This window comes from Albibacterium sp. (assembly GCF_035514885.1).
Taxonomy (GTDB): domain Bacteria; phylum Bacteroidota; class Bacteroidia; order Sphingobacteriales; family Sphingobacteriaceae; genus Albibacterium.
The window spans coordinates 57,672-141,271 of sequence record NZ_DATJCH010000022.1; the positions used below are offsets into that span (position 1 = coordinate 57,672).

General features: G+C 36.4%; 74 protein-coding genes (1 of these 74 only partly in view). 22 read left to right on the forward strand and 52 right to left on the reverse strand.

Features of this window, described 5'->3' with window-relative positions; all coding sequences use genetic code 11:
* On the reverse strand, positions 1 to 1,951 hold the 5' portion of the coding sequence (locus VL047_RS10310) for a TonB-dependent receptor (protein WP_325360288.1). Its footprint begins 644 nt before the window's first position; the window shows 1,951 of its 2,595 coding nt (coding positions 1-1,951); the start codon lies at positions 1,949 to 1,951; the stop codon falls past the left edge of the window.
* A gap of 567 nt (positions 1,952 to 2,518) precedes the next feature.
* On the opposite strand from VL047_RS10310, the gene VL047_RS10315 reads away from it, so the two are divergent.
* From VL047_RS10315 to VL047_RS10350, 8 genes are all read left to right on the forward strand, one after another.
* A complete protein-coding gene (locus tag VL047_RS10315; protein ID WP_325360290.1) occupies positions 2,519 to 3,424 on the forward strand; it encodes a LysR family transcriptional regulator in 906 nt (301 codons plus the stop codon).
* A gap of 27 nt (positions 3,425 to 3,451) precedes the next feature.
* Positions 3,452 to 4,087 (forward strand): peroxiredoxin, encoded by a 636-nt coding sequence (locus VL047_RS10320; RefSeq protein ID WP_325360292.1) that lies wholly within the window; start codon positions 3,452 to 3,454, stop codon positions 4,085 to 4,087.
* A gap of 3 nt (positions 4,088 to 4,090) precedes the next feature.
* The gene (locus VL047_RS10325) at positions 4,091 to 5,914 is read left to right on the forward strand and encodes an assimilatory sulfite reductase (NADPH) flavoprotein subunit (protein WP_325360294.1); all 1,824 of its coding nucleotides are present in this window, start codon (positions 4,091 to 4,093) and stop codon (positions 5,912 to 5,914) included.
* A 39-nt stretch (positions 5,915 to 5,953) separates the two neighbouring features.
* Complete coding sequence (gene cysI / locus VL047_RS10330; RefSeq protein ID WP_325360296.1) at positions 5,954 to 7,621, forward strand: assimilatory sulfite reductase (NADPH) hemoprotein subunit; 1,668 nt, start codon at positions 5,954 to 5,956, stop codon at positions 7,619 to 7,621.
* 377 nt (positions 7,622 to 7,998) lie between these two features.
* Positions 7,999 to 8,658 carry an ABC transporter ATP-binding protein gene (locus VL047_RS10335; RefSeq protein ID WP_325360297.1) on the forward strand — a complete coding sequence of 220 codons (660 nt, stop codon included), beginning with the start codon at positions 7,999 to 8,001 and terminating at the stop codon, positions 8,656 to 8,658.
* Positions 8,659 to 8,682: 24 nt separating this feature from the next.
* Positions 8,683 to 9,222 (forward strand): 5' nucleotidase, NT5C type, encoded by a 540-nt coding sequence (locus VL047_RS10340; protein ID WP_325360299.1) that lies wholly within the window; start codon positions 8,683 to 8,685, stop codon positions 9,220 to 9,222.
* Between the two features lie 91 nt (positions 9,223 to 9,313).
* Complete coding sequence (locus tag VL047_RS10345; protein WP_325360300.1) at positions 9,314 to 11,182, forward strand: Nramp family divalent metal transporter; 1,869 nt, start codon at positions 9,314 to 9,316, stop codon at positions 11,180 to 11,182.
* 51 nt (positions 11,183 to 11,233) lie between these two features.
* Positions 11,234 to 12,631 carry an APC family permease gene (locus VL047_RS10350; RefSeq protein ID WP_325360302.1) on the forward strand — a complete coding sequence of 466 codons (1,398 nt, stop codon included), beginning with the start codon at positions 11,234 to 11,236 and terminating at the stop codon, positions 12,629 to 12,631.
* Between the two features lie 4 nt (positions 12,632 to 12,635).
* On the opposite strand, the gene VL047_RS10355 is transcribed toward VL047_RS10350, so the two are convergent.
* The 11 genes from VL047_RS10355 to VL047_RS10405 all read right to left on the reverse strand — a co-directional run bounded on the left by VL047_RS10355 (position 12,636) and on the right by VL047_RS10405 (position 21,803).
* Positions 12,636 to 13,139 (reverse strand): VOC family protein, encoded by a 504-nt coding sequence (locus VL047_RS10355; protein ID WP_325360304.1) that lies wholly within the window; start codon positions 13,137 to 13,139, stop codon positions 12,636 to 12,638.
* A gap of 2 nt (positions 13,140 to 13,141) precedes the next feature.
* Complete coding sequence (locus tag VL047_RS10360; protein WP_325360306.1) at positions 13,142 to 14,065, reverse strand: ClpXP adapter SpxH family protein; 924 nt, start codon at positions 14,063 to 14,065, stop codon at positions 13,142 to 13,144.
* Between the two features lie 29 nt (positions 14,066 to 14,094).
* Positions 14,095 to 14,613 carry a hypothetical protein gene (locus VL047_RS10365; protein WP_325360308.1) on the reverse strand — a complete coding sequence of 173 codons (519 nt, stop codon included), beginning with the start codon at positions 14,611 to 14,613 and terminating at the stop codon, positions 14,095 to 14,097.
* A gap of 84 nt (positions 14,614 to 14,697) precedes the next feature.
* Positions 14,698 to 15,282, reverse strand: a complete 585-nt coding sequence (locus tag VL047_RS10370; RefSeq protein ID WP_325360310.1) for a Crp/Fnr family transcriptional regulator — start codon at positions 15,280 to 15,282, stop codon at positions 14,698 to 14,700.
* A gap of 91 nt (positions 15,283 to 15,373) precedes the next feature.
* Entirely contained in the window at positions 15,374 to 15,991 is a 618-nt protein-coding gene (locus VL047_RS10375) for an alpha/beta hydrolase (protein ID WP_325360312.1), read from the reverse strand.
* A gap of 7 nt (positions 15,992 to 15,998) precedes the next feature.
* A complete protein-coding gene (locus VL047_RS10380; RefSeq protein ID WP_325360314.1) occupies positions 15,999 to 16,937 on the reverse strand; it encodes a ring-cleaving dioxygenase in 939 nt (312 codons plus the stop codon).
* A gap of 2 nt (positions 16,938 to 16,939) precedes the next feature.
* On the reverse strand, positions 16,940 to 17,473 hold the full coding sequence (locus VL047_RS10385) for a YceI family protein (protein ID WP_325360316.1): 534 nt from the start codon (positions 17,471 to 17,473) through the stop codon (positions 16,940 to 16,942).
* A 487-nt stretch (positions 17,474 to 17,960) separates the two neighbouring features.
* Positions 17,961 to 18,386: a DUF983 domain-containing protein gene (locus tag VL047_RS10390; RefSeq protein ID WP_325360318.1), complete on the reverse strand. Its 426-nt coding sequence runs from the start codon at positions 18,384 to 18,386 to the stop codon at positions 17,961 to 17,963.
* Positions 18,387 to 18,399: 13 nt separating this feature from the next.
* On the reverse strand, positions 18,400 to 19,278 hold the full coding sequence (locus tag VL047_RS10395; RefSeq protein WP_325360320.1) for a helix-turn-helix transcriptional regulator: 879 nt from the start codon (positions 19,276 to 19,278) through the stop codon (positions 18,400 to 18,402).
* An 83-nt stretch (positions 19,279 to 19,361) separates the two neighbouring features.
* Complete coding sequence (locus tag VL047_RS10400) at positions 19,362 to 19,718, reverse strand: DUF4260 domain-containing protein (protein WP_325360322.1); 357 nt, start codon at positions 19,716 to 19,718, stop codon at positions 19,362 to 19,364.
* 150 nt (positions 19,719 to 19,868) lie between these two features.
* Positions 19,869 to 21,803 (reverse strand): FTR1 family protein, encoded by a 1,935-nt coding sequence (locus tag VL047_RS10405; RefSeq protein ID WP_325360324.1) that lies wholly within the window; start codon positions 21,801 to 21,803, stop codon positions 19,869 to 19,871.
* A gap of 217 nt (positions 21,804 to 22,020) precedes the next feature.
* On the opposite strand from VL047_RS10405, the gene VL047_RS10410 reads away from it, so the two are divergent.
* Both VL047_RS10410 and VL047_RS10415 read left to right on the forward strand, forming a co-directional pair.
* Entirely contained in the window at positions 22,021 to 22,461 is a 441-nt protein-coding gene (locus VL047_RS10410) for a GNAT family N-acetyltransferase (protein WP_325360326.1), read from the forward strand.
* A 9-nt stretch (positions 22,462 to 22,470) separates the two neighbouring features.
* Entirely contained in the window at positions 22,471 to 23,895 is a 1,425-nt protein-coding gene (locus tag VL047_RS10415; RefSeq protein ID WP_325360328.1) for an MFS transporter, read from the forward strand.
* 9 nt (positions 23,896 to 23,904) lie between these two features.
* Here VL047_RS10415 and VL047_RS10420 read toward each other — a convergent pair whose 3' ends face one another.
* The gene (locus VL047_RS10420; RefSeq protein ID WP_325360330.1) at positions 23,905 to 24,588 is read right to left on the reverse strand and encodes a phosphoribosylaminoimidazolesuccinocarboxamide synthase; all 684 of its coding nucleotides are present in this window, start codon (positions 24,586 to 24,588) and stop codon (positions 23,905 to 23,907) included.
* 140 nt (positions 24,589 to 24,728) lie between these two features.
* On the opposite strand from VL047_RS10420, the gene VL047_RS10425 reads away from it, so the two are divergent.
* Positions 24,729 to 26,369: an NAD+ synthase gene (locus tag VL047_RS10425; RefSeq protein ID WP_325360332.1), complete on the forward strand. Its 1,641-nt coding sequence runs from the start codon at positions 24,729 to 24,731 to the stop codon at positions 26,367 to 26,369.
* Positions 26,370 to 26,433: 64 nt separating this feature from the next.
* Here VL047_RS10425 and VL047_RS10430 read toward each other — a convergent pair whose 3' ends face one another.
* From VL047_RS10430 to VL047_RS10445, 4 genes are all read right to left on the reverse strand, one after another.
* The gene (locus VL047_RS10430; RefSeq protein WP_325360334.1) at positions 26,434 to 27,738 is read right to left on the reverse strand and encodes an ammonium transporter; all 1,305 of its coding nucleotides are present in this window, start codon (positions 27,736 to 27,738) and stop codon (positions 26,434 to 26,436) included.
* Between the two features lie 49 nt (positions 27,739 to 27,787).
* Positions 27,788 to 29,959, reverse strand: coding sequence for a glutamine synthetase III (locus VL047_RS10435; protein WP_325360336.1), 2,172 nt, complete (start codon positions 29,957 to 29,959; stop codon positions 27,788 to 27,790).
* A 652-nt stretch (positions 29,960 to 30,611) separates the two neighbouring features.
* Positions 30,612 to 31,790 carry a PepSY domain-containing protein gene (locus VL047_RS10440; RefSeq protein WP_325360338.1) on the reverse strand — a complete coding sequence of 393 codons (1,179 nt, stop codon included), beginning with the start codon at positions 31,788 to 31,790 and terminating at the stop codon, positions 30,612 to 30,614.
* A gap of 167 nt (positions 31,791 to 31,957) precedes the next feature.
* Positions 31,958 to 32,563, reverse strand: a complete 606-nt coding sequence (locus VL047_RS10445; protein ID WP_325360340.1) for a TlpA disulfide reductase family protein — start codon at positions 32,561 to 32,563, stop codon at positions 31,958 to 31,960.
* A gap of 644 nt (positions 32,564 to 33,207) precedes the next feature.
* Here VL047_RS10445 and VL047_RS10450 point away from each other — a divergent pair.
* From VL047_RS10450 to VL047_RS10460, 3 genes are read left to right on the forward strand one after another with little or no spacing between them, the layout of a single operon-like run.
* Positions 33,208 to 33,582, forward strand: a complete 375-nt coding sequence (locus VL047_RS10450; RefSeq protein ID WP_325360342.1) for an iron chaperone — start codon at positions 33,208 to 33,210, stop codon at positions 33,580 to 33,582.
* A 53-nt stretch (positions 33,583 to 33,635) separates the two neighbouring features.
* Entirely contained in the window at positions 33,636 to 34,283 is a 648-nt protein-coding gene (locus VL047_RS10455) for an ATP-binding cassette domain-containing protein (RefSeq protein ID WP_325360344.1), read from the forward strand.
* Positions 34,261 to 35,355 (forward strand): hypothetical protein, encoded by a 1,095-nt coding sequence (locus VL047_RS10460; protein ID WP_325360346.1) that lies wholly within the window; start codon positions 34,261 to 34,263, stop codon positions 35,353 to 35,355. Before VL047_RS10455 ends, VL047_RS10460 begins: the two co-directional genes overlap by 23 nt.
* Before the next feature lie 170 nt (positions 35,356 to 35,525).
* Here the strand turns inward: VL047_RS10460 and VL047_RS10465 are convergent, their stop codons facing one another.
* The 7 genes from VL047_RS10465 to nirB form a co-directional block, all read right to left on the reverse strand.
* Positions 35,526 to 37,454 (reverse strand): cation acetate symporter, encoded by a 1,929-nt coding sequence (locus tag VL047_RS10465; RefSeq protein ID WP_325360347.1) that lies wholly within the window; start codon positions 37,452 to 37,454, stop codon positions 35,526 to 35,528.
* Complete coding sequence (locus VL047_RS10470; protein WP_325360348.1) at positions 37,451 to 37,756, reverse strand: DUF485 domain-containing protein; 306 nt, start codon at positions 37,754 to 37,756, stop codon at positions 37,451 to 37,453. Before VL047_RS10470 ends, VL047_RS10465 begins: the two co-directional genes overlap by 4 nt.
* A gap of 205 nt (positions 37,757 to 37,961) precedes the next feature.
* Entirely contained in the window at positions 37,962 to 38,339 is a 378-nt protein-coding gene (locus VL047_RS10475) for a hypothetical protein (protein ID WP_325360350.1), read from the reverse strand.
* A gap of 102 nt (positions 38,340 to 38,441) precedes the next feature.
* Positions 38,442 to 38,846 (reverse strand): hypothetical protein, encoded by a 405-nt coding sequence (locus tag VL047_RS10480; protein WP_325360351.1) that lies wholly within the window; start codon positions 38,844 to 38,846, stop codon positions 38,442 to 38,444.
* A 4-nt stretch (positions 38,847 to 38,850) separates the two neighbouring features.
* On the reverse strand, positions 38,851 to 39,666 hold the full coding sequence (locus VL047_RS10485; RefSeq protein WP_325360353.1) for a formate/nitrite transporter family protein: 816 nt from the start codon (positions 39,664 to 39,666) through the stop codon (positions 38,851 to 38,853).
* A 5-nt stretch (positions 39,667 to 39,671) separates the two neighbouring features.
* Entirely contained in the window at positions 39,672 to 40,028 is a 357-nt protein-coding gene (gene nirD, locus VL047_RS10490; protein ID WP_325360355.1) for a nitrite reductase small subunit NirD, read from the reverse strand.
* A 24-nt stretch (positions 40,029 to 40,052) separates the two neighbouring features.
* The gene (gene nirB / locus VL047_RS10495; protein ID WP_325360357.1) at positions 40,053 to 42,566 is read right to left on the reverse strand and encodes a nitrite reductase large subunit NirB; all 2,514 of its coding nucleotides are present in this window, start codon (positions 42,564 to 42,566) and stop codon (positions 40,053 to 40,055) included.
* Positions 42,567 to 42,735: 169 nt separating this feature from the next.
* Between nirB and cobA the strand changes: the two genes are divergently transcribed.
* On the forward strand, positions 42,736 to 43,524 hold the full coding sequence (gene cobA, locus VL047_RS10500) for a uroporphyrinogen-III C-methyltransferase (RefSeq protein ID WP_325360358.1): 789 nt from the start codon (positions 42,736 to 42,738) through the stop codon (positions 43,522 to 43,524).
* A 172-nt stretch (positions 43,525 to 43,696) separates the two neighbouring features.
* Here the strand turns inward: cobA and VL047_RS10505 are convergent, their stop codons facing one another.
* The 10 genes from VL047_RS10505 to VL047_RS10550 form a co-directional block, all read right to left on the reverse strand.
* Positions 43,697 to 45,820 carry a galactose-1-epimerase gene (locus VL047_RS10505; RefSeq protein ID WP_325360360.1) on the reverse strand — a complete coding sequence of 708 codons (2,124 nt, stop codon included), beginning with the start codon at positions 45,818 to 45,820 and terminating at the stop codon, positions 43,697 to 43,699.
* A 98-nt stretch (positions 45,821 to 45,918) separates the two neighbouring features.
* Positions 45,919 to 46,773, reverse strand: coding sequence for a hypothetical protein (locus tag VL047_RS10510; protein ID WP_325360361.1), 855 nt, complete (start codon positions 46,771 to 46,773; stop codon positions 45,919 to 45,921).
* Between the two features lie 127 nt (positions 46,774 to 46,900).
* The gene (locus VL047_RS10515; RefSeq protein ID WP_325360363.1) at positions 46,901 to 47,305 is read right to left on the reverse strand and encodes a hypothetical protein; all 405 of its coding nucleotides are present in this window, start codon (positions 47,303 to 47,305) and stop codon (positions 46,901 to 46,903) included.
* Between the two features lie 293 nt (positions 47,306 to 47,598).
* Positions 47,599 to 49,935, reverse strand: coding sequence for a GAF domain-containing protein (locus VL047_RS10520; protein WP_325360364.1), 2,337 nt, complete (start codon positions 49,933 to 49,935; stop codon positions 47,599 to 47,601).
* Between the two features lie 50 nt (positions 49,936 to 49,985).
* Positions 49,986 to 53,600, reverse strand: a complete 3,615-nt coding sequence (locus VL047_RS10525; RefSeq protein ID WP_325360366.1) for a BamA/TamA family outer membrane protein — start codon at positions 53,598 to 53,600, stop codon at positions 49,986 to 49,988.
* Positions 53,601 to 53,602: 2 nt separating this feature from the next.
* Entirely contained in the window at positions 53,603 to 54,472 is an 870-nt protein-coding gene (locus VL047_RS10530) for an SdiA-regulated domain-containing protein (RefSeq protein WP_325360368.1), read from the reverse strand.
* Positions 54,469 to 56,523 carry a polyphosphate kinase 1 gene (gene ppk1, locus VL047_RS10535; protein ID WP_325360369.1) on the reverse strand — a complete coding sequence of 685 codons (2,055 nt, stop codon included), beginning with the start codon at positions 56,521 to 56,523 and terminating at the stop codon, positions 54,469 to 54,471. Before ppk1 ends, VL047_RS10530 begins: the two co-directional genes overlap by 4 nt.
* A gap of 6 nt (positions 56,524 to 56,529) precedes the next feature.
* Positions 56,530 to 57,129, reverse strand: a complete 600-nt coding sequence (locus VL047_RS10540) for a Pycsar system effector family protein (RefSeq protein ID WP_325360371.1) — start codon at positions 57,127 to 57,129, stop codon at positions 56,530 to 56,532.
* On the reverse strand, positions 57,119 to 57,727 hold the full coding sequence (locus VL047_RS10545; RefSeq protein ID WP_325360373.1) for an HD domain-containing protein: 609 nt from the start codon (positions 57,725 to 57,727) through the stop codon (positions 57,119 to 57,121). Before VL047_RS10545 ends, VL047_RS10540 begins: the two co-directional genes overlap by 11 nt.
* A gap of 147 nt (positions 57,728 to 57,874) precedes the next feature.
* Positions 57,875 to 58,747, reverse strand: a complete 873-nt coding sequence (locus VL047_RS10550) for a DUF808 domain-containing protein (protein WP_325360375.1) — start codon at positions 58,745 to 58,747, stop codon at positions 57,875 to 57,877.
* A 178-nt stretch (positions 58,748 to 58,925) separates the two neighbouring features.
* On the opposite strand from VL047_RS10550, the gene VL047_RS10555 reads away from it, so the two are divergent.
* On the forward strand, positions 58,926 to 60,221 hold the full coding sequence (locus VL047_RS10555; protein ID WP_325360377.1) for a hypothetical protein: 1,296 nt from the start codon (positions 58,926 to 58,928) through the stop codon (positions 60,219 to 60,221).
* A 136-nt stretch (positions 60,222 to 60,357) separates the two neighbouring features.
* On the opposite strand, the gene VL047_RS10560 is transcribed toward VL047_RS10555, so the two are convergent.
* The 8 genes from VL047_RS10560 to VL047_RS10595 all read right to left on the reverse strand — a co-directional run bounded on the left by VL047_RS10560 (position 60,358) and on the right by VL047_RS10595 (position 66,873).
* The gene (locus tag VL047_RS10560) at positions 60,358 to 61,233 is read right to left on the reverse strand and encodes a lysophospholipid acyltransferase family protein (RefSeq protein ID WP_325360379.1); all 876 of its coding nucleotides are present in this window, start codon (positions 61,231 to 61,233) and stop codon (positions 60,358 to 60,360) included.
* A 3-nt stretch (positions 61,234 to 61,236) separates the two neighbouring features.
* Complete coding sequence (locus VL047_RS10565; protein ID WP_325360381.1) at positions 61,237 to 62,157, reverse strand: DUF6268 family outer membrane beta-barrel protein; 921 nt, start codon at positions 62,155 to 62,157, stop codon at positions 61,237 to 61,239.
* A gap of 60 nt (positions 62,158 to 62,217) precedes the next feature.
* Positions 62,218 to 62,832, reverse strand: coding sequence for a porin family protein (locus VL047_RS10570; RefSeq protein ID WP_325360383.1), 615 nt, complete (start codon positions 62,830 to 62,832; stop codon positions 62,218 to 62,220).
* 135 nt (positions 62,833 to 62,967) lie between these two features.
* Complete coding sequence (locus VL047_RS10575; protein WP_325360384.1) at positions 62,968 to 63,723, reverse strand: LytTR family DNA-binding domain-containing protein; 756 nt, start codon at positions 63,721 to 63,723, stop codon at positions 62,968 to 62,970.
* Positions 63,720 to 64,646 (reverse strand): histidine kinase, encoded by a 927-nt coding sequence (locus tag VL047_RS10580; protein ID WP_325360386.1) that lies wholly within the window; start codon positions 64,644 to 64,646, stop codon positions 63,720 to 63,722. Before VL047_RS10580 ends, VL047_RS10575 begins: the two co-directional genes overlap by 4 nt.
* A 265-nt stretch (positions 64,647 to 64,911) precedes the next feature.
* Positions 64,912 to 65,259, reverse strand: a complete 348-nt coding sequence (locus VL047_RS10585) for a hypothetical protein (RefSeq protein WP_325360388.1) — start codon at positions 65,257 to 65,259, stop codon at positions 64,912 to 64,914.
* 79 nt (positions 65,260 to 65,338) lie between these two features.
* Positions 65,339 to 66,220: a TIGR01777 family oxidoreductase gene (locus VL047_RS10590; RefSeq protein ID WP_325360390.1), complete on the reverse strand. Its 882-nt coding sequence runs from the start codon at positions 66,218 to 66,220 to the stop codon at positions 65,339 to 65,341.
* Between the two features lie 59 nt (positions 66,221 to 66,279).
* Positions 66,280 to 66,873: a hypothetical protein gene (locus tag VL047_RS10595; protein WP_325360392.1), complete on the reverse strand. Its 594-nt coding sequence runs from the start codon at positions 66,871 to 66,873 to the stop codon at positions 66,280 to 66,282.
* A gap of 17 nt (positions 66,874 to 66,890) precedes the next feature.
* Between VL047_RS10595 and VL047_RS10600 the strand changes: the two genes are divergently transcribed.
* From VL047_RS10600 to VL047_RS10610, 3 genes are all read left to right on the forward strand, one after another.
* On the forward strand, positions 66,891 to 67,160 hold the full coding sequence (locus VL047_RS10600) for a Plug domain-containing protein (protein ID WP_325360394.1): 270 nt from the start codon (positions 66,891 to 66,893) through the stop codon (positions 67,158 to 67,160).
* Between the two features lie 645 nt (positions 67,161 to 67,805).
* Positions 67,806 to 68,234: a TonB-dependent receptor gene (locus VL047_RS10605; protein ID WP_325360396.1), complete on the forward strand. Its 429-nt coding sequence runs from the start codon at positions 67,806 to 67,808 to the stop codon at positions 68,232 to 68,234.
* A complete protein-coding gene (locus tag VL047_RS10610; RefSeq protein WP_325360398.1) occupies positions 68,161 to 68,916 on the forward strand; it encodes a hypothetical protein in 756 nt (251 codons plus the stop codon). Before VL047_RS10605 ends, VL047_RS10610 begins: the two co-directional genes overlap by 74 nt.
* Here the strand turns inward: VL047_RS10610 and VL047_RS10615 are convergent.
* From VL047_RS10615 to VL047_RS10625, 3 genes are all read right to left on the reverse strand, one after another.
* On the reverse strand, positions 68,902 to 69,888 hold the full coding sequence (locus VL047_RS10615; protein ID WP_325360400.1) for a ThuA domain-containing protein: 987 nt from the start codon (positions 69,886 to 69,888) through the stop codon (positions 68,902 to 68,904). The genes VL047_RS10610 and VL047_RS10615 overlap by 15 nt on opposite strands.
* A gap of 449 nt (positions 69,889 to 70,337) precedes the next feature.
* On the reverse strand, positions 70,338 to 71,699 hold the full coding sequence (locus VL047_RS10620; RefSeq protein ID WP_325360402.1) for a hypothetical protein: 1,362 nt from the start codon (positions 71,697 to 71,699) through the stop codon (positions 70,338 to 70,340).
* Between the two features lie 27 nt (positions 71,700 to 71,726).
* Positions 71,727 to 74,153: a TonB-dependent receptor gene (locus tag VL047_RS10625; protein ID WP_325360404.1), complete on the reverse strand. Its 2,427-nt coding sequence runs from the start codon at positions 74,151 to 74,153 to the stop codon at positions 71,727 to 71,729.
* An 86-nt stretch (positions 74,154 to 74,239) separates the two neighbouring features.
* On the opposite strand from VL047_RS10625, the gene VL047_RS10630 reads away from it, so the two are divergent.
* The gene (locus tag VL047_RS10630; RefSeq protein WP_325360406.1) at positions 74,240 to 75,157 is read left to right on the forward strand and encodes an AraC family transcriptional regulator; all 918 of its coding nucleotides are present in this window, start codon (positions 74,240 to 74,242) and stop codon (positions 75,155 to 75,157) included.
* A 48-nt stretch (positions 75,158 to 75,205) separates the two neighbouring features.
* Here the strand turns inward: VL047_RS10630 and VL047_RS10635 are convergent, their stop codons facing one another.
* Positions 75,206 to 77,770, reverse strand: coding sequence for a tetratricopeptide repeat protein (locus VL047_RS10635; RefSeq protein ID WP_325360408.1), 2,565 nt, complete (start codon positions 77,768 to 77,770; stop codon positions 75,206 to 75,208).
* Positions 77,771 to 77,999: 229 nt separating this feature from the next.
* Here VL047_RS10635 and VL047_RS10640 point away from each other — a divergent pair, with 229 nt between their 5' ends.
* Entirely contained in the window at positions 78,000 to 79,169 is a 1,170-nt protein-coding gene (locus VL047_RS10640) for an MFS transporter (protein ID WP_325360410.1), read from the forward strand.
* Between the two features lie 113 nt (positions 79,170 to 79,282).
* Positions 79,283 to 79,627 carry a zinc ribbon domain-containing protein YjdM gene (locus VL047_RS10645; RefSeq protein ID WP_325360412.1) on the forward strand — a complete coding sequence of 115 codons (345 nt, stop codon included), beginning with the start codon at positions 79,283 to 79,285 and terminating at the stop codon, positions 79,625 to 79,627.
* A 59-nt stretch (positions 79,628 to 79,686) separates the two neighbouring features.
* On the opposite strand, the gene nhaA is transcribed toward VL047_RS10645, so the two are convergent.
* The 6 genes from nhaA to VL047_RS10675 form a co-directional block, all read right to left on the reverse strand.
* On the reverse strand, positions 79,687 to 80,886 hold the full coding sequence (gene nhaA / locus VL047_RS10650; protein ID WP_325360414.1) for a Na+/H+ antiporter NhaA: 1,200 nt from the start codon (positions 80,884 to 80,886) through the stop codon (positions 79,687 to 79,689).
* A 92-nt stretch (positions 80,887 to 80,978) separates the two neighbouring features.
* Positions 80,979 to 81,353, reverse strand: a complete 375-nt coding sequence (locus VL047_RS10655; RefSeq protein WP_325360416.1) for a hypothetical protein — start codon at positions 81,351 to 81,353, stop codon at positions 80,979 to 80,981.
* 265 nt (positions 81,354 to 81,618) lie between these two features.
* Positions 81,619 to 81,882, reverse strand: a complete 264-nt coding sequence (locus VL047_RS10660; protein ID WP_325360424.1) for an alpha/beta fold hydrolase — start codon at positions 81,880 to 81,882, stop codon at positions 81,619 to 81,621.
* Positions 81,795 to 82,451 (reverse strand): hypothetical protein, encoded by a 657-nt coding sequence (locus tag VL047_RS10665; RefSeq protein WP_325360418.1) that lies wholly within the window; start codon positions 82,449 to 82,451, stop codon positions 81,795 to 81,797. The genes VL047_RS10660 and VL047_RS10665 overlap by 88 nt, the downstream gene beginning before the upstream one ends.
* On the reverse strand, positions 82,436 to 82,999 hold the full coding sequence (locus tag VL047_RS10670; RefSeq protein ID WP_325360420.1) for a relaxase/mobilization nuclease domain-containing protein: 564 nt from the start codon (positions 82,997 to 82,999) through the stop codon (positions 82,436 to 82,438). Before VL047_RS10670 ends, VL047_RS10665 begins: the two co-directional genes overlap by 16 nt.
* Entirely contained in the window at positions 82,981 to 83,376 is a 396-nt protein-coding gene (locus VL047_RS10675) for a plasmid mobilization protein (RefSeq protein WP_325360422.1), read from the reverse strand. Before VL047_RS10675 ends, VL047_RS10670 begins: the two co-directional genes overlap by 19 nt.
* Positions 83,377 to 83,600: the final 224 nt, after the last annotated feature.

Consider the following 83,600-nt stretch of genomic DNA (forward strand, 5'->3'; position numbering starts at 1 on the left):
GATTATCAGTCGGTGTCGTCTTAATACCTAATTCATAATGCTTTGTATCTTCAGGTTTAATAACTGCCAGATCTGTTGCAGCCTCACCATTAACAGTAGGCAAACCGGCAACATTCACTCCTACCGGTTTAAAACTGGTAGAATAAGTTGCAAAAGCATTAATTCGCCGGCTCGGTTTATAAGCAATGGTAAGTTGATAGGTAAAATTATTTTCGTCAGCATCGGCCACATATTGTTGGCTGCTATACACTCCATTTTTTATCTTTTGCAATTCTGCTTTCTCTGTTGCTGTATAATTACTGGCCTCTATGTCCAAACCTCCTTTGGCAATCCGGTCATACTTCACATCCTTCTTGTCGTAATTAAAACGAACGCCTGGTAATACATGCAAACCTTCAACAACTTGCCAGTCAAGACTGGCAAATACTGCCGCACTTTGGGATTTGATAGATGCATTTGTATAGATACCATAACCTTCAAAAAGACCGGGAGTTTCCCATAATGGACTTGTTGAGTTCTTTGAAAAACGCCATTGAGCCGAACCAGACTCCTCTGTACCGGTAGTTTTAACTTCCTGATCCATATAAAACAAACCAATAACTCCACTTAAATTAGAGGAAAGCTCACCTGCATAGCGAAGCTCTTGTGACCAGTTTTTATGTTTCGAAGGATTTTGTGATTTTGATAAAGCCTGTAACCCTGTAAAATCCCGATCATTGGACGGGTCCCAATTCCAATAACGCCACGCAGTTGTTGAAGTCAAAGTTCCTGGCCCAACACTGGCATCAACATTCAAAGAAACACCACCCAACTGGTTGCCCGACCTCCATGGTGTATCATGATCTATTTTACGATCAAAGGCATTCAGACTTGGCAGTGCATAACCAAGATCTGCAGTTATTGCATCAAATTGACGATATGCTGGTCTCAATGTAGGTGCAACTCCTGCAACAACTTGAGCATAGCCATCAGGCTTTTGATCCGTAAAATCACCCGCTAACGTGATAGAAAGATTCTCTGAATACTTATATAGTAATTGAGCACGTAAACCTAAATTATTAATATCATTAATAGCATTTCCAGTTTTCACATTGTCAATCAACCCATCTCGCTGCGTTCCTGAAAAAGAAAGACGCGCCGCAAATTTATTACTCAACGGACCCGATATAGAGGCTTTAGCCTGGATATATCCATAGTTTCCAAAACTGCTTTCAAAGCTAGCTTCAGGTATAAAACTAGCTTTACGAGTAATGATATTGAAAGCACCAGCACTCGTATTCTTACCAAACAAGGTTCCTTGCGGACCACGCAACACTTCAATACGCTCTACATCAATAAAATCGATCGTTGCAGCTGCCGGACGTGCATAATATACACCATCAACATAAAACCCTACCCCTGGATCAAGACCATCATTCGTGAGTCCGAATGGTGAACCTATTCCACGAATATTAATACCCGTATTGCGCGGATTGGAGGTATAAAGCTGAACCGATGGAATAAGCTCTTTCACTCGATTAACATTAAATGCTCCTGACTGCTCAATTTGTGTACCTCCTATTACAGAAATCGGAATAGGAACTTCTTGCAAAACCTCCGAGCGTCTTCTAGATGTTACAACAATTTCATCCAACAAAGAACTTTCAAGTAAAACAAATTCGAAAGCTTCTTCCTGAAGCCTCAATACCTGAAAATCTTGAGGCTGATAACCTACTGAACTGATCTGAAGATAAAATGGTGGCTCTTGCCTTGAATTAATACTAAAAACACCGTTTTCATCGGCACTTACAGAAACATTGGTACCTCTTATTGCCACTGTTGCATGAGATACGGGATCCCCATTATTGCGTTTTACAATACCTTTAACAATGCTCTGTGCAGAGGCAAAATCTGGAAAAAGTACCGTAATACCCAGAATTAAAATAGAAAATAACTTGATTATAGATTTCATGATTTGTCTTGATCTTTAAATAAAAAATTTGAATTATGATGTAATGTATTGCTTAAATCGAATCCAAATGTTCAACACAAACTATCATAAACGATAAAGACTTTTCGAGGATTTAGAATTGGAATTTGATGTTCTTTCATATAGTCTACTAATTTAGTAGACAATTATAAAACAAGTTTTTCAAATCACAAAATAAAATCTATCAATTTAATAGACATTATAAAAATAATGAGTTTCATGAAACTTCGACCGTTCCTATAAATACCTTGCTATACATCCAAGAAGTATTTCTACGCTATTCCTGTGGTATATCATCGCTTTTTTTAAACAAATAGCACTGATATACCACAGGAATAGTGGAACAATTCTTCAACAACCTAAAAGAAGGTCAACTAATCTTTCCTACCTCATCAAAATGTAAATATTTTTAATTTTTTTCTCAATGTATTTTAAAGACTATAAAATCCATAGTTATTATCAGTAAATTGCATAATAATCATCAAAAACTTTCATGCAAATTTCTCTTGATGTTATTTATCAAGACCTACATTTGATCAATCAAACAGAATGGAAATACGATATCTTAGATTAATAAAAGCTATAGTTGAAGAAGGAAGCATAACTAGAGCGATGGATGTTCTCCATTTATCACAAAGTGCCCTGAGCTACCAACTTAAAGAAGCTGAGCTACAAGTTGGAACATTAGTTTTCTATAGGAGGAATAAAAAGCTCATTCTTACTCCCGTCGGAAAAAAACTATATGCTGTTGCTAATAAGGTAATTAAGGAATTAGACTCTACCGAATCTGAAATAAAGAAAATGATGAACGGCGAGAATGGCGTCATCAGAATTAGTACAGAATGTTATACTAGCTATCATTGGTTACCCGCAGTTCTTAAAAAATTCAAGAGTGAATTTCCAAATGTAGAAATAGAAATTGTATTTGAAGCAACTCACCGTCCGATAGAAAAACTGATAGAAGGCGAGTTGGATTTAGCGATAACAAGCAATCCAGAACAGATTGATCAGATCGAATTTGTTCAACTATTTTCAGATGAAATGCTAGCGGTAGTTTGCAATAATCACCCTTGGGCAAACAGAGAATATGTAGAGGCGGAAGACTTTCAGGATGTTTCATTGATCATTCACTCTTTACCGTTAGATACCGTTTCTATTTTCAGAACACAGCTAACTCCAAAGGGTATAAAACCAAAAAAACTAATTGTACTGCCTCTTACAGAAGCATCGATAGAATTGGTTAAAGCAAATATGGGAGTTATTGTATTGGCAAACTGGGCCTTACAACCTTATTTAAACGACGAGATTAAAGCAATAAAGATTAATCCCGAAGGCTTCTTCCGGCAGCAGTATATTGCCAGGATACGCGATCGGGACTATCCCGTTTATTTCGATTACTTCATCAAGTTTCTACGTGAAGAAATTAAGTTGGATACCCATACTATCATGAATTAAATGTTTAACCTTAAATAATAAATAAAAATGAGTTTACAAATTGGAGACACTGCTCCTGATTTCAGTGCAACAACAACTAGTGGTGATATTAACTTTCACGAATGGATTGGTAACGGTTGGGCAATTTTATTTTCTCACCCAGCAGATTTCACACCTATTTGTACTACAGAACTTGGTCGTACAGCACAATTAAAAGCTGAATTCGACAAGAGAAAGACCAAAGTAATTTTTGTGAGTGTTAACGATTTAAATTCACACGAAGGCTGGGTAAAAGATATTAATGCTACTCAAAATACTACTGTGAATTTCCCTGTTATTGCAGATCCGGAACGTAAAGTTGCTGAACTATACGGCATGATCCATCCAAATGCATCTACTACTGCGCCCGTAAGATCAGTATTCTTTATAGGCCCTGATAAAAAAGTTAAAGCAACGATTACCTACCCTGCTTCTACCGGCAGAAACTATGCTGAAATTCTACGCGTTTTAGACTCTTTACAATTAACTAGCGAATACAGTGTTGGCACTCCAGTTGATTGGGAAGTTGGACAAGATGTTGTTATTTCTACTGCGATTAAAGACGAAGATATTGCTAAAAATTTTCCAAAAGGTCACCGTGTAGTTAATCCTTATTTACGTTATACTCCTCAACCAAACATCTAATCTATGGACTGGGAAACAGGCTTTAAAAGAGGGCCGTTTTCTGACGAACAAGCTAAAGAATTTAACAAACTATTTTCTGAACTTAATGAAAATCAGTTTCAATGGCTACGCGGATTTTTAACAGGAATAGACCCTCTTCTACAAAATGCGACTTCTTTTACCGAACTAAAACAAGCCGAGTCTGAACTAAAGCAAAAAGAACCTGTTTCAGCTGATCCCGTGTGGATACTTTATGGTACCCACACAGGAAACAGTGAGGGTTTAGCTAAGCAATCAGCCAAGACAATCAGTGATTTAGGGTTTGAAACCAAAGTCGCAGACATGGGTTCTTTTAAAGTAAGAGAACTTAAATCGATCAAGAAACTCCTCGTGATCGTAAGTACACATGGATTGGGAGACCCACCTCCGGAAGCAGAGGAATTCCATGCTTTTCTACATAGCTCGAAAGCTCCTGAACTAAAACATATTGATTACTCCGTATTAGCACTGGGCGATAGTAGCTATACAGAATTTTGCCACGCAGGTATCCAATTTGATGAGATACTTGAAAAATTAGGCGCAAACCGAATCGCTAAACGAGTAGAATGTGATGTCGATTATGAAGATGGACATGCATTATGGCTACAAGAAGTAATTTCTAAGCTAACAGCTGATAATAAAGGAAATATACCGGCTTCTGTAGTTGAAAAAAAACCAGCTGTTAAATCGGAGACAATTTACAATCGTAAAAATCCCTTTCCAGCTACTATTTTAAATAAAATAAATCTTAACGGACGTAATTCTGGTAAAGAGACCATCCACTTAGAATTGGATTTAAAGGGTTCTGAATTGCATTATGAACCGGGCGATGCGCTAGGAATTTATGCAATTAACTCTAAACGATTAATAGATGGGATACTGAATTTGTGCAACCTTTCAGGAGAAGAAAGGGTTAAAACTCATCACGGAGAAAAAAGCCTGTTCGATGCTCTTAGCGACGATTATGAGCTTACTCCGCTTACCAGTGTATCTTTAAAGAACTATGCAGAACTTACCGGAAATGAAAACTTAAAAAAGATAATTTCCGACAATAGTTCAATTGCAGAATACATACATGGCCGCGATATTTACGACCTCCTGCAAGAGGTACCTTATAAGTTGTCTGCCGATAGTTTAATATCTATCTTAAGAAAGAATTCACCCAGAATGTACTCCATTGCCTCTAGCCAAGCAGCTGTTGACGATGAAGTTCATATTGTAGTATCTGTAGTTCGCTATGAAGGCTACGGCAGATACAAAGAGGGATTCTGCTCATCATTCCTATCTGATCGCGTTCATACAGATGATAGAGTGAAGGTCTTTATTGACCCTAATACGCGGTTTAAACTTCCTGCCAATCCAGATTCACCAATCATTATGGTGGGTGCCGGCACAGGTGTAGCGCCTTATCGCTCATTTATGCAAGAACGTGAACTGGCAGAAGCAAATGGTAAATCATGGTTATTCTTTGGTGAAAGAAATTTCACTACCGACTTTCTTTATCAGTCAGAGTGGCTGCAATATATCAAGGATGGAGTTTTAACCAAAGCAGATGTAGCATTCTCTCGTGACCAAGAAAGAAAAATTTATGTGCAGCACAAAATGATGGAAAAGGGTAAAGAACTCTTTAACTGGTTGGAAAACGGTGCCCATTTCTATGTTTGCGGTGATGCGCAACACATGGCTAAAGATGTTGATTTTGCTTTGAAAGATATCATCCAAACACATGGAGGATTATCAAAAGAAAAGGCAGATGAATACATAAAAGCTATGCAACAAGCTAATCGCTACCAAACCGACATCTACTAACAGTGTTAGGCACAAATAATTTAATTATACACATAAAAAATGGAGAATATAATTACCAGCGAAGAGGTTTCGCAGGAAGAACACTTAAAAGGTGGAAGTAATTATTTACGAGGTACCATTATAGAAAGCCTTAACAATACATTAACAGGATCTGTAACACCCGAAGACGCCAAACTTATCAAGTTTCATGGTTCTTATTTACAATTTGACCGGGACTTGGAGAAGGAGCGCAAAAGACAGAAATTAGAACCGCTCTACCAATTTATGACCCGGGTTCGGGCAGCAGGAGGTGTAACAACAGCTGCGCAATGGTTGGTATTGGATAGGCTTGCAGATAAATATGGCAATGGTACTTTAAAGCTTACCACAAGACAATCCTTTCAATTTCACGGTATTCTAAAAAGAAATTTAAAAAGCACTATTCAGGAAGTTAATCAGGCATTGCTTACCACTATTGCTACCTGTGGGGATGTAAACAGGAACGTAATGTGTAATCCAAACCCTTTTCAGTCTTATGTTCACGAAGAGGTATTTGGACTTGCAAAGAAGCTAAGCGATTACTTTCAGCCACATACGAAAGCATATTATGAAATCTGGTTGGATCAAGAACAAGTTGCAGGCACAGAAGATGTAGAGCCATTATATCATAATACCTATCTTCCTCGCAAATTCAAAATAGGATTTGCAACTCCACCACATAACGATATTGATTTCTTTGCCAGCGATCTGGGCTTCATTACTATTGAAGAAAATGGTCAGCTTTTAGGTTTCAATGTTGGGGTTGGCGGAGGTATGGGAAGTACTTTCGGAGATGCAAAGACTTATCCTCGTTTAGCTGACGTGATTGGTTTCATAACCCCAGATAAGGTTCAAGAAGTTGCAGAAACTGTTATCGCGATTCAACGCGATTTCGGAAATCGGCTTAATCGCAAAAATGCCCGTTTGAAATATACAATCGACAACCGGGGGATTGATTGGTTTGTAGATGAGTTGAACTCTAGACTTGGTTATTCATTAGAACCTGTACGGCCTTTCAATTTTACCACGAATGGTGATACCTATGGATGGACTGAAGGTCATAATGGAAAACTATTTTATACCCTTTTCGTTGAACACGGTAGAGTAAAAGACAAAAAAGGTTATACTTTAAAAACTGCAATTCGTGAAATTGCAAAACAGGTTGATTGTGACCTAAGACTTACTGGAAATCAAAACCTGATCATTGGCAATGTGGACAAAAGTGCATTGCTAACAGTAGAAGGCATTCTTAGTGAACATGGTGTATTAAATAATCCACAAAACACTGGTTTACGATTAAACTCCATGGCCTGCGTGGCATTAGGAACCTGTGGATTGGCATTTGCTGAGTCAGAACGTTACTTACCTTCTTTGATTGACAAATTAGACGTAATTATAAGGGAAGTTGGTTTAGAGCAAGAACCTATTAATATCCGTATGACAGGTTGTCCAAACGGTTGTGCGCGTTCTGCATTAGGAGAAATTGGTTTTATCGGTCGAGCGATAGGCACCTATAATTTATACTTAGGTGCAAGCCACAATGGCGATCGTTTAAACACTTTATATAAAGAAATGCTCTCGGAAGAAGAAATACTTCAAGCTATAAAACCTATACTCAAAAGCTATGCTGAAGAAAAGTTAGTTGGCGAACATTTTGGTGATTTTGTTCACCGAAAAAATATTGTTTAGCTATAAGCATTTTGCTCTTTGAAGGCTAATTATTAATAACGTACTTTAGCTGTACAAAAAGCAATTATAAATATGCAATTACTCAAAAGATTGCGTTTACTTAGTACTTTCTATCAGAGTTTTTTTGCTGCTACCTTTCTTATGTCATTGGTATGCGCTTACTTATTCTATTATTATGGAGTGCATGTTCTAAAGATCTTGATTTTATTCAAGGTCTTTACTACGTTAATAGTAGCTGGTTATATCAACAATTATAAACATCCTAATTTTTTATATTTTCTTAACCTAGGTTTATCTAAATCTTTTTTATGGATAAGCACGATGCTTGTTGAGTTTATATTATTTACAATACTTTTACTTCTAACCACCCATATTTAGTGATTAATAAGCTCGAAATAGATAGTGTTCAACTGCAATTTAATTCAAAGACAATATTGTCTGATGTTTACCTTAAATGTGAAACAGGAAAGATAACCGGACTTATTGGAAGAAATGGAACAGGAAAAACAAGCCTAATTAGGATTATCTATGGAACGTTGATACCTAATCATAAATCGATACGACTAAACGAGCAGAATATTCAAACACCATACAAAAGGGAAGAGCTAATAAGTTATCTGCCTCAAAGCAATTATATTCCTAAACAATTACGTTTAAAAAGAATATTTTCAGACTTCGAGCTGGAATATTCTTTCTTCGAGAGCTATTTTACAGACTTTAAAACAAAATATAATAGTACCATAAATCAACTTTCCGGTGGACAAAGACGCTTGGTAGAAAGTTACGTTCTAATAAAATCGAATTCAAAGTTTGTATTATTAGACGAACCTTTCTCACATTTAACTCCATTATTAATTGAAAGCATTAAGGAACTAATTATCGAAGAAAAAGTAAATAAAGGTTTCTTAATAACCGATCACCTATACAATCATATTGTGGGTATCAACGATGATCTATATTTATTAGCCAACCAGAAAACACATCTAGTAAAAAACATGCAAGAAATTGCTTCTTTAGGGTATATTAAAGAAGAATAGCAATTCTATTTTGAATAAAACCATATGGAAAACATTAAAAAAACAATCGCTATTGACATGGATGGTGTTATTGCCGATGTTGAAGCACAATTTATAAGTTGGTACTTACGAGATTATGGGATCGAAATAACAAGAGAGGATTTACAAGGTCGCAATGAAGACAATGCCTTTCCTGAAAAAGGTTTGATCAGAAAATTTGCCCGGACTCAAGGTTTTTTCCTTTCTGTGCCTGTAATGGATGGTGCTGTTGAAGCTCTTAAAACACTGATGGAAAACTATGAGATCTATATCGTATCAGCCGCAATGGAATTCCCATTAAGCCTTTCTGAAAAATTAACTTGGCTAAATAAACATTTCCCTTTTATAAGCTGGAAAAATATCATTTTCTGCGGAAATAAAAATATCATCAATACAGATTATATGATTGATGACCACATAAAGAACCTAGATAACTTTAGCGGCAAAACGATTATGTTTCACGCTTTCCATAATGTTAGCTATAATCATCACACGCGAGCTAATAACTGGGATGAAGTACTATCCTTGCTAAAACAAGATCGCTAAAAATCTTTCAGATTATTCCTCTGATTCGCTGAATATAATATAACTAAATATTATATTTAAACTATCGTCATACGAAAAACAACCATGTAGCGTGAATAATCAGGAAAAATCACTGAACGATGTACATCAAAGTATATCTGTACACGATGCAAAATCAAAATTTAGAAAAGTATTAGGCTTTTTTGGACCTGCCTACCTAATCAGTGTAGGTTATATGGATCCAGGAAATTGGGCTACAGACCTGGCAGGTGGCAGCCAATTTGGTTATACACTAATTTGGGTTTTACTGATGAGTAACATCATGGCGTTGCTACTTCAAAGTCTTTCAGCACGCTTGGGTATTGTATGGGGTAAAGACTTAGCACAATGTAACCGCGAAACCTATCCTCGCGGAATGAATTTCATTCTCTATCTTTTAGCAGAAATTGCAATTGCAGCTTGCGACCTGGCTGAGATACTTGGCATGGCTATCGGGTTAAACCTTCTATTCGGACTTGATTTGCTATGGGGAGTAGGAATAAGTTTTCTAGACACTTTCTTATTGCTTTATCTGCAACGGCTGGGTATGCGTAAAACGGAAATGTTTATTGTTAGTTTAATTTTTCTGATTGGAGCCTGCTTTTTAGTTGAAATGGTCATTGCCAAGCCAGATGTAGGGGCAATCATGCAGGGTTTTATACCCTCCATACCTAATAAAGCAGCTTTGTATATCAGCATAGGTATTATAGGTGCTACTGTAATGCCACACAACCTATATCTGCATTCTGCACTTGTACAAACACGTAAAATTAATCGTGATGAGGCATCAATCCGCAAAGCCTTAAAATATAACTTTTGGGATAGCGCAATTGCTCTCAATCTGGCTTTTTTAATTAATGCTGCTATTCTGATTCTCGCAGCCTCTGCTTTTCATCAAAATGGCATGAATAACATTGCAGACTTAGAAGATGCTCACAAGCTATTGGCTCCTACTTTGGGAAGCGAATGGGCACCACGTCTATTTGCTGTAGCTCTTATATTAGCTGGACAAAGTTCCACGGTTACAGGAACCTTGGCTGGACAAGTAGTAATGGAGGGATATTTACGATTACGAATAAGTCCGGTTCTTAGAAGAATGTTGACGCGCTTATTGGCGATCGTTCCTGCCGTTTTAGTAATTTATATCGCCGGAGATGATCAGGTTGGACCCTTACTTATATTTAGTCAGGTGCTTTTAAGCATGCAACTCGCCTTTGCAGTAATTCCATTGATTCATTTCGTAAGTGATAAAAAAAGGATGGGTGTATTCACTATTTCGCTTCCAGTAAAGGTTATTTCCTGGTTGATTGCCGCCATCATCTCTTTCCTTAATTTTCAGTTATTATACCAAGAAGTTATTGACTGGATAAAGGACATTCATAACTCATGGGCAACTTTTGGTTTACTTATTGGTGCCTTTGGATTGCTTGGTTTATTAATCATGACGATAATCTATCCATTGATGAAAAACAAAAGAAAACCTAATATTGAGGTACACCCTCCTTTCAGTGAATTAAATGAGGTTAAAGTACCCGGACTGCAACGCATAGCTTTAGCATTAGATTATTCCATTTCTGACAAACAAGTGGTAGCGTATGCCCTTATGCTTGCACAAGCGAATGCTCAATTTATTTTAATCCACATTGTAGAAAGTGCAACATCACGAATAATAGGTGAAGATACTGATGACTATGAAAAACGACACGATGAAGAGAGGATGGAAAAGTATCTTAAAATATTTCAGGATAAAGGGTACGAGGCAAAATACTATCTTAGCTACGAAAATAGAGTACGCGCAATCACAAAGATTTGTAAAGAAAATAAAGCTGATATATTAATCGTTGGTAGCCATGGGCATCGAGGAATTAAAGATTTCATATACGGAGAAACCGTAAATAGATTAAGGCATCGAGTAAATATCCCCGTATTTATAGCACAATAATAAATGAAAGACATTCCACAAACAGGCCTATTGCGGTCATTCGGGTTAAAAATGGCTATTATAATTGTAATGAGCTCCATTATCGGCTCAGGGGTCTTTAAGAAGGTTGCCCCTATGGCAGAGGGCTTATACTCTCCCACTTTAGTGATTGTTGCCTGGATTTCTGCTGGCCTAATCGTGCTCTTCGGGATATTGAGTATTGCAGAACTTGGAACTCTATTTCCTGATTCTGGCGGTCCGGTTTCTTGGCTTGAAAAGATATACGGCAAAACAATCTCTTTCTTATATGGCTGGGCATCTTTTACGGTAATTCAAACCGCTGCAATTTCATCTATAGCCTTTGTCTTTGCGGGTGCTATTAACACTTTTATTAGTTTGCCGCATCTATCACCTGAACTTGAATCTATTACTTTCTTTGGCATTATACAGCCTTTTGACAACATTGGAGCCAAATTATTTGCATCTATACTTATTATTTCACTAACAGTTGTAAATATAAAAGGGGCTAAAAAAGGTGGCTATGTAAGTCTAGTTTTCACATTTATCATTACTGTATGCATTGTAATTATTTCTTGCTTGGCACTGAGTAGCAGTATTGGCAGTCTGGAAACCTTTGAAAAAGTATCTGTTCACTATCCGGCTACCGGCTTCACTTTTTTAGGCTTTTTTGGCGCGATGGTTATTGCCATGAGGAATGCCTTTTGGGGATATGAAGGATGGATTACCTTAAGCTTTATTGGCGAGGAACTTGAAAACCCGCGAAGAACATTACCAAGAGCAATGATAATAGGCACCCTGCTTATCATTGCATTATATGCCGTTATTAATTTTAGCTACCTCTATGTAATGCCTATTGATGAAATGATTATGGCAGTAAATGCGGATCAAAATAACATCGCTGCGATTGTAGTAATAAACAAGCTATTTGGGGATGGAGGTGCGTTTATTATTGGTGCAATGATTCTTGTTTCAACATTTGGCTGTACAAATGCTACCATATTAGTTTCATCCAGGATTTATTATGCGATGGCCCAAAATGGACTATTCTTTAAGGGTGCTGCAAAGTGCCATTCAAAAAATAATACTCCTTCCAATGCATTAATTTACCAATGTATTTGGGCGTGTTTATTGGTCTTTTCCGGTTCGTTCGACCTCCTTACAGACTTAATCGTGATTGCCGCATTTGTTTTCTATGGCCTTATTGTATTTGGAGTAATTTTATTGCGTTACAAAGATCGAACTTTACACCGTCCTTATAAAACCTTAGGATACCCTTTTGTCCCGATTATATTTGTAGTTTTCTGCCTGATATTGTTAATCGTTTCTTTCCTTGAGTCACCTAATAAATCTATTATCGGAATTGGGTTGATCTTGTCTGGATTACCTTTTTATTATTACTGGAAGAAAGAAGCAAGAAAACTTATCAAAACTGATGAATCAGGATATTAAATCTTTATTCAAGCTCTGATAATAGATTCCGTAAATCCAATGATTTGGTATACATAACAATTGAACCATCGTGATTATGAGGCCATTCTTCTTTAGGTCTGTCCCAATAAAGCTCTACGCCGTTACCATCCGGGTCATTTAAATAAATCGCTTCCGATACACCATGATCACTTGCTCCCGATAATGGATATTCTGCCTTTATCAATCGGTTCAGAATTGCAGCCAAGTCTTTTCTGGTTGGATACACAATTGCAGTATGATATAATCCTACGTTCTGTAAAGGAGCCGGTCCGGATCCTTTGCTATGCCAAGTATTTAAGCCAATATGATGATGATACCCACCAGCTGAAATAAATGCAGCTTGGTCACCGTACATAGTAATAAGCTCAAAGCCCAATAGATCACGGTAAAAGCCGAGAGACCTATCAATATCAGATACTTTTAAATGTACATGACCAATATGTGTTTGTGCAGGCATTACATAGTCCTGCTCTTTTATAGTTGTCATAATTAATTCTTATTTTTAGTCCATAATACGCCGTTCTTTGAAACGTATCTACCTATTTTACCTTGCTCATACAATCCCTTTAAGAACTCTTCTGCATCACCTTTACTCCTATTTGTTAATAACCCAAATTCCTTTGATGTTAGTGTAGGATAATGGATAAAAACATTTTCAAAATCTATATCGATAGACTGCTTAACAGCTTCTGGATATAATTTTAACAATGCTTGTTCATAGCTTTCATAAGGCTTGGTACCATATACTTTAAACCTATTATCATCTGCATCTGTAAAGAAAACAGTAGGAAAGCCACGCACACCCAACTGGCCAGCCAATGCTAAATCTTGATCGAACAATTCCTTGCCTTTTCCCGCAAAATCAATTTTAAATTGTTCTACATTTAAGCCAACTTGATGGGCTGCAACTTCTAGGTTCTCCCATTTTTCAATGTTCTTCTTTTCCAGAAATACCATCTCTTTTATTCTTCTCAGAAAATCCAGAGCCTTCTCCCCTCCTTGTAGCTGTGCAGCTTTAAAGGCAATAGAAGGTGGATAAGAAGATGATAAAGGATCTTCTATCCAAACATCTCCATCTATAGGCATTTCATAATGGGCCCCGGCTTCTTCCCAATGTACAGCCACATCGTTTGGATTACTAACATCACTTCCGCCATAAGTATTCCATCCTGCAAGCAAGCCTCCCATTCGGTATTCTATATCAAAATACTCACCGTATTCTAACTTCAATTTACGCAATTGAGGTTCTATTCCCCAACATGAAGAACAAATAGGGTCAGTAAAATAAAGAACACGTATTGGTTTTACTTTTGAAGAAATATCAGTCTCTTCAGTTATCGATTGTGTTGTTGGAACTTCACAAATCCCTGTTTCTATATTACAAAACAGAGCATCATTCTTCTCTTTATTCATAATTATCATAGCTAAATACCTTAATATAATTAATGCCTCAAACTCTTAACCTTCTCTGTTATTGTAAAGCCAGCATTTTCAAATATTACTGAAACAAGATCTATTGCTTCCTGGCTGGCACCTGCAACTAAAAGTTCTAATCTCACCGGATTATGGAACAACTGAACAAGCTTTGAATTGGGTAGCATTTGCTGCAATTCCTTTGCCTTATTTAAAGTAGGACTAGTCGTGTTTATGGTTGAAATATAAATCACTACCTTTTGAGTAGCTACAACTCTTATGCGATCTAAAAGTTTTTTCTCAAGTGTTGTATTATCAAAAAGAGCAATAATATCTGCTTCCCAACATCCTTCCTCTGCACAATCTGTAATTGATATATCGGCATTGGGACTTTCACTTTTAATCTGATCTGTTAATTGCTGATATTTATGTCCGTCATTAGATATAAATAGCAATGGATAATTTGCTTCGGCCAATTTTTTCACCAGAACTGTATATAATCCATCTGCAGCATCAATAAATGCGATTGTTTGTTTAACTGCCATCATCTCTATTATTTTATAGTACAAAAGTACGGTGACTTTGTTCCTGATTCGATGACCTAAACCACAAAATGATGTTGATCTATATCACTATTCTTTACGAATGGCCATCTGTCCGCGAATACGACTCAACGTTTCTCGCGAAATACCTATATAAGAAGCAATCATATGCTGTGGAACTCTTTGAAGAATATCTGGAAATGCTTGGATAAGATTATTATACTTTTCTTCAGCTGTTTCACTAAAAGAGCCCATGAGTCGTCTTTGGGTAACGATAAGGTTATTTTGAATTAGAATACGGAAATAGCGTTCTAAAGCAGGAACTCGCTCTAACAATATATCCCAGGAAGGCTTAGTGATTAATAAGAGCTCACAATCCTCCAACGCTTCTATATTATAGTTGGACGGCACACCAGTAAAAAAACTATATAAATCGGCACACCACCACCCCTCTAAAGAAAATTGAAGAACATGTTCTGCACCTTTCTCATCCACTTTAAAAGACCTCAACAATCCCTTTTCTAAAAAGATCGTGTATTTACACACATCACCCTCGCCGAGTATAAATCTTTTTTTACGAAGTTTCTTCGGTTGAAAAAGAGTTTTACAAAACTCGAAATCTTCGTCGCTTATGGAAACAACTTCTGTTATTTTCTGTTGCAGTAATTCAAACATAGTCGGGACAGTGGTCTAATATCTTTCAGTGAAAATATCTAATGAAAAATAAAGATACTGAATTTCCCGATTAAGGAGTATGATTAACCTATCAGATAAAAATTATTTTGTTAGCTCTGTCGACTTCATCCTGACTAATGAAATGACCTTTATTATCATAAATCTGTTCAGTTACTGAAGCTCCCATATTTGTTAATATAGTCGTCGATTCATGCACTCTTTCTAGTGGAATATGTGGATCGAAATCACCACAACTAATGAAAACAGGTGTTTCAGCAAAATTACCTTTGTAGTTTTCCATATAAACTTTATCACCAATCAGACCGCCCGAGAAAGCTACTGCTCCGCCCCATTTTGTAGCGTTCCGTGTAATAAATTCAAGGGTTAAGCAAGCTCCTTGCGAAAAACCAAGAAAGTAAATATTTTCTGTAGTAATACCTTCTTTCATAACCTCCTCAACCACTCCTTTTAATACATCGATTGCAGACGATAACCAAGGTTCATTTTTAGAGGGTGGCATCATAAAAGAATATGGATACCAAGTATTATGCATTGCTTGTGGGGCCAGCAATGCATAGTTTTCTACATGAAGTGATTGGGCAAGTGAAAGTATATCACTAGCATTCCCTCCTCGGCCATGTGTCATTATCAAGGCCTTTTTGGCTTGACTCAAATCTAAGCCTCCATGTACTATCTGTTGTGTATGCATATTTTTTTTATTGATTCAATGAAGGTAATCCTTGTTCAATTTCCAATCTGTAACCTTCATATTGTTTTGGCAGCTTTAAACCACTTCCAAGGTGATCTACAGACTCATCGATTGCAAAACCAGGGTTCTCTGTCGCGATTTCAAATAATACTCCACCCGGCTCCCTGAAATACAGAGAGAAGAAATAATCACGGTCAATTTTTGATGTAATCTGTAAACCTCTGCTAAGAACCTTCTCGCGATAATCCATCAAGACAGCATCATCTTTAACACGAAAAGCTATGTGATGGTTTGTTCCTCCAGCATTAATTCCTGCTACAGCTTGTGGCACCTCCAATATGTCTACAATAGCTGCATTTTCGACCGCATCAGTTATAAAACGATAGCGATTAGACTCTTGCTTAAGGAATTTATAACCAAACACGTCTGTTAATATATCAGCAGTTGGTTGCACATTTCTCAAAGTTAAAGTAACATTATGAAAACCTCTTGTTGCTACAGCTGCTTTTAGATCTTCTGTCTCCCAAGGCTTTCTGCTATCTTCCTTGTTCGGAACTATCAACTCGAGATTTAATCCATCATAATCCTGAAATGGCAAATATAATTCACCAAACCTCTCACCTAACCTTCCTGTTTCTACCTTAAATTCTTTAAAGCGTTCTTCCCAGAATTCCAAACTGCCTTCCGGGACAGCATAACCGATATCAGTGGCCATACCAGCTCCGTTTCTGCCTTGTCTCACCCCTTCCCAAGGAAAGAAAGTAAGAATAGTCCCCGGACTTCCTATTTCATCGCCAAAGTAGAAATGATAGGTCTTAGGATCATCAAAATTGACAGTCTTTTTTACCAATCGTTGACCTAATATTTTGGTATAAAAATCATAATTTCTTTGTGCATTTCCAGCTATTGCTGTGATGTGATGCAATCCTAAAACTCTATCTTCCATTTTTATGCTTGTTTTATTAATTGGATTTCAGCGTTTAATTTAACATCATCGCTAACTACCACACTTCCTGCCTCAGTTACTGCATTCCATGTTAAACCAAATTCTTTACGACTCAATTTACCTGAAATAGTAAAACCAGCCTTAGTTTGCCCATAAGGATCTACAACCGTTCCACCATATTCAATCTTAAATGTAAAAGGCTTTGTAATCCCTCTGATTGTAAGATCTCCTGAAAGTTCACCTTCGTCGCCGTCAACCTTATAACTTTTACCTGAGAATAATATTTGTGCTTCTTCGTCAGTATTAAAGAAATCTGCCGATTTTAAATGCGCATCACGTTGTTCGTTACCGGTATCGATGGAATTGATATCCGCTGAAAATTCTATTTTCTTAGCTGAGTTAAAATCATCTGTTTCAGTTTCTACTTCCAAATCAAATTTTTTAAAATGACCTGTTACAGTAGTAATCATAAGATGTTTCACTTTAAAAGTAACCTCACTGTGTGTTGGGTCAATAGCCCATTTAATGTTTGACATAATTTTTCTGTTTTTATTTGTTAATATATTATTTCTTATACACTACAAATGTAAGGCAGAAAGGTTATCTACTCCAATGACATACATTAAGTAATGCCATTGATATAGATCACAGTATTAAGAGAATAATACTAGACTCCATATAAAAAATCATATTCATAAATCTTACTTTGACTTGACAAGGAATAACTACTTTCGAAGCGCGGAAAAAAGCTTCTTGCCACTTTAAAGGAACGGGTTATGACTTCATCTTAAAAGACGTTGTTGCACGTGGCCGACCACGTTATGATGATATCTGGGTTGCCCGCTCACAGAAAACATCATTAACATTAGAAACAGGTTTAGGTGCCGGACTAATTATACCAAAATCAGATGTTCGCTTTTCCGAAGTTGGAAAAAAATAGTTTAAATGTAGCAGGTTACGGTGTTTCAGTTAAAACCTCTTTACTATTGGTTATCAGCTTTAATGATGGCTAATATGCCATCATTATCTCAAAACGCTCTTCTCATTTTTAATTTGATGTGCCTGTTCAGCAATATCAGGCTGATATTTCAAACCCGGATCAAGAAAATGCATGTGTAAAACTCTGGAGTAGCAGAAGTTGAAAGGCGCCAACAAAATTGTAAAAGTTAATATAACTGCTAAATACAACCAAACATTCTCCGATCCACCTGATAAAACAAAGGTGGCTATCGCGAGAGCAATAACTTCTGCCACATTCAAGGCATAGCTAACGTACATCGCCACATAAAAATAACCAGGGTGACGTTCGTAAAACAGATCACAATACTCGCACCGAATAAACATTTTTTGTTTGAATACTCCCGGTTCAAACATTCTGCCTTTCCGGCATCTTGCACATTTCGCATGTACAAGTGCATACCATTGGCCAACTTCTTCTTTATTTTCCATTATTATAATTTCATTAATTATGAGATCGATCAACTACATTCCTTCTAAATTCTTCTGGCGTAATCCCTACCTGCTTTTTAAAGAACTTAGTAAAATATGAGTTATCATTAAAGTTTAATACATTCGAAATCTCTGTTATACTCATATCCTGATTTACAAGCAACCTCTTTGCTTCAAGAAGAATTCGATTCCTGATTAACTCCCCTGCTTGCAGTCCGGTAACAGTTTTACAAAGTGCATTCAAATGGTTCGGAGTCACAAATAATAGGTCTGCATACTCCTTTGGTAATCGTAATTCAGTATAATGTTTTTCAATAAGCTTCTGAAAATTCCTTAACAAGGTATAGCTTGGTTGCTGAAAGATATCTTTCTTCAGATTCTGTTGTTTTAGCAATAAAAATAACCGCAATAAGATTACCTTCATGATATCCTTTTGCAAAGAATTATCAACACTGCTTTCAGTAATCAAATCTTCAAATAGATCTTGCACCGGCGCTTCTAAATTTTCATTCAGATTAATTACACCATCCTCAGCAATACCATTAAAAAAAGAAAAAGACTCGAGATAATCTGTTCGAAGCAAAAAGGATTGAAAAAACTCTGCGGTAAAATTAACTACATAGCCATCCACATCACCATCAAAATTCCAACTATGCACCTGTCCAGGAATCATAAAGTAAATCTGAAAGGGCTGAATTTTGAACTTATTAAAGTCTATAGAATGAAAACCCGAGCCCTTTGTAAAGAACACCATGTGATAAAAATTATGGCGGTGCGAAGAATGGATATTCTTATGCCTTTTGAGATATGAAGAAAACCTCTCTACCACGATATCCGAATTTCTCATTCCAGATAGTGTACATATTTCAAGTATAGGAATGCTGTGTCTCATTTCTAATACAAAAATACGTTTAACTATGATAACATCATGGTAGTTCTGGCAGTTAGTGTGGTACTATTTACTTTTCATAGCAATTAAGCTGATTTACCAATCCATCCCAGATGTGTATGTTGAAACGAGTCAGGGTATTTTAATCCATATCCAAAAGCTCGATCCATGCTTGAGTGCCCAAATAGGATTATTCCGGAAAGATAAATCCAGTCATTCCCACTTTGCCATCCCGGACAAAGTACAATTAAAGCAAGAGCCAGATGATGGAATAGATTATAAAGAACGGCACCTGTTTGTGGACCTACTAGGTAACCTAACATACTGAGATCAGGTGCTAATATCAGCAACAAAAACCACCACCATGCAAAGTCAGTATGACTGAATAAGAAAATTGAGAAAATAAATAAAGCAATGTATTCTAACTTAATTAAATTGTTCATATTTTGAATTTGAACCTAAAAATAGATATAATATTGAATTCTAATCACTGTTTGACCACTGTACAGCTAAAAACTAAGCATCAAGAATTTACCTAGCTTCTATTTTTTCAAGCAATAAGTTCCATTGTGTGTTAAAAAAGGTGTAATAGTTTAATTATTCTGGTTTTCAGATTTGACAGTAGATATTACTCGTTTTGGACGATCAGCATAGATCCACAAAGCAATCGTTAGTAAGATGGTAAGTATTTGTGCGGTTAAAGATTGCACGGTTGGATAAATTCCTAATGGTTCAAAACGGAGCCAATCACTTACCATGTTCATCCCAATAATACCAGCTTCTTGCAAAGCAGAAAAACCTTTTCCTACTAAAACAATCGCAAGAATTGCCATGGTAAAAGCAGAAATTTTAAAGATCTGTTTAATAGGTATACGTTTTGAATAGTACATCATCAATATTGTAAACGCAATAATAATGATTGTCGAGCTTAATAAAGCCCAACCTATTGGAGAACCGTTGCCTTCCGGAACATCCAGTTTAAGTGCCGTTAAGAAAAGTATAACTTCAAAGACTTCCCGGAATACAACTATGAATGAGAAAATCATTAATCCCCACCAATTCCCAGATTTTGATATCTTATTAATTTTAACTTCAATAAATTCCTTCCATTTTTTAACCTCAGATTTACTATGGAGCCAAGTACCCATATATATGAGAACAAACACAGCAATTAAGGAGCCTACTCCTTCCATCATTTCACGACTGCTACCACTGATTTTCACAAGCTGATCTACAAAAAACCAGCTAATTACACCGATTACAAGTGCGGCTATCCAGCCAAAATGAAGAAATTTTATAGCCTTTTTAATCTTCAGCGGCCGAAGAATACTTAAGATAACTATAATAATAAGCAGTGCTTCTAAGGCTTCTCTTAAAAGTATAGACAAAGCAGCCCAAAAAGTAAAACCAAATGAATAAGAATTATTATCAAGAGCTCCCTGAGCTTTTATAATTAACTCATTTACATCGCTATAGGTTGATCGAACCAATGACTCATCATTACCCTTTAAGGCATTCCGATAAGCTAGCATTGCCTTTTCAATGGTAATAACAATGTCTTTATCAACTGCTTTTAATGTGTTTTCTACAATCTCAACACCCTCAAGGTAAGAACTCAAGGCCAATTGCTGTGCCCGTCTTTTATCGTTATCTAAGTAAGCCTGCAAAGAAGCATTCAGGTTCTTAGAAGCGATGTCAAGTGGCTGAACACGCTCTGGTTCATAATGACGGATTTGACTAAGTGTAATCTCTGGATTCGCTTTCGCCAAGCTAGTTTCCAGTTGCTTATCCGTCCATTTACTAACACTATCCAAGTTAATTCCGGAAGGTAAGTTTGCTAATTTACCGTCAGCTTCTTGATGACTAAGCGACATAATGTAAAAAGAAACATCCCATAATTCTGCTTCTGAAAGTTCCGTAAAAGAACGCATTGCTGTACCCTCTAATCCTAACTTTGCAACATTATAGGCTTGTACGGCTGTAAGATTCTTTAGCGTAGCGGGGTCATGAAAATTAGTAGGTCCGGGATCTAAACTCGCCGCAAGAATACCATCCCCTTTCCCCTGGGTACCATGACAGGATTGACAGTTATCGTTATAAATCATCATTCCCGACTTCAGGTCAGGCCATTGATCGGGTGTTACCTTTATAAGACCCAAGCCTAATATCTTTTCCTTTATATCTCTGGCTTGAATTTCTATTGCATTTTGATCAGCTTTAGTTTGAATCAACGTTTTCAACTTTTCTAATTCCGATCTTAGCTTCTTAAAGGCTGGATTATTAACCTGTGGGTTAAGGTTCTCATGATAGGTAATGCAAGTTTGTGTAAATTCAGAAATCTCTTCAAACTCAGCTTGGTTGATAATTTTACCATCTGCTACCGCACCTTCATAATCTTTTGCAATGTAATCTAACAAAGTCACTAAGGTTCTAGCTTCCTTTTCATTTACACCGGTTTGAGCCGAAGCATTAAAAGGATTAACCAAAAAAAGAATAAAAAGCAAAAGTGCAATTCTAGAGAAGTTCATTTTATAAGAATCTAGCAATTATTCTACGAATAACCACCTGTCTTTTTTGTTGTTAGCAATAAGGCAAGCTTTAAGAAATATGAACAAAGATATAACTATTTAGAATGATTAAAAATAATATATCAAACATTATTAAATAGTTAATAATAGTTTATAGCCTATAATAAATGTTTGTTTATATTGAGATTCTCAATTATAAACAAGGGTGAAATTTAAAATGTTAATTAAAGAATATAAGGATTCTGATAAAGCTGAAGTTATAAACTTGTTAAAAATGAACACGCCTCTTTACTTCTCCCCTGAAGAGGAAAAGGATTTAGTATATTATTTAAATAATGAGATTGAAAAGTACTATGTTATCGAGGTAAACAAGGAAATAATAGGCTGTGGAGGAATAAATTTTGAAAATGATAAGACGACTGGAATAATAAGCTGGGACATTTTGCATCCAGAATTTCAAAAGAAAGGTTATGGAACTTTATTGTTAAAATATAGAATAGGTATTTTAAGTTCGATGAAAACGATAAAGACAATCACAGTTAGAACCACGCAGTTAACACATGAGTTTTACCAAAAAAACGGATTCATACTTAAAGAAGTTGAAAAGAATTACTGGGCTGTGGGATTCGACCTATACAAAATGGAATATAAAAAATAAAAATCACAAATGAATATAGTTGCAAAACAGGCAACCTGGAAAGAATTATTTAGCGGCCAAAACGGATTAAAGGCTATTGCCTTGGCAGCAGGGGTCATATTACATGCAACAGATGTTTTTCTAGCCACTACCATTATGCCATCTGTTATTGATGATATCGGCGGACTTGCATTCTATTCATGGGCAACTACTGCTTATGTTGTAGCAGCCATTATAGGTTCAGTATTATCTTCTCGTAACTTATTAAAAAATGGACCCAGAACAAGCTATCGGGGAGCCATATTTCTTTTTACAAGTGGTGCATTATTATGTGCCATAGCCCCTTATATGTATGTATTTTTAATAGGAAGATTTATACAAGGCATAGGAGGCGGACTGTTGTTTGCCCTATCCTATGCAATGGTTAATGAGGTTTTTGAAAAACGTTTCTGGCCGAGAGCAATGGCTTTAATTTCAGCGATGTGGGGTGTAGCAACATTCATAGGTCCATTTATTGGGGGTGTTTTTGCGGAATACAGCCATTGGCGTATGGCATTTGTTACGTTAGCGGTAATTGCAATGAGTTTATTATTTCTGACAGAGAGGATATTGCCAAAGAAACTGGCGGTTATAGATGAGAAAGCATCTCTCCCCTGGATGCAACTTATGTTAATTACCCTAGCTGCATTAACTGTATCAGGCGGAGCCGCCAGCCAGCATATAATTTTGAATGTGGGTAGTATTTTAATCGCAGGCATACTACTTTTCTGGACAGTAAAGTTAGATAAGAAAGCTAACAATCGATTATTACCACGTGGAAGTTATGATCTTACCAAAACTCTGGGAGCAACATATCTTGTCATTGCACTAATAAATAGCAGTACGGCAGTCGAAATTTATATTCCTTACTTTTTCAAAGTGATTCATCAATATTCTCCACTTTTAGCTGGCTATCTCACAGTTCTTATTGCTGTGGGTTGGACCACTGCTTCTATCCTTTTTTCAGGTATTTCATTGAATAAGGTACGGGTCAGTATTCTTATGGGACTCAGCTGTCTTTTTATCGGAATATGTGGATTATCACTAATTATGCCCTCTCAAGATCTTTCTCATACAGTATTCTTTATCCTGATCTCTATTTGCCTGCTTATGATTGGAATGGGGATTGGAATAGGTTGGCCACATTTATTAACTCGTGTTTTAACTTTTGCACCAAAGGATGAAGGTGAAAAAGCTTCAGCCTCAATCACTACAGTACAACTTTTATCTACTGCTATTGCAACTGCATTTGCAGGTTTAGTGGTAAATCTTACGGGTTTAATAGAACCAGGAGGCTTAGCTGGAACTCAAAATGCTGCCACCTGGTTATTTGGTATTTTTGCTTTAGCACCTTTCACAACTTTCTTTCTACTTTTATTTACTTGGAAAAGAAAAAAAAGGATCAGTAAAAGATGAGAAATAATTCTAACCTAAGAAATATCTTTCTAACTCTAAAGGTACAATGTATTCGCCATCTTTATAGACGCGCATATTTCCACCGGATATTTCATCAATCAACATGATCTCTCCGGTTGATTTATTTTTACCAAACTCCAGCTTAATATCATAAAGATCCAATCCTTTTTTGGCCAATTCAGATTTGATTAAATCACATATTTTTCTGGTTAAGGCTTTCACTTCCTGATAAGCATCGTTAGTTAGTATTCCTAACATTGCTAATGTATCTTCAGATATCACAGGATCCCCTCGTTCATCGTCTTTAATAGTAACTTCAACAAGGGCATTTAACCTTTGTGCTTCATCACAATAAGCAGCATATCTTCTATAAAAACTTCCAACCGCTCTATATCTGCAGATTACCTCTAAACCCTTCCCTAATACATCAGCATGCTTCACAATCATACTCACTTCGTTTAGATCCGCAGATACATAATGGGTAGCAATATTGTTAGCTTCTAATAATTCGAAGAAATGTTTAGTCATTTTCAATCCGGATTTGCCTGCACCTACAATTGTTAAGCCTACTGTATTTGCGCCAGGATCAAATATACCGTCAGTACCGGTAACGTCATCTTTGAACTTTAATAACACTTCATTTTCACCCAAACTGTAAACGTCTTTAGTTTTACCTCTATAAATCAGCTTCATAAGAATAGTATAAATTTGTAAGCGTCAAAATTAATATAATTCCTGAAGTATATTAATTTTGACGGAAATTAGCTTATCTTAAAATAAGGAAACAAAGGGTTTATACTGTTGTTCATAAACTGATACCAAATCATATACAAATGAAAATAACGCTGGCACAACTTAACTACACAATTGGAGATTTTGCTTATAATACGAAGAAGATCATAGATTATATTATCAGAGCAAAAAATGAAGGCGCGGATCTTGTTGTTTTTGCTGAGTTGGCTGTGTGTGGTTACCCTGCTCATGATTTCTTAGAGTTTGATGAATTTATTGACCTTTGTGAAAAATCAGCAGAGGAAATTGCTAAACACACCTTCGGAATTGCATGTATTATTGGGATACCTATAAAAAACGAGCAATCTGCAGGCAAAGATCTATATAATGCAGCTTACTTTATTGAGGAAGGAAATGTAAGAAATATTATTAAAAAGGCGCTTCTACCTAACTATGATATATTTGATGAATACCGCTACTTTGAGCCCGCAATAAGCTTTAATTGCATTGAGTTTAAAGGTAAAAAAATTGCACTAACAATTTGTGAGGACTTATGGAATATCAACAGCAATCCCTTGTATATATCGAACCCAATGGATGAGCTGATCAAACAGAAACCTGATTTGATGATCAATATTGCAGCCTCCCCATTCTCTTATCTACATGATGATGAACGGGTAGAAACTTTATCAAAAAGTGCTAAACACTATCAGCTGCCACTTTTATATGTAAATCAGGTTGGGGCACAAACAGAAATTATCTTTGATGGTGGCTCTTTGGCTTTTGACAAGGATGGAAATTTACTGGATGAAATGATGTATTTCAAAGAAGATTTTAAGATATATGAATTTACTGATAACAAACTACAGGGTTTAAATCCTATAAACCATCAAATAGTACCTGATATTGCGCAAATTCATGATGCACTAGTTTTAGGCATAAAAGATTATTTTGATAAATCAGGATTCAAGAAAGCTGTACTTGGCTTATCAGGAGGAATAGACTCTGCAGTTGTGTGTGCGTTAGCTTGTCGTGCACTAGGTCCGGAAAATGTAATGGCTGTATTAATGCCCTCAAAATATTCTACAGACCATTCTATTGATGATGCGATGGACTTGGTTAATAATATAGGTTGCAGGCATGAAATCATACCTATAAAAGAAGCAACAGATGCATTTGATAATATGCTCGCTCCGGCTTTTCAAGGTTTGCCTTTTAATATAGCGGAAGAAAATATACAAGCCAGGGTTAGAGGAATACTTGTTATGGCAATGTCTAACAAATTCGGATATATTGTACTTAATACTTCAAATAAAAGTGAATGTGCAGTGGGTTATGGTACACTATACGGTGATATGTGTGGTGCAATAGCTGTGATTGGTGATGTTTATAAAACTCAGATCTACCAATTAGCTCAATTTATAAATAAAGATGGTATCGTAATCCCTGTAAATTCAATCGCGAAACCTCCTTCAGCAGAACTTCGGCCAGATCAAAAAGATTCAGATTCACTTCCTGATTATGATCAATTAGACAAAATTCTCTTACAGTATGTTGAATTAAAGAAAAGTTCTGATGCAATCGTTGAACAAGGCTTTCAAGAAGAGCTTGTTAAGAGAGTAATAAAGATGGTCAACTCAGCAGAGTTTAAAAGACATCAAACAGCGCCAATCTTACGAGTTTCTCCTAAGGCATTCGGGATGGGTAGAAGGATGCCTATTGTAGCCAAATATCTTTCTTAGAGAGTAAAAAAGGCTGCCTAATTAAGGCAACCTTTTTGAACAAACCTAACTAACCAATTAAAAACTATAATTCTTCATCGTGTTGACTCTTATCTAAGCCAACCAACTCTGCATTATCAGAAACCCTTAATGTACTGATCGAATCTGTTATTTTAAGTAGCAACAATGAACCAAAAAATGCAAAGAGTGAAACTGCAACCAAGGCTATCACATGAGCACTGAATAATCCGGTTTCACCAAAAAACAAACCATTAGTCGTAACCGCACCGTTTACAGAACTAGTTGCAAATACACCTGTTAAAAGCATACCTACCATACCTCCTACCCCATGACATGGAAAAACATCAAGCGTATCATCTATTCCTTTACGGGTTCTCCAAAGAGAAACAAGATTGCTAATAACTGCTGCAACAATACCAATCACCAACGAATGTGGAATTGTAACATATCCTGCAGCAGGGGTGATGGCAACTAAACCTACAACAGCTCCAATACAAGCGCCCATAGCTGAAGGTTTTTTACCTCTCAGGATATCAAAGAATATCCATGCCATAGCTGCAGCGGCTGATGCTGTAGTGGTGGTAGCAAATGCGGATGCAGCAAGCCCGTTAGCTCCTCCTGCAGATCCTGCGTTAAATCCAAACCATCCAAACCAAAGTAAGCCAGTTCCTAAAATAACATAACTTATTCTGGCAGGAGAATGTGTAGTCTCTGTTCTTTTTTTAAGGTATAATGCAGAAGCTAACGCGGCCCAGCCTGCAGACATATGTACTACCGTTCCTCCTGCAAAATCTAAAACACCTATTCCGGCTAATAAACCTGATGGATGCCACGTCGCATGTGCTAATGGCGAATAAATAAAAATCATGAACAGTGTAATAAAAATCAAGTAAGAATTAAAACGAACTCTTTCTGCAAATGCTCCTGTAATTAAAGCAGGTGTGATAACTGCAAATTTTAACTGAAACATAGCAAACAGTGCGATAGGCACAGTTGGCATTGCAGGCCAGACATTATTGCCGAGCATACCCTTCATCATGAAGAATGTTGAAGGGTTTCCTACAATTCCGCCAATATCATCTCCAAAGGCTAAACTAAATCCAAAAACCACCCATAAAATAGTTATCAAACCCATACAGACAAAACTCTGTAGCATGGTTGAAATTACATTTTTCTTGCGGACCATACCTCCGTAAAAGAAGGCTAACCCTGGTGTCATCAACAATACAAGCGCAGCCGACATTAACAACCAGGCCGTATCGCCTGTATCAATAGTGCCTTCCGTCATTGTTGTTACTTCTGTTGCTGGAGATACTAATGCTATAATAAGTGCGATAAGTAGGGCTCCGAATGGTACATATTTTTTCATTTTTCGCTAATTAATTAAGTATATATTGAACCTTGTGAATTTGAAATGCTTATTTTATGAATAGTAGTTCTCTGAATTTCGGCAATGGCCAGATAGCATCATCAATTAATAATTCCAACTTATCTACATGATATCTGATCGGATCGAAATATGCTTTAACTTTCTCATCGTATGCAATTGCTTTCTCCCGGCTATCTTTAATCACATTAGCCTTTTTTCTCTCTTCGATCATCTCATAAACATTCTTTTTAATGAAATTGATATGCTTAGATAACTCTTCAATAATGAGTATTTGGGCCTCATATGAATCTTTATCAAAACCGATATCTTTTAAGCCTTTTACATTATTAATGATATCGGATTGGTACTTTATAGCTGATGGAATAATCATATTTGTTACCAATTCACAAATAATACGAGCCTCAATCTGCAGCTTTTTATAATACGTTTCTAAAAGAATCTCATGTCTTGCATGCGCTTCCCTTTTAGTAAATACACCAGTCGCCTCAAATATCTTTTCGGTCTTTTCTGACACCAAAGAATCTAAAGCTCTAGGAGTAGTTTTGATATTTTGCAAGCCACGTTTTTCTGCTTCAGCAGCCCACTCTTCGCTATAACCATTGCCCTCAAAGCGGATATTCTTAGATTCCTTAATGTACTTTTTGATAATTGTTAAAAGGGCTATCTCCTTTTGATCGCCTTTCTTAATCAATTCATCTACATCTGCCTTAAATTTGATCAATTGCTCTGCAACAATCATATTCAAAATTGTCATGGGATTAGATGAGTTTGCAGAAGAACCCACTGCTCTTAATTCAAACTTATTTCCTGTAAAAGCAAAGGGCGAAGTACGATTACGGTCAGTATTATCTAAAAGGATTTGTGGAATCTTTGGAATACTATGCAAGATCTCCGCTTCTTTTATTTTATTGGATATCTTAGATGTTTCAATCTCATCCAAAATATCATTTAATTGCTCTCCAAGAAAAATAGATATAATGGCGGGTGGAGCTTCGTTTGCACCTAAGCGATGATCATTACTTACAGATGCAATGGATGCTCTCAGTAAATCCGCATGCTCATAAATGGCTTTAATAGTGTTCACTAAAAAAGCGAGAAACATTAAGTTATTCTTGGGTGTTTTTCCTGGTGATAACAAATTCTTACCTGTATCTGTAATCAAGGACCAGTTGTTATGCTTACCTGAACCATTGACACCTGCATATGGTTTTTCGTGTAATAAAACCTTAAAATGATGTCTTCTGGCTACCTTATCCATCACATCCATTAATAGCTGGTTATGATCGATAGCTAAGTTGATTTCTTCGTAAACTGGGGCACATTCGAATTGTGAAGGTGCAACCTCATTATGACGAGTTTTTAGAGGTATGCCCAACTTTAGAGCTTCCGTTTCGAAATCCTGCATGAACGCATAGACCCTTTCAGGAATAGATCCGAAATAATGATCTTCTAATTGTTGGCCTTTTGCAGATTCATGTCCGAATAAGGTTCTTCCTGTTAAATATAAATCCGGCCTTGCATTAAATAAAGCAATATCTACAAGAAAGTACTCCTGTTCTATTCCTAAAGAAGCGCTCACTTTCTTAATATCCTTATCGAAATAATGACAAACGTCTGTAGCAGCCTTATCCATAATAGATAAAGCTTTTAATAAAGGAGCTTTATAATCTAATGCTTCTCCTGTATATGAAACAAATACAGTTGGAATACACAATGTTTTTCCGAAAATAAAAGCTGGGGAAGATGGATCCCATGCAGTGTATCCACGAGCCTCGAAAGTGCTCCTGATTCCACCATTAGGAAAACTTGAAGCATCTGGTTCTTGTTGCACTAACGCATTTCCTGAGAATTTCTCAATAGCATTGCCATCCGAATCAGGCTCAAAAAAAGAGTCATGTTTTTCTGCAGTAGATCCAGTAAGGGGTTGAAACCAGTGAGTGTAATGCGTAACTCCTTTGCTCATACTCCAAGCCTTCATAGCTGCTGATATTTTATCTGCAACATCTCTACTAATAGAAGGGCCACTTTCTATAGAATTCAATACCGTGTCATGATCCTCTTCTGACAGAAAAGCTAACATTTTAGTTTTATTAAAAACATTCGATGCATAAAAGTCTGAAATTTTATCAGATGGCTGTTTAATCTCAGGAACTGTCCTTGTTAAGACAGTTTGCAAAGCTTGAACTCTGTTTTTTGTCATTTTACATGTAATTATTAGTAAATATTCTATTATAGTTTGTTTTTCTTGATAAAAATACACTAAAATATTTTATTTCATAATAATTCTTTAATTAAAATGCATTTTTATCTAAAAATATACAAAATATAGTCTTAAAAACATCATATATAATCTAAATCACACATTATTAAACTAAAAAATATTATAAATATGAGCATTCAACAGAATAAAACTCAAAATATTTATAAAAACAAGAAAATTATTAAGCACATCCAACCAAAAGCATGTTAAATTGAATTTTAACGATAATATTTACTCAATAAATATCAAAATAAGGCAAAAAGGAAGGAAAGTATAAAAAACAGGAAACTGCATTATCAAAAATTGATAATGGTTAATAAGCAGATAAGCCAAGAAAAGGTTAGTAATGAATCGTCAGATTTTCTCGACCAACTTCAATAAGGCAGGAATCAATAAGGCAGCAATCAAATTAAAATACTCTACCTATTTATAAAACTTCACCCCGTGTCTACACATGATCCAAAGAGGGATGGAGAGGGCTATCCAAGAGATAACGTGCCATAAGCCTAATCCCATTATAGCCGATAATAGTCCGATTGTTGTAAGAACTGCCAAGAGAATAGGCATATTCCAAATTTTATTAGAATAGTTTTTAGTTGGCATTTTCTTCTTCAACTGTTGATAGAGTGAGTGATTCAAAATTATCCAAAACTCGCTTCAACTGAGCAGCTTTGGCTTTACGTCGGGCAATCCAAAGATATAGTCCGGAAATCAATACAATAATAGTAGCTAGATCAAATATTACCCATATAATCTTCATTGGAAGACCACCATAATCTCCGAAGTGAAAAGGTTGAGAAATAAAGATAGTATTCAAGTACCATGGCAGATCTCTCATATCAGTAAACTCTCCGGTCTCAGCATCTATCAGTGCTGGTTTTATAATTCTTGAAGTCAAGGGAGTAGTCCCTATCATATAGACTGCATAATGATGACTACTTGAATACAAAGTACCAGGATAAGCCACAAAAGAGACCTCCATTTCCGGCGCAGCTTCCCTAGCTTTTTCAAGAGCAGCATCAAGAGAACTTAATTTACCTTCCAATTTAGGTTTATCTTTATATTCAGATACCATTTCGGCTAACTGTCCAGATCGCCACATCTCCAATGCAGGATCTGCCAATGTATTAATAACACCCGTAATCCCTACAACAAATACCCAAGCTAATGTTACAATTCCTAGCAAATTGTGCAAATCCAACCATTTCAAACGCTTTGATTTTTCCGTTCTTATCATTCCAAAATCAAAACGCTTCATAATTGGTCCATACAGAACCACGCCGGAAATAATTGCTACAATAAAAAGAGTCCCCATTAACCCTAAAAAGAGCTTACCTGGAATACCTGCAAGCATTTCTACATGTAGATAATACATTAGCAACATAAAAGTCATTTCATTTGGTGGAGCTTCAAGAACTGTAGCAGTTCGTTCATCCATCGTTAAATAATGATCCGCTTCAATAGGAGCTTCAGATGAATCAGCTAATGTAACAAACATCTGATTTGGATGGTGTTCCGGATCCCAAAAGATATACTTTGCTTCTTTTCCAGGAATATGCTCCATAGCTTTTTGAAGTACAGCATCTTTTGAAAATTCTGGAGATTCGGCAGGGAGCTCAGAAAGTTCTATTTCGTCTTCTAAGAGATGATCGATTTCTTCTGTAAATATCAAAGGTAGTCCAGTAATACACAACATCAAAAGAAATACAGTACATATCAAGCTTGTCCATTTATGAATATCAAACCATCTTTTTATTGTTTTAGCTTTCATAGGTACTTGAATGAATGATAATATGTTTCTTATTGGTTTTGTGAACTAGCTAGCCTAACGCCACAAATGTATTATTTATAACTATTCTAAACAAGAATTATTTAAAATTATTCTAAACAAGAAGCTAAATCAAAAATCAAAAACCTTTTTCAGCAGTTATCTATTCCCTATTCTTCAATTAACTGATTAACAAAGTCTTTAAATTCTGCATTGGAGAAATCACCCATTCCTTCATGTTTAAAAACTACTTGTCCATATTTATTAAGAACTAACGTAGTTGGTATCGCTCCCCCCATATATGATGAAGGTATGGGGCTCGCTGGTGTATAAACAGGCAAATCAAATTTTCTCTTATCCATAAATTTTTGAGATTTGATTGGGTCATTATCGACATCAACCATCATAAACATAACATTCTCATTATCTCTAAAACTTGAATAAAGTTTATTAATAGTTGGCATTTCAGCGATACAAGGAGGACACCATGTTGCCCAAAAATTGATAAAGACTACCTTTCCTTTTTGGTCGGAAAGTTCAATAACCTCATCATTCATATTTTTAAATAGTATTTCCCGGTTATGAGTAGCTGTATTGATTTCTGCAGCCACCTCTACTGTTGGCCCATCAGGTATGCTTGGTTGAAATAACCCAATTTTCATTAGGTTTTGCATGACAACTCCTTTAAAACTGGGACTAAATAGCATAGCTAATACAAAAACTACAAGAATTCCGGTAAAAAAATTTGATAGGGATATTTTATTTCTTAAACTCATTACTGTGTGCATTATATAATTAAATATCATTACAAGAGAGAAACACTCTTAGGTTTAATTCATTATTCTTAAATAGTAAAATGGAGAAATAACGAGAAGGTATTATATAAGGATAGATCTATTTTTTAAAAACAACGCTATATTATCAAGAAAAAACGGATCTCGATACTCAATGAAAAAACCTTGCCGTGTATTTAATATTGAGGCAAATAGATATATATTTAATAATGTTAAAATAAAAGGAAGTGGCAAACTGTTATTATTATCCAGCTTGGATATATCTAATAAAGTAGCCTGAGTTATTCTCCCTTCAAGAGGACAGGTACTAACAAAAGCACTCGCATTACCTGACTGTTGCAAAGTTCTCTCAATTGAAAAAGAAGCACTTGTTAACAAACTCCTGACCGGACACGTATTTACCATCATAAAAAAAAGACAAAGCAAGAGCACTGCTGCTTTAATCTGATTGTATAAAGATGGAAGATGCTTGTTCATTGTCCAATATAATATATCATACAAATCTAATTAATAAATAACATTTAAGTCATAATGCCATCAATTTGATACATTCGGACAAGAATCATTCAAATGTTATAATTCATTATATTTGAGTTAGGGAACTTAACAAAGCGTCAATCCAAGATATGAACAGAACTTTCTCAACAATTGAACAATATATTGAAAGCTTTGAAAATGAAAAGCAGAGCATCCTATGGGAAATCCTTCATATCATTCGGCATGTGGCACCACTTGATACGATAGAGACCATTAGTTATATGATGCCAACATTTCGTTATAATGGCAATCTAATTCACTTTGCTTTATTCAAAAACCATTTAGGTGTGTATCCTGGTCCCGATGCTATCATACACTTCGAGTCTGAATTACAAATTTACAAAACAAGCAAAGGTGCTATTCAGTTCCCGTTAGATAAGACTCTTCCTAAAAGGCTGATAGAAGATATCGTACTTTATAATGCTAATAAGGAAAAAGATAAAAAAAGCGGAAAAATAACTTGAGTATGAACACTTGCTTATTTTAGAAAAATACAACCAAAATAAACCTTAATATTTTGCTAAGCTTAACCAATATCAATAAAAAATACGGTAGCCATGAAGTTTTAAATTTCGACGAATGGAAAATTGGACAAGGGGTTCACTGGTTGAAAGGAGGTAATGGAACTGGAAAGTCCACCTTATTCCGCATTATATCTGGCCAATCACCCTTTAGAGGTGAAGTAGAATTAAATGAAATCAACTTAAAAAAACAACCCATACTATTCCGTTCAAAAATCAGCTTTGCTGAGGCTGAGCCACAATATCCTTTATTCATAAAAGGAAAAGAGCTCATTGAATTTTACCAAGAAACGCGTAAATCTGAAAAAAAAGAAGTAGAATATCTTACTGATTACTTCGAAATGACAGCTTTCTTGGATAATAAAATAGGTGGTTATTCGAGTGGAATGCTGAAAAAGCTATCATTAATCTGTGCTTTTTTAGGTAAAGCTGATCTTTACATTTTAGATGAACCTTTAATCACAATCGATGCTACATCATCAGAAAAGCTTTACTATTTAATTAAAACAAAAGCTTCTAAAGGAAATAGCTTTTTAATATCCTCGCATCAGGAAATAAACCAGGTAAAATTACCTTTGAATACTGTATTTCAAATCATTGATAAACAAATTGTTGCTACACATGCTGAAGTTACTAATCAATAGTTTATCAAAGGAATTCTACAAGCAGCATGCAGGATTATTTCTTATAGGGTTTTATATTCTGTTTGGCATGGTTGATTCATCTCAACCAATTGTATATCAGCAATCCTTATTATTAATAAGCCTCTCTTCCCCTCTTGGAATGGTACTTGTGTTTATCTCTTGGTTTTTATATGGAGGGAAGGCTCATTTCTTTATCTCTCAAAGGTTGAAATTGCACCAATACAATTTCATAAAAGAAACAGGTTCTCTAAAAAGAAATACTCAATTAAAGCTCTGGTTAAAACTCTATTCGGTCATTCTTTTACCAATTTTCATCTATGTTATTCTACTTATTATAATCGGATTAAAATTCAAGTATTATAATAGTGTAATCAGTATTATCGTTGTTTTCCTCACTTTATTTCTTGGATTAGCTTGGCTTAGATTTCATTCTATCACTTTTGGCTTTCTCAAACAAGAGAGCAGATGGTTGAATATTAGCCTTAAAATTAAAAAACCATTTTTTAGCTGGCCAATATTTTATCTTTTCACTGAGCAGCTATTAATGCTATTTGTGTGCAAAATCATCTCTGCTATTCTATTTAAAGGCGTTTTATGGATGTTTGCGGATGTAGGGAACGATATCAAAGTATTACTTACCGCGCTATTGGCATCTGTAATATGTCACTCGATTCTAGTAGTCAACTTATTGAAATTTGAAACTGAGCAATTAAGCTTCTGTAGAAGTTTACCCATTAAAACCAGTAATAAAATATGGAATTGGCTTTTGATTTTCACGATCATTTTAATTCCAGAATGGGTATTTTTTACAATAGCTGCCAACTATAACCTATACATAATCGCTAGTGGTTATTCATTCGGACTTTCAGCCTTACTTTTCTTTATAACTATACTATTTATGATGAAATTAAATACATCAAGTTATTTAAAGTTCTTACTATTTTTCTTTTTCATAGTTTTGTATATAATATTAGGCAACTACTATATTCAACTCACCGTTTTAATGATCAGTTACTCATTACTCTTTTACATTTTCTGGTTTAACAAAATTGATTTAAGAGAGGTAAAATAACACTAAGACCCAGATTCTATCCCCATAAAATTTTGTCGGTATAACATCCAAGAAAAAGGACTTATCAGAAGCCTACAAAAGAGATTGATTAACAAGAATAAGAACAAATACATTAAACAAAAGAAACCCCACTAATGTGAGGTTTCTTCTTAAATTAAATCAATTTCCTACTATTTAGTATCAACGCTCAATTCAGTTTTAACTGATTTCTTCGGGTACATAATTGATACAATATAAATCGTTATAACTGCTAAAGGAAAAGAAATTAAAGCTGGGTTTTCTAATTTATGAATTGCATTTGCAGGATCTAAACCATAACGATCCCACATTGTAGGAGAAGTAAGAATGATTGCTAATGATGAAACGATACCCACAACAATAGAAGATGCAATCCCTTTTGCAGAAGTTTTTTCCCAGAAAAGAAGGAATAGTATTGCTGGAAGATTTGCTGAGGCAGCAATAGCAAATGCCCACCCTACCAAAAACGACACGTTCATTCCTTTGAAAGCCATCCCTAAAGCAATTGCAAACACACCTACAACTAAAGCTGAAATCTTTCCAACTTTCACCTTTCTATCATCCTTAAGATCCATTTTCAAGTATACATCCATAAAATCATGAGCTATTGCACCAGAAGAAGCAACAATTAAGCCGGCAACCGTACCTAAAATAGTTGCGAAAGCAACTGCTGAAATCAAAGAAAACAGAACTACTCCAAAGGCATGTGCAAGAAGCGGTGCTGCCATATTGCTTGATTCTACATCCATTACTCCATTTACCGCTGCTCCCAAACCCATATACAAAGTGAGAACGTAGAAAGCACCTATTCCGGCTACAGCAAGAATAGTGGACTTTCTGGCATCTCGAGACGATTTAACTGTATAATACCGAATTAAAATATGTGGCAATGCTGCTGTACCTAAAAATAATGCGAGCATTAAAGAGATAAAATCAAGCTTACTCCAGATACTGGATCCTTTTCCGATTTTATATTTCAAACCCGGGAGCATAAAGTCTTTCCCGGAAGTTATATTCTGATAGTAAAGAGAGACTTCTTCACCATTATCTGAAAATTCAGATTTAGCAAAACGAACCAATTCACTTTTTTCTATGATAGACAAATACTCTAAGGGACCAACAGGACCAGTTTTCTCTACTTCCTTTCCATCAACAATGATTTTACTCAAATGACCTACTTGAAAGAAATTAGCATTCTCTTTTGGCTCTCCATTATAAAGTTGAACTCCCCTTTTATCTTCTGTAATAGACAAAGCTTCTTTAAGCATATAGCTCTGATTGCTTTCTACCAAATTGAACCACCTGGCAATTCCATCCTTTTCCAGCTTAACGAAATCCTTTCCCTTCACTTCTACCTGAGAAATTACATCCCAATCGGCTACGCTAACTACTTCCCTATCATTCATTTCTGGAGATAACTCCATAAATTGATGATAGTCCTGATTTTTATGATCAGGATTAAGAGAGAACCCATTCTTTAAAATATAAACGGTAAGAATAGTGGATAATATAATCAGTAAGCCTCCTTTTAAAAACTGAACATAAGTAGTTGATGTCATGCCTGCACTAGCAACGATAACAATCACAATAACTCCAACTAATAATACACCAACCCAATGTGGTAATCCCAATAAAGGTGTTACCAGGTCACCTGCACCAACCATTTGCGGAATCAAATAAAAAATAGAAATAATCAATGTACTGAAAGACGCAGCCAAGCTAATAGCTCTAGAATTAAATTTCGAATTCAGGGCATCGGTAAAGGTAAATTTACCAAGCTTCTTAAATGGTTCAGCAATTAGAAAAAGTGCTACTACCCATCCGGCCAAAAATCCTATAGCATATAAAAACCCATCAAATCCAGAAACTGCTATCATGCCACAAATTCCTAAAAAGGAAGCAGCAGAAAGATAATCACCCGCGAATGCAATTCCATTTATAGTCCAATGAATTTTACCGCCAGCGGCATAATAAGAAGATGCAGAAGTTGTTTTTCTTGCAAAATAAAAGGAAAGACCCAATACTAAACCAACGAAGAAAACAAAGAAAACGAGTGCGGTATAAGAAACATCATATATCATAGCGGCCCCTCCTTTCTATCTCCTTCTTTACCATTCATATCATCCTCATAACGAGAGCATAAAAAATTATAAAGAATACCTAAAAGTACAGCAAACAAAATAAGTCCCACACCATAAAAAATAGCCAGATTTATACCTCCAATAACTTCATAGGCTAATAATTCATAATTTAGAACACCAATTGCAACGAAACCGGCATAAAAAAATAGATAAATAAAAAAGAACCTTATGCCTAGCTTAGCTTTTTTTTTCGATGCCAGATCTTCTTCAGGTTCAGGTGGTAATTTTTGAAACGTATGCATTTTAAATGAATTGGTTTAATTGATTACTTTAAGAAATTTCACTTTAGGTTTATAGAAGCGAAGTTAAAATTGAAATTAATGCTAATATTTCAATTATCCACTCGTTTACTAAAATAATAAAAAAAATGTTTTCAACCAGTTCACTCTTTAAAATAAAAAAGCCACTGATAAATCAGTGGCTTTAATTGTATACTTTATTAAGTTTTTAACGAGAGCAGTCTGCTGTCCACGTTCCATTTTCATTTGAAACTAAGACATTTAAGGAATGAGCGGTAACAGAAATCCCGGTCAACCCTTCACCTACACTTACATAGGTGTTATCATCTCCTTTTTCAAATTTAACACCTTTTATATTGGGGATTCCACTTCCAAAATCGAATGTGTAAGAATTGCCCACTTTGACCACGGTTACTCTTCCATCTGTGTCAGAAGTTAGATCTTCACCATCAGTGTAAGAGATCGAACCTTTATAAGTTCCCACAAAAAAGTCTGACTCTGCAGGACTCTTATCCTTGCTACAAGAAACCATAACCATCATTACGGCAACAATTAATGCACTCCACACTCCAACTTTCTTTTTCATAATCTTTTATTTTACAGTTTAACTAATTTTATTATAACCTCAAAAAAACAATGATTATGCCAAATCTTGAAAACAAGTTTAGTAGATTATGACGAAAGGAATTTAAAACTTATATCCTATACCAACTCCAACATTCCACTTACCATCATTAGTTTGAGTTTTACCATTATAAAAAAGCGGTATTTGAATAGCAAAGTGTTTATAAACAGTTGTTAAACCAAAACCCAATGTAGGCGTAATTAATGAATTTTTTGTTCCACTTTCTGTTTTATCTTCTTTAAACTTCAAACTTGGCAATAAACCCACTAACATTGTCCAAGGTTTATTGCTGAACTTAATAGCAGGTCCAACCAGGTTTAAATAGCCCCCATTATCTGCATAACCAGCTACAAAAATCCCCTCTACTAAAGTAGCTTTAGTTTCGCTTGTTTGTGCTTTTAAAAAGATAGTTGGCATAAGAGATAGGATACAACCAACAATGATCGCTTTTAATTTATTTAATTTCATAAGATTATTTTGTTAGTGATGAAAGAGGTTCATCCTTTGCTTTAAAAGTATAGTAAATAGCGACTCCCGTGAATAACAATCCTCCGACAATGTTGCCTAAGGTTACAATAATCTGATTGTAAAACCACCAGTCTCCGATTGTTACATGAGCACCGAACATCATACCGGCCGGAATAACAAACATATTTACTACGGCGTGTTCATAACCGAGTGCAAAGAACATAAAAATAGGAATACCGGCCGCAATGATCTTTCCCACCGTAGATTTAGATGTCATAGCCATTACAACTCCCATGCATACCATCCAATTACAAAGAATTGCTTTTATAAAAGCAGTAAACAAGCCGGCGAAACCATTGTGTCCATAGCCGATGGTTTTTTTCTCACTAACCGCTACAATCATTTTTTCAACAGCGCCTAATGCATCTACAGTGCCAGTCTCAGAAACAATGGCCCAATACAATAATGCAAAGAGAACACTACCGATTAAGTTACCGATAAAGACCCAACCCAGGCACTTTATCATAGTCATTAGACTTATTTTCCTTTCCAAATAAGCAAGAGGAACCAAAGCAAAGCTACCTGTAACAAGCTCCAAGCCAAGGATAACAATAATAACGAAGCCGACAGGGAAAATAATAGCTCCTGCTAAGCTAAAATTGGTTTGTGTTGTCGCAAAGAAAGCCAGACAAACTGAAATAGCCAGTAAGGCTCCTGATAAACTTCCTCTGATAAGTAAATCTTTCATCGATAACGATGATTTTGTTAAGGCTGCATTCATCATTGTAGATGCAACCTCTTTTGGGCTTACATAATCCATGTTAATTATTTATTTAAGGGTACTTGAATATAGACTAATCCGTTTTCTATTTTTACAGGAAAAGTTTCCAGTGAACATTCACCTCCGGAAAGACATTCACCTGTACGTATCGAAAAGGTCTTTTTATGAAAAGGGCAGGCAACTTTTAAATCTTCATCGGTTGAACCCAGCATTCCTCGGCTTAAGGCCATTTGCTTTCTATGAGGACATTCATTCTGTGTTGCATACCATTCATTTCTTCTTGTGAAATAAAATAAAGCAATCTGTTGATCTTTATATTTAACACAAACTCCGCCATTCTCTACAGCATCCTCTACTCTGCATGCTGCGAACCAAGTTGTTTCTACTACTGTTGTTTCCATTGAATTTATTTTTATTTATTTATTCTAAATAGCTACTGCAGACCAATTTGCAGCTTTCTTCTGACCACGCATTTCTTCAAATTTCACACTAGGATCTCTCTCTTCAGGAGCGTTCACAAAGTGATTAAACTTTTTACGCACTTCGGGATCTTCAACTGCAGCTTTCCATTCACATGCATAGGATAATACAAACTGATCCATCTCATACTCCCATTGTTTAGCCATATTCAAACTGTCATTTAAAATCACATTTCGCAGATACTCAATCCCACCATCCATCTTATTTAACCAAGTTGCAGTACGAGTTAAAGGATCAGCAGTTTTGATATAGAACATTAAAAAACGATCGATATAACGTATGCAAGTTTCGCTGTCAATGTCACTGGCTAACAATTGTGCATGCTGCGGTTTACTACCTCCATTGCCACATACATATAAGTTCCAACCTCTTTCTGTTGCTATAATCCCAAAATCCTTACTTTGCGCTTCAGCACATTCACGTATGCAACCACTAACTGCTGATTTATATTTATGAGGAGCTCGTAACCCTTTATATCTTTCTTCTATTTGAATTGCAAAACTTACACTATCATGCAAACCAAAACGACACCACGTGCTCCCTACACAACTTTTAACGGTACGTAATCCTTTCCCATACGCATGTCCGCTTTCAAAACCAGCGGCAATTAACTCTTCCCATATAAAAGGCAGATCGTTCACATGCGCCCCGAACATATCAATACGCTGCCCCCCGGTAATCTTTGTATACAAACCATATTTGTGAGCTACATTCCCGATTACAATTAACTTCTCCGGAGTAATTTCCCCTCCAGGAATTCTGGGAACAACTGAATAAGATCCTCCTTTTTGAATATTGGCAAGGTATCTGTCGTTGCTATCCTGAGACGTATCATTTCCTTTCTTCAAAATCATCTCATTCCAAATACTGGCAAGAAGCGAAGACACTAAAGGCTTACATATCTCACATCCATCCCCTTTCCCCAGATTATCAAGAACATCATTGTAGTTATCTAACTCATGGATTCTAATTAAATCGTATAGTTCCTGTCTGCTCAAATCGAAGTGTTCACATACCACATTTCTAATATATTTCCCATTTTGCTTCATGGTATGAACCATCAGGTCTTTCACCATTGGAATGCAACCACCGCAACCTGTACCAGCTTTTGTAAATTTCTTAATTGCATCAATTGATTCACACTTCTGATCAGTTACTGCCGAACAAATCGCTCCTTTGGTTACACCTTCACAACTACATATTAAAGCATCATCCGGTAAACCAATAATTCCGGCAGCTGATGATTTCTTTTCAGTAGCTTCAATAATTAAATCTTCAGGATTAGGTGGAAGTAAAATTTTATTAGTTACTGTTTGCAGAAGTAAATTATACGCTGATGCATCTCCAATTAAAACTCCTCCCATAAGGTGTTTACCATCATTACTGATATTCATGCGTTTATATATGCCCTTCAATTTATTTTCAAATACAATTGTTCTGGCATCCGGTTCTGCAATAAAGGGATCGCCAAAACTGGCAACATCGACACCAATAAGTTTAAGCTTGGTACTCATATCAAAACTTTTGAATGATTTAGGAGTACCAATCAATTTATTAATTGCTACTTCTGCCATTTCATAACCGGGAGCTACCAAACCATAAATACTATCATCAAATAAAGCACACTCGCCAATTGCAAAAACATCTGGATCCGAAGTTTGCATATATTTATTAACTACAACTCCTCCTCGAGCACCAATTTCCAATCCGCAATCCCTAGCGAGTTCATCTCTGGGTCTTATTCCGGCTGAAATTACAAGCATTTCTGTCCTAAGCTCACTACCATCTCTAAATTGCAGTGAATGAATACTATCTTCTCCTTCAATCTTGATAGTTTCCTTATTTAGAAGTACCTGTAAGCCTAAATCACTTAATTTATTTTGCAGAATACCGCTAGCTTGTTCATCTATCTGTCTTGGCATCAAGCGCGGAGCAAACTCAACTACATGGGTCTCCTCTAAATCAAGATCAATTAAAGCTTTTGCTGCTTCAAGTCCTAAAAGACCGCCGCCAATCACAGTCCCTTTTCTAGCATTTAAAGCATATGCTTTAATCTTTTCAAGATCATCAATTGTTCTATAAACAAATACACCTTCCTTATCAATTCCAACTATTGAGGGAACAAAAGGCGCAGAACCAGTTGCCATTATTAGATAGTCGTATGATAACTGCTTTCCCTTAGCAGAATAAACCATTTTTCGATCTCGGTCGATTTTGATAATAGGATCACCCAAATACAACTCAATTCCATTATCCGAATACCAATTCTCTTTACACAGCGATAAGTCTTCTGCTGATTGACCATTAAAGAATTCAGTCAAATGAACACGATCATAAGCTCTTCTAGATTCTTCCCCGAAGACTTGTATGTCAAAATTTTGAGATTTAGTAGCAAATTTCTCACAAAATTTATAGGAAACCATACCATTACCGATTATAATTATCTTTTTTCTTTCCATATCACTAATTTTTCAATAATTTTTACATGAAATACAAATAATATCACCTTTATGTATCAAATATATATTTTATTTTTATATATAATTACAAAAAACATATTAAAAAAATTAAAATACTTGCAATATTTTTATTTAATTTTGATAAAACAGTATAAATAATAAGAATATTATGAAAATAAATACACTAAATAACAAAAATACTAGATTATATATAGTAGGATGTGGCCCAGGGAGCATAGATTTACTAACGATGAAAGCTTTTAGTGTAATAGAGGAGGCAAAAACGATTCTATACGACAATTTAGTAAGCAAAGAGATACTAAACATTACAAATAAAGATTGCTTAAAGGTATATGTTGGAAAAAAACCATATGAAAAGTCAACAAAACAACAAGAAATTAATGCTTTGATTAAATTTTATGCTTATTCACGAGGAAATGTAGTAAGATTGAAGGGCGGAGACCCCTATATTTTCGGAAGAGGCTTCGAAGAATTAACTTTTGCAAAAGAAAACGGCATAGAAGCAAGCTATATCCCCGGAATTAGCAGCATGCAAACTAGCGGTTTAAATAATATTCCATTAACACATCGCGGGATTAGCGAAGGCTTCTGGATTATTACAGGCTCGCGTCAGGATGGGTCATTATCAGCAGATTTATACCTAGCAGCTCAAAGCAAATCAACAATCGTAATTTATATGGGGATGAGTAAATTGGCAGAAATATCTGAAATATATTCACAAGCTGGTAAGGGATTGGTTCAAGCATGCATCATTGAGAACGGGTCTCTACCAAAGCAACGCAAAATATTCTGCAAAGTAGAGGATCTTAAAACGGTTGCTACTAAAGAAGGACTGCACAATCCAGCAATTATTATCATTGGAGGTGTCGTAGGTTTAGCTATCGATGATAGAACATCAGAACTTATAAGTTATGCAGCAAATGGAACAGAAATTTAATTAGCTCTGTTCATAATAAGTCAAAACCGATGTTACTTAAAAACCAAAACGTTGAATGTTCGGTATTGAATAACATCGGCTTTGAAATGACGTTAAGCCCCGAAACATATGAAAGATATCAACCAGCAATTTCACAAATTTAATTGCCCAGATGGTGATTCACAGGGTTGAATCATCTTACACTAAATTTATAGATAGAGCTTGTTTGGTAGGTATCGCCTGGTTTTAATTGTGTTGAGGGGAATTGGAGTTGATTCGGAGAGTCTGGGAAATGTTGTGTTTCTAAACAAAATGCCGTTCTAAAATCATCTTTAGAACCACCTTTAAGAATATTTTTACTTTGCATAAAATTACCACTATAAAACTGCAAACCCGGCTCTTGTGTATAAACATCCATAACAATTCCGGATTTATCGCCACTAACGCTTGCTGCATGCAGCATTCCCATACCTTTCGTTCCGTTTAAAATGAAATTATGATCATAACCGTTCGAATTCTTAAGCTGTTGATTTTGTTGATTTATTCTTTCACCAATTTTGGTTGGTTTTAAGAAATCCAATGGAGTTCCGCCTACATTCTCAATTCCTGTCGGAATTAAGTCAAAGTTTACAGGTGTATATTCATCTGCAAAAATCTGCAGCGTATGGTTTAAAATTGTCCCAGCACCTTCACCGTTAAGATTAAAGAAAGCATGATTGGTTAAATTCACAACCGTTTTTTTATCAGTTGTGGCTTCATAATCCATCTTAAGCTCATTTTCATCTGTTAAAGAATATGTAACTTTAACATTCAAATTGCCAGGGAAACCTTCTTCACCATCTTTAGAAAGGTACTTTAAAACAAGCGTATGATCATTTGGTTGTACAGCATCCCAAACCTTAGATTGGAAACCATCTTTACCACCATGCAAAGTATTTGCACCATTGTTTAAAGAAGACTGATACACTTTACCGTCTATGGTAAATTTACCTTTTGCGATACGGTTACCATATCGACCAATGGTTGCACCAAAATAAGGCTCTGTTGAATTTTGGTAAGCCTCTGCACTCGGCAAACCAATTACAACATCTGTTAATTTACCTTTATTATCAGGCACCATTAAGCTAACAATTCGGCCACCTAAATTAGTAAAAACCGCTTTCATATTATTCTTATTAGTTAAAGTATAAACCTTAACCTGCTTACCGTTAATGGCCGTATCAAACTTTGCATTATCAACCATACCGCCATTTCCTGAATGTTCAATACCGTTTAACTCTTTTATAAGCTCAACCTCTTCTTTACGATATGGTGTACCATCCTGATGAAAAATATCGTGAAACCATTCTTTCGGCTGTGAACCATCTGGAAGAGGTGTATCCCATTGGTAAATTGTATTAGATTTACCGGCAACAAAACCCCAGTTAATGGCTCCTATATTTTCCTTTTTAAGCATCGGCATAATATTAGAAAATCGACTATTTCTAGTACGTGCCATATACTCGGTGCAAATCATCGGGCGACCGTGAGATTTTAGCATTTCAATTACCCTTAGATGCCATTCAGGGGCTTCGTAATCATGATAAGTGATTACGTCAGAGTTTAAAGCCTGAAAAGCATTCAGCTCATGTAGACCCCAAGACCAAAGACCTACACTTATTGGTTGTGAAGGGTTAATGTCTCGTGCCCAAGAAAAAACACTTTTCAACAAAGGCAATGAACTATTACCTTTTCCTGAATTACCCGGCTCATTATATAAATCCCAAAGTAAAACACGATCGTCATTTTTAAATCTGGTTAAAATATCTTTAACGTATCGCTCTAACTCCGGGAAGTTTTTTTCTTCTTTTGAATTCGGGTCTCCCGGATCTTGCAACCAACCTGAATTATGAATTCCTGGTTTTGGTTCTGGCTGCTTACCAATTTTACCTTGTTTATTCCAACAATCATCAAAAAACACAAGGATGGTTTTAATACCGTGATTATTGGCAATTGTTAAGTATCTATCTACCCTGCCTTTAAATCCTTCAGGGTCTTGTTTCCAAGCTAAGCTGTGTAAGTAAACCCGCATGGTATTAAAACCAATATCTTCAGCCCAGCCTAATTCTTTATCAATTAAATCGGGGCTGAAGGTATCTTCTTGCCACATTTCTAGCTGATTGATAGCATTGCTAGGTATAAAATCGGCTCCGTTTATCCATGTATGTTTTGCATACCAATCGTTGGCTTTTTCAACTGACCAACGTTCACCCGTTTGAGCTTTTAATGAAGAAATGGCAAAAATCAGGAGTGTGAATAGTAAAATTATCTTTTTCATTATTATTTTGGTTAATGAGCAGCATTTGCCTAACAATAAAGATAATCAACTCTAAATCAAATACAAGTATACTATTATAAAGAAATAGAACTAGCTGTTTAAAGGTTAGCTACCTTAACATTACTGATTCCAATTTTGGCCCCATTATTTAACTCGGTTCCCGTACTAATATAAAAGTATTTTTTCTCTTGATCACGACTAAACATTTCAGTGTCTAAAACCTTTACTTTATCCAGATAAACAACCATGTGTTTGTCTTTAACCTCAATGGCAACATGCATTTTACCGATTGCATATTCTGCCAATGGGAAATCGGTCGTATTGTGTATTTTAGTATCACTGCTGGAATTAATAATTTCCTTGTTCCAATAATGCACTGTAGTAGAAGTTATGGCATTATTATTATATGCATCACCGATATAATCATTAATAGCATTATCATGAGCAAAACCGAAGCTTATTGAATTTAAATCCTTAGCATCATTATTACTTTGAGTAGCAATATCAAACTCCAGAGTAAAATTTTCAGGGAGGGCAGTATTACTTTTAAATTTATAGGTGGTAAACTCCTTTAACAACAACCAATTTCCACTGTGGTCAGGCAAGTTGGCGACAGATCCACTTCCACTAGTTTTCCAGAACTGAGCCATTCTACCAATAGAGTCTTTCGAAAAATCATCCGAAAAAACCACTATAGATCCGGGTTTAAAATTAAAATCTTTGGCTGAAGCGGCAAATATGTCTGATGAAGACTCTTTTTTATCAGTTGAAGAAGCTATGGCATCTTCAGAGTTACCTTTTCCATCCAATGCTTTATCTACAGCATTGTTTAGGGTATTTTCAACTTTAGAAGAAACCTTGTCCTTTAGTTTCTTGAAAACTTGAGCGTTTGCAGATTGGATATACAATAAAAGGAATGAGGAAATGGTAATAGAAAGTAAGACTTTTTTCATAAATAATTATCTGTAAGAGCATTTAATAACATAGGATCTTTTGTGAATATTACAATGAATAAACGCAAAAATTATTCCAAAAGTATTGTCACCAAACGAACTTACAGATAGATTTACTATTTCATTATCAGAATTTATATCCCACACCGAAACCAACATTCCACTTACCATCATTACTTGCCGTTTTGCTATTATAAAAAAGAGGCACCTGAATAGCTAAATGTTTATAAGCCGCTGTTAAACCAAAACCCAATGAAGGCATAACTAACGCATTTTTGGTTCCACTTGCAGATTTATCTTCTTTAAACTTCAAACTTGGCAATAAACCTACAAATACAACCAATGGCTTATTGGTAAACTTGATGGCCGGTCCAACAAAGTTTACATAACCACCATTGTCGGCGTAACCCGCTACTACAATTCCTTCTACTAAAGTAGCTTTCGTTTCGCTCGTTTGTGCTTTCAACAACATAGTTGGCATACAAAATAGAATACACACAAAAATCGCAGTTATTAATTTATTTGCTTTCATAGGATTAAGATTTAAGGGTGAAAGATTTTTTTCTTTTGTTTTAATTATACTATAAAGATAAAAACCTAGTCATCCGCGAAATCTCTATCTTAGCATATATAAACCTGATAAATATCACAATCCTACATTGGAAAGGACTTGTATTACATTAAAGCAAAATTAGAGAACGATACATGCGGTATATCTACGCTTTTAGCTTGAAAAAGCGTAGATATACCGCATGTATAATCAATTAATTAAACTAGGAAGTATTACAAGAGTTGGATCAGGCCTAGTGAGGTTCAGAAAAGGTATTAGGTTTGATTATAGTTTACACCCACTCGCAAACCTTTTAGCCCCCGTACATCATTCAATTCTTCGAGTTCCAGCTCTTCTAAATCGTCAAGCAGAACTCCTTTCTTTTGAAGGAACAGAATATAACTTTTGTATTCCTCAATATCCTTTGAATTCATATATACGAGTGCTATTTTCCCCGGTTGGGTCAAGCGTTCTATTGTATCTTTTATGGTAATCTTATCAATTCTTTTCTTAATAATTTCATAGCGAATATTGTATGTCCCTTCTACATCAAATCTTCTTTCATCGGTTCTAAAACTGATATCAATAGAATTTACGTTCACAAAAATCAATTGGGTAGTTTCCAACTTGATTTTCATTTGAGGTGCTAGATTAACGGTTATGCCTGCCATAGCAGCCATAGAAGTTAACTGCCATAAACGAATATTTTTGAGGTAGAGATGATTAAATGGTTTCTCAGGAGCTATCGATTGACCGATATAAATATCATATTCTACCCCATCAGTCCTGAATTTCTCAAAATAACAAGGATATGAGTTTTGAATCTCTACATTAAACAGCTCTAAATAACCATTTATAGCTGTATTTACCAATTGGATTGAATTTTCTAAATTCCTTCTATGCTCATAAGCAAGACCCGTTTCAGGATCAATAACTTTCTCATACTTTCTGATTATCTCAGTAGCCCTAACATCCGTTTCTTTAAAATGAAGAAGATAATCAGCTACCTCCCGGTCAAGAAAATCGATAACACGCATTTGAAAACTATCCATCAGCTCAACCTTCAATTGTTCAAGGAAAGTATTGCAGGTAAATATCATCTCTTCTAAGAGGCCTATGCCTAGCAATGCATTCAATTGATGAAGAGTCTTTTTTAATTCTTGCAGCTGAATCTCTATATCAGTACTAAAGGCTTTATTTCTTTCAATTGTGGAGTTCTTAATATCCACTGCTCCATACAAAGGGAAAACATTCTCGAACATTATATTTCCAACGGTGGGTAAAGGTCGACCATCTTGTATATTTTGCAGATATTCCCAAGCCTTTTCATTGAATTTCCATTGCACTGCAGATTGCAAAGAAGTAAATTTCTCTTTGATTACTTCATCTATACTCAATTGAAACTTAACAGACGCATTTCCTAATATTTGAGCCAACAAAGGGCTTACCTCTTCTAATTTAACTAATACATTCTCATTTAAACTATTCTCTTTTTTAGTATAAATCTCAAAAACCCCTACTAGTTTAGCATGATGTAGTATGGGAATTAATGCATATGAGGCAATATTTAATACTTTTAACTCATCCTCAATTGGTTTCAAATCCTGGCTATTGGAAAGCACTCCTGCATTGACTAAAATTCTTGATCGAGTCGCCAGCAACCTCTTGATCAAGCCCTCAAGTTCTTCCTCTTTTACCTTGTGCATCTTAATCAACTCCAATATGGGACTTTTATGATCTGTTTTTGAAGAATTAAGCACAAGCTTTCCATTCAATTTCAAAAATGGAAGAAGTTCAAACTCAATATCTTTATCACCCACCATCGTTTTTAAAGAATCGAGAATCCGGTCGTCATAAAAATCCAGTTGAGTTCCCATAATCATATCCTTGATATTCTCTAGGACATGAGAAACAGTGATATCCTTAATTGTAACTATTGAAAATCCTTCAAAACTAAAGTTAGCTAAGGGTAAGGTGGATTGAAGACTTTCCCAGTTTACTTTATTAGCAATTTGGCTAATTTGGCTTAAATCTAAGTCAGGGAGCTCCCCCTGTACATGAACATCGACGAAACGGTCGTCAGTTGTAATTTGATAATACTTCGATAATCCGGTTTTTGGATCCGTAAATGATCGTATATACTTTTCTTTTCGCAGTGAACGAAAACCATAAAGATTTTTAAAGATAACCGAATAAGGCACCCTTAACATGTCGTAGTCCATTATCTGTGGTTGAGCCACCAAATCGAATGTACATAAGCCGCCTTCTAATAGTTTATAAAAGCTATTGGTTCCGTAAAAAAAGTTGTGTTCAACTGGAAAACCCAATCCCCATAATGTTTGTTCTTCAGTGGAAATTGGCGGGACTAAAAAATTATAAATTAAGGCTAACTCGCATTCAAATTGCAAAAAATTATCTGTAGACAAAGGTCCATTCAGTTCAATTGCTTTTTCAATTCTATTAACTATATCCCTTAGATAATCTGCCTTTAACACAGCTTCTTTCTCTATTCTTCTCTTTAAGTAATTTAGAAAAGGATGAAAAGAAAGCTGAACTTTTAGGTTCAGTGGATTAGCACAATGTTCTTCAATAGTTAGAACCCTTGTTTGCATATTGTTAATTAAATTCTTCCTTTCAAATTTGAAAGGACATTTCAAGTCTTTTAAAACCTGAAACCCAATGAAAAATAGGGTAGCCAGCCTTCTTTTGAATGGCCTGCGACTACCTGAAATACCAACATCTGAGCGGGTGAAAAATAAGCACCACCACCAACTCCCTGATGAATCGTGCTACTATTATAACCTTTGGCCCATACTTTTCCAACATCATAGAAACCAATTAACCCCAATTGACCCGGTATGATATAGCTCCCTATTTCAGCTAATTTAATACGAGCTTCAAAATTATTATATAAAAGATGCTCACCGGCAAATCGGTAATTTCTAAACCCCTTTAAATTACCTTGACCTCCCAAATACAAAGCTTGATAAAATGTCGTTTTTCCGATCGTAGCACCTGCTCCAGTACGGTTGGCTAATATGAGTCTATTATTTGCATAACTCTTATAAAAGGCAAATTCCGCAGTTAACTGCGCAAATGATTTTGAATATTCGTTCAGTCCCTTATATGCTTGGAGATCTAAGTTGAAATAACCTCCTCCCGTTGGTAATATTACATTATTTCTGTTATCTCGCTTATAACCTACAGTCAAGCCAACAAACACCTTATCCTTGTCAACAGTTACACTATCATAAGAATTGATTAAAGCGCTGTTATTAATAAACCGGCCAGTGTTATCGGCTGGGTTAAAGCTATAATACTGAAATTTAGTCCCTATACTTATCGATGATTCTTTTTTAATCCAACCTAAAGCGGGAGAAATTCCATACAGGTTAAAACGTGCCCGATAATAACTGGCATCATGATTCTCTTTATCAAAAACAGAACTATTTCCTAAACCAAAGTAATTCTGAGTATTGTTCGGAACATAGGCACTTGCATCAATCATAAAGTCTGCCTTTCCAAAAGCCTCTCTCCATCTTCCTTTATAATCAAATTTAAAGGATCCGGTAGAAAGTGATGCAGAAGCTAACAGCTGTTGTGTATGCGTAAATGGGGTCTTTCTAAAGCCTCGCTGATGTGTGTACTTAAATCCTCCACCTAACATGATACCATCATCTGCATTATAGCCGGCAGTTATCAATGGCATGGTAACATTATATAGATTCACAGGAACAAAAGCGGTATGGCTACTATCGGTTGAAATGTATTTTTGAAACTTATCTACTTGTCCGGAAAAAGTTGAATGGGTTCCATAGTCATACAGCTTAATTTTTTTATCTGCATTCTCAATCACATAATCTTTATGACCACTACCACCGATAATTCTTATCTTCATGGATGTCTGTTTGGAATTAACCACGACTGAATCTTCTCCATTGGCTAAATAAATGCGGATCTCTTTCGTAAATTCAGGAGTATAAACCTTATCCATCAACACCTTCTTTACCTCCCCTTCCTTATTTATCTTATTGACGATTACCCGCAATCCATTATTGGCATCTTCAATCTTTACCAGTTCATTTTTATTGCTTAACCTAATATCTACAATTGAATTAATGAAGCGATAATATTCTTCCATATTTTCGGGAATAGCATCCCTTCTTTGCTTCAAGTCTGAAAGCAATTCATTGTGTCTGATTTCATAAGAGGCCTGCGGTAATCTTCTCACACTCTCTTCCAAAACACTGTCTGTAACCCGGTTTGCAAATTCCCGACTAAGACTCATCCATTCATCGTAATTGAACTGCATTTTTGGATGTGAATTTAAAAAGCTTGATTTAAACAGTTCGTAATTAACTTTTCTAATTTCTGGAGAAAAGCCTTGGTTTGTAGGCATTACCCAAGAAAGAGCTGTTAACCTGGGAAATATACCATCCATCAAACGAATCACCTGATCCCGGTCTCGAGGGACTACCCGATAGTCTTTATCCTTGCCCTCTAATTCATCAAACCAGCGGAACTGATCCTCGTGCCGATCCCAATCTCCAATTAGCAAATCCAGCATTCGGGCTCTTAGAAAGGTTTTTCCACCAAAAGTGTCATCATTATCATTATACACCTTTTCCAGCATTTTAATGGTATTATCAGAATCTCCCAAAGGCTCTCGCTCTTCTAGTAGAACCAACTTATTGGCAAATGCTAAATTATGAACGCCTAATGCCTTATCAGGTGCAACGATACCGATCACAGGATTTGTGGCAGGTACGCCTGCTGCATTCGCAATTGGAGGAACCATTAAGGCTGAAAATGGATGTTGAGCACTTACCGCATCATCCAAGAAATCTTCTGCAAACGTGTCGTGCAAAGCCGCAGGAAGCAAGGCTTCCGAATTTTTATTGACACTCCTAAGAACCCATTGCTTTCCAGTCTTATCTTCCATTCGCAGAGAAGTAGTCTGCATTCCGCCTCCACGCTTTAAAGGAGTTAATCCCCCTTCAATTTCAGAAATCCGAATTACTGGCACTTTCGTTTCTGCAGCCCATTCCTTTCTGTAATTCTCCCCAAAAAGCTTCCGGTGAAAATTACTTACCTGATCAAATTCTGCATTCGGTCGAATAATCATACTATCTACGTCTAATCCTTCTTCAATCAAATCAGCCTGAATAAATTCTTCCTTTTTATAGGGAATAGTATAGCTAAAGGCCTCTTCTATACCGTTATTTTCATACTCATAAAAAGTAACCTTACTGCTTCGATCATCCATCATATCAAAGGTAACAAAGCCTTGCATTTTGCTGGTAAACAAAGCCTTACTATCATTTTTTACATAAGAACTTTTTGATCCCGCCCCACTAACTATTTGATAATTTAACTTATCATCATCCTTTATAAACTGTAAGCCGTGCTCATGACCAGCCGCATAGATGACATTTGGAAAACCATCAAAAACATCCGTCACTTCCTTTATCAATCTTTTATATTCCGGATGGGGCATGTCTTCCGGATTTAAAAACACGGTGGTTCTTAACAATGGATAGAGAGAGCCCAACCCTGGAAGAGGAATGTATAGATTCTTATCTAGAACCGTCAATGGGAACAGGTGATCTTTCAGTGAATAATGTCCGCCGTGAACACCATAAGAAATAAAAGGATGATGAGAGGCTAAAAGAATAGTTTTATCTCTATTCTTATATAACAATTCTTCCATTCTATCAAGTACTTCCGTCTCGGTTGTACAATCACAATCGGCATTAAGGTTCTCTTTTTCATAAGGGAAGAGCCACCATTCACTGTCATAAGCAATCACAACCAACTGGTCAGAAATTGTAATTTCAATAGGATCTGGACAGCCATTTGCAGGAATCATTTTCAACAAGGAATCTTGCTGGCTAGCTAAAAAATTGCTTTGAGCGACGATTTTTTCCAGCCCTAATTCACCCATCCTATCCCAGTCGTGATTGCCCGGAATAAAATAAACAGGTGCTCCATTGGCACGCATAGGCGCATATTGAGAACGTAAGATTTCTTTACTTTCTTCCTCTTCTTCGCTTCCTGGTAAGCCCAAACCTCTGGGATATATATTATCACCCAAATAAAAAACCGTGGTCTTATCCTTAATAATCAAGTCTGCTGCTCGAGGAATAATAGTCTCCTGTTTAAAGTTAAGTTCACCCGCATCTCCAATGAGGATCACACGATTTTCAATTTTATTCTGTGCGAAGATTATATGGCCTCCAACAAAAAAGAATATTAAAAAAAGTAGTAGTTTTCTCATTTTTAATGAATTAATGTAAACCTTACTAAACTCGCCTTTTGTGTTTTATCACTCCCTTCGTTGCTGATGTAAAGGTTTCCTTGAGCGTCAAAGGCAATTCCCTCTGGCTGGTTAAACAAATCCGGATCTAATGGATAGGTTGCTTTTACTTTCCAATTTTCATCCGCAACAACCAATAGTTTATTAATGGAGGATAAGATAAACCATTCATTAGTTCTATTATTTCTGGCCAATGCAGAAGGTCGAAAGTCCTTTCCGTTCAGACTATTCAATGCGTCAATTTCCTGATTATCAATTTCAAATTCACCATCCTTAATAGGCACTCCTGCTTTCGTTAGTCTCAAACGATAACCGGTGGTTTTCTTTGTTTTCTTGTCTACTGAGCATTGTTTACAAATCACATAGAGTAAGCTATCTTTTGACGACGCTGCTAGAGATTCATATTCTCCTTTAGGAACAAGGTCTTTCCATTCTTTAACATGCTCAGATTCCTCTTTATTCAGCTCTACCGCAGCTAATGTATACAGTGTACCATTACTTTTTAATACGATGGCATATCCATTACTAATAGCAATCCCTTCGTAATCACCATCTTTGGCAAACTTGCTTTGCTTTAAATCCTTACTTGATGGAAGAAAGCGATAAATAGTACCTGTTTCATCTTCTACTGCAAAGAGTGTATCTGCAATTTCTTCATAAAAGGTAATGCCGGATACTTCGTGCAAAACATCCCAAATGAAATCTACCTTTGGCTGATTAAAATCATAACCGATTGGACTTTGATAGTTTATTTTATCAGGTTGAGCACAAGCAGAAAATGACAACATTCCTAATAAACAAACAGAGAACAGCATTCTTTTTATTCGTTTCATCGCATTTCACTTTTATACTTTTCTATCACATAATCGTAGATTGCTTCTTGAGCTCGAATACCCTTATGCAGATCAATGGGTACGTTCTGCAAATTCTCATTCAGAGTAACCGCAAATGTATCATCCGCTAATTGAATATTGATTATATCTTTTACTTCTTTCTGGATACTCTCATCATAAATTGGAAAACAAACCTCAATACGGTTATAGAGATTCCGATTCATCCAATCTGCTGAACCAAGGTACATCAATTCCTCTCCTTGATTATGAAATAAAAAGACACGGCTATGTTCCAGATAGCGATCCACAATTCTACGTACTATAATATTTTCACTCATACCAGCAACTCCTGGTATTAATCGACAAATACTTCGCACAATTAAGGTAACATGAACACCAGCCTGACTGGCTTCATATAACTTCTTAATCATCCCCTTCTCCTCCAGATTATTTAATTTCAAGGTGATACCTGCCGGCAAACCGTTCTTCGCGTTCGATATTTCCTGATCTATTAAGTTTTTAAAAACGGAGGTCAGATTAAATTGAGCAACCAAGAGATGCTTAAATGGGAAATCAGCAAATGGTACTTTTTCTTTTCTGATAGATAGAATGAGGAATACTTGCTCCAACTCCTTCAAAAGTGCTTGATTAGCAGTTAACAGAATATGATCAGCATAAACACTTGCTGTAATTTCATTTAGGTTTCCAGTGGATAATAATCCGAAATATTTGAACTCACCATTCTGCTCTTGTCTTCTTTTCACTAAAGCTACCTTTGCGTGCACTTTTAAATTGGGCAAACTATATAAAACATGTACTCCCGACTTTTTCAATTGCTTAGCCCATCGAATGTTATTCTTTTCATCAAACCTCGCTTTCAATTCAACAAAAACGGTTACTTTCTTGCCGTTCTTCGCCGCACTTATCAATGCATGTAGGATGCGTGAATCTTTCGCAACCCGGTATATGGATATCCAAATCTCTTCAACCTCTTTATCCATCGACGCTTCATTAAAGAAACGCAGAATCGTGTCGTAAGATTGATAAGGTGTATTGGTTAAAATATCTTGCTGTACAAGTCTTTCGAATAAAGAACCTGCAGTCGAAAGATTATAAGTTAAGGGGGGTTGTGGCTTATAATCCCATTCTTTCTTGTTGAGTGGGAACTTAAAAAAATCTTTCAGGTTATGGTAATAGCCTCCTACCATCGCACTTTGTTTTTGCAACTTAAAAAGTGACAACAACGATTTTAGAATAATGTCAGGAGTATCGGGTTGATAGAGCAAGCGACTTGCCAGCCCATAATCTCTTTTTGCAATTTGCCTTTCAATTTTTTCTCTCAGATCGCCTTCGAATTCATCATCAAGATCCAATTCTGCATCGCGAGTCACCTTAAAGGAATAGAAGCCACTTACCTTTCGACCTTGAAAAACATATTTTATATTTTGTCTGAGGATATCATCTATAAATACAATATACGTCTTATCTTCTTTTTTTATTTTATGAAAACGAGGGACATTATTCGATGGAATAGTGACGACCGCTAGTTCGCTTTCTCCTTCAAAGGTGATTACACTGTAAAGTCTGTTGTTCTCAGGAAAAAAAACATGATTTGTGATGTAGTTAATTTCAATGTAAGCTGCCAGACAGGTAAAAAAATAATACTCCGTTTGCTGTTGGATTGCTTCAGGAATAGTTTGATCATAAAGCAGGTAAACCTTTTGTTTTTGCAAATCAGGAATAATATGGTTTAGCATAATTCTTCCATACTCTTGCTGCTGATTTTCAATCAAGGTACTTGCTTTTTTGTGAATGCCTTTTTCAGCTGTTGGAATCAAGGGATCCTGATCTTTTTTTAATTGTTTAATCGCTGACAAAACAGGCATCCTGACCCGATAAAACTCATCTAAATTGGACGAATATATGGCAAGAAAATTAATCTTAGCCAATAATGGGACTTCTTCCATGCTCGCCTCTTCCAAAATCCGACCATTAAAATACAGCCAACTTAAATCTCGATGAAAAAACTGAGGCTGCTTTAATCCTTCCATTAGAAATTAGGGATTAATAATTACTACTATCAAAAAGGCCAATACAGATGCAATCAAACCATACATAAAAATATTATAGGCTAACCTTAATAACTTAAATTTCCTGCCTAATACTACTCCTTGTGAATACACATCTTTTATCAGAGTATTGTATAAGAATTCTCGATCTTCCATCACCTGCTTCATCCCTATTGTATAGTTTTGCAGATTCATGCGATGAAAATTACCAAAAAACAAAAGATTGACCTTTTTTTCCTTTAAATCTTCGGCCGTATAATAACCACTGGGAATTGACGGACGGGTGGCTAATATTGCAATAACCATGGTAGCAAGACTTATGCTTAGGAGGATTATCGTAGGAAAGATAAGGTGCGCATTGTTATCCAACTTTCTTAATAACAAAGCAATGACTACAGATAGAATAATCGAATTGACCGTGATTAAGATATTGGATTTATTATCGGCCATATCGCTTAAGCGTTGATTATTGGTTGAGGTAATCCGAAACATAGTTTCAATACCACGATCTGGTCTTTTATCTTTCTTTTTAACCACTTCGGTTGTAGAAATGGGCTTCCCTTCAGGTTCTACTTGTTCATTCTCCATTTTTATTTTTATTTATTAAGGACTCCAGGTTTTTCTGCTTCTTTTTATCGAGGAACTGTTGTCCGTATTCCGTAAAGTAATGATGGTTCTCCATGAATTGAATGGTTGCTTTTCGCCAATCATTTTTATCCATTTCATTTCCATTAGATTTGGCTTCTTTCCGCATTAATTTATCCCGCACACGGAACCAATCGCTTCCCAGATGAAAAAGATCCGCATCACACACAATTTCTTCTAAAAAACTTTTAGGTGATTGGGGTACTTGGGTAGCCTTAATACAGCCTTTTACAGCATCTATCATAACCGGATCTACATCCCTTTCTCTTAAAAAACTTTCCGCTAAATCTGCACTCCGCCCTTCATGATGCATATGACCTTTTAGACAATAACCGGTATCGTGAAAATACGCAGCAATAATAACAATAGCCTGGTCTCGTTCGTTCAGCTTATAATAATCCACTATTGTTTCTGCAGCTTTTACTACCTCCAGCGTATGCGCAATATTATGAAACCGAAGATTGTCTATGGATTCATGCTTTTTTATATATTGTTTTGCGTATTCTGACGATTCCTTTATTAATTCCTTGTAGTTTACCATTTTGAGATTAATAAATCGTTCATTTAAATGCTTTATAGAGAAATCCTTATCTAAAGAAAACGATATGTCCTTACTATAAAGGTAGCGATTCTCCTATTAAATTCGAAAGACTATGTCTACTAATCCTATCTTCTTATCAGACTTCCATTAGGTTGGTTTTCTTAGAAGCGACCAATATTTTTTAATGATTATCATTAATCCAACCGCAAAAGAACCGGCAATGACTCCGAAGATTATACTTTTAAGCATATCTGGAATATTCACCATGAAATCATGAAGAAATGGGATATTATGAAGGAAAATACCACCGGATACTAAAAGCAAAGCAATTGTTCCAACAATACCTAAAATCCGAATAACTATTGGCAATGATTTAACCAATAATTCGCCAATTGCATTCATAAATCCCGTGCTTCCTGATTTCTTTATTAATTTATAACCCGCATCATCCATTCTAACAATGAGGGCTACAACACCATAAACACCAACGGTAGCTAGGAATGCAACAATGCAAACTGTTAAGATCTGCACACCCAAGGGGGCTTCCAGCACGGAACCCAAAGCTAGAATAACTATTTCTATAGAGAGGATAAAATCGGTAGTAATAGCAGATTTTATCTTTAATTTTTCTTCAACTTGATTACTTCGGTTATTATCTTTAATAACTTCAACTCCTTTCTTATTCCTATGAAATATATATTCAATAATTTTTTCCATTCCTTCATAAGCCAAATAAAAGCCCCCCAAAACCAGTATAATTTTGATAGTTATAGGAAGGAAGGAACTAAGTAGAAACCCAATAGGAATAATTATGAGCTTGTTAAGGAGAGACCCCTTCGTAATTGCCCATAGAACAGGCAACTCACGAGAAGATAGGAAACCTGTGGCTTTTTCTGCATTTACCGCTAAATCATCTCCTAAGATTGCTGCTGTTTTTCTTGTGGCAATTTTGCTTGCCACTGAGACGTCGTCCATCAACGCTGCAATATCATCTAACACTGCAAAAACCCCTGAAGCCATATTTTTTTTTTGCTGTAAATTTATAATTTTTTTATTTGCAATTTTTCGACTAGCAGACAGTACATGATGGATTTCTATACTTTTAAATCTAAATTAGATTGATGAACTTTCAGGATGTTAGGAGCGAATAAATTCTTTACCACGAATAATCCGAAATTACGATAAGAATCAGACGACCATGAGAACCTATCTTTCAACCATTTCATTACTCTATCTGGCATTCTCTCTATTTCCGACCAATGTCTTTTCTCAAAATGCACCTCCTACTGTCGTAGCCGGAATTCCAGTTAATTATGATGAGGCTTTAGTAGGTTCTTATACCCTTCCAGAACCTTTAATCCTACAGAATGGAAATAAAGTGACCGATGCAGATTCGTGGCTGAACAAACGAAGACCAGAAATTATTCGGTTATATGAAGAAAATCAATTTGGAAAGATGCCTCCAGCTCCGGCCGATTTAAGTTTCGACGTTTTTGATAAAGGAACCTTGGTTTTTAACGGAACTGCCATCCGAAAACAAGTAACCATTTATTTCACAAAAGACACATCTTCACATAAAATGGAGCTTTTGATCTACCTGCCTGCAAAAGCTACAAAACCTTCTCCTTTATTACTAAATTTTTCCTTTTCTGCTAATTCCAATGTAGTAGATGATGATGGCATTAAACCAGGTAAAACTTGGTCTCCAGATGGGAAAAGAATTCCTGCACCCAAATCTAATTTTGGCAAACTCAATATTGAACAATTTATTACAGAAGGAATAGGGATCGCAACTCTTTGCTATACAGATATTGAACCAGATTTTAAAAATGGAATAAATTTTGGAATTCGAAGTTTATACCTAAAAGATGGCGCCACTCAACCAAAATCGAACGAATGGGGAGCTATCGCGAGTTGGTCGTGGGGCCTTAGTCGTGCAATGGATTATCTTGAAACCGATAAGAATATTGATTCTAAACGAATTGCAGTTACAGGCGCTTCAAGATTAGGAAAAACGGTATTATGGGCAGGTGCAAAGGATACTCGCTTTGCAATGGTAATTGCTAGTATCTCTGGAGAAGGAGGTGCTGCATTAAGCAGACGAAATTATGGAGAAACAATAAAACACATCACTGATACTTCCCGTTATCATTATCAATTTGCGGCTAACTACCACAATTTTAGTGACCGAGTAAATGAATTACCTATGGATGGCCATATGTTAATTTCTCTAATTGCTCCACGACCGCTATTGCTTCAAACAGGAAATTCTGACTTATGGTCGGATCCTAGAGGAGAATTTCTAGCTGCTGTAGCTGCTGAACCAGTATACAATTTATTTGGATTAAAGGGACCAGGAACTACAACAATGCCTGAAACCGGAGACAAACGCTTATTAAACCCACTTGGATATTACATGCATGAAGGTGGGCATAGTGTACTTCCCGAAGATTGGAAGATTTTTATTGAATATATGAAGAAGTATCTATTGTAATTAATAGAATGCAATTTTATGCTAAGGTGTTTAATCTTCATTAAGGACTTTAAGAACTACATGCATAAAAATTGCACAGCCAATAAACATGAATGCTATTACTATTAATAAGATTGAGAATATATAAATCACTATTTTATCTTTTCCATCGTTTATGTGTCCAAAGCCAACTGTATGGTTCTTCATTGATATTTTCTGTTAATAGGTCAACGTATTTTTGAGTTATTTCACCATCTTTCATAGATTCTGCATTTGAACATATTGGTGTGCAAACTATTTTGTAGTTTCCTCTTGAGAGCTGTGTAATATGCAGATAGATTACTGCTGCCCGACCCTTACGAGCTAATTTTTCCATTCCCGAAAAAACATATGATTTCTGATTCAATAAGGAAAATCTGTATTTTTCCTCCTTTATCCGCGGACATTGATCTGCAAGAAACAAATAGACAGAGGGATCTGAATTTTCAGATAGAATATGGCGTACAACTGACTTATCAGGTATCAATTTCATACCAAAACGAGATCGGAGTTTAATCATTAACCGGTTCATGATAGCCGACTTAAGAGGGCTATAAACTGCATATATTTCATGGTGTGATTTATAAGGCATAAAATTTAACATTTCCCAATTGCCACAGTGCCCCAAGCAGACAATTACGTTTCGTCTGGAATTAATAAAGCTGTCTATTAATTCCAAATTCTCAAATTCTATTTTCTTGTCAAATACTGTTGGATTAGCAGAGGTACATTTTATAATTTCAGCAATATAGAAAACAAAGCAAACATAGAACTTCTTTACAATTGCTCGGATTTCTCCATATCGCTTTTCAGGAAAGGAACGTGCAATATTTTGAATGACTATAAATTTCCTATACCCCACTATGTAGTATACAACGACAAAAGTAAAAGAAGCCATTGCATATAAAAATGTCATAGGAAGTAGGCTAATAGCATAGATTACAGAATAAACACTTCTATATGCCAAACTTTGTAAGGCTTGCTTCGTTTTCATAAATTAAAACTTCATTTTTAAACCAACTGAACCATACGGGGAAACAGAAAAATAATAATCATTATCTCCGGCAAACACTCCTTTAAAAGTTCTATCGCTATATGATGCGGGACGAAATATATTTAGCCCCGCCATAGCAGTCATTGATAATCCTGTTTTTCCAAACTTTACTTCAGGGCGAACTCCTGTAACGATATATTGATGGGAGAATATCACGTCTTTACCGTTCTTTTTCAATAATGCTACCTGGCCGTTCATTTCAAGGGCATAGGATAGTTTAAAGTTATCATTGAAATCATAACCGGCAGACACATCCAGACCTTCAACGAGTTCAACTTTCACATCGAACTTTCCATGAAGCTTCCAATTCACGTATACTGCCGGAAATATCATGGGATATCCTAAAGCACTGTTTATAGCTACACCACCACCAATATCAAGATTAGGCTTCAAGTGCCTGATAAAAACAACGCCTCCACTTGCAAGCAAGTTTTTGAAACCAATTTTGGAAAAATCAGTAGAAGGAGTAAACACACCCATTCCTATACTTGCTCGCATAGACCATCTGTTATTCAAAGGACGCAGATGATAAACTCCAAATTGTAAATTCATAATTTCAGATACCATTTGTTCGGAAAAATTTTGGTTGTTCAACGAAACGTATGCCCCGCTAAAACCAATACCCCAAGCAGTAGGACGATTGTTCTCATTCATCTTCATTGATAGTGGAATACTGGCTGCTCCTTGGTAAACCATAGCAGACCCTTTACCATCACCGATTTTTTCTCTCGGCTTATCACCTGGCGGTAAATAGTAATATCCTGAATTCCCAAGATATTCTGTCTTAAAAAATAATTCCTGTGCTTTTCCTTCAAAATATAGTAGCACTACTAAGGTTGTTATGAAAAATGATATTAATTTCATGGGATTAAATTTGCATTTATTCGTAATCGGCAAGCAATCTGTTTAATGGCTTCGTAATTTTCAGAATTTGTATACAATTCCGAAAGATGCGCCATGGCTTTTCATAGACCCGCTTTTAGCTTTATCCAGATCAGCAAGTCCAAATTGATAACTTACATTTATTTGCCAATTTTTACCAAAATCGTAGCCGACAATACCTCCAACACCATAATCAAAACGGTTCATGAGAAGGTCTCCATCATTCTTCTTAAACATGTTCTTACCATCAGATTTTGTACTGATTCCATAGCCGACATAAGGGCCGGCTCCTATAAATGCTTTTCCTTTACCTAACTCTCCCTGAAAAATTCCATAAACCGGTATCTCCACTCCAAAAGATTTGAATTTATTAAATGAATTATCTGTCTTGGATTTTAACTTTGAGGACTTATAATACACATCGATACCAGATTGAAGTGCAAAACTTTCACTTAGTTCATATTTGAGGAAGCCACCTACTGACCCCCCAATATTCATTGTACTTTTAAAATCTTGCATGTCACCACCTAACCGATAATTAGACAGGCTCGTTGCTGTTTTAAACCCAAATGATACAGGTCTCTCCTGTGCCGACAATTGATTGGAGAAGATTAGTGCTCCTACTGTAAAAACAAATGTTACGAGGTTCTTTTTCATTGTTCTAAATTTTAATACTTGTTTTATTTAGAACAAAAGAAGGGCGAACGGAGCAATACTTAAAGCTATAAACGATAGGCTTTAGGATTTGCTGAATGAAATGCAGAACGAAAGCTATGGAGTTCTATACTGAAGCTACTCAACAATTCCGTCCATCCATTTAAGGAAATCCGGAACACGTACACGACTTACTAAAACTTCATGTGGACATTCAGGTAAAAAGGAAAGCTTCAAACGGCTGTTGAAGTATTTTGCAACATTTTCAATAGCTTTTACATTCCCGATACAATTTCGTGATACACGAAAAAACAGCCGACTATCAAGCTGTTGCTCCAATTGGTCTAAGGTATAGTTAATGATATATCGCCTATTGGCGAAGGTATGAAGAAAAACGACTCGGTCTTCGCTGTAAAAATGGGCAATATCGTTGGTTTCTATATAATGATAGTTTTCCCCTTTCGATATTAGGAATCGGTTTTTTGTTTTGAACTGTAATATTTGCTCAAAATTCGCAGAATTGATTTTATAAGGATGGTTATGAAAGATATTTTCAAATTTGGCTAATGCTGCCTCTAGGTCATTCTCATTACAAGGTTTTAGCAGATAATCGATACTATTTACCTTAAATGCTTTGATAGCATGTTCATCGTAAGCAGTAGTAAATATAACGGGCGTGGTAATTTCTACATGATTAAATATCTCAAAGCAGATTCCATCTGCAAGGCGAATATCCATAAGAATTAAATCAACAGTATTTTCTTTGAGGAAACTGATAGTATCTATTACAGTTTTAGTTTGCTTCTCTAACAAATAATTTGGACGTAACTTTGTTATCATACGTTTCAGTTCTTCGTATGCAAGTCTCTCATCTTCTACGATTAGGTATTTCATGGCTGAATATAAGGGACTTTTACAATAAACATTTTTTTTGTATGCTCAACTATGACTCCTTTAGCATACATTTCATATTGTTTGACAATATATTTTAGTCCGATGCCGCCTTTATCGGAACTATTTGACGGTTGAAGATTGTTCTTAACCGTAATATAATCTCTGTCAATAGTAATGTTAATATCTAACAGTGATTCTTCGGTTGCTATATTATGCTTAAAGACGTTTTCTATAAGCAATTGCAGAGTAAGAGGAATAATCTTATTCTGACTGCAGTCAGCTATTTTATTTATTGTAAATGTAAAAGAGTTTTCAAACCGTGTCCTCATCAAGTAGATATATGAATCCAATGCATCCAATTCTTCTGCAACAGAAACTATTGGCTGCCGGGTAAGAGAAAGAACATACCGATAAGTCTTTGAAAGAGCCTTTGTAAACTTGTTTGCGTTGTCTGGATTAATATATATTAAAGAAGACAGCACATTCAGTGAATTAAACAGGAAATGGGGGTTTATCTGTGACCTTAAAGTCTCATGCTGGAACAACAGAACTTTCCGTTTCGCTTTTTCGGAATCGGCTATAGCTTTTTGCTCGGACTGGAAGTAATGAACTAACTCGAATACCAAGAGTATAGGAATATTGGTTGACATTGCCAATGTAAATTTGACAAGAAAAGGTGGCATTCCTTCTCTGGGGATAAGAAGCACGTCGTATATCAGATGATTAAATATCCATAATAGTATCAAACATATTAAAGTTATACCTATAATGTCAGCTACAATACGATAAAATATATTTTTAGAATATGGTAAATGCTTATTCAAAAATCGCAATAACCAGTAGTCAACCATACACATGCTAAAGATTACTATGTAGTGGGCTAATAGCTGCATATGTAGATTATTCCATAAATCTTCTTTCATTAGAATAATACTGAAAAGCATTTGACACAAAGCATATATCAGTGTGGCGAAGAAAAAGACAAACAGCCTTCTTATATTAATTTTCTTTATTTGAGCCATTACTACAAACATAAAATTTCCAAGTAAAATTTATTATAAATCTTCATATTTTCCGATGAACTTCATTTTTTAAGGTATGAATTTACATGTATTCAAAAGAATTGTTTAAGCAAAGAAGCCTCTGGATCTTTCGACCAGAGGCTTCTCTTACCGGGTTAGCATGTTCTTATATGCTGTACCCTTTTAAATCATCCTTCTCATAGCCGCCTGAACAATTCATACAAGCATTATTATAGGCATCATATTCATCATAAGCCGCACCAGGCTTTCCAAAAAGAGTGATAATGCGATCTATTCGAATTGAATCATTATTTTCAAGTCTGATAAAGATACCAGATTTATCTATTTCTTCCATTTTTAAAATGGGTCCTTCTGCCTCACAAATCCCTTCTGATTCACAGAAGAAAAATATTTTACCCCTTCCTTTCTTGATAATTTGCTCTTCAATCACTTCACGATATTCCCAAGCTACCGGTAAATAACTTGTATTTAAAGATTCAGGTTTTATATTCATGATCGTTATTTTGAGTTCAAATTAAACTACTTCAACACAAAGTCTGTTTAAAAAGACTAATATAAGCAAAAACCTAAGCTCACAACTTATCGAATGAAAACTGAAATCCCAATTCTTTAATTTTTCTATTGCTCACTCGGCTTCCTTTTAAAAACATATTTGCCATTTCGCCAAAAATCAATTTTAGAACAAAATCAGGAACATTTGGAGTAAGTTTTCGCTTTTTAAAATTCCTTAAGAGTATTTCAGCCCATTCATTCATTGTGAGATGCTGTGAAGAAACTGCATTAAACACTCCTTCAATTTGAGGATATTTGATAATGAAGTCATAGAGATTGACCAAATCCCTTATATCTATCCACGGAATATATTGATTGCCGTCTCCAACAGCTGGGTTGATTCCTAATTTTGCCAAAGGGACAGTTTTTTTATAAAAAAAACTGTCTTTTCCCATTATCACCCCTTTACGGAGAATAACAACTCTTGCTCCGATACTTTCAAACTGTTGGGCTGCACCCTCCCATTGTTTACAAATATCACTAAGAAAATCATTACCCTCTGCCGACTCCTCAGTAAAAATCTCATTAGTTGCAACGGCGCCATAAAATCCTACTGCAGAAGAAGAAATGAAAGTCTGGATAGGTAAATTATTTCCAGAAACATATCGATAAAGCAAATTAATTGATTTTAGACGGCTATCAAGCAACTCTTGCTTACGCTTCTTAGTCCAACGTTTTTCACCGATTGCAGCACCAGTTAGGTTGATAATAGTATCAACTCCTTCAAATGCTTTTTTATCGATGAACGATTTCTCAATATTCCATTCATAAGAAGAAACGTTTTTGACTGCATTATTTTCATTTCGCGTCAATAGTTTTACTTCATAACCTCGATCTACTAAAAATGATACTAAATACTTGCCTAGAAATCCGGTACCTCCGGCTATCAGAATGTTTTTCATATTTATTTTCTTTCAAGTATTATGCCTTTTGTTTATATATCCTATATAATTATTAAACATTAATTATACTCAATACTTGATAAATCATCTACGCTTTTGAGCCAATGTGTATTACTTTCCAACGTCATCTGACTAATTAATTTTTCATTTCCGCTTATGTAAATAGTACCAAGAGCAAAGCATTCCCTTATTTTCGACAGATAAGAATCGGTGTTTTCAGGATAATCCTGGTGAACAAAAAACAACATTAGATAGTCTGGTTTCACACTCTCGAAAAACAAGAGCCATTTTTTACTATTTTCTTTCGGCGTTGGCAAAGAATCTATAGCAGTTAAAAGCTTTTGACGGATTAAATTACACATAAAATGCTCTTGAGCTGGCGATAACATATCAGTCGAGCACATCAAACTAACCCGTTTCAACAAAGGATAAACCACTTCTTTGTACGTGTTTTCTACTCCTAGCCGCAAAAAGCAGTGAGAAAGAATTTTATCAAAGGAGATCTCGTTAAAAGTCATCCCCGCGGAAATCAACTGAAAAACAAAATGATCGTGACCTTCTGACTTATCCAAGGAAAACAGCTTCTTAGCCTCAGCATTCAACTGCTCATCATTCATGGCTCCGAGTTCAGCAATTTTATAGCCTGAATCCATCTGCTATCGCTGCCGACATGATCACTCCACTCTCCGTTCAACAGCTTACTTCCGAAGAAATTAAGAGCAGTCCAGGTGGAGATTTTGATGTTTCAAAGGTAGTTCAAACGCTCCCTGGCGTGGGTGTAAGCAATGGCACTGGCGACAGAAACGACATTATTATTCGCGGAGGTGCACCTAATGAGAACGTTTATTATTTAGATGGAATAGAAATTCCGGTATTGAATCACTTTCAGACACAAGGAAGTTTAGGCGGTGCTCAAGGCATGCTAACGTCTCCTTTATAGAAAGCTTAAAGTTAAGCTCTTCCGCTTTTGATGCTCGGTACGATAATGCATTAGCATCGACATTCATAATCAAACAGCGAGATGGAAATCCCGAACGCCTATCAGGCAACATTCGGGTAAGTGCTACCGAATCAGTTTTAACATTAGAAGGTCCAATTTCAGAACAAACCACCTTTTTAGTTTCAGGAAGAAAATCATATCTAGGGCTTCTATTCAAACTAATAGATCTTCCTATACGCCCTAATTTCTATGATTTCCAATATAAAATTACCCACCAGTTCAATAATCGACTAACTTTAACATCCATAGGCCTCGGCGGCATCGACAATTTCAATTTTGCTCCTACCAAGGAAGCCAGTGCAGAGAACTTTTACGTATTAAGATCATCGCCTTACATAAACCAGTAGAACTATACCACTGGCTTCAACTTAAGTCAAAAAATTGAAAACGGCTATATTAATTATGTTATCAGCAGGAATAGATATGAAAACAATATAGACAAATTTGAAGACCAGAATCGTATTGAAAGCAGGCGCACCTCAGCAATTAATTCACATGAAATAGAAAACAAGTTTCGTTGGGATATCAATAAATTTGTAAACGATTGGAAACTTAGTGGTGGGCTCTCCATTCAAAATGTAGGTTATGTTGGAAACGTTTTTCTTAAAACTAACCCACAAACTAGTCTATCCTTCAACAGCGACATCAATTTCTGGAAGTATGGTGCATTTTTTACAAGCTTCAAAGAATCTATTTAACGATAATCTCCTCGTCTCTGGTGGCGTACGTACAGATATGAATTCATTTATAGATCGTGGCAAAGACCCTTTAGAAACACTTTCCCCTCGACTGTCTATCGCCTATCATATAAATAACGAATTCGACCTTACAGCATCAATTGGAACTTATTTTAAAATACCCCCCTACACTGCGTTGGGTTACAAAGATGAGAATCAAACCTTCGTTAATAGGCAGATGGATTATACACAATCTACCCATTATGTTTTGGGCACACAGTATTTTATTCAAATCTTCCCTTCGCTTCACTCTGGAGGGGATTTACAAAAAACATAACAACTACCCTGTTTCAGAACTTACAGGAGTTTCTTTGGCAAATTCAGGCAACGATTATGGTTCCATCGGAAGCGAAAAACTACTCAGTATTGGAAAAGGAGAAACTTATGGCGTTGAACTATACGTTCAACAAAAGCTAATCGACCGCCTTTTTTACGTAGCCAGTTATTCCTACATTCGAAGCAAATTTTCCGGATTAGACGGTATATTATTCCCTTCTTCTTGGGATACCCGGCACTTATTTTCTACAACTGTTGGTTATAAACTTCCGAAACAATGGGATATCGGCATAAAGTACAGATTCGCAGGAGGAGCACCCTATACACCTTTTGATATGGGACTCTCGCGGCAAAACTATGTAACCCGAGGAACCGGAGAATTGGATTACAGCCAGTTAAACTCACTCAGGTTATCAGCTTACAGTCAGCTAGACTTACGTATTGATAAACGTATAAACTTCAGAAACACCTCCTTAAATTTGTATCTCGATCTGCAAAATATCCTTATGCAAGAAGATCAAAATAATCCTAAGTTCACCTTCGAACGAAACGAACAAAACGACGGGTTTAGAACCACCGATGGAGAAGAGCTACAATCAGATGGATCTAACGGTATTCCTTTTATTTTAAATACATCATCTGGCAACCTGTTACCAAGTATCGGCTTTTCATTTGAATTTTAATAAAAACTCATCCTCGTTTGCAAGACTTAATGAATCTTTTGTTGGAAAATTTGTCGGCACCGGATAGCTTACCTTGCCTGTTGCCAGCCATTCAGCAGCTCTGATCACTGTGGTTTGAAAGCCAATGCAACGATATGCCAACGGATAAACTTCTCCTTTCCAAAGGTGGCCCATACTTGAATTATAAACACGGCCTTTACCATATTTCACAACCCATTCAACCGGCCACCACCTGTGAGTGGCACTACTATCATAGGCATAAGACAATACGGTTAGATTTTCTGCCGGTCCACGTGGAAAATGATAAACCTCTGTATACGCTGTTTTCCACTGATCAGGATATCCTTTGTTAATTGGATGACTGTTAAGGATATGAATAACAGCATCAAATCTATCGCCATGCCCTGTTCCCTGGCCTTCACCGGGCGGAATACGTTTAACATTTTTTGCTGAATCTATTTCCAAAGCATAGCCAACACTTTTATCACGCCAACCCATACCTATCATTTTATCATATTCTTCCCAATGTGAAAAAGCATTATTGGCTGAATGAAGGACATACAAACCTCCGCCCTCTTCAACATATTTCTCCAATGCCCTTTCAGCCCATGGCGACCATTTTAAATGAGGAGTATTGATGTTGTTGGTATTTTGAATAACTACGTCATAATTAGTAAATACTGGCTTCCAATTGACAAGTTGAACACTATCTGTGGGAATAGTAGAAACATCGACATGAAAGCGACCGGTTTTTTCAAGCATCCATTTAATTACTGCGGTAGTCTGTTTCCAATCATGGTTACTAAAGCCATCCACGATCAAAGCTCGGATAATTTTTTGATCATCATCTTTAGTATCTTCTGCTAGACCTGTATTTGCTTTAGTAGGTTTTGCAGGCTTATCTCCCCTAACCATCGAGAAGCATAAACTAACCCCAAATAATAGAAAGACAATAAGAATTACTTTATCCATTGGTTTATTTTTTAAATCAAAAATCCATTACTGGCTTTTCATCGCCTTGTAAAAGTGAGTATTTATACACAGTAAATGAAAATCTATCTCTTTTAGTTAGTTTAAAATATCGCTCAAGAACAGAATTCATTAATTCCTGCTTTTGACAAAGCCTACCCTAAGTTAAGTTTAGTTTTTCAGAATTCTATGATTACTCAATTATTATCATAAACTTCCAGTTACTTTCTATCTCAATGCAATACGGCATTCTTCTTTTATATTTTCCCAGATCCTCTTCTGTAAATTTTTTAAATATGTATCGAAGGACTAAAAAGCAAAGATGCCTCTGAGTCTTTCGATTCAGAAACATCTTTTCTGGTTAAATAGAGTGCATTCTTAATGCACAAGCTCAATAAACCTAATTATCAATTAGAAAACATTACTAATGTGTACTCCTTTTTGCTAGTATATTAATAAACACCAATGTACCGGTTACCTGGCTTATTAATTAATTTTGCACCTACAGAAATCTCACCTGTTTTTTTGTTAAAGACATAAATGTTTCCATCTAAACCAGTTGGTGCTACAGCGATAAACACTTCATCTCCAACCTGAGCAATATTTTGAATTTGACGAAAATCTAACTTATCCTCGTTAGGAAGGTTATATTTCTGTGCAGTTTTACTATTTAAATCTATACGTGCAATGTAACCTCCATCTTCTTCTCCGCTTAATGAGTAAACCACAAAACCAATACCATCACCAACGTATTTCCAAGAGTCGATATAGGTATCCTGTAAACCGAGAGCCGCATCTAAACTGAATACATAGTTATCATACTTATTTGTTTCTGAATTGATACGTAATATCTTAGAACCGCCAGTACCAATTGCTTCACCTGAAGTAGCCTGATAAACGTGTCCGTCTGTTCCTACGTACTGCATGGTGCTGCGGTAGCCATTGGTGTTGCCTCTGGTTTTATCGGAGCTAAGAATTTCTGGATTGGCTAAAGAAGGATAATCCAAGACAAGTGTTTTTGCCCAACCGTGCTGCGCATCACGATCGACTGTAAACACAGGCACACCTTGGTCGATTGTAAACGTCTGGGTATCGAACTTCGAAACTGCTACGCCAATAAATACTTTATCACCAGCTTGGTTAATGACCGGAACATCCATTCTACTAATGTAATAGCCTGCAGCAACCTCGTCATCTGATAAACTCAAATCAAAGGAGGCCGTTTCCGTAATCTTAGGATCGTTGAGATCCAGAGAAATAACATTGATCGCTGAGATGGTTTCTTGATACACAAAATTAGGAGCTGTACCTGTATAAACGGGATCTTTAGCAGATGCACGAACTGCAATACCTACTCCTTCGCGCGCTTTTAGCCATCTAGGTGCCGAACTCACATAGTCTGCGGTTTCAACCTCAGGACCTTCGAGTATCAGATTTTTGCCTCCGTTGACTTTATATTTATTAAATACACCTCCGTCAGCGCCTGTATATTGAATGTTATACAAATATTTCCCATCAGCTGAAGCCTGCAAACGTGCTGTTCGCGAAGATCTCACACCTTCCCCCTTATTAAATACATCGATAGAAAAATTAGGGTCCTTAGCTTCTTGAGGTGTTACACTGAATATTTGGGTTCCCCCATTACCATCGCCTGGTTCGGTTTGCATCAAAGCACCTGAAACTGTAATCCAACGATTGTCTGGATTTTCAATCTCTGGATCTGTTTTTATTATATCTTCTTTCGAACAGCTGGCAAATGACAGAGCTGAAAGAGTAATACCCATAAGGGCAAATTTTAATATATTATTTTTCATTGATATGTAATTTTGATTGTTAGATTTTTAGAATTTATTAATTGAATAATTGAGTTTAAAAAAGACAGCCCGACCCGGTTTTTGCACTCCAAAATTGTCATAGACTTCTGCATTGAAAAGATTTTTAACATCGATACTAGCAGTCACTCGCTGCGATGGAAAACGATAGTTCAATCCGACATCTTGTGCAAATTGTGTTGGTGTGACAAACCATTCGGATTCTGGCCACACGGTACGGAATGGAGCAACAAAGCCTAAACTATAAAACAGATGAAGCTGGGACTCTTTCTGGATGAGATTATCCAAGCGATATTGTACATTTCCGTTCATGGTATAAAAAGGTTCGTTTGGAATCTGTTTGTTATAATAGGTCATACGTTGACCGGTTGCAGGATCAAATTCTTGTTTGAACAGGGAGTTAAATTTCGAAAAATTAAACATCACGCTCAGGTTGCGCTTGTAGTTATAGCTCAATTCTCCTTCAAAGCCCAAGGATTGTGCTAATCCTAAATTTACGTATTGTGTTAGTTCAATTTCTTGATTATTTAATAGCTCATTGGCTCGCGGCATGATGCGATCTTGGACGTTTCTCCAAAACACGTTGGTTCCTAATGAGACCTGATGATCATTAAATTGAAAGGTTCCTAGCCGGAATCCAAGATTCAAATTATCTGATATCTCGGGAGTTATCCCTGGATTAGCCAGTACATTGTCTTCCGTACTACCAAATGTTTCCCGGTCTACCGGCATGCGAACGGCTCGTTCCGCTGAAGCCAGCAAAATTACGTTCGGACTGATACGATACGACGCCGCTAGACCATAACCATCGTGAGTTCGCTTATCTTTGATTTCATTTTTCTGGATCGTCGCTTGTCCATTATTCGACAAGATGGAATAGCTTGTATGAATGGTCGACTGTTGATAAAGCTTATAGAATACATTGGTAGTTAGTCGATCATCGAACGTCTGTGCTTCATAATTGAAAGATACCACATGTTTGGCAAGATCATTACTGCTGTTTAAGCCCAGATCGTCGATTGGTTTTAGCAAATCATAATCTTTCCGATCTACCGTATAAAACACATGATTCACCGATAAACGATGTCCGGAAAAAAGATCGTAGGCCAAATTTGACCGAACATTAGCCACTTGGCGGTCGATATCTACCATGGTGGGCTCACCTTGCTGTCCTCCGTCTAAGGTACGAACAGGATTACCATTCAGATCTTTTCGGATAGTTCCGTCCCAATTATAAGCCCAAGCCACCGTGTCCAAAATGCTAGTATTGCGAAAACTGTAAACACCATTTACCGAAAAGTTCAGCCCTTCTGTAAACAAATTCTCTTTATTATAGGTTAAGCTCAAGACATTAGCTTGTGCATCTGCTGTTCTACCCATATAAGGTTTCCCCATAGTTTGGCCATGCTGGATTTCGTTGTATGAATCAGAAATATGATAGCCTAGCAAAAAAGCATCAGCCCATTTTACGTCCGTGTAACCAAATTCAAAACGACCAGCTAAAGAACGATAACCATCAAAAAAACGCTTGGCTCTATAATTCCTTTGAACAACGCCATTGGGTTCAATGTATTTAGAAAACTTTCCCCAAATCTCATAATCGTTATCCGTATTCAACAAGCTTCCGGAAATTCGGGTTGTAAACCCGCTTTTAGCATGTCGGTATAAGGCACTGATATCTGATTGTGTTGTATTAAAAGACCCATACGAAATGGAAGCAGATAAGCTGTTGGATGAGACTTTACCTTTTTTCAGGACGATATTAATGGCACCACCCAGTAAATCTCCGGTTAAATGTGAAGGAAGCACTCCTTTGTATACCTCGATCCGTTCAATCATGGACGGAGGGATATTGCTGAGATTAAAGGAAGATCCATAGGTGGATATTTCGATGCCATCAATAAAAATACCAACCGATCGACCGGTCATTCCATTTAAATTATACTCTACTTCAGAACCTAGTCCGCCACTTTGGCGAACACGGACGCCAACGGTACGATCAAGCAATTCGTTGGTTTGAATGTTTCGCGCTGCAGCTTCCTTGGTTTCAATTACACTAACAGCAAAACCTTGGGTTTCGATTTCTCTCTTAACGGTATTGCGAACGATTTGCACTTCGTCTAACTTAATATCTCCTCTGGGATCAACAACAATAGTCAAGTCATACTTCGGTTTGTTAACCTCCAATGGCGTACGTTTTTGTTTTACTTCGATGGAGGATACTAAAACGACATGTTTATCATAGGGTACGCCCTCCAGTTTGTAGAAACCTTCATCGTCAGAGTAAGAAGCAATCTGGGTTCCTTCTACCTGAACAGTGGCTGTGGCAACCGCTGTACCGTCTTGTAATTGGACTCTACCGGTAATCGTGGACGTTTGCGCAAAAAGCGCCGTATAAAGCAGGAAAAGTATATTTGTAAGAAAGAATTTTTTCATTATTGATATTAATACAGTATCTTCGGCGTTCTTTAGAATAAATCTAAATAAACTGTTGCAAATCTAGAATTATTCTAAATAGCAAAATGACGCAAGTGGAAAAAAACGCTATACATTCGGAAATATCAGTTAAAGCGGAGAGTATAACGACCAATTTATTGGAGCTTGGTACGGCGATTCACTTTACCGTTTTGAAAGGAAATCAAGATTTTGGTTTAGTTTCACCAATTGACGGCTATTTAAATCTGTTATTACTCGAAAACTCTTCTCATTGTACCCTGCAGGTTCAAGAACACAACTACCTTGTTCATAAAGGTGAAAACATTTTCATTCATGTAAACAAAGGAGATCAACTTGAATTAAAAAGCTATTCCTCGAAGAATAAATTCTTACTTATGCTTTTCGACTGCAATACCCTCAGCAATTTACAAGAGGAGTATTTTACAGATAGGGAACAATTTAAACAGGGTATAGTCACCAAATCTGATCACCGGGTCTCACTTACATTAAAACAAATCGCTGAATTGAATGAAGAAAGATCTTGTCTTAATCAATTAAAAACACAAACGCTTCTTCTAGAGCTTATTATTCATCAAATTGAAGGATTGAGGACCGATAAGGAGATTAAGAAAATATCCTTTAGCAGAAATCACTTTGAAAAGATCCAAATGGCGAAGCAATTAATTGACAAGGACCTTTCTAAAAATCATACCATCGCAGACCTAGCGAAAGCCGTAGGAACGAACAATCAATACTTGAAAAAGTACTTTAAGCTGCAATATGGGAAAACCGTAATGAACTACATGACGGGAATGAAAATGGAACATGCTAAAAAATTGATCTTATTGGGTAAATATCGTATTACCGATGTGGCAAGAATGTCTGGCTATAAATACTCGACACACTTCACGACGGCTTTTAAAAAATATTTTGGTTACGTTCCTAATTCATTGAAATACATCTTTCTATTAATTAACAAGGAAGCTGTGCTTACTTTACTTTAAGATATAAATCGTATTAAACGAATTCATTGTGTGACCATTTCCCATTACTTACTTACCGTTCAATTTTTTTAAATGCTCTTTTGCTAGAGGGATGACATCGTCATCTCCTTCATAATTCTTAATTACACTTTCCAACGTGCTTTTTGCCTGTAATTTATCGCCTTTGCCAGCATATGCATCTGCAAGTAGGATGAAGCTCTTAGCCACCCAATAATCTTGTGACCCCATGTTGTTGATCACATCAAACGCTGTTTTCTCAACTTTATCATATTGTTTGTTTTCATACTGTAATTGTCCTAGGCGATACCGCGCTTCTGCACCAACTGCCCTTTGGCTCTTTTGTGCCGCTAGATTTAGCTCCTGAATGGCAGACTCCACGTTTCCTTCCTGTAACATGAGTCGTGCGTCGTACAAATGTGCCATGGCAATTTCCTCCTCAGTTGCCTTATCATAAGTCTTTACCAACATCGAATACCTAGCAGCCTGTCCCAAATCACCGATTTCGAAATAACATTTCATCAAGTTCGTTACTGCATAACCATAGCGTTCTTTGTATTCTGAAGTGAGTTCTAGTTTTTTGAGGTGCACAATGGCCTCATTGTATTCCTCCAAATCCAGATATAAGGCTGCTACCGTCAGCAAGGTGTTCTCTGTATACGGACTTGTCCAATCGTTCAGGATAATATTCAGATCATGCAGCGCCTCCTCGTAGTGCCCATTATGGTACAAACTCACGCCACGAATATAACGGGCATGTTTTTCTTGTCTGGGTTTCGGAAATTTATCAAAATATGCATTGATCGCTTCCACGGCTGCCCCGTATGCTCTTCTGGAAAACAAGGAATTGGCGACCTGGAAAGCCATATTATCTTGTTCTGCAGGACTCAGAGCACTGACATTAACGTTGGTTGCGTAATTAATATAACTTGCAGTATCACCCTGATCCAGGTATATATTTTCAATGGAACGCATAGCCTGCATTGCCTCGGCAGTCGCGGTATGTTCCTCTATTACCTTTTGAAAAGTTGCCTTTGCAGCTTCGGTTTCACCTTTATTGTACTGAACCAACCCGATGGTCATCAATGCCCTTGGAACATAGCTGCTACGCGGATATTGTTCTATCATCTTCTGCAAGCCTTCAATAGCTATATCGTAATCGCCTTCTGTGAAATACGTATATGGTATCTCAAAAGCTACGTCATCTGCATAGTTCGAATTTGGAAATTGTTCGATAACGGACCGCATGATACTGAGCTTGGTCTCATTGTCGCCCTGCAACCCATGAAGAATACCACGCTGGAATAAGGCATAGTCCTGATTGGGAGCTTTGCCGTTAATCAACTCATCATAATATTGATTAGCCCGGCCGTAATTGCGCACGGCTAAATACGAATCACCCAAACGTGCAATCACGTCATAACGTACTTTATTCTCCATTGAACTTCCCTCAAGAGACATAAAGCGTTCAAAATACTCAGCCGCCATATTAAAGCTGTTATTACGGAACGCCGCATAAGCCAAGCCATAGTTCGCATAATTGTATACATCGGTGTTTCGTGCAGCGGGCAACCGAAGAAACCGTGAAAAGTTATCAACAGCTTCTCCATACTTACGCACTTCATACATTGCCTCCGCTTTCCAATACGTAGCTAACGCCGCCATTTGCGCATCGATCGGAAATTTCTCCGATCGCATGAACATGGATATGCTGTTTTCAAAAGCGCGCTCGTTATAAAACTCCAATCCGCGATAATACGTTGCTTTTTGATAGATTATATCGGCTTCTCGACCCCTATTTTCTAACATTTCTAGCAGACTTACCCCTGCATGGAAATTACTCGTACCCAACAAAACATCGACCGACAGTGTTTCTTCAGTCTCAGCTTTTTCAGTCTCCAAATCGCGATCCACAAATTTCTGAGCAATGTATTCCTGTGCAACTTTCAATGCGGCTGATACAGAGTCTAATTCATATAAGATCTTAGCATAGTTAAACAACCCATCGACTTTCAATATCGGGTCGAAATCCAGTTTGGAGGCTTGGGCAAATGCATTACTAGCACCTTGCTTATCCCCGCTTTCCAGGGCGATATGGCCTAAAGTAATCAGCGAGCCTTGATAAAATGCATCCGAAGCTGTCAACTTCTTCATAATAGAGGCAGCTCTTTCATATTCGTGTGCTTGGTAGGCCAGATAGCCGATTCGATAATTATCGATATTGTTTTGCGAAGCATCAGCGTGCCGCTTCAGCACGTCACCGTAATAAGCTTGTTTAAATATGTTTTTTGCAAAATATCTAGCGGCGGCAATCTTGCGAAGCTCAATCTCTAGCGATTGACGATCAAAACTCATATCCGGAGTCCGACGCATCTTGACAGCATCGGCCAATATCGGCCGATATTCACGTACGACATCCATAGACTCTATAATCGCAGGTTGATTTTCGTCTTGTTGCTCACTAGGTTGTCGCTTCTCTTCCTGCTTTTTATCCTCTTCCTGTGCATAGCCCATAACCAGCACTGCTGAAAAAACCCCGGTAAGCAGGTATTTTAAGTAGTTATAGCCCATCCTTTCTTTCAATATCATTCTTTTTCCGTATTCGTACTTATCCATATATCCATTTCAACTCTAGCTTATCATCAAAATTCATTCCATATACACCCATTAAACAATATATGCATACGTTTATGGTTCTGATAATATTCTCAAGCCTTTATAGATTTATTCGAAGAAAAAAATGAAGGCAAAAGGATTGTTAAGGCATAACATAAACTATTTCACGCTTATTTAGTTAACTCTTATATAAGCCCATGTCGGCTTGGCACTTAATACGAAGATTTGTATGGCAAAAGACGTTTTATGGAATAAGAATTTTATTATCGCTTGCATAGCTAACTTTCTAACTGCCTGTTCTTTTAACCTTTTAATGCCTACCATTCCTTTATATCTGACGGAGGTACTTAATATTGAGAGTTCCAAAATGGGTATAATTCTATCGTCCTATGCATTTGCTTTATTGATAATAAGACCTTTTTCAGGATTTCTAGTTGACCTATATCCCCGAAAAATCCTATACCTGACTGGTATTTCCTGTTTCATGGCGGTTTTTGTTGGCTACTATTTCGCTGTAACGGTTAGCTTCTTTATCATTCTTAGATTTATTCATGGACTTTTTTGGGGTCTGTCCTCTGTTTCCGCAAATACAGTTGCCATTGATATTATTCCAGCAACACGACGAGCAGAGGGAATCGGTTATTTTGGCGTCAACATGAATATTGCCATGGCAATCGCGCCATTTTTTGCAATCGAAATTTATCAGGAAAAAGGATTTTCATACCTCATCTCTGTCGCTATACTAATGGGAGCATTGGCTATTTTAGTAGTTTGTTTTATTAATGTTCCAAAGCGGACACCTATTGAGCACAAACAGCCTCTTTCTTTAGATCGGTTTATACTCGTAAAAGCACTTCCAATACTATTCAATCAAATTTTCATTACTTTTGGATGGGGCACATTAATGGCTTATGCTATTTTATATGGCATAGAATCTGGCGTAAAAAGTGCAGGTTTGTTCTTCTTGTTTTTAGCAGCCGGAATCATCACCTCAAGAGTTATTTCTGGCAAATTAGTAGATAGAGGGCACATACACCAAGTTATTATCTTTGCTGTAGCCGTTGTTAGTTTTTCCTTTTTATCCTTTGCATTGATACATAACGTATACGCCTATAATATTTCAGCATTCTTTATAGGAATCGGCTATGGAACCTTGCTTCCTGCGCTGCAAATAATTTATCTCAATATGGCACCAACCTCCCAAAGAGGAACCGCCAACTCCACTTATTTAACAGGATTCGATTTGGGTATCGGTGTGGGAATGCTTGTTGGTGCAAGCATCGCATCAAAATACGGATTTGAAAACATGTACCTATTCACTTCCTTATTATGCTTTGTCGGACTACTGATTTATGCATTTAGCTCTAGGAAAATTTTCGATAAGTATAAACTAAGATAACCAATTAATCAAACATTTAGCATTCTCTCTGTGCTCAATTTGTGAACTACCAAGTTTGACGATAAAGCACTATATTCGCAACTAAAATTTTAGTAGTAATTAACAGAATAAAAATGTCAGAAGAAATGAAAGCCTGTCCAAAGTGTAATTCACCTTATGGATACTCATTAGGAGATAAACTTTACGCGTGCCCGGAATGTAGCAATGAATGGAACCCAAGCGAAGAAGCTCTGGAAGAAGCCGGCCTAAAAGTGTTTGATTCAAATGGAACTGAGCTGAATAATGGAGATTCAGTGATTATTATAAAAAACCTACCTGTGAAAGGAGCACCTAAACCGATTAAAGCGGGAACGAAAGTGAAAGGTATTCGGTTGACGGATGGCGACCACAATATTGATTGTAAAATTGAAGGCTTTGGGTCGATGGCATTGAAATCCGAATTCGTTAAGAAAGCATAACTCGACAAGCTATATGGTTTGGTTCTAGCCTTTTCAATTTCTACCTCAATATATTAACGTTACTTTTTTAGCAGCGGTATTAATGTTGGATTGGATTTGCGACCAATCATCTTCAGTAATATAAACCCAATCGCTCCCGATAAGATCGATGCTGTAAGGATGGCGAATTTCGCAACAGCAACCACATCTGGATCAACAAAAGAAAGCAGCGCAATAAAGATAGACATGGTGAAACCGATACCAGCCAGTAGCCCAACACCTATAATATGGGTCCAGTTGGCACCTTCCGGCAATTGACATATTTTGAACTTTACAGAAAGCCACGATAGTAAAAATATTCCGATAGGTTTACCGACGATCAAACCAAGGACGATTCCCATTCCTAAGGCCGAAAAGAGGCCTTCAACCATGCCGTCAACGAAAAGAATATTTGTATTCGCCAAGGCGAAAATGGGAATGATGAGAAAGTTGACTGGTTTGATTAATGCGTGTTCAAGTTTTTCTAATGGAGATTCTGTTGCGTCTGGGGTTGTTGGCAAAGTTAAAGCCACAAGTACTCCGGCAATCGTTGCATGGATACCAGAATGATGAACAAAGTACCAAATAAAAACACCTGGGATCAAGTAAAACGCAATGTTCTTTACGCCAAATCGGTTGAATAGAACGAGCAGAACCAATATGGCACCTGCATAAGCAAGATAAACGAAATTCAATTCAGCAGAATAAAACAAAGCGATAACTAAAATAGCCAACAGATCGTCGACAATTGCCAAAGCCGCTAAAAATATTTTCAAGGATGCAGGAACGCTTTTCCCCAGCATAGTAATGACTGCCAGTGCAAAAGCAATATCTGTTGCCATGGGGATTCCCCATCCACTGACGGTAGGTGTACCAGCATTTAAAAGCATATAAATTCCAGCAGGAACTAATGCACCGCCAATCGCGCATATTATTGGGAGAGCGGCCTTTTTTGGAGAGGCTAGTTCACCTTCGACTAGCTCACGTTTAATTTCAAGGCCTACTAAAAGGAAAAAAATTGCCATCAATCCATCATTGATCCACAAGGCAACCGAATATTCTAAATGAATCGATTCGGTATTAAAACCAATCTGATGTTCGAGCAAACTATTGAAGCCGGCACCCAGAGGTGAATTAGCAATAATCAATGAAAGAATGACACACAAGAAGAGAATTATACCTCCGGCTGATTCGTGTCTCAAAAAGTTAGGAAATACACTTAAATTGATAGGACTTTTCATCTAACAAAGATATTAAAACTGGTCTATCTGCCTCGTAAATACCAATAACTCTTGACAATGTAATAGCTAAGTTACCAAAACAAAATGAACATTTAAGGGAGTGGTAAATTAAAAAAAATACCGAAGACCATTCCACCTACCAGATAGCAAATTACATCTTTATAATCAGCCGTAAATGAGGAACTCCATTGTGGAAATAGAATTTCACATACAACGGAAACAAATACGGTAATGATTGAGATTTGAAACCATGATAAAACATACCGTGGTCCTTTACCTATAAGAAAACGAAGTTCTAAAAGTATAAGCTGAAGCAATATGGGTAGAAACAGAATAGGATCCAGAAAAGAGTCAGCAAGAGGTATATTGACGCCCAGTATTTTTTGAGAAACCTGATGTATTAATACTAGCATTAAAGCGCCTAAAAACCATGGCTGTAATAGCATAACCCCTACTCCCTGTTTCACTTCATATTGCAATTAAGAAAACTACCAACAGAACTAACAGTAGAATTGGAGAGCACAAAATCAAAAGAATAACCAACGGTACTTTAGCCACACTTTTCAGAATTTGGATCAACCAATGGTCAGCTGGATTTGGCTTTAGCCACTTCCAAAAATCAGTCGCAACTGCTCGTACCTTTGCCGAAATTACTTGATAAAAGGACTGTTTTTTATTGTCGTTCAATTTATTAAATTAGAAATACAAAACTAACCTTAAATTATAACTATGCTATCTGATAGTTAATTTATCCATAAAATTTATAATATCTGCACCAATTTCCTCCGCATGCGTTTCTAGAGCAAAATGTCCTGTATCATAAAATTTGACTGTGGCATTCGGGATATGTCTTTTGTATGCTTCAGCTCCTGCAGGCAAAAAGTACGGATCTTTATCTCCCCATACAATTAAAGCGGGTGGCTGAAAACGTATAAAATATTCATGAAACTTAGAATAAAGTGCAATATTATTTTGGTAATCATATAACAGATCCAGTTGCTTTTCGTCAGATTCTGGACGATCAAGAAAATACTGGTCAATAGTGTGGATTCATTTTTTTCATTAGTAAACTTGGACTGTAAGAACCATTGATTTAATGCATTTGCACTATATGCTTTTCCTAAGTCGCTGCCGTTAAAAACCGACCTTGTGTTATGATCAATAAAAGTCACTCCGTAAAGTCGCCCTTGTTCATTTTTACGAAATATCACATCAATACCCTTCGAGGTCAAAGCCTGTTGAAATCCAGCAGGGCTTGCTTTTGTTTTCATTACTCGATTGATAGAGTTCCTTAATAGTTCTTTATAGGACTTTCTGCGATCTCTATTGATCTCAAATTTGGCTTCCAGCTTCTTCAGCGTTGGTGAACCATAGAGACTGCTTGCTTTAATTGGTATTCCAGCCTTGTTGCCATTTTTGTCCAGAGCCCAATACAAAAGGCCTTTCTTTGCAAACATCGTTGACCCTTTATGCCCTCGATCGTCAGTAACATTATAATTCGCTAAAACAGCATTAAGCTCTGGAATGCTTGTGAATTTATAGGAATCAACTACCCCTCGCACCACGTTTGAGATTGCTCGTTTGGTATCGTCTTCCCGTAATTCACTTTTGCAAGGTTGGGAGCTTCTAGCCTTTTTAGTTTATTACTATCCGCTCGGATCAGTCCATAGTGTTTTTCAATCCTTTTTCGGGCAATCTCGGATTTTGTGTTACCTAGGTTGTGCAAGTTTATACGTTCTCCGGAGGATTTAATGTTCGTGGTGACGATATGGATATGGGGATGGCCGGCATCCTTATGAAGATACACAAGGTATGGTTGACTCCCGAATCCTAATTCCGTGAGATATTCCTTCGAAATATCCACTAACGTTACATCCATTATTTTTTCTCCTATTGCGAAGTTTAGGGAGATATGAACAGCGTTCGTTTTGGTTTGTCCATTTCGTATGGTTAGATCGGTAAAGCGCTTAAGCTTGTCGTAAAAGTTCATAGATTGAATGTCCTTTTGAAAACCGTTTTGCCAAATTAATTCAGCCTTATCTTGATCCACTTTCTTCTCGTTATAATTCAACGCACCTTGTATGTTCTTCCCACTTATAATTTTTGCGACCATATATCGGAGTAGTTATCCATTTTTTTCTTTATCTCCCTTATGGAAGGTTCAAGCTGGTCCCTCAAAACGATCAGCATATTTTGCCATAGTTCTGCATCGGGCATGCCCATCACGCTATTGAGTTTGTGCACTGCCTGATTGAAATTGTTCCCGATGTAATTAAGTTCATTCCGTAATGATATCAATTCTTCAAGAACATCATCCATGGATTTGTCGCGGTAAGTGAAGATTACAGGCTTTTGAAGAATAAGCGCACGGCTGTACTCACTCATTTTTCGGAACATCGATTTCTGAAATCGTGAATGGATCACTTTGTATTCTTCAGGCGTAAATCGAGTATTCATCCACCTCGTTCGATTTTCTATTATTTTGCTCATAACAGTGTTTTGAATAATCCGACTTTGGAGGATTATTGATTTAAATGACCGACCAACGGAGGGAATAAAAAAACCGTTTGTGTCACAAACGTACATCTTGCTATTACCTTAGACGGTAATTAATCGCGTTCTCGAAGTCCTCCTTTAAGTCCATTATTTGTGATTGTGTTAATTCGATTTATATTTTGTTTTTGATTGTCAAATGAATAAGTTTTGTATGCGGA

Bases quoted from the DNA above. Each gene is read 5' to 3' on its own strand.
- VL047_RS10470 (WP_325360348.1), bottom strand. From the start codon at position 37,756: ATGCATACGTTTCAAAAATTACCACCTGAACCTGAAGAAGATCTGGCA.
- VL047_RS10350 (WP_325360302.1), top strand. From the start codon at position 11,234: ATGGCTATTATAATTGTAATGAGCTCCATTATCGGCTCAGGGGTCTTT.
- cysI (WP_325360296.1), top strand. From the start codon at position 5,954: ATGGAGAATATAATTACCAGCGAAGAGGTTTCGCAGGAAGAACACTTA.
- VL047_RS10640 (WP_325360410.1), top strand. From the start codon at position 78,000: ATGGCAAAAGACGTTTTATGGAATAAGAATTTTATTATCGCTTGCATA.
- VL047_RS10545 (WP_325360373.1), bottom strand. From the start codon at position 57,727: ATGGTAAACTACAAGGAATTAATAAAGGAATCGTCAGAATACGCAAAA.
- nhaA (WP_325360414.1), bottom strand. From the start codon at position 80,886: ATGAAAAGTCCTATCAATTTAAGTGTATTTCCTAACTTTTTGAGACAC.
- ppk1 (WP_325360369.1), bottom strand. From the start codon at position 56,523: ATGGAAGGATTAAAGCAGCCTCAGTTTTTTCATCGAGATTTAAGTTGG.
- VL047_RS10450 (WP_325360342.1), top strand. From the start codon at position 33,208: ATGAACAGAACTTTCTCAACAATTGAACAATATATTGAAAGCTTTGAA.
- VL047_RS10505 (WP_325360360.1), bottom strand. From the start codon at position 45,820: ATGAAAAAGATAATTTTACTATTCACACTCCTGATTTTTGCCATTTCT.
- VL047_RS10485 (WP_325360353.1), bottom strand. From the start codon at position 39,666: ATGGATTATGTAAGCCCAAAAGAGGTTGCATCTACAATGATGAATGCA.
- VL047_RS10325 (WP_325360294.1), top strand. From the start codon at position 4,091: ATGGACTGGGAAACAGGCTTTAAAAGAGGGCCGTTTTCTGACGAACAA.
- VL047_RS10420 (WP_325360330.1), bottom strand. From the start codon at position 24,588: ATGAAGCTGATTTATAGAGGTAAAACTAAAGACGTTTACAGTTTGGGT.
- VL047_RS10520 (WP_325360364.1), bottom strand. From the start codon at position 49,935: ATGCAAACAAGGGTTCTAACTATTGAAGAACATTGTGCTAATCCACTG.
- VL047_RS10645 (WP_325360412.1), top strand. From the start codon at position 79,283: ATGTCAGAAGAAATGAAAGCCTGTCCAAAGTGTAATTCACCTTATGGA.
- VL047_RS10355 (WP_325360304.1), bottom strand. From the start codon at position 13,139: ATGACAACTATAAAAGAGCAGGACTATGTAATGCCTGCACAAACACAT.
- VL047_RS10670 (WP_325360420.1), bottom strand. From the start codon at position 82,999: ATGGTCGCAAAAATTATAAGTGGGAAGAACATACAAGGTGCGTTGAAT.
- nirB (WP_325360357.1), bottom strand. From the start codon at position 42,566: ATGGAAAGAAAAAAGATAATTATAATCGGTAATGGTATGGTTTCCTAT.
- VL047_RS10585 (WP_325360388.1), bottom strand. From the start codon at position 65,259: ATGAATATAAAACCTGAATCTTTAAATACAAGTTATTTACCGGTAGCT.
- VL047_RS10515 (WP_325360363.1), bottom strand. From the start codon at position 47,305: ATGAAAGCAAATAAATTAATAACTGCGATTTTTGTGTGTATTCTATTT.
- VL047_RS10610 (WP_325360398.1), top strand. From the start codon at position 68,161: ATGTTTTGGGCACACAGTATTTTATTCAAATCTTCCCTTCGCTTCACT.
- VL047_RS10430 (WP_325360334.1), bottom strand. From the start codon at position 27,738: ATGAAAAAATATGTACCATTCGGAGCCCTACTTATCGCACTTATTATA.
- VL047_RS10380 (WP_325360314.1), bottom strand. From the start codon at position 16,937: ATGGAAGATAGAGTTTTAGGATTGCATCACATCACAGCAATAGCTGGA.
- VL047_RS10475 (WP_325360350.1), bottom strand. From the start codon at position 38,339: ATGAAAAAGAAAGTTGGAGTGTGGAGTGCATTAATTGTTGCCGTAATG.
- VL047_RS10400 (WP_325360322.1), bottom strand. From the start codon at position 19,718: ATGAACAATTTAATTAAGTTAGAATACATTGCTTTATTTATTTTCTCA.
- VL047_RS10595 (WP_325360392.1), bottom strand. From the start codon at position 66,873: ATGGATTCAGGCTATAAAATTGCTGAACTCGGAGCCATGAATGATGAG.
- VL047_RS10315 (WP_325360290.1), top strand. From the start codon at position 2,519: ATGGAAATACGATATCTTAGATTAATAAAAGCTATAGTTGAAGAAGGA.
- VL047_RS10605 (WP_325360396.1), top strand. From the start codon at position 67,806: ATGTTGGAAACGTTTTTCTTAAAACTAACCCACAAACTAGTCTATCCT.
- VL047_RS10530 (WP_325360368.1), bottom strand. From the start codon at position 54,472: ATGAAACGAATAAAAAGAATGCTGTTCTCTGTTTGTTTATTAGGAATG.
- VL047_RS10425 (WP_325360332.1), top strand. From the start codon at position 24,729: ATGAAAATAACGCTGGCACAACTTAACTACACAATTGGAGATTTTGCT.
- nirD (WP_325360355.1), bottom strand. From the start codon at position 40,028: ATGGAAACAACAGTAGTAGAAACAACTTGGTTCGCAGCATGCAGAGTA.
- VL047_RS10480 (WP_325360351.1), bottom strand. From the start codon at position 38,846: ATGAAATTAAATAAATTAAAAGCGATCATTGTTGGTTGTATCCTATCT.
- VL047_RS10365 (WP_325360308.1), bottom strand. From the start codon at position 14,613: ATGATGGCAGTTAAACAAACAATCGCATTTATTGATGCTGCAGATGGA.
- VL047_RS10445 (WP_325360340.1), bottom strand. From the start codon at position 32,563: ATGAGTTTAAGAAATAAAATATCCCTATCAAATTTTTTTACCGGAATT.
- VL047_RS10630 (WP_325360406.1), top strand. From the start codon at position 74,240: ATGACGCAAGTGGAAAAAAACGCTATACATTCGGAAATATCAGTTAAA.
- VL047_RS10615 (WP_325360400.1), bottom strand. From the start codon at position 69,888: ATGGATAAAGTAATTCTTATTGTCTTTCTATTATTTGGGGTTAGTTTA.
- VL047_RS10370 (WP_325360310.1), bottom strand. From the start codon at position 15,282: ATGTTTGAATTACTGCAACAGAAAATAACAGAAGTTGTTTCCATAAGC.
- VL047_RS10360 (WP_325360306.1), bottom strand. From the start codon at position 14,065: ATGAATAAAGAGAAGAATGATGCTCTGTTTTGTAATATAGAAACAGGG.
- VL047_RS10440 (WP_325360338.1), bottom strand. From the start codon at position 31,790: ATGAAAGCTAAAACAATAAAAAGATGGTTTGATATTCATAAATGGACA.
- VL047_RS10580 (WP_325360386.1), bottom strand. From the start codon at position 64,646: ATGAAAGAAGATTTATGGAATAATCTACATATGCAGCTATTAGCCCAC.
- VL047_RS10675 (WP_325360422.1), bottom strand. From the start codon at position 83,376: ATGAGCAAAATAATAGAAAATCGAACGAGGTGGATGAATACTCGATTT.
- VL047_RS10435 (WP_325360336.1), bottom strand. From the start codon at position 29,959: ATGACAAAAAACAGAGTTCAAGCTTTGCAAACTGTCTTAACAAGGACA.
- VL047_RS10570 (WP_325360383.1), bottom strand. From the start codon at position 62,832: ATGAAAAAGAACCTCGTAACATTTGTTTTTACAGTAGGAGCACTAATC.
- VL047_RS10565 (WP_325360381.1), bottom strand. From the start codon at position 62,157: ATGAAATTAATATCATTTTTCATAACAACCTTAGTAGTGCTACTATAT.
- VL047_RS10555 (WP_325360377.1), top strand. From the start codon at position 58,926: ATGAGAACCTATCTTTCAACCATTTCATTACTCTATCTGGCATTCTCT.
- VL047_RS10590 (WP_325360390.1), bottom strand. From the start codon at position 66,220: ATGAAAAACATTCTGATAGCCGGAGGTACCGGATTTCTAGGCAAGTAT.
- VL047_RS10410 (WP_325360326.1), top strand. From the start codon at position 22,021: ATGTTAATTAAAGAATATAAGGATTCTGATAAAGCTGAAGTTATAAAC.
- VL047_RS10600 (WP_325360394.1), top strand. From the start codon at position 66,891: ATGATCACTCCACTCTCCGTTCAACAGCTTACTTCCGAAGAAATTAAG.
- VL047_RS10405 (WP_325360324.1), bottom strand. From the start codon at position 21,803: ATGAACTTCTCTAGAATTGCACTTTTGCTTTTTATTCTTTTTTTGGTT.
- VL047_RS10395 (WP_325360320.1), bottom strand. From the start codon at position 19,278: ATGAGACACAGCATTCCTATACTTGAAATATGTACACTATCTGGAATG.
- VL047_RS10465 (WP_325360347.1), bottom strand. From the start codon at position 37,454: ATGATATATGATGTTTCTTATACCGCACTCGTTTTCTTTGTTTTCTTC.
- VL047_RS10575 (WP_325360384.1), bottom strand. From the start codon at position 63,723: ATGAAATACCTAATCGTAGAAGATGAGAGACTTGCATACGAAGAACTG.
- VL047_RS10560 (WP_325360379.1), bottom strand. From the start codon at position 61,233: ATGAAAACGAAGCAAGCCTTACAAAGTTTGGCATATAGAAGTGTTTAT.
- VL047_RS10415 (WP_325360328.1), top strand. From the start codon at position 22,471: ATGAATATAGTTGCAAAACAGGCAACCTGGAAAGAATTATTTAGCGGC.
- VL047_RS10540 (WP_325360371.1), bottom strand. From the start codon at position 57,129: ATGGAGAATGAACAAGTAGAACCTGAAGGGAAGCCCATTTCTACAACC.
- VL047_RS10460 (WP_325360346.1), top strand. From the start codon at position 34,261: ATGCTGAAGTTACTAATCAATAGTTTATCAAAGGAATTCTACAAGCAG.
- VL047_RS10635 (WP_325360408.1), bottom strand. From the start codon at position 77,770: ATGGATAAGTACGAATACGGAAAAAGAATGATATTGAAAGAAAGGATG.
- VL047_RS10620 (WP_325360402.1), bottom strand. From the start codon at position 71,699: ATGAAAAATAATATATTAAAATTTGCCCTTATGGGTATTACTCTTTCA.
- VL047_RS10625 (WP_325360404.1), bottom strand. From the start codon at position 74,153: ATGAAAAAATTCTTTCTTACAAATATACTTTTCCTGCTTTATACGGCG.
- VL047_RS10510 (WP_325360361.1), bottom strand. From the start codon at position 46,773: ATGAAAAAAGTCTTACTTTCTATTACCATTTCCTCATTCCTTTTATTG.
- VL047_RS10550 (WP_325360375.1), bottom strand. From the start codon at position 58,747: ATGGCTTCAGGGGTTTTTGCAGTGTTAGATGATATTGCAGCGTTGATG.
- VL047_RS10340 (WP_325360299.1), top strand. From the start codon at position 8,683: ATGGAAAACATTAAAAAAACAATCGCTATTGACATGGATGGTGTTATT.
- VL047_RS10320 (WP_325360292.1), top strand. From the start codon at position 3,452: ATGAGTTTACAAATTGGAGACACTGCTCCTGATTTCAGTGCAACAACA.
- VL047_RS10385 (WP_325360316.1), bottom strand. From the start codon at position 17,473: ATGTCAAACATTAAATGGGCTATTGACCCAACACACAGTGAGGTTACT.
- VL047_RS10390 (WP_325360318.1), bottom strand. From the start codon at position 18,386: ATGGAAAATAAAGAAGAAGTTGGCCAATGGTATGCACTTGTACATGCG.
- VL047_RS10525 (WP_325360366.1), bottom strand. From the start codon at position 53,600: ATGAGAAAACTACTACTTTTTTTAATATTCTTTTTTGTTGGAGGCCAT.
- cobA (WP_325360358.1), top strand. From the start codon at position 42,736: ATGAAAATAAATACACTAAATAACAAAAATACTAGATTATATATAGTA.
- VL047_RS10375 (WP_325360312.1), bottom strand. From the start codon at position 15,991: ATGCATACACAACAGATAGTACATGGAGGCTTAGATTTGAGTCAAGCC.